We start from the raw sequence: 112,671 nt of genomic DNA on the forward strand, positions 1-112,671 counted from the left end.
GAGCCCTCGCCGAGGTGGCTGGGCCAGGGGTGGCTGGCGGTGATCTCCTCGGCGCGCGGGCCGATGGCGGTGAAGGAGGTCTGCGGGTGACCGCTGCGACGGGCGCCGGGCAGCAGCCGGACCTCCTCGGCGAGCCGGCCCATGGTGGGCGAGGCCGGGGTCTCGGCGGCGTCCCAGGCGGGCATCCGGGCGTGGTATCGGCGCAGTTGGGCGGGGGTCATCCCGGCGACGGCGGCCCGGTAGGACGAGGAGGTGCGGGAGTTCTCGGGCGTAGCGGTGTAGACCACCAGGGTGCCGTCCGCCCCGAGCGCCCCCCTGAGCGCCCGCACCACCCCCTGTGCGCCGTCCACCACCGGCCCGACCGACCGCAGGGCGGCCTGCACCAGCAGGGTCTCCCCCGGCCGGACGCCGAGCCGGTCCAGATCCGCGATGAGCTCCGTCACGGAGTACAACAGGGCCTCCCACAGCCGCGGGCCGGCGCACCGGCCCCGCAGTCGACGCGCCGCAGCCGCACCGCCCCGTCGGCGGCCGGTCGTCCTTCACCCCTGCCCGCGTTCCCGGCCCTGCCACACCCGCCGGGCCGGGCGTCCCGTCAGCCGGACGCGGCGGCCACCCGGGCCCGCCAGCGGGCCAGGTTCTCCGCGGCCGCCTCCCGGGCCGCCGCCTCGGCGGCCGCGCCGACCGGCACCGCCAGCCAGGGTTCGACGGCCGCGCGCATGCCCGCGGCGAACCGCTCGCCGAGCGGGGTGAGCGCCCCGGAGCCGTCCAGCTCCTCGATCGCCCCGAGCGTGTGCGAGCGCCAACTCGCCAGCTGGAAGCGGGCGTTCTCGCGCTCCGGCCCGTCGGCGAGCACCCGCACCCGGGCGGCCCAGTATTCGGTGACCGCGAGGTGCGCGTACGTGCCCTGGAACAGCCCCTCCAGCGGGCGCGGGTCGGGCCGCCAGGGCGCGTGGAACAGCCGCCGCTCGGTCCGGTCGTACAGGTCGTGCAGGTCGAGCACCGCCCCCAGCTTGACGTGCTGGAACTCGTGGGCGAGCAGCAGCGCGAGGGTCGGTGCGGCGGCCGGGCGGGCGATGCCGACCGCGCCGAACGCCTGCCGGGCCGCGGCCGAGACGTCCCGCCCGGCGGGCCCCGGCCGCAGCGGGGTGACGGTGGACAGGCCGGTCCGGATGCCGGGCGCGTAGCCGGGCAGGTCGCGGCCGATCAGTTCCCAGGCCTCCTGCAACATGCCCGTCCAGGCGTGCAGTTCGGCCTCGTCCAGGCGGGCGGAGACCGGCCACTGGTGGCTGTCGCGCTGCGGGTCGGTGTCCTCCAGCGCGGGCGTCCAGCCGTCGGCGAGGGCGACCCGCCGCACCGGCTGCCAGCGCTCGTCGCCGGGCGCGTCCCAGCCGACCCGGACGCCGCCGACCGCGAAGCCCTCCGGGTCGCCGGTCAGCACGGCCTCGCCCGCGCCGCCGACCAGCACCCGCCCCAGCGTGGGCAGGTGCACGGCCCCGGCCCGCACGGGCAGCGGGAGTTCGAAGGACCGGCGGGCCCGCAGCGCGGCCGCCGCCGCCAGCTCGGCCACCCCGCCGAGGTCCGCCCGGCCGGGCCCCGTCCCGCCCGGACCCGCCCCGCCGGGCCCCGTCCCGTCCGGACCCGCCCCGCCGGACTCCGTCCCGCCCTCGCCGCTCAGGCAGCGCACCGCCCAGGCCCGGACGTACGGGTGGGTCAGCACCGCGGACAGCGCGGCGCCGTCGGCCGCGTCCAGCGAGGTGACCAGGTCCCAGGCCGGGGAGGCCGCCCCGACCGCGGCCACCAGCCGCCGGGTCAGCCCGAGTTGGGCCCCGGCCAGGGCCCGGACGGTGTCGGCCCCGCCGTAGCCCGCCGCCAGCTCGTCGAGCTGGCGCTCGGTCAGCCCGCCGCCGGGCGCGTCCTGCGCCGGGACGGTGGCGGCGGGCACCGTCCGGTCCCGGATGGTGGTGATCAGTTTCAAGAGGTCCCCGCAGAAGACGGAGGGGTTGCGGAAGCCGGAGCCGTCGTCGCCCCGGTAGCGGTGCGCGTAGAGGCCCCCGCCGCAGGAGCGCACCACCGGGCAGGCCCGGCACTGCTCGGCCAGCCCGGCCAGCCCGGACTGCCGCTCCACCATGCCGGGGTGCGCGGCGACCTGGTCGAGGCTGTGCTCGAACACGGTGAACCCGGTCTCGGGCGCGCCGTCGTACGCGGTCTTCAGGCTGTCGGCCTGCTCGAAGGACCCGTCGGTCTCCACCACGACCAGGTCGGCCGGGTCCAGCCCGAGCGACTCGGTCAGGCTGGAGCGCCCGCGCAGGGTGCGGTGGATCGAGTCGAAGGTGCGCACCGGGACGGGGCGGCCGAGCTCCTCCCAGCGCCGGTGCACGGCCAGCAGCCAGTCCGCGTACGGCGTCCCGCCGAGCCCGGCGGGACGCTTGGGGGGCTCGTCCCAGGTCGCGTGCGGCAGCAGGAAGTCCACCCGGGGCGGTTCCAGGGCGACCAGCGCGTCGAGCACCGCGACGGGGTCGTTCTCCACGTCGACGGTGCACAGCAGGCCCGCGTACAGGTGCCGGTACTCGGGGCGGCGCAGCAGGGCGACGGCGGCGAGCACCTCGGCGTGGCTGCTGCGGCCGTCGGCGAAGCGGCGGTGCCGGTCGTTGGCCGCCCGGTCGCCGTCCAGCGAGATGCCGACCTTGATGCCGTGCGCGGCGAACAGGTCGAGGTGGCGGGTGCGCAGCCGCACCCCGTTGGTGTGGATGCGCAGGTCGAGGGCGCAGTCGGCGGGGAGCGCGGCGCGCAGCAGCTCGGCCGCCCGGCCGAGCCGGGCGGGGCCCGCCAGCAGCGGCTCGCCCCCGTGCAGCACCACGTGGACGGCGGGCAGCCGGTGGGCGCGGACGTGCTCGGCGATCCGTTCGGCGGTGCGGGCCAGCACCGCCTCGTCGATCACCTTGGCCTTGCCGCGCCAGCTGGTGTCGGCGTGCTCGTAGACGTAGCAGTGGTCGCAGGCCAGGTCACACCGGCCGTGCATCTTGACGACGTACTGCGAGAACGGGACCAGGGGGCGCGGCGCGGGCGGCACGGGGATCAGGGGTGGAACGTCGTGTCGGTCTCGGTGCTCCGGGACCGGTTCAGATCGAGGAGTTGAACGCGGCCACCGCCACCTGTCCCGACTCCCCGCCCGGGAGGACCCGGTGCAGTCCGGCGGCGAGTTCCTCGGTACCGAGAGCGGCCAGAGCTGCCAGCGAGGGAGCGGACTCCTCGGCGCGCACGCTGTCGGCGGGCTTGGTGGCGGCGACCATGATGACTCGTTTCTGCGCCCGGCAGCGGGCGCGCGAAGCAGGATCCCGGCATCCGATTGCCGAGACTCACCACCGCGAAACTGTATCGCCGTTCCCTGCTTCCAGCCCGCCCAAACCTGTGTTTTCGCTGCGCCGTTCGAGAAAATTTACCTCGTTCGGAGCAGTCCGGAAAGCTTGACAGCCACCGGAGTTGATGATCCGTCAGGGGAACAGCCGCTCGACCCGCCACCCGGCGCCCTCGGCGACGTACCGCAGCCGGTCGTGCAGCCGGTTCTCCCGCCCCTGCCAGAACTCGACGGTGCGCGGGACGACCCGGTAGCCGCCCCAGAACGGCGGGACGGGCACGCCCTCGCCCTCCGGGTAGCGGGCGGCCAGGTCGGCGTACCGCTGCTCCAGCACCCCGCGGTCGGCCAGCGGGCTGGACTGCTCGCTGGCCCAGGCGCCGAGCTGGGAGCCGTGCGGGCGGGTGCGGAAGTAGGCCGCGGTCTCGTCCCGGCCGACCTTCTCCACCCGGCCGGCCACGATGACCTGCCGGGCCAGCACGATCCACGGGAAGAGCAGCGCGGCGTTCGGGTTGGCGGCCAGGTCGGTGCCCTTGCGGGAGCCGTAGTTCGTGAAGAACACGAAGCCGCGCCGGTCGTAGCCCTTGAGCAGCACGGTGCGCGCGGAGGGCAGCCCCTCGGCGTCGGCGGTGGAGAGCACCATCGCGTTGGGCTCGGGCACGCCCGCCTCGCCCGCCTCGTGGAACCAGCGGGTGAACTGCCGGTACGGGTCGTCGGCCAGCTCCTCCTCGGCGAGCCCCTCGTGCAGGTAGTGCTCGCGCATCACCGACGGGTCCGGCCCGGGCCGCTCCCCGGCGGGTCCGACGGGTCCGACGGGCGACGCGGGCTCCGTGGGCCCGGTGGGTTCCGTGGGCAGGGACAGGGCACTCGGCTCGGTGCTCGGGTGGCGTTCCGCGGTAGGCACGCCCCCATCATCCCGTACGACAAGCGCCGGGCGCCGCCGCCTCCGGGCCGGTCGGGAGTAGGGTGGCTCGCCACCGCTTCACGACCCGCCTGCCGGGGAACCGTCCGGCCACCGCCGGGGACGCCCCGAAAATCCGCCGACGACGCCGGAGACGACAGGGGTGCGAGCGGCCCGTGGGGGAAACATCACCGTCGTGGTGTATGGCGCAATGCACTCCGTGCCTGCCACTCTGACACCGAGTGCCAACCACCATCGGCCACCGGCGCGCCGCCCCACCACGGCCGCGCGCCGCGTCGGATCACTGAAGGAGCCGTTCTGATGTCGGATTTCGTACCCGGCCTTGAGGGTGTAGTCGCCTTCGAGAGCGAGATCGCCGAGCCCGACCGCGAGGGCGGAGCGCTGCGCTACCGCGGGGTGGACATCGAGGACCTGGTCGGCCAGGTCTCCTTCGGGCACGTGTGGGGCCTGCTGGTGGACGGCAAGTTCGCCCCCGGCCTGCCGGCCGCCGAGCCGTTCCCGATCCCGGTCCACTCCGGCGACATCCGGGTCGACGTGCAGTCCGCCCTCGCCATGCTCGCCCCGGTCTGGGGCCTCAAGCCGCTGCTGGACATCTCCGCCGAGCAGGCCCGCGACGACCTCGCCCGGGCCGCCGTGATGGCGCTGTCGTACGTGGCCCAGTCGGCCCGCGGCCAGGGCCTGCCGATGGTCCCGCAGCGCGAGATCGACAAGGCGGAGACCATCGTCGAGCGGTTCATGATCCGCTGGCGCGGCGAGCCGGACCCGAAGCACGTCAAGGCCGTCGACGCGTACTGGACCTCGGCCGCCGAGCACGGCATGAACGCCTCCACCTTCACCGCCCGGGTGATCGCCTCCACCGGCGCGGACGTCGCGGCCGCGCTGTCCGGCGCGGTCGGCGCGATGTCCGGCCCGCTGCACGGCGGCGCGCCGTCCCGGGTGCTCGGCATGATCGAGGAGATCGAGCGCACCGGCGACGCGGCAGGCTACGTGAAGAAGGCCCTGGACAAGGGCGAGCGCCTGATGGGCTTCGGCCACCGCGTCTACCGCGCCGAGGACCCGCGCGCCCGGGTGCTGCGCCGCACCGCCAAGGAGCTCGGCGCGCCGCGCTACGAGATCGCCGAGGCGCTGGAGAAGGCCGCGCTGGAGGAGCTGCACAACCGCCGCCCCGACCGCGTGCTGGCCACCAACGTCGAGTTCTGGGCCGCCATCATGCTGGACTTCGCCGAGGTCCCGGCGCACATGTTCACCTCGATGTTCACCTGTGCCCGCACGGCCGGCTGGTCGGCGCACATCCTGGAGCAGAAGCGCACCGGCCGACTGGTCCGCCCGGCCGCCCGCTACATCGGCCCGGGCTCCCGCAAGCCGCAGGAGATCGAGGGCTGGGAGCAGATCGCCGGCTGACCCACTTCCGGGTGAAAAGCCGTCCGGCCGCCGCCCCGGACACCGCCGCCACCGGGCGCGTGGACGCCCCCTGACCAGGGGTCACGCGCTCCGGTGCGGCCTGTCCGGGGCGGCCAAGATCACGTCTCAGCGGCCGGACGGGCGTACCGCCGCCGCGCGCCCGGGCGATAGGGTGCGGGGGTGGCTCAGATTCAGATCCCCGCCGACAATCTGCCCAACGACGGCCGCTTCGGCTGCGGCCCCTCCAAGGTGCGCCCCGAGGCCCTGAGTGCCCTCGCCGCCACCGGAACCTCCCTGCTGGGCACCTCCCACCGCCAGGCCCCGGTGAAGAACATCGTCAAGCGCGTCCGCCAGGGCGTCGCCGAGCTGTTCTCCCTGCCGGAGGGCTACGAGGTGGTGCTCGGCAACGGCGGCTCCACCGCGTTCTGGGACATCGCCGCGTTCGGCCTGGTGCGCGAGAAGTCGCAGCACCTGGACTTCGGCGAGTTCTCGTCCAAGTTCGCCTCCTCGGTGAAGGCCGCCCCGTGGCTGGCCGAGCCCACCGTGATCAAGACCGTCCCGGGCACCCACCCGCTGCCGGTCGCCGAAGCGGGCGTGGACGTCTACGGCCTCACCCACAACGAGACCTCCACCGGTGTCGCGATGCCGATCCGCCGCCCCGAGGGCGCGGACGCCGGCTCGCTGGTCCTGGTCGACGCCACCTCCGGCGCGGGCGGCCTGCCGGTCGACATCCGCGAGACGGACGTCTACTACTTCGCCCCGCAGAAGTCCTTCGCCTCCGAGGGCGGCCTCTGGCTGGCCACCTTCTCGCCGGCCGCGCTGGAGCGCGCCGCGGAGATCGCCGGCTCCGGCCGGTACGTCCCGCCGTTCTTCGACCTGCCGACCGCGATCGACAACTCCTCGAAGGACCAGACGTACAACACCCCGTCCATCTCCACCCTCTTCCTGCTGGCCGACCAGCTGGAGTGGCTGAACGGCCAGGGCGGTCTGGAGTGGGCGGTGGCCCGCACCGCGGAGTCCTCCTCGATCCTGTACTCCTGGGCCGAGAAGTCCTCCTTCGCGCAGCCCTTCGTGGCCAAGCCCGAGGAGCGCTCGCAGGTCGTCGGCACCATCGACTTCGACGACTCGGTCGACGCCGCCGCGGTCGCCAAGGCACTGCGTGCCAACGGCATCGTGGACACCGAGCCCTACCGCAAGCTGGGCCGCAACCAGCTGCGCATCGCGATGTTCCCCGCGGTCGACCCGGCGGACGTCGAGAAGCTCACCGGCGCCATCGACTACGTGGTCGAGCACCTGAACGACTGACGCAGCCCGTCATCCGCGAGGCCCCGGTCCACGAGCGGACCGGGGCCTCGCGGCGTCCGCCGGTGCGGCCGGGGCGGGTCACCAGGCGTACGCCTCCGGGGCGGGGCCGCCGCCGTTCGGGCCGGGCGGGGGGAAGAGCCGGTCCAGGGCGGCCAGCAGGTCCGCGTCCAGTTCCAGGTCCAGGGCGGCCAGCGCGCCGTCCAGCTGGGCCGCGGTGCGCGGGCCGACGATCGGGCCGGTGACGCCCGGCCGGGCCAGCAGCCAGGCCAGGCCGACGTGCGCCGGGTCGGCTCCGGCCCGCGCGCACAGGTCCTCGTACGCCGCCAGCGCCTCGTGGTGCGCGGCCAGGGCGGCGGCCGAGTGGCCGCCGCCGCCGCGGGCCGCGGTGCCCTCGCGCCGCTTGCGCAGCACGCCGCCGAGCAGGCCGCCGTTCAGCGGGCCCCACGGGATCACGCCGATGCCGTAGTGCCGGGCCGCGGGCAGCACCTCCAGCTCGGCCCACCGGGTCATCAGGTTGTACCGGGTCTGCTCGGCGACCAGGCCGAGGAAGTGCCGCTCGCGGGCGGCCTCCTGGGCCTGGGCGAGGTGCCAGCCCGCGAAGTTGGAGGAGCCGAAGTACAGCACCTTGCCCTGCTGGCGCAGCACGCCGAACGCCTCCCAGACCTCCTCCCACGGGGTGTGCCGGTCGACGTGGTGCATCTGGTAGAGGTCGATCCGGTCGGTGCCGAGTCGGCGCAGCGAGTCCTCGCAGGCGCGCCGGACGTGCCAGGCGCTGAGGCCGCCCTCGTTGGGGCGGGGGCCGGTCGGGAGGTAGACCTTGGTGGCCAGGACGGTCCGCTCCCGGCGCTCCGGGTCGCCCGCGAACCAGCGGCCGATGATCTCCTCGGTGGAGCTCTCGCCCGGGCGGGTGCCGTAGACGTTCGCGGTGTCGAAGAAGTTGACGCCCGCCTCGTGGGCCCGCTGCATGATCGCGTGGCTCTCGCGCTCGTCGGTCTCCGTCCCGAAGTTCATCGTGCCGAGCACCAGCCGGGACACCTGCAGCCCGCTGCGGCCGAGCCGGGTGTACTCCATGGCAACCGCCCCCTCGTCCCCCGGCGGGCCCGCCGGTCGGGCCGCGCCGCCGCCAATAATACCGACATATCTGTCTGATTGTGCGTCGGAGGGGCCGACGGAAGCGGAACAGGAGCCTCCTTCGGCCGGTGACCTTGGGGATAGGATGCAGACAGGTCGGCATCTTGACGATGCCCAACGCGCACGAGGGGACCGAGCATGACCAAGCAGGAACGCGGCATCCGTTCGCGGCGGGCCATCCTGGAGGCCGCGGCCGAGGTCTTCGACCTGCGCGGGTACGACGCCGCCGGCACCAACGAGATCCTCTCCCGCACCGGCCTGACCAGGGGCGCGCTCTACCACCACTTCCCGTCCAAGGAGGCCATCGCGCTGGCCGTCCTGGAGGCCCACGGCGACGGCCTCGCCCTCCCCGAGCACTCCGCGCACGCCAGCCGCCTGCAGTCCGTCATCGACCTGTGCTTCGCCTTCGCCGACCGCCTGCACACCGACGCCGTCCTGCGCGCCGCCGTCCGCCTCGCCGTCGAGCAGACCTCGCTGCCCCGCCCCACCGACACCCCGTACGAGCAGTCCCGCGCCGTGGTCCGCACCCTGCTCGCCGAGGCCGCCGCCCAGGGCGAGACGCTGCCCGGCCTCGACCTCGACGAGGCCGCCGACGTGATCATCGCCGCGTTCACCGGCGTCCGGGTGATGTCCCAGGTCTACACCGCCCGCGCCGACCTGCCCCAGCGCCTCACCGCCCTGTGGCGGATGCTCCTGCCCGGCATCGCCAACCCCGGCATGATCGGCCGCCTGCGCACCACCCCGCCGCCGACCACGGCGGACGGGGACGCCGCGTCCGCTACTTCTGCATGATCGCGCCGACGATCACCACGGCGAGCAACAGAACGAACGCGCCGGTCACGATCCGCATACGGGTCTTCGGGTCCACGCTTCGAGACTAGTCGGTCGCCCGCCCGGCCCCGCACACCGGGCGGGCCCCGGGCGCCCGGGGCCCGCCGCGGCGCATGTCACCGCGGCTGAACACCCTCCGGTTGGGCAGGCTAGGGGCATGCTCACCTACGACTCGACCGGCTTCCGCCTCGACGGCCGACCGCTGCGCATCCTGTCCGGTGCGGTGCACTACTTCCGCAGCCGCCCCGAGCAGTGGCCCGCCCGGCTGGCGGCGGTGCGCGCGATGGGCCTGAACACCGTCGAGACGTACGTGCCGTGGAACCTGCACGAACCCGCGCCGGGCCGCCTCGAACGGCTCGACGAGCTCGGCGCCTTCCTCGACGAGGCGCACCGCCAGGGCCTGTGGACGATCGTCCGGCCCGGCCCGTACATCTGCGCCGAGTGGGACAACGGCGGCCTGCCCGGCTGGCTCACCGCCCGGGTCGGCCGCCGCGCCCGCACCAGCGACCCCGCGTACCTGGCCGCCGTCGACGCGTACTTCGACGCGCTGCTCCCCCAGGTCGTCGACCGCCAGTGGGGCCGGCCCGGCGGCACCGTGCTGATGGTGCAGGTCGAGAACGAGTACGGGGCCTTCGGCAGCGACGCCGCCTACCTCGCCCACCTGGCCCGCGGCCTGCGCGAGCGCGGCGTCACCGTCCCGCTGTTCACCTCCGACGGGCCCGAGGACCACATGCTCGCCGCGGGCACCGTCCCCGGCGTGCTGGCCACCGTCAACTTCGGCTCCGACCCCGAGGACGCCTTCGCCGCCCTGCGCCGCCACCGCCCCGAGGACCCGCCGTTCTGCATGGAGTACTGGAACGGCTGGTTCGACCACTGGGGCGGCCGCCACCACACCCGCGACGCCGCCGACGCCGCCGACACCCTGCGCCGCATCCTCGCCGCCGGCGGCTCGGTCAACCTCTACATGGCCCACGGCGGCACCAACTTCGGCACCACCGCCGGAGCCAACCACGCCGACCCGCCGTTCAACTCCACCGACTGGACGCACTCCCCCTACCAGCCCACCACCACCTCCTACGACTACGACGCCCCGCTCGACGAACGCGGCCTGCCCACCGCCAAGTTCGACGCCTTCCGGCAGGTCATCGCCGACTTCGCCGCCGAACACCCCGACGAGGCCCGCTACGTGGACGGCCGCACTCCCCAGCTCCCGGAACCCGCACCGCTGCTGGAGGCCCGCGAGGTCACCCTCGACGAGTACGCCGAGCTGCCGTTCGGCCCGGCCGTCGCCTCGCCCGTCCCCCCGTCCTTCGAGGAACTCGGCCTGGAGCACGGCCTCGTCCGCTACACCACGACCGTGCCCGCGGGCGGACCGGAACTCCCGCTCACCGTCGAGGGGCTGCGCGACCGGGCCGGCCTGCAGATCGACGACAAGCCCGCCACCGCACTCGAACGCGGCGTGGCCGCCGAACCCGTCACCGCGGGCGGCGGCGCCCGCGTCCGGCTGCTCGTCGAATCCCTCGGCCGGGTCAACTACGGCCCGCGGGTCGGCGAGACCAAGGGCGTCACCGGCGTCCGCCACGAGCGCCAGTACCTGCACGGCTGGCACGCCGAACCCCTCGCCCTCGACCCGCTCCCCGCCGCCACCGCCTGGACCCCCGGCACCCCCGCCCCCGAGACGCTCGCCCGCGGCACCCTCCACCTCGACGCCCCCGGCGACGCCTTCCTCGCCGTCCCCGAGGGCCACCACGGCTACCTCTGGGTCAACGGCTTCCTCCTCGGCCGCTACGACAGCAGGGGCCCGCAGCGCACCCTCTACTGCCCGCTGCCCCTCCTGCGCCCCGGCCCCAACACCCTCACCCTCCTGGAGCTCGGCCCCACCACCCCCACCCGCATCGCGCTCCGCGCGGCCCCCGAGATCGGAACCTGAGCGACCGGGGGCGCGAGGAACCGCGCGGCCGGCCGTCGACCGTCGGCAGGACCGCGACGCAGGACGACCGCCTGCACCGCTTCGCGACCCGCTGACGTTCAGGTGCCCAGCGGCCACCCCTCCACCGCCGTGTAGCGGGCCGGTCCGTAGCCCGTCTCGCTGCGCATCAGCTGGATCCGTCCGGCCCGCCACTCGCGGCCGCGGAAGCCCCGCAGCGCGTCGGCCATCGCCCGCAGCTCCCCCGGCCCGGCCGGTCCGCGGCTGCGGGTGGTGCCGGAGCGGGCGAGGGTCAGGTGGGGGTGGAAGCCGCGCTCCTCGTCCTCGGCGCCGAGCGCCCGCTGCACGGCCGCGGCCAGTTCCCGCAGGGCCCGGACCTCGCCCTCGACGCCCGCCCAGAGGGCCCGTTCGCCGAAGGTGCCGCCGCCGGACAGGCGCAGCCGGTGCTTCGGGTGCTCGCCCGCGACCCGGGCCAGGGCGTGCTCCAGGGCGGGCACCTCGTCGGCCGGGACCTCGCCGAGGAAGGCCAGCGTGAGGTGCCAGCCGGCGGTTTCGGTCCAGCGCAGCCGGTCCGCGCCGGGGAGCCGGTGCAGGGGCTCCACGGCGTCGACGAGTTCCTGCTTGGCGGGGGCCGGAGGGTTCACGGCGACGAAGAGCCTCATCCCGCCATCCTGCCGCACCGCCTCCCCCCGCCGGTCGGACAAGGGGAACCAGCCGCCGGGGCGACTGCCGGGGCGGCCGCCGGAGCTGCGCACCGGGCAGCTCCGGCAGCCGGGCACCGGCCTAGCAGGCGGTCGCCAGGTCGTCCTTCTGCACCACCGAGAACACCCGGCCGCGGGTCCGCACCGGGTGCGGGTCCAGGCGCAGGCGCAGGCCGCTGATCCGGCCGAGGACGAGCGCGACCACGCCGGCCGCGGCGGCGGAGACCAGTCCGCAGGCGAGCAGGCCGAGGCGCGGGCCGTACGCGGCGGTGATCCAGCCGACCAGCGGGGCGCCGATCGGGGTGCCGCCGGTGAAGACCAGGACGAGCAGGCCCATCACGCGGCCGCGCATCTCGGGGTCGGTGCCGAGCTGCAGGGCCGAGTTGACCGAGGTGTTGAAGGTCAGGCCGAACACGCCGATCAGGGTGAGCAGCAGGGCGAAGGTCCAGTACCCGGGGGCGAACGCGGCCAGCACCTCCAGGGCGCCGAAGGCGAGCGCGGCGAAGACCAGGCGGCGCAGCCGGGGCGCGCCGCGGCGGGCGGCGAGCAGGGCGCCGGTCAGCGAGCCGACCGCCATGGCGGTGTTGAGCAGGCCGTACTCGCCCGCGCCGACGTGGAAGGTGTCGTGCGCGAAGCCGGAGAGCAGGGTCGGGAAGTTGAACCCGAAGGTGCCGATGAACCCGGCGAGCACCATCGGCCAGAGCAGTTCGGGCCGCTCCCGGACGTAGCGCAGGCCCTCGCGGAGCTGTCCGCGCTCGCGGGCGATCCGCTCGACGGGGCGCAGTTCGCTGCTGCGCATGGCGAGCAGGCCGCCGATGACCGCGACGAAGGAGAGCGCGTTGACGGCGAACGCCCAGCCGCTGCCGACCGCGGCGATCAGGGCGCCCGCGACGGCGGGGCCGACCAGGCGGGCGGTCTGGAAGTTCGCGGCGTTCAGGCTGACGGCGTTGGCGAGGTCCTTGGCCGGGACCATCTCGCTGACGAACGCCTGCCGGGTCGGGTTGTCGACCACGGTGACCAGGCCGAGCAGCAGCGCGAACAGGTACACCGCGACGGGCGTGACGGCGCCGGTGACGGTGAGCAGGGCGAGGCCCGCGGCGAGCAGGCCCATCGCGCCCTGGGTCGCGATCAGCAGGCGGCGCTTGGGCAGCCGGTCGGCGAGGACGCCGCCCCACAGGCCGAGCAGCAGCATGGGCAGGAACTGCATGGCGGTGGTGATGCCGACCGCGAACGGGCTGCCGGTGAGGCTGAGCACCAGCCAGTCCTGGGCGATGCGCTGCATCCAGGTGCCGGTGTTCGAGACCGCCTGGCCGGCGAAGTAGTACCGGTAGTTGCGGATGCGCAGGGACGAGAACATCCCTCCCGGGCGGGTGAACCGGCCCGGCTGAGCGGCGGGGTCCTCCGCCGCGGTGCGATGCTCGGGGTCGTCGTCGCCGCTGCCCGGCAGGCCCGTGGGGGCGGGTGCCTGGCTCTGCGCGGCGGGGGCGCCGGTGGGCGCGGTCCCGGTGGTGGCCGCTTCGTCGGTGAGCGGTTCGTCGTGGCGTACTCCCGCGGGGCGGGTGGTCAGGCGCCGGGGGTCGGTGCGGAGGTCGGTGTGGACGGTCGCGGTGCGGATCGCGGCGGCGCGGGCGGCCGGCGGTGTCAAGGTGGTCTCCCCTCGGCGCGCCGCGACCGGTTCGGCGGTCGCGGCGCGGTGTGTGGTGCTGGTGGATGCTGCGGTGATGCGGTTCTCCTTCGTGCGCCCGGGACGGGACGGACCCTGGTCGTGCCGTGGGTGGTGCTACAGGTTGGCCAGTTTGTAGAGCACGGGCGCGGCCGCCTTCAGCCGTTCCCACTCCTCCGGGTCGAGGCCCTCGGCGAGCCCGGCCAGCCAGGCGTTCCGGCGGCGGCGGGACTCGTTGAGGATCTCCTCGGCCTGCTCCGTACTGCTGACCACCACCTGTCGGCGGTCCTCCGGGTGCGGCTCGCGCCGCACCAGGCCCTTCTCCTCCAGCATCGCGATGATCCTGGTCATGGACGGCGGCTGGACGTGCTCCTTGCGGGCCAGCTCGCCTGGTGTCGCCCTGCCGCAGCGGGCGAGCGTGCCGAGCACCCCCATCTCGGTGGGGCTCAGCGACTCCTCGACCCGCTGGTGTCGCAACCGTCGGGCCAGGCGCATCGCGGACGACCGCAGCTGGCTGACCGCCAGCAGGTCGTCCTCGGACATCTCGGGCATGTCCTTAGCCTACGTCATTACCGAGTCTAAGGAAAATTGATTTCGCCCGTGCGCCGGCCCGTCCGGCGGGCGCGTTCAGTCCGCGGTGAGGTGGAAGCCCAGTCGACCGAAGCGCAGCCGGTCCCCGGCCCGGACCACGGTGCCGCCGGCCACCCGGCGGTCGTTGACGAAGGTGCCGTTGCTGGAGCCCAGGTCGTACAGCACCCAGTCGCCCGCCTCGAAGCGCAGCTCGGCGTGCTGCCGGGAGACGGTCGAGTCGCCCAGCCGGAGGTCGGAGCCGGTCATCCGGCCGATCCGCAGCCGCCGGACGGCCGGGTCGGGCAGCTGCAGCCGGGTCAGCTGCTCGGCGTGCCAGGTCTGCCGCAGCCGGACCTGGAGCGCGGAGAGCTTGGCGACGCTGCGCAGCAGGACCCGGGAGAACGGGCCGTAGGTACGCAGGTCGCCGACCACCTCGGCGAGTTCGGCGCGGCTGCGGGCGGTCAGCACCAGCTCCATCCGGCGGATGAAGGTGTCGTGCGAGAGGCGACCGCTGCCGACCCCGTCCCGCAGCACCTCCAGCGCGCTGTCCCGCTCGGCCTGCGAGGGGCGGGCGAGCTGGGTGCTGAACTCCTGAGCGGCCATAGCGTGATTGTCGGGCGGGCGGTCCGCGCTGTCCAGCACGTCACCCGCCCCCCGACCGGGCGGGCGGCCAACCGCCCTGCGGCCCGCGGGCCTTCGGGCCGGTCCGGGCCAACCGCCCCGCACCCGGGCCCCGTCCTGGCAGGATCTCGCAGAGCACCGACGACCAGCCCGGGGAGCGCCCGCCATGCCCGTGATCGCCGTGACCGGGCACCTGGACCTCTCCCCGGCCACCGCCCGCGCCGTCCGTGCGGCCCTGGACGCCCTGCTGTCCCCCTACCCGGCCGGGGAGTTGACGGGCGTGTCCTGCCTCGCCCCGGGCGCCGACACGCTGTTCGCGGACGCCGTGCTGGCCCGCGGCGGCCGCCTGGTCGCCGTCCTGCCCGGCCCGTCCCACCCGGGCCCGCGGGCCACCGCCGCCGAGCGCACCGCGTTCGAGCGGCTGCTCGCCGCCGCGCACCGGGTGCTGGTGCTGCCCGCGACCCGGCTCGACCCGGCCGCGTACGTGGCCGCCAACGACCGGCTGCTGCAGCTCGCCGACCGCCTGGTCGCGGTCTGGGACGGCCGGCCGGGCAACGGCCCGGGCGGGACGGCCGACATGGTCGCCGCCGCCCGGGCCGCCGGACTGCCGGTGGACGTCCTGTGGCCGCCCGGCGCGGCCCGCACCGGCCGCTGAACTCCCCTACGGCTCCAGCCTGTTCGGGCCGCGGAACAGGAAGACCGCGTCCCGGATCGAGGGCAGCCCGAGCGCCAGCATCAGCACCCGGGCCAGTCCGAGACCGAACCCGCCGTGCGGCGGCATGCCGTACCGGAAGCAGTCCAGGTACCGGCCGAGCGGGCCCTCGGGGCGCGCGTCCATGCCCTTCTCCCGGGCCTGGGCGACCAGTTGGCCGTGCCGGTGCTCGCGCTGCGCACCGGTGGTGATCTCCACGCCCTTCCACAACAGGTCGAAGGACTCGGTGACGGCCGGGTCGGCGGCCGAGCGCAGGTGGTAGAACGGCCGCACCGAGGCGGGGAACCCGGTCACGAACACGAACTCGTGCCCGGTCTCCTGCGCGACCAGCGCGCCGAGCAGCCGCTCGCCCTCCGGGTCGAGGTCCTCCCGGACGCCCTCCGGGTCCCACCCGGCGCTGCGCAGCCGCTCCACCGCCTCGGCCATCGTCAGCCGGGGGAAGGGCAGTTCGGGCACCACGACCTCGACGCCCCGGTGCCGCCGGATCTGCTCGCCGTGCCGTTCGGCGACCTGCTCCAGCACCCGGTGCAGTATCCGCTCCTCGAAGGACATCACGTCCTCCACGCCGTCGATCCACGCCAGCTCGACGTCCACGCCGGTGAACTCGGTGGAGTGCCGGGAGGTGAAGGAGGGCTCGGCCCGGAACACCGGACCGATCTCGAAGACCCGGTCGATGCCGCCCGCGATCGCCATCTGCTTGTAGAACTGCGGGGACTGGGCCAGGTACGCCTTGCGGTCGAAGTACCCGACCTCGAACACCTCCGCACCGGACTCGGAGGCCGTCCCCATCAGCTTCGGCGTGTGCAGCTCGGTGCAGCCCTGCTCGGCGGCGACCTCGCGCATCGCCCGTTCGACCGTGGTCTGCACCTCGAACACCAGCCGCCGCTCCGGGCGCCGGACGTCCAGGAACCGCCAGTTCAGCCGCTGCTCGGCCCTGGTCCCCGGTCCGATCGGCAGCCCCGGCTCGGCCGCCGACACCACCTCGACCCGCTCCGGGACGATCTCCAGCCCGCCCAGCTTCACCACCGGGTTGGCCACCACCCGCCCCGTCACCACCACCGCCGACTCGACGGTCAGCCCCCGCAGCAGCTCGCCGAGCGCGTCCTCCCCGCCCCCGCGCCGGTGCGTGACCTGCACCGCCCCCGTGTGGTCCCGCACCACCACGAACTGCACCTTGCTCTGCAGCCGCAGCGTGTCGACCCACCCCTTGACCGTCACCGTCCGCCCGATCGCGGACGGCAGCTCACCGACGAGGACGCGCACCATGCCGAAGCAACTCCCTGGGTTGCGGGCGCGTTGTTCGCGCCACGAGAAGAGCGGTAGACGGCCGCCCGAGGACGCGCCCACGCTAACCCGCCCGCTCCCCTCCCCACCTCCGGTTTTTCCCCGTTCGCCGCACGCCCCGCCGCCGCCGACACTACGATGACCCGACTCGGGTGCGCCCGGGCGGAACTGATGGATCGTCAGATGTGCGTGCGTTCCGGGGAGGCCGCCCGATGGGCGAGGATGCGTGGAACAGATCGGCGCTGCGGGCGGGGACCTTGTCGAGGCTGCTCGCCCTGACCGACACCCTGGTCGAGCAGGTGGCGCTGCCGGAACCGCAGGCGCCCACCCGGCGCCTGCTGGTGGTCGACCCGCTCGACCCGCCGGTCACGGACCGGGCCGGAGCCGTCCTGATCGCGATCGGGGTCGACCCGCGCTCGGCGGCGGCCGAGGACCTGCTGCGCGACGCGGGCGCGGACCGGGTGACGGCCGTGGTGCTGCGCGGAGTGGACGACCGGGCCCGCAGGGAACGGCTGGGGGAGGTCGCGGAACGGGCCGGGACGGCCCTGCTGCTGCGCACGTCCTGGGCCGACTGGCAGACGGTGATCAGCAGGATGCGGGCCGCCCTGGAGAGCCCGGCCCCGGAGAGCGACAACGTGCCGCTGGGCGACCTCGCCGCCCTGGCCCGGCAGATCGCCCGCCAGGTCGGAGCGGGGGTGACCATCGAGGACCCGGACTCCCGGGTCCTCGCGCACCACGCGGTGAGCGCCGACCTGGACCGGATCCGGCTGTGGACCGTCCTGACCGGCGCCGTCCCCGAGGAGCGGCGCCGGGCGATGGACCAGGACGGCTTCTTCAAGCAGCTCTGGTCCTCGAACCAGGTGCTGCACCGCCTCCCCCACGGGGACGTGCCCGAGCGGATGGCCGTCGCGGTGCAGGCGGGCGACATGCGCCTCGGCTCGATCTGGGTGGCCGCGATCACCGGGAAACCCCTGCGGGCGAGCACCATCGAGGTGCTGCGGACGGCCGCCGAGACCGCCGCCGCCCACCTGCTGTACCACCACGCGCACCACGACGCCCGCAACGCCCTGCTGCTGGCTGCGGCCCGCGCGGTGCTCGACGGCCCGGGCTCGGGCCTCCTGCTCGCCGGGCACAGCGGCATGCCCGCCGACGCCCGCTGCGCCGTCCTGGCCGTCGGCACGTCCGGCCCGGTGGACGACGACTGCCGGGTCCGGCTGGAACAGGGGGTGCGCATGCACCCGTCCCGCCCCGGAACCGACCACCTGATCCTCCCGGTCGCCCGCGGCGTCCTGGTCCTGCTCGGCGGCCTCGCGAAGGACCCCGCCAGGGCCCGGGACCAGGTCGGCGACTACGGCCGCCAGCTGTCCGCCGCCCTGTCGGAGCGGCTGGGCACCCGGGTGCTGATCGGCCTCGGCCCGGTCCAGGCCCGGCTGGACGACGCCGCCCGCTCCCGCCGGGCCGCCGACCTGGCCCTGGGCGGGCTGCTGTTCGCCCGCGAGAAACCCGACACCGGCTGCGCCACCGTCGAGCAGGTCGCCGACGCGGTGGCCCTGCGGCAGGTCGTCGAGACGGTGGACGGACTGCCGCTGCCGGTGCGGACCTCGGTGTCCCGGCTCGCGGACGCCCCGGCCCAGGACGGCCACCACCCGCTGGAACTGCTGTCCGCCTACCTGCGCCACGGCGAGCGGAAGGGCCCGGCGGCCGACGCGCTCGGCATCCCCCGCGCCACCTTCGCCCGCCAGTTCGCGAAGCTGCTCAGGACCGCCGGGCTGGACGCGGACAGCGCCGACGCCGTCCTGCTCGCCCGCATCCAGCTGCTGGTGCGCGAGCACCGGGCCGCCCGGGGCTGACCGGGTGGTGCGCGGGCGCCGGATCCGCGGGTGGATCCGGTGCCCGCGCGCCACCCCGGCCCGGCCCGGGCCGCCGCACGCCGTCGCCCGCCCCGCCGGGGCCCCGTTCCCGGTGTCCGCCGCCCGCCCGCACCCGTCGGACGCCCCGCCCGGACCGGCCCGCACCGCACCGGCACGCCCGGGCCGCCGCCCGCGCACCGCACCGGCCGCGAGCGGTCCCCGCCGCGGTGCGCCGCGTCCGGACCGGCACCGGAAACCCGGATCGGCGGGGACTGCTCAGGGGCCGCCGCCGCGGCCATCCTGGAACCACGGCCCCGGCCCACGTCCGGCCCGGGCCCGGTCCCCCTTCCTGCCGACCCGTGCGGAGCGTGCCCCGTGTCCGAACACCGCCCCTTCCCCCTGATCGGCCCCGAACGGCGCGAACTCGTCCTGCGCGCGGCCGTCCGACAGGGCCTGCTCGACCCGGAGCGGGCCCCGCTGGCCGCCTTCCTCGACCTGGACGCCGTCACGGAGACGGTGGCCGCCCTGCACGCCGCGTTCCCCGCCGGGTCGGAGGTGCGGCACGCCTTCGCCGCCAAGGCCAACCCGCTCGGTCCGGTGCTGCGCCTCCTGCGCGGCCTGGGCATGGGCTGCGAGGTGGCCAGCCCCGGCGAGTTCGCGCAGGCGCTGGCCGCGGGCTTCCCCCCGGAACTGATCGTGCTGGACTCCCCCGCCAAGACCCGCGGCGAACTGGCCCTCGCGCTGGAGCTCGGCGTCAGCGTCAACATCGACAACTGGCAGGAACTCGCCCGCGTCGACGCGCTCCTGGCCGACCGCCGCAGTTCCTCCCGGATCGGCGTCCGGATCAACCCGCAGGTCGGCGGCGGCCGGATCGCCGCGATGAGCACCGCCACCGCCACCTCGAAGTTCGGCATCCCGCTCGCCGACACCGGCAACGCCGCCCGCCTGGTCGAAGCCTTCCGCGCCCGCCCCTGGCTCACCGAACTGCACTGCCACGTCGGCTCCCAGGGCATCGACCTCGACCTGATGGCCACCGGCATCGCCACCACCGCCGCCTTCGCCGAACGGATCAACCGGGAGCTGGGCCGCCGTCAGGTCACCGGGATCGACCTCGGCGGCGGCCTCCCGGTCAACTTCGCCGACGACCGCACCGCCCCCGGCTGGGACGCCTACCTGCAGCGGCTGCGCGCCCACGCCCCCGTCCTGTTCGACGGCGGCTACCGGCTGACCACCGAGTTCGGCCGCTCCGTGCTCGCCAAGTCGGGCTTCGTCGCCTCGTACGTCGAGTACACCAAGGAGTCCGGCGGCCGTCCCATCGCCATCGGCCACGCCGGAGCCCAGGTCGCCACCCGCACCGTGTTCGCCCCCGACAGCTGGCCGATCCGGATCAGCGCCCACCACCCCACCGGCGCCCCCAAGCACGGCCCCCTCGTCCCCCAGGACGTGGCCGGCCCCTGCTGCTTCGCAGGCGACCTGGTCGCCCGGGCCCGCCCGCTCCCGCTGCTGGCCCCCGGCGACCTGTACTGCCTCCTGGACTGCGGGGCCTACTACCCCTCCAACCACTTCGCCTACAACTCCCTCCCCGAGCCCGCCGTCCACGGCGCCACCACCGCCCCCGACGGCACCGTCCGCTTCGAGACCCTGCGCCCCGCCCAGAGCATCGACGACCTGGTCGCCCGCACCGGCGCCTGACCCGACGACGAAGGACCGCCCATGTCCCGCACCCGCCACCAGCGCCCGGCCCGCCGACTGCCGCCCGCCGACCACGCCCTGCTGGTCGTCGTCATCGTCGTCCTCGCCCGCACCCCCGACCCCGCCCACCTCCTCGCCACCGCCACCCTCCTCGCCGCCCGCCTCGCCCCCCTCCTCCGCACCCCCTGAACCACGCAACGGCCCTCCCCCGCGCGCTGCGGGGAGGGCCGTTGCCGAACCCGCCCACCCGGCAGGCTGGAAGCGTCACGGCCTCGGGCAGGAAGGCGCCGCCCAGCGCTCCCACCAACTCGGTGACCAACTCGCCGTCGAAGCCGACCCGTACGGCCGTGCAGGCCGGATGATGCGCGCGCTCGCCCACCAGGCGCTCAGCCTCGAGCAGCCGCGCAACTGCCTCGCGCTGATCGAGAACGCCCTCCGACGAAGCGTCGGGCGCGTGGACGGGCGGACCGAGGCGCTGCTCCACGTCACCCACGCGGGTACCGAGCAGCAGCACCGGGCGGCACTGGTCCGTTGGGACTCCGAGAAGTACGAGCGGGTCCACGCCCTCACCTACGCCGACCTCGGGGACACTCGATCCGGCCGCAGCCGGCGATCCACCGCAGTCGCGGAGTCCCGGGGGTCAGCGACCTGGAACGCCGCGCTCGCGAGGCACTGACCTGATAGCCCCACCGCCGGAAGGGACCGAACCCGCGGCCCGGAGGCCGAGTTCGCACAGGGCAGGTGGGACCTCCCCGTCGGCAAGCACGAGCCGGGCGGGCCGATCACCCGGACCGCCGTGCGCGAACTCGCCGACGGAGAGCCCGAGAAGCACTCCGAAGTCGCCCGGGTGAGCACGGAGGCCCTCCCGCAGGAATTCGTCTCCACCACGGGAACGGCCCTCGGCCGGTACCTCCAAGACAGCCCCGGCGTCTCGCTCGACTCGTGGTGACCCCGCGACGATCGAGTCGACATCGGCTCCACCCGAGCCCGCCGACACGGCACCACGCAGAAGCGGCCCCGCACTCGGTCAGGAGTGCGGGGCCACCGGCGCGACCGGGACCGGGTCAGAGCAGACCGAGGGCCGGCATCAGGTAGTAGAAGGCGAAGACCGCGGCGACGGCGTACATCGCGATCGGGACGGTGCGGCCGCGGCCCGCGACGAGGCGCAGGACGCAGAAGGTGATGAAGCCGAAGCCGATGCCGTTGGTGATGGAGTAGGTGAACGGCATCATCACGATGGTGACGAAGGCGGGCATCGCGATGGTGTAGTCGGACCAGTCGATCTCCTTGATGGAGTTCGCCAGGATCAGGAAACCGACGGTGACCAGGGCGGGGGTGGCCGCCTGGGCGGGGACCATGGTCGCGAGGGGGGTGAGGAAGAGGGCGAGCAGGAAGAGCGCGCCGGTGACGATCGAGGCGAAGCCGGTGCGGGCCCCCTCGCCGACGCCCGCGGTGGACTCGACGAAGCAGGTGTTCGCGGAGGCGGAGGTCGCACCGCCCGCGGCGGTGGCGATGCCGTCGACCATCAGGACCTTGTTGATGCCCGGGAGGTCGCCCTTCTCGTCGAGCAGGTGGGCCTCGTCGGCGACGCCGAGGATGGTGCCCATCGCGTCGAAGAAGCAGCTCATCAGCACGGTGAAGACGAACAGGATGCCGGTCAGCACGCTGACGTGCTGGAAGCCGCCGAACAGGCTGAAGTGGCCGACCAGGCCGAAGTCGGGGGTGGCGACGGGGTTGCCGGGCCAGGCGGGGACGGTGAGGCCCCAGCTGTCGGCGGAGAGGTCGGCGAACTGCTGGATGACCACCGCGACGGCGGTCATCACGGCGATGGAGATCAGGATCGCGCCGGGGACCTTGCGGACGACCAGGGCCAGGGTGAGCAGCAGGCCGAGGATGAAGATCAGCACCGGCCAGCCGTGCAGGTGCCCGCCGGCGCCGAGCTGGAGCGGGACGGTGGTGTGGGCGGCGTCCGGCATGCGGGTGACGAAGCCGGAGTCGACCAGGCCGACCAGGGTGATGAACAGGCCGATGCCGATCGCGATGGCCTTGCGCAGGCCGAGCGGGACGGCGCTCATGACGCGCTCGCGCAGGCCGGTGGCGACCAGCAGCATGATCGCGAAACCGGCCAGGACGACCATGCCCATGGCGTCGGGCCAGGTCATCTGGGGGGCGAGCTGGAGCGCCACGATGGTGTTGACGCCCAGGCCCGCGGCGAGGCCGATCGGGACGTTGCCGATGACGCCCATCAGCAGGGTGGTCAGGCCGGCGGTGAGCGCGGTCGCGGTGACCAGCTGTCCGCCGTCGAGGTGCGTGTTGTTCATGTCCGTGGCCGAGGCCAGGATGATCGGGTTGAGCACCAGGATGTACGCCATCGTGAAGAACGTGGCGACACCACCGCGGATCTCGCGGGGCAGGGTGGAGCCCCGCTCGGAGATCCTGAAGAAGCGGTCCAGGGCGCCGGACGGGGGCTTCGGCGCGTTCTGGGAGGGCTCGGGCGACGCGGTGGTCGACTGGGCCTGCGGAGACATGTCGGGGGTCCTCGATCGGGAGAGGCCGGGGGAGACCGGGCGAAGCAAGGTGGGGGGCATTTCAGTATGTCGATTCCGGTCGTGCACGCGCCATCTTCGCGCGTAGAGTGAACCCATTACGGTCACGACTGGTCACAAACCCGTCGCACACGGCCGCGCCACCCACCGCAGCCCCCCGCCGGGGCGGCCCCGTAGGCTAGGGCCCATGCCCAAGACCGCGCTGCGCACCGCTCCCCCACCCCTGGAGGGGAACGACGTCGCCATCGTCGGCACCGGCACGGTGCTGTGGTTCCTCGGCTTCGTGGCCCTGGTGCCGTTCCAGGGGTGGCTGTCCGACCACGGCCACGGCAGCTGGCCGTGGATCTGCCTGTCCGGCGGCCTGCTCGGCCTGATCGGCCTCAAGTACTGCACGGCCCGCCGGGCCGCGATCCGCCGCGCCCGCGCCGCCGAGGCGGCCGGGGAACCGGTGGCCTGACCTCCGCCGCCGGGCCGCCACCCGTCCGGCCGGAAACCGCCCCGAGGCGGGGCGCACCGGACAAAACGCCCACCTAGAGTCGGTGCCATGACGCACTCAGCGGAAGGCACCGCCGCGCCCGGCCCGGTCCCCGGCCCGGGGCCCGGCGCGCACCCCACCGGCGCGGGCGGCGCGTACCAGCCCGGGCTGAGTGCGGCCCAGGTCGCCGAGCGGGTCGCCCGCGGGCAGGTGAACGACGTCCCGGTGCGGTCGAGCCGTTCGGTGCGGGAGATCGTCCGGGCCAACGTGTTCACCCGGTTCAACGCGATCATCGGGGTGATGTTCGGCATCATCCTGGTGGTCGGCCCGATCCAGGACGGCCTGTTCGGCCTGGTCATCGTCGCCAACACGGCGATCGGCATCGTCCAGGAGCTGCGCGCCAAGAAGACCCTGGACGGCCTCGCGCTGATCGGCGAGGCCCGCCCCCAGGTCCGCCGGGACGGCGCCGCGGTGCAGGTCGCCACCGGCGAGGTGGTGCTGGACGACACGGTGCTGCTGGGCATCGGCGACAAGGTCGTGGTGGACGGCACGGTCACCGAGGCGGACGCCCTGGAGATCGACGAGTCGCTGCTGACCGGCGAGCCCGACCCCGTCCACAAGCGCCCCGGCGACCACGTGATGTCGGGCTCCTTCGTGGTGGCCGGGGCGGGCGCGTTCACCGCGACGAAGGTCGGCCGGGAGGCGTACGCCGCCCGCCTCGCCGAGGAGGCCAGCCGGTTCACCCTGGTGCGGTCGGAGCTGCGCACCGGCATCGACCGGATCCTGCGGTTCATCACCTACCTGCTGGTGCCGACCGCGATCGGCCTGGTGATCAGCCAGCTCGCGGTGCAGCGCAACGACTGGAAGGAGGCGGTGCGCCGGATGGTGGCGGGCATCGTGCCGATGGTGCCCGAGGGCCTGGTGCTGCTCACCTCGGTGGCCTTCGCGATCGGCGTGGTCCGGCTGGGCCGCAAGCAGTGCCTGGTGCAGGAGCTGCCCGCGATCGAGGGCCTGGCCCGGGTCGACACCGTGTGCCTGGACAAGACCGGCACCCTCACCGAGGGCGGCATGGACCTGGTCGACCTGCGCCCGCTCGCCGCCCCGGACGGGGCCCCGCAGCCGGAGGAGCCCCTGCTGGCCGAGGCGCTCGGCGCGATCGGCGCCGCCGACAGCCGCCCCAACCCCAGCATGCAGGCCGTCATCGACGCGTACGGGCCGCCGCCGGAGGGCCGCTGGCGGGTGCTGGAGGCGATCCCGTTCTCCTCCGCCCGCAAGTGGAGCGGCGTGCAGCTGCTGGAGCCCGGCGGCACCGAGGGCAGCTGGCTGCTCGGCGCCCCCGACGTGCTGCTCCCGGCCGGCGCCCCCGCGCTCGCCGAGGTCGACGAGCTGGGCGCGCAGGGCCTGCGCGTCCTGCTGCTGGGCCGCAGCCCGCTGCCGCTGGACGACCCCGACCCGGCCGCGCAGCTGCGGCCGCTGGCCCTGTTGGTGCTGCAGCAGCGCCTGCGCGAGGACGCCGCGGAGACCCTGCGCTACTTCCGCTCCCAGGACGTCCGGGCCAAGGTCATCTCCGGCGACAGCGCCGTCTCGGTCGGCGCGGTCGCCGCCCACCTCGGCCTGCCCGGCGCGGAGACCGCGACCGACGCCCGCACCCTGCCCACCGACCCCGGGCAGCTCGCCGAGGCCGCCGACCGCACCGCCGTCTTCGGCCGGGTCACCCCGCAGCAGAAGCGCGCCCTGGTCGGCGCCCTGCAGTCGAAGGGCCGCACCGTCGCGATGACCGGCGACGGCGTCAACGACGTCCTCGCCCTGAAGGACGCCGACATCGGCGTGGCGATGGGCACCGGCTCGGACGCCACCCGGGCGGTCGCCCAGATCGTGCTGCTCGACGACCGGTTCGCCACCCTGCCCTCGGTGGTCGCCGAGGGCCGCCGGGTGATCGGCAACATCGAGCGCGTCGCCGGGCTGTTCCTGGTGAAGACGGTCTACTCGGTGCTGCTGGCCCTGCTGGTGGTCTTCACCCAGGTCCCGTACCCGTTCCTGCCCCGGCACTCGACGGTGCTCTCCTCGCTGACCATCGGCATCCCGGCGTTCTTCCTCGCCCTGGCCCCCAACAACGAGCGCGCCCGCACCGGCTTCGTCCGCCGGGTGCTGCGGCTGGCGGTGCCCGGCGGGGTGGTCTGCGGCGCCGCGACCTTCACCGCGTACGCGCTGGCCCGCGGCGACGACGGGACCACCCTGAAGGCCGACACCTCGGTCGCCACCCTGACGCTGTTCATCTGCGCGATCTGGGTGCTGGCGATCGTCGCCCGCCCCTACACCTGGTGGCGCCTGCTGCTGGTCGGCAGCATGTGCGGCGCGTTCGCGCTGGTGCTGGTGGTCCCCTGGCTCTCCGACTTCTTCCAGCTCCAACTCGTCGGCTGGCGCGACCCGTTGACCGGCGTCGCGATCGCCCTGATCGCGGGCTGCCTGCTGGAGGTCACCTCACGGGTGTTCGTCGAGCAGAGCTGAAGGCGGAACGGCGCGTCCGAGCTGCGCAGCGGCCCCTGCGGACGCGCCCTCCGGGCGGCTACTCGTAGTCGCGCGCCGCCAGCAGCTCGTACGCCCGGTCCGGTTCGGTGAGGGCGGCGAGGATCTCGAAGCGGCGGTGCCACTGGTGGACGGACCAGGCCAGGCCCGCGGCCAGCCCCTCCGGGGTGGCGGCGTGCAGCAGGCCGGGGACGGGCGGGACGTCGAACTCGTCGTCCTCGTCGGCCGCTTCGGCGTCCTCCGGGTCGTAGGGGAGCTCGGGGGCGGTCGCCGCGGTGTCCCAGCGCCAGGCGACGTGCGCCTCCTCGCCGTCGGGGCCGACGACCAGCAGCTCGTCGTGCTCCTCGTAGACGGCGGGGCAGCCGGGGAGGAGTTCGCGGACGACGGCGGGGGTGCGGTGCAGGGTGCCCTCGGACAGCACCCGGCCGCCCGCCACCTCGCTGGCCAGCGAGACGTGCAGGCGCTCGGCCAGCGCCGGGGCCAGCAGCGGGTGGACGGGCAGCACGGCGTGGTCGTGGAGGAGCTCGACCAGGTCGGGGGCGTCGGCGACGACCGCGGTGGTGGCGTCCACGATGACGGTGCGGTCGTCCCGGCGGCCGGAGGCGGAGTCGAGCGGGGCGAGCGCCCGCACCACGTCCAGGCCCTCGACCCGCTCGGCCGGGAGGGCCGCCAACAGGCTGTAGATGCCGTGGAGTTGGCGGTGGCTGACCTCGGAGAGCGGGTCGGTGAGCCGGTCGATCAGCTCCTCGGGGCCGTGCGGTTCGGCCAGCAGCGCGTTCAGCGTGGTGCGCACGCCCAGGGCGTGCAGGAACTGCGGGTCGAGGTCGGTGCGGGCCTCGTCGTAGAGGCCACGCAGCAGCGGGTCGGCGCCCGCGGCGCGCAGCCCGGCGGGTTCGCGGCCGTCCAGCACGGGGTGGTCGCGCAGCCACCAGGCGGTGTACGAGGGCAGGTCGGCGTAGCTGCCGTCGGGCAGCAGGGTGCGCACCGGCGTCACCACGGCGTCCCGGTACGGGGGCTGGGCGAGCAGGGCGAGCGCCTCGGGCCAGGCGTCGTCGGCGACCAGGTCGAGGTCGCGGACGGCGAGCAGTTCGGCGGCGACCGGCGGGACGCCCAACTCCCCGGCGTCGTCGGCGTGCAGGGCTTCGAGGGCGTCCTCGCACCAGTCGGCGAGGCCGTCGGGGGCCTCGTCGATCAGGCCGGTGGGGCGGCCTCCGGCGGCCCGGTCGGCGGGGGCGGTGGGGTCGAGGCGCTCCAGGTCGTCCGGGTCGAGGACGACGTCCTCGGCGCGGACCAGGGTGAAGGAGGTGAGCGCCCCGGCCGCGGCGAGGACCTCGGGGCCCCAGCGGTCGTACAGGTCGTCGTCCACGAAGGCGGCGTCCTCCTCGTCCACCAGCCGGGCCAACGGGCTGTCGGGGAGCAGGAGTTCGCCGGCGCGGGCGAGTTCGCCCTCGTCGTCGGGGAGGGCCAGGCGGGCCAGCCAGGGGTGTTCGCCGGGGGCCGGGGCGGCGGCCTTGACCAGGGCCAGGACGGCGTCGGCGAGGTCGACGGCGGCCTCGTAGTCGTCCTCGCCGAGCTCCAGCGAGCGGGCGACGGCGGCCCGCACCTCGGGGGTGTCCAGGACGCCCGCGGGGGTGGCGGTGGCGGCGCCGAGCTTGGCCAGCAGCGGGTGCGCCGCGTCGGGGTGGGCCAGCCGCAGGTCGAGCAGGTCGAGCGCCTCGGCGAGGGCGGCCGGGTAGCCCTCGTAGCCGGCCCAGTCGGCGGGGTCGGAGGGCAGCAGGACGCGGCGCGGGCCGGTGACGGTGCGGCCGTCGGCGAGCGGGACGGGCAGCGCGCCCAGCGACTCCGGGTCGGCCCCGGCCAGGGCCGCGTACAGGCTGCGCCACCAGGCGGGTTCCCGCTCCAGGCCGCCGAGTTGGTCGACCACCTCGGCGAGCGGGGTGCGGCGCACCTGCAGGGTGCGCAGTTCGGTGCGGCGTTCCAGGCCGGCCGGGAGCAGGCCGGGGAAGACCGGGGCGAGCGCCTCCACCACCGAGTGGTCGGCGCCCTCCAGCAGCACGGCGTCGCGCGGGCGCAGCGCCGGGGTGCCCTCCTCGGTGCCGCGCGGGTGCGGCAGGAACGGGACGTCGGGCAGCCGCCGCAGCACCGCGGTGCGCAGCGCGCCGTCCAGGGCGCCCTGGCCGAGCGGGGCGGGCACCAGGTCCAGCGAGTGCAGGTCGGCGCCGCGGGCGCGCAGCAGGTCGGCGTAGGTCTCGGCGGCGCGCTCGGTGAGGAAGTCGGTGAGCGGCCCGGGCGCGACGTGCCGCCGAGTCGGGTCGAGCGGGTACGAGGCGATCAGCAGCGCGGGCACGCCGAGCGGCTCGTCGCTGGGCGTGGGGGCGTGCACCACGGCGGCGGTGCGCGGGCGCTGCGGGCGGCCCCGCTCGTCGACCGGGACGGCCCAGGTGAGCGTCCAGTACGGGCGGGCGCGCTCCTCGGTGGTGCGGTCGGCCAGCAGTTCGGGGGCGGCGGTGCCGGAGGCGCTGACGGTCTGCCAGGTGGTGGTGCGCTCGCCGTCGGTGATCGTCACGGTGGGCAGCTGCTCGGGGCGCGGCGGGTGCGCGGTGCGGGTCAGCGTGCGCTCGGTGCCGTCGGTGTCGACGACCACCTCGGCCAGGCCGGGCAGGGTCAGCAGCAGGGCGTCGTCGACCTCGGCGAGCAGGCGGCGGGTGAGGTCCTCGGCGGCGGCGTCGCGCAGCGGCAGGACGACCACCGTGTCGTAGCCCGCGGGCGGCTCGCCCCCGGCCGCGAACGGCACCCGGAGCACCGGCAGGTGGCCCTCGCGGCGGGTCAACTCCCCGGTGAGCTCCGGGATGTCGGCGACCAGCGCGCGGGCGTCGGTGAGGGACCAGCGCACGCCCCCGGTGTGGCCGAGCACGGCGGGCTCGTCGCTGACGGCCAGCACCGCGGCGAACCCGACGCCGAACCGGCCGACCACCGCCCGCTCGTCCTCCCGCTTCGCGGAGGCCCGCAGCGTGGAGAGCGACTCCACTCCGGCCGCGTCCAGCGGGGCGCCGGTGTTGGCGGCGGCCAGCACGCCGTCCCGCAGGGTCAGCCGCAGCCGCCCGGTGACGCCCGCGCGGGCGGCCGCGTCGGCGGCGTTCTGAGCGAGTTCGACGATCAGGCGGTCCCGGTAGCCGCCGAGCGCGAGCTCCTCCTCGGCGTTGGCGTCCTCCCGGAACCGGGCGGGCGCGGCCGTCCAGGCCGTGAGCACGGTGTGCCGCAGTCTGGCCGTGTCGAAGACGTCCGACTCCTCGGGGGACGCCGCACTGCCGATGATCCGAGACTCCACGTGCCGAGCCGCCCTTCGCGTGGTCTGCGTACGAGTCGGCATTCTGCCAGTCGTCCCCGACGGCCCCGCACGGAACGGGACGCGCACGACGGGGGCGCGCAGCGCTACGCGTGGCCGAGTTCCTCGGCGGGCGCGTCCGGTTCGACGGAGCCGGAGGCCCGGTCCGGGTGGAGCGGGAGGGGTTCGACCACCGTCTCGTCGAGGATGAGCTCGCTGGGGACGGGCGGGGCCGGGAGGACCGCGGCCTCGGAGTGGGCGCCGCAGCCGTAGGCGAGGGAGACGACCTGGCCGTCGGCGGGGCCGAACTCGTTGCCGCAGACGCCGAACGCCTGGCCGAGCGAGCCGCCGATCGGGACGAGGAAGCCGCAGGTGTTGCAGGAGGCGGGCGCGGACTGCGCCATCGGGGTCTGCGGGCCGTACGCGGTCTCCCAGCGTTCGGCGGCCTGGTGCAGGCCGTGCCGGGAGAGGACGCGGGGGCGGCCGAGGCCGAGCTCCTCGGCGACCGCGCCGATCACGGCGCGGGAGGGCGCGGGCTGGACGTCCGCGGCGGGGGCCTCGTCCTCGGCGGCCTCGGCCAGCACCGAGTTGGGGGCGGGCTCGTCCTCGCCGGTCCAGCCGGGCTCCAGGCGCAGGTCGTCGGCGCCGGTGGGCAGCAGGTCGCCGGGACCGAGGTCGCCGGGCCGCAGCCGCTCGCTCCACGGGACCCACTGCGGGGCGAGGACGGCGTCCGCGCCGGGGAGCAGGGCGACCTCGTCGAGGGTGACGTTCTTGGCGCGCGGGGCGCGGGCGACGGTGACCGCCCAGTGCCAGCCGCGGTACGCCGGGTCGAGGCATTCGAAGGTGTGGGTGACGACGCGCTCGGCGTCCGCGCTCGCCTTCACGTGGGGGCCGACGACGGCCTCTCCGACGCTGTCCACCACTGCCTGGCGGGCGAGGTCGACGGCCTCTGCACAGAGCCGGTCAGGGGTACGGCTTCGCATCGCAGCACTCACGGCGTCGATTCTCTCCCAGTCCTGTCATCCTGCGGCCTTGCCGGTGTCGCCCGGCGTCCGGGCCCGCGCCGGCTGCCGCTGCCACGTCTCCGGGGCGGCCCCCGCGAGCACGGGGCCGGTCCATTCTGCTAGACCCGGGGCCGCTCCGTGGCCGGGCCGCGCCGCCCAGGTCGGCCACCCCCCTGCGGGAGGCCGGGCGTGCGCGTAGTGCAGGCTACCCGCCGGTCGGTGGTGCAGCACAGTCCGGGGCCGCGGGCCCGGGCGCGCCGAGGCCCGGTCAATCACTCGTTAGGTCGGCGATTCTCGGGCAGGATGGGTGTGTGGCGGAGGAGAACCCACCGCAACACGGACTGCGTCCCGGGCAGGCCGAGGGCCTGTCGGGAGCGTCCGCCGTGTCGCGGCAGCATCCCGTGGCCCCCGGTGAGCCGGAGGCGGGTGCTCCGCGTCCGACGCCCCGTCAGGACGGTTCCGCGGCGGAGGGTGACGCGCCGACGGTGCGGGCCCGCGGGTTCTGGGCCCGCGTCGCGTCGGCGGCGGGGGTGCGCACCGGCCGGGTGGTGCACGGGACGGGCCGCCGGATCCGGCGGGCGACCTCGGCGGAGGGCGCGGGCGAGTCCGGCCTGGCGAAGCTGATCGAGCTGCACGCGCTGAACTCGTTCGGCGACATGCTGATCACGGTGGCGCTGGCGTCCACCATCTTCTTCTCGGTGCCGACCGGTGAGGCCCGCGGCCGGGTCGCGCTGTACCTGCTGATCACGATGGCGCCGTTCGCGGTGCTCGCCCCGGTGATCGGCCCGCTGCTGGACCGGCTGCCGAACGGCCGCCGCTCGGCGATGGCGATGTCGATGCTGGCGCGGGCGGCGCTGGCCTGGGTGATGGCGGGGGTGGTGACCGGCGGCGGCCTGGCGCTGTACCCGGAGGCGCTGGGGGTGCTGGTCGCGTCGAAGGCGTACGGGGTGGTGCGCAGCGTGGTGGTGCCGCGGCTGCTGCCCGCCCAGTTGTCGCTGGTGAAGGCGAACTCGCGGGTGACGCTGGCGGGTCTGCTGACCACGCTGGTGGCCGGCGGGGTGGGCGGTCTGCTGCACCTGCTGGGGCCGGCCTGGCCGCTGCGGGGGGCGTTCGTGGTGTTCGTGATCGGGACGCTGATGGCCTTCCACCTGCCGCACCAGGTGGACTCGGCCAAGGGCGAGCAGCGGGCGGAACTGCACGCCGAGCCGCAGGAGGTGCGGCCCAAGGGGGTGCTGCGGGCGGTCGGCCCCTCGGTGGTGATGGCGCTGCGCGGGGTGGCGGCGCTGCGCTGGCTGGTCGGGTTCCTGGTGATGTTCCTGGCGTTCCTGATCCGCCGGGACCCGCCGGGCGGCCTGCCGGGGACGGTCGCGCTGGGCCTGGTCGCGGCGGCCGCGGGGCTGGGCAACGCGCTGGGGTCGGTGCTGGGGTCGTGGCTGCGCACCCGCGGGTCGGAGGTGACGGTGACGGCGGTGCTGGCGCTGGCGACGGCGGCGGCGGGCGCGGCGGCGCTCTGGTACGGGGCGGTGACGGTGACGGTGGTGGCGGGCGTCGCGGGGATGGCGGCCTCGCTGGGCAAGCTCGCGCTGGACGCGCTGATCCAGCGGGACGTGCCGGAGGCGGTGCGGACCTCCGCGTTCGCCCGGTCGGAGACGGTGCTGCAGCTGTGCTGGGTGGCGGGCGGCGCGGTGGGCATCGCGCTGCCGCTGAACCCGGTGCTGGGGCTGACGGTGGCGGCGGCGGTGATGACGGTGATGCTGCTGTGGACGTTCCGCTCGCTGCTGCGGATCGGGCCGCGCCGGGCGGCGGCGCGGGCCCGGATGGCCTGAGCGGCGGGGCCGGACCGCCCGGTCGGCGGGCCGGGGTCCGGCCCGCGGCGCGCCCGCGCACGGCCTAACCTCGGACGACTCGGGCACCCCGGCGTCGTGTGATCACGGAAGGCGAGTAGCCTCTTGCGCATGAGCCTCAGCACCCGTGCCATCGCCGGTATCGCCGGCGTCGTCGTCGTCGGCGCCGCCTCCCTCGGTACCGGTATCTACTGGGCACACGACGCGGGCAAGCCCCGTGAGAACGTGGCGACGCTGGTCGTCGGCACCTCGTCCACCACCGCGGCGCCCTTCTGCTACAACGACGGCAAGCCGATCGGGCAGGCCGCGCTCAAGGCCTGCTCCGACGCGGCCGAGGCCGCGGGCAAGAAGGACGCGCTGCCGCTGCTGGACGTCCGGGGCAGCGACCAGATCGGCGTCGGCGTGCCGAAGGACCTGGCCAAGAAGGGCTGGTTCGCGTACACCGACGGCGGCTCCGGCCAGTCCTCCCAGGGCGGTGCCACGATCGTCAACCCGGTCCGCGACATCACCTTCTCCGGCACGGTGCCCGCGCACACGGTGATGTCCTCCATCGACAAGACCTCGGTGACGGTGGCCGTCCGCGACCAGGAGAGCAGCGACATCTACGCGGTCTGGTTCTTCGAGCTGAAGAACAAGACCGACTGACCTGCCGGTCGATGACCGCTGAGCGCACCGACGAGCAGCCCGGCCCCGCGGCCGGGCTGCTCGTCGTGGTCGCGGTGGAGGCGGAGGCCGAGGCGGTGCGGCGCGGGCTGGGCCCTGGTTCGGGGGCCGAGGTGCTGGCCGCGGGCGTCGGCCCGGCGGCCGCGGCGGCGGGCACGGCGGTGGCGCTGGCCCGCGGCGGGCACCGGCTGGTGCTGTCGGCGGGCATCGCGGGCGGTTTCGCGCCGGGCGCGCCGCTCGGGTCGCTGGTGGTCGCGGACGCGGTGCTGGCGGCCGACCTGGGCGCCGAGACGCCGGACGGCTTCGCGGACGTCACCGAGCTGGGCTTCGGCACCGTCCGGCACCCGGTGCCGCCCGCCCTGGTGAAGACCCTCGCGGGGGCCTGCGGCGGGGTGGTCGGCGAGGTGCTGACGGTGTCCACGGTGACGGGTTCGGCGGAGCGCGCCGAACTGCTGAGGCGGCGTCACCCGCGGGCACTGGCCGAGGCGATGGAGGGTTTCGGGGTGGCCGAGGCGGCCGCCCGGTTCGGGCTCGTGGCCGGTGAGCTGCGGGCCGTGTCCAATGCCGTCGGGCCGCGCGACCGCGCCGCCTGGCGGATCGGCGAGGCGCTGGCGGCCCTGGAGCGGGCCTTCGCGGCGCTGCCGCCGGTGCCGCGTCTGCTCCAGGAGGTCTGAGATGGCCGAGCCGCTCTCCGTCGCGTACTCGCCCTGCCCGAACGACACCTTCGTGTTCCACGCCTGGGCGCACGGCCTGGTGCCGGGCGCCGACGCGCCCGAGGTGCGCTTCGCGGACATCGACGTCACCAACGGGCTGGCCGAGCGCGGCGAGCTGGACGTCCTGAAGATCTCCTACGGGCAGCTGCCCTGGGTGCTGGAGGAGTACGCGCTGCTGCCGTGCGGCGGGGCGCTGGGCCGGGGCTGCGGGCCGCTGGTGCTGACCGCGGGGCCGCTGGAGGCGGCGGCGCTGGCCGGGCGGCGGGTGGCGGTGCCGAGCGAGCGCTCGACGGCGTACCTGCTGTTCCGGCTGTGGGCGCAGGAGGCGGTGCCGGGCGGGTTCGGCGAGATCGTGGTGCTGCCGTTCCACGAGATCATGCCGGCCGTCCGGGCGGGCGAGGTGGACGCCGGGCTGGTGATCCACGAGGCCCGGTTCACGTACCGGCAGTACGGGCTGCACTGCCTGGCCGACATGGGCGAGGCCTGGGAGGCGGCCACCGGGCTGCCGATCCCGCTGGGCGCGATCGTGGCCCGGCGCTCGCTGGGCGCCGAGCGGCTGCGCGAACTGGCCGACACCGTGCGGCAGTCGGTGCGGGCGGCCTGGGCGGACCCGGCGGCGTCCCGGGAGTACGTGCTGGCGCACGCGCAGGAGATGGACCCGGCCGTCGCCGAGCAGCACATCGGGCTGTACGTCAACGAGTTCACCGCGGACCTCGGCGAGGAGGGCTACGCGGCGGTGCACGGGCTGCTCGCCCGGGCCGCCGAGCAGGGACTCGTCCCCGCCGTCGGCCCGGGCGCGCTGGCCTTCCCCTGAGCGGGGACCGCCTGGGGCGGCGTCAGACGTCGAACTGGTCCGCGATGGCGCGCAGCACCATGGCGATCTTCTGGCCCTCCGGCTTGCTCGGGTAGCGGCCGCGCTGCAGGCCCGGCAGCACGCTGTCCAGCTTGGTGATCAGGTCCTGGACGATCGGGGCCATGTCGTCGGCGCTCTTGCGCTGGGCGGCGGCCACCGAGGGCAGCGCCTCCAGCAGTTGGACGCTCATCGCCTGGTCGCCGCGGTGGCCCGCGGCGACGCCGAACTCGACGCGCTGGCCCGGCCGCAGCGTGGTGACGCCCGCGGGCAGCGCCTTGGTGTGGACGAAGACCTCGCCGCCGTCGTCGCGCGACAGGAAGCCGTAGCCCTTCGTCTCGTTGAACCACTTGACCTGGCCGGTGGGCATCTCGAACAGTCCTCGGTATCGGGTGCGTGCGGCCCCGTCGGGCCGCGGGTGGACGTGCGGTCGGGCGCCCCGGGCGGGCGGCCGGTTTCGCTCAGTGGAGCAATGATCCCTCAGCGTTCACCGGAACGGCGAAGGGATTCCGGACCGGGGCGCGGCCGTGCCCCGCGCCTGCTGCGCCCTCCACTGGCTCACACCCCCGATCGGTGAACGGGCGGGCGTTCGTGGACCATCCGTCAGGCCCGCCCGCGCGATGGCTGCATACCCGGGCGTGGCGAGGGTCGAAACTCCTTGCGCGCAAGGAGTTGCGCGCTGTGACGCGTGGCCGGTCAGGCGGGGTCGGCGAGGTGGTCGGAGAGCCAGCCGAGCGCGGCCGGGAGCATCCGGGACCAGGTGGTGAAGTTGTGGCCGCCGCTGTCCAGGGTGATCGCGGAGACCTTGGTCGCGGTGCCCTTCGCCGCGGCCCGGAACCGGTCGGTCTGCTCCTGGTAGTCGCCGTCGCCCTCCCGGCTGCCGCCGACCAGCAGCGCGGTGGCCGGGGCGGGCAGGTGGGCGAGGCACCAGTCCAGGTCGGCCCGGTCGCGGCGCTCCCGGTCGCCGCCGAACAGGTCGCCGGTGGTCGCGTCCTCGGCGGCCCGGTAGTAGCCGGAGAGCGAGGCCCCGGCGGCGAACACCCCGGGGTGACGCATCGCCAGTTTCAGTGCGCAGTACCCGCCGGTGGAGTTGCCGATCACCCCGAGGCTGCCCGGCCCGTCCGCGATCCGGTACGAGGCGCGCAGCGCGGCGGGCACGTCGGCGCTGAAGTACCGGTCGACCTGCGGTCCGCCCGGCACGTCCTCGCACTCGGTGTCCCGGGGCATCGCCGGGGAGGGCCGCATCAGCACCAGCACCGTCGGCCGGGCCTTGCCCTGCTCGGTCAGCTTCAGCTGCACGGACGGGTAGTTGAGCTTGGTGACCAGGTTCTTCGCGTCGCCGGGGAAGCCGGTGATCGCGATCACCGCCGGGAACCGCCTGCCCTGGTAGGCGGGCTGGAAGTACTGCGGCGGCAGGTAGACGTAGCCCTCGGTGGAGAGCCCGGTGCCCGCGCCGGGCAGCCGGACCCTCTCCAGCCGACCGGACTGCTCGGGGGCGCGGCCGCTGGTCCCGGTGTCCCGGACATTCTCGGTGGACAGGCGCTGGACGCCCGGGGCGTGGCTGCCCAGCTGGTTCTGGACGGTGACCGGGCCGTCCTCGCCGGTGCCCAGCAGGTCGTCCCAACTGCTGTAGAACGCGAAGGAGTTGTTGGCCAGCAGGGCGAGCGTGCAGATCACCGAGAGCTGGGTGCCGACGATGGTCGCGATCCGCCCCAGCACCGCCCGCCAGCCCGGCCCGGCCAGCCGGGGCCAGTACCGCACGGTGGCCGCCACCATCAGCACCGACAGCAGCGCCGCCAGTGCCAGCACCTTGTGACTGGTCAGTCCCATCCCGCCGTACGCCCCGCTCGCCCGTCGCCGTTCCCGTTCCGATCATCAGCATGCCTGAGGAATTCCTGGGAATCCTGAGCGTTCAGTCGGAACGTGCGTCGTCGCGCCCCCGCCGATCGGAGGGGGCGTGCGGTGGGACAATCGGGGGGAGCGACCCGCGTGATGAAGGAGTGGTGGGAGTGAGCGACCGGTCCGACGGCCCCGGTGACGTCCTGGTCCGCGTCGGCGGCATCGTGTTCGGCGTCGGCATGCTGTCGGTGATCGCCGTCTTCGTGCCGTACGTCTTCGACCTGACCAGGCTGCCCTCGTTCGCCTACTGGATGGCGATGCTGATGCCGCTGGGCCTGCTGGTCGCGCTGGGCGGGCTGTTCGCCGACGCCCGGGCCAACACCCGGCGGCGGCGCGCCCGGGAGGCGGCCGCCGCGGGCTGAGCCGGGCGGGTCAGGCCAGGTGCCCGGCCAGCCAGGCGGGGAACTCGGTGAGGTCGCGCAGCACCGCGTCCGCCCCGGCCGCGGCGAGCTCGGCGGCGCCGTACGGGCCGGTGGCCACGCCGACCGCGACGGCGTCGGCGGCCCGGGCGCCCCGGATGTCGCCCAGGTGGTCGCCGACGTAGACGTCCGCGCCGTGCGCGCGCAGCGCCTCGCCCTTGGTCTCCGCCCACAGGTCGCCGACCAGGGCGTCCACCTCCAGGCCGATGCCGTCCAGGTGGCGGCGGGCGTTCGGCTCCCACTTGCCGGTGATCACCAGCACCCGGCCGCCGACCGCCCGGACCGCGGCCACCGCGGCCAGCGCCCCGGGCAGCTCCAGCGTCGGCGCGATGGCGTGCTCCACGTACAGCTCGCGATAGCGGTCGGCGACGGCCTCCAGGCGCTCCGGCGGGTACCAGTTGGCCAGCTCCTGCACCAGCGGGGGGCCGAGTCGGCTGACCACCAGGTCGGAGTCGATGACGGTGCCGGTCTCGGCGGCCAGCACGTCGTAGGTGGCCTTGATGCCGGGGCGGGTGTCGAGGAGCGTCATGTCGAGGTCGAAGCCGACGGTGAGAGCCATGCCGCCAGCCTAGCCAGCGGGGTTTCCGGCCGGAAAAGCCGGGCGCAAAGCCGCAATGCGGACATACTGGCCGGAGCTGCGCCGCACCCCCGCCCGCGGGTCCGGCCGGACGCGCACCACCGGGCCTCCGGGCCTCCGGGCCTCCGGGCCGCCGTCCGCCCGGACGCGTCGGCGGACCCTCCGGCGGTGCAGCAGCCGTCCGCCCCCTGCCGCCGGAGGTCCCAGGTGCCACCCCCGCCGCTCTCCCGCCGGGCCGCCCTCGCCGGGCTCGGCGCCGCCCTGCTGGCCGGGTGCGGCCCGCGCGTGCTGCCCGCGGGCCCGCCGCTGCCCGGGGCCGCCGACGCCACGGGCGCCGCGACGCCCGTCACCCCCAGCACCGGCCCGCGCCCCGACGTCACCGTCCCCGCCGCGGACGGACCGGTCGCCGTGCCCGGCGGGGCGGTGCGGGTGGTCACCCTGGACACCGCCGAGCTCGACTCCGCGATGACCCTCGGCATCACCCCGGTCGGCGCCGCCAAGGCCCCGCTGGACCCCGCCCTGCCCGCCTACTGGCCCGCCTCCCGGCTGGCCGCCGTCACCGTGGTCGGCGACGTCGGGGCCGTCCCCGACACCGCGGCGATCACCGCCCTGCGACCGCAGCTGATCCTCACCAACCTGGCCCGCGACGCCGCGCACACCGCGGCGCTGCGGGAGGTCGCCCCGACCGTGACCAGCCGGACCACCGGCGCGCCCTGGAAGGAGAACTTCCTCCTGCACGCCGCCACCCTGGACCGGCACGAACAGGCCGCCGCCGTGGTCGCCGCGTACGGGCGCCACGTCGACCAGGCCCGCAACGCGCTGTCCTCCTCCGGGACGGCCGGGCAGCGGATCAGCCTGGTCCGCTTCGTCGAGGGCTCCCCCGCCGTCCGGCTGTACGCCCGGCAGAACTTCCCCGGCAGCGTCCTGGCCGACCTGGGCCTCCCCCGCCCCGACCCGCAGAACGCCGACCGCTTCGACGTCGAGACCGCCCCCGACCAACTCGCCGCCGCCGACGGCGACCTCCTGCTGTACGCCGGCTACGGCGACCCCGACCGCAACGGCCTGAACGCCGCCCTCGCCTCCCCCGCCTGGCGGGCCCTGGGCGCCGTCCGCGCCCACCGGGCCTTCCCGGTCGACGACCAGCTGTGGTTCCAGGGCATCGGCTACACCGGCGCGCACTTCCTGATCGCCGAACTGCTGCACGTCCTCGGCGCGAGCTGAACCCCGCCCCGGCGGCGCCCGTCCCGTCCGCGTCGCGGGGACGCCGCGGCCGATCCCCCGTCAGGTGGCGCGCCGTCAGCCCTTGCGGCGGCGCAGCGTCACCGCCAGCACGAACAGCGCCGACAGCACGGCCGCGACCCGCAGCACGCCCGGCGCGGCCGCCCAGGTCACCGCGCCCGCGTCGGTGCCGGGGGACAGCTGGCTGCCCCAACGTCCCTTCTCCCGGCCCCAGTTCCACACCGTCAGGCCGGTCACCGTGATCAGCGGGATGCCCAGCACCGCGAACTTCTTCATCAGGTCGGTCCAGCCCTGCGACAGGTACGCCGCCGCCCAGCCGAGCAGCATCGCCAGCAGCGTGCCCGTCGCCGCCCCGCCCAGCAGCAGGGCCGCGCCGAGCAGCAGCAGCGGCGCGGGCTTGCGGGCCCCGCCCGCCGCGGGAACCGGTGCGGGCCCGGGGGCGGTCTTCGGCGTGCCGAACAGCACCGCCAGGACCGTCCGGCCCAGCCCCCGCCGCTCGTCCGCGGGCTCCGGCGCGGGTTCCGGCGCCGCCTCCGGCTCGGGGTCGGGTTCCGGCGCGGGCTCGGGCTCGGGCTCCGGCAGGTCGTCGTACGTGACGGTCCATCCGGGCTGGACCGCGCCGAGCCCCGGGCCGTCCGGGTCCTCCGAGTACGCGAAGGCCCGCTCGACCTCGGCCGGGGAGGACATCGCGGGCGGCCGCGGCCGGCCCGGACCGACCGCCGGGTCCTTCGAGGGCTTCGGGGGCTCCGGGGCCTTCGAGGGCGCCGGGGGCGCCGGGGGCGCCGGGGGCGCCGGGGGCGGCGAGTCCGCCGCCTGCCGCGGCAGGTACACGCTCTCCCCGCCGTCCGCCCCGTCCGCCGATCCGTCCTCGCGCCACCACGAGCCGCCCGCCATCGCCCCGCCACCCGCCCTCACGTCCACGAACCCGCCGCCCCCGAGACGGTACCCACCCGCGCCCTCCCGAAGCGAGCCCCGCCCGTCCCCCGCCCCGACGTCCCGTCACCCCTGCTGCCGCTGCTGCGCGGAGCCGGACGGCTGCGGGGGGTACTGCGTCGACGAGCCGGAGGAGCGCCGCTTCGACGCCCCGGTGGCCGCCGTCACCGCGCTCGGCGCGGGCGTCCGGCGGGCCCTGGAGCGCGTCCTCGCCGAGCCGCCGGACGCCTGGGAGCGGCACGCCGCCACTGGGCGCGGGCGCCGGTTCACCCCGAGTTCCGCCGCCGTTCTGGGCCGCGACGGGAGGCGTTGACTAGTCTGGACCGGATGACCGCACCGCAGAGCGCGCCGCGCGCCACCCGCGCCACCGCACCCCGCACCCTGGCCGAGGAACTCCGCGGCCGGGGCGACGAGGCCGTCGCCGCGCTGCTCCGGGCCCGCCCCGACCTGCTGAACCCGGTGCCGACCGACCTGACCCAGCTGTCCGCGCGGCTCTCCAGCCGGGCGTCCGTGCTGCGCGCCCTGGAGCGGCTCGACCGGTTCACCCTGCAGGTCGCCGAGGCGCTCGCCGCCGCTCCCGAGGGCGCCTCCGACACCACCGTGCGCAACCTGCTGACCGGGCCCGCCCGGGTCAAGCCGCACCCCGGCGCCGAGCCCGTCGACCGGGCCGCCGTGGCCGCCGCCCTGCCCGCCGCGCTCGACCGGCTGCGCGAGCAGGCCCTGCTGTGGGGCCCGGACTCCGCGCTGCGCCTGGTGCTCGCCGTCCGCGAGGCGCTCGCCCCGAGCGCCCTCAACCCCGGCCGCACCGGCCTCGGCCCGACCTTCGCCGAGGCCACCACCGGCATGTCGCCCGCCCGCCTGCAGCAGCTGCTCGCCGGCACCGGGCTGCCGCCCACCCCCGACCCGGTCACCGCCGTCGCCGCGCTCACCGCCCTGCTCGGCGACCGCAAGCGCCTGGGCGCCCTGCTCGACCAGGCCCCGCCCGCCGCCCACGGCCTGCTGGAGCGCCTGGTCTGGGGCCCGCCCACCGGCACCGTCCCGGACGCCGCCCGGCAGGTCACCGCCGACCAGGCGCACAGCCCCGTCGAGTGGCTGCTCGCCCGCGGCCTGCTGCTGCCCTCCAGCCCCACCTCGGTCGTGCTGCCCCGCGAGCTCGCCCTGCACCTGCGCGGCGGGCGCACCCACCGCGGCGTCGACCCCGTCCCGCCCGCCGTCGCCCCGGTCGTCGGGCGCGACCCCGCCACCACCGACCGCACCGCCGCCGGGCAGGCCGCCACCGCCGTCCGCACCGTCGAGGAGCTCCTGGAGTCCTGGAGCCTCACCCCGCCGCCCACCCTGCGGGCCGGGGGCCTGGGCGTGCGCGACCTCAAGCGCACCGCCGCCCTGCTGGAGTGCTCGGAGGGCGACGCCGCGTTCTGGATCGAACTCGCCCACACCGCGGGCCTGCTCGCCCCCGACGGCGAGGTCGACGAGGCCTGGGCCCCCACCCCCGCGTACGACCAGTGGCTCCAGCAGGACACCGCCGAACGCTGGACCCTGCTCGCCCGCGCCTGGCTCGCCGCCACCCGGGTCGGCCGCCTGACCGGCACCCCCGACGGCAAGGGCCGCCCGCGCGCCGTGCTCGGCCCCGAACTCGACCGCACCCTCGCGCCGTCCGTGCGCCGCGCCGTCCTCGCCCGGCTCGCCGAGCTCCCGCCCGGCACCGCCGCGTCCGCCGACGCCCTGCTGCCCGTCCTGCGCTGGCACCGTCCGCTGCGCGGCGGGCCCACCGGCCCGGACGGCCAGGACCTGCGCGACCAGCTCACCGGCTGGACGCTGCACGAGGCCGAACTGCTCGGCGCCACCGGCCGCGGCGCCCTCGCGGCCCCCGTCCGGGCGCTGCTCGACGGCGCCGACCCGACGCCCGTCCTCGCGCCGCTGCTGCCCGAACCGCTCGACCACGTCATCCTGCAGCCCGACCTCACCGCGATCGCCCCCGGCCCGCTGCTCACCCCGCTCGCCCAGGCCCTCGCCCTCGCCGCCGACATCGAGTCCAAGGGCGGTGCGACCGTCTACCGCTTCACCCCCGAGTCGGTGCGCCGCGCCCTCGACGCCGGGCGCACCGCCGCCGACCTGCAGGCGTTCCTCGCCCAGCACTCCCGCACGCCCGTCCCGCAGCCGCTCGCCTACCTGATCGACGACGTCGCCCGCCGCCACGGCATCCTCCGGGTCGGCGCCGCCTCCTCCTACCTGCGCTGCGACGACCCCCGCCTGCTCGACGAGGTCCTCGCCGACCGGCGCGCCGCCGAACTGCGGCTGCGCCTGCTCGCCCCCACCGTCCTCGCCGCCCAGGCCGGGCCGGAGACCCTGCTCGCCGTCCTGCGCACCATGGGCTACGCGCCCGCCGCGGAGTCCGCCGAGGGCGACGTGGTCATCACCCGCCCCGACAGCCGCCGCACTCCGCCCCGCACCCCGCCGCTGCCCGTCCCGGACGGCCCCGCCCGCCCCGACGACGCCCTGCTCACCGCCGCCGTCCGCGCCATCCGGGCCGGTGACCGGGCCGCCACCGCCGTCCGCAAGGACCAGGTCGCGGGCCCCGCCTCCCGCGCCAGCGCGACCGTGCCCCGCACCGCCTCCGCCGACACCCTCGCCGCCCTGCAGACCGCCGTCCTGCTCGGCGAACGGATGTGGATCGGCTACATCAACGCGGAGGGCCTCTCCTCCCAGCGCGTGATCGACCCCGTCAAGGTCGAGGGGGGCTTCGTCACCGCCTACGACCACCTCTCCGACGAGGTCCGCACCTTCGCCCTGCACCGGATCACCGGCGTCGCCGAGGTCGAGGAGTAGCGCCCCGCGACGTCGGGGCGCGCAACGGGCCGCGCCCCCGACGTCGGGTCCGTCCGCGCCTACTTGCCCGCGGCCTGCTTCGCGTCCTCTTCCGCCTTCTGCTTCTTCGCCTCGTCCACGATCGCGTGCGGGTCCGGCATCTTCGGCTCGACGCCCGTCAGCAGGCCGGTGCCGGTGAAGGCGACGGTGCCGATCAGACCGCCGGGCTGGCCGATGTCGGCGACCTGGTCGAGGGCCATGGCCTCGGTGTCGGCGGCGTGGGCGGGCGCCGCCCCGAGGGCGGTGGCGAGGGCCGCGCCGGAGAGCGCCAGGCCGGCCAGGAATCGGTTGGGCTTGATCATGCCCTGTCCAACGAGCGAGCGCGGTGCGGGTCACTGGTGCGGCGGACCGGCTTCCGCTTCGGCGGGCGCCGGAGCCGTCCGGGGACCGGCGGTTAGACTGCGGAACGACCGGGGGTGGTTGGGTCCACCCGTGCGACCGGGCCGCGTCGGCCCCCGACAGGACCGAAGCCGTGACCACTACCTCCGCTCTGCAGCCCCCCGCCGCCCGTGGGGCGGCGGCCCGCGCGTCCGGGGTCCGGCTGTCCTCGCGCCGGGCCCGCACCGTGCTGCTGACCCTGCTGTGCTTCGCCGCCTGCCTGGCGCTGGGCGTCCAGCAGTGGACCTCGCTCCAGCTGGGCGGCTTCGACCTGGGCATCTTCGACCAGGGCGTGCGCGGCTACGCGCACTTCGGGCTGCCGGTGTCGACGCTGAAGAGCGTGCACCACGAGTTCCCGCCGGGGTTCTCGCTGCTGGGCGACCACTTCTCGCCGGTGCTGGCGCTGATGGCCCCGCTGTACTGGGTGTGGGACGACCCGCGGATGCTGCTGGTCGGCCAGGCGGCGCTGTTCGCGGCGGGCGTCCCGCTGGTGCGCCGGATCGCCACCCGGGCGTTCGCGGACGCGGACCAGGGGGTCCGCACCCGGGTGCGGGACGTCGCGGCGCTGGTGTACGCGCTGGGCTGGCCGCTGCTGATCTCCTCCCGGAGCGGTTTCCACGAGGTGGGGTTCGCCGTCCCGCTGTTCCTGCTGCTGTTCGAGCGGGCGGGGGCCCGGCGCTGGGGTGGGGCCGCGCTCGCGGCGCTGCTGCTGTGCGCGACCAAGGAGGACGTCGGCCTGGCGGTCGGCGCGTACGGCGCGGTGCTGCTGTGGCGCGAGCGCGGCGGCGCGGACCGGCGGGCGAAGCTGCTGGGCTGGGCGCTGCTGCTGGGCGGCCCGCTGTCCAGCGCGGTCGAGATCTCCTACCTGATCCCGGCGATGGGCGGCGTCCCCGGCTACTACTGGAACTACGAGCAGCTCGGCGCGGACGGCGGCGAGGCGCTGCGGCACGTGCTGGGCAACCCCTGGCTGCTGGTCGAGTCGGCGTTCTCCAGCCCGTTGAAGCCGATGCTGCTGGGCTGGCTGGTGCTCACCACGGCCGCCCTCCCGCTGCGCTCGGGCACCGTCCTCGTCGCGCTGCCGCTGCTGGCCGAGCGGGTGTTCTCCGACAACCCGAACCACTGGTCGATCGCCCGGCACTACGACGCCTTCCTGTGGCCGGTCCTGGTGACCGCCGCGATCGAGGCGCTGGGCGTGCTGTGGTCCCGCGGCAGGCACGCGCAGGCCCGCCGCCTGGGCGCCACCGCCGCCGTCCTGTCGCTGGCCGCGTCCGCCGCGCTCGGCCTGTACCACCTGGCCGTCCCGTACGAGTGGCAGCCGAAGGCCCCCACCGCGGCGCTGGCCCGGGCCGCGAAGCTCATCCCGGACGGCGCCACCGTCGAGGCCGACAACCAGATCGCGCCGCGCCTGACCAACCGCACGGAGGTGGTGCTGGCCGACGGCACCCCGCGCGGCCAGGAGTACGTCATCCTCCGCTACACCCAGCGCGCCTTCCCGTTCCAGCGCGACCCCGAGCAGGCCGAGTACCGCGCCCTGCTGCTGGCCCACGGCTACCAGGAGCTCTTCGACCAGGACGGCGTCACCCTGCTGCACCGCACCGGCACCACCCCCGTCCCCGGCACCCACCTCCCCGGCCCGGGCTCCACCCCGTACGAGGAGGTCATACCCCCGGACGTCGGCCACAACTTCTTCCTCGGCTGACCACCGCCCCGGCCCACCGCCCCGCCCACCGCCCGCGGCCCGGTCAGCGCCCGCGGCCCGGTCAGCGCTCGCGGCTGAGCGCCTTGGCCGCGGCGCCCGCCACCGCGGTGGCCAGCACCCAGCCGGCGACGGTGAGGGCGAGGGCGACGGCCTCGCCGGTGCGGACCGGCCGCGGCGAAGTAGGCGGTGCCGGCGGCGAGCAGTCCGACGAGCCAGAGCAGGGCCCGGGCCGGGCGGTAGGCGCGCCACAGGCGCCGCTCGGTGTCGCTCCAGCCCCGCGGCGGCCGTTCCCCCATGCCCTGCCCCTCCCCTGGGTCCCCGTCCGGTCCGATCATCGGGGTGCGGTGGCCGTCCGCTCAAGACCGCCCGGCCCGGCTGCCGGGCCGATGCGGCACACTGGAGGTTTGGCCCGCGCGGAAGGGGATGCACAGGCGTGGACGGACCGCTGATCGTGCAGAGCGACAAGACGCTGCTGTTGGAGATCGACCACCCGCGGGCGGCGGAGTGCCGCCGGGCGATCGCGCCGTTCGCCGAACTGGAGCGGGCGCCGGAGCACGTGCACACGTACCGGGTGACGCCGCTGGGGCTGTGGAACGCGCGGGCCGCGGGGCACGACGCGGAGCAGGTGGTGGACGCGCTGGTGGAGTACTCGCGCTACCCGGTGCCGCACGCCCTGCTGGTGGACGTCGCGGACACCATGGCGCGCTACGGGCGGCTGCAGCTGCAGAAGCACCCGGTGCACGGGCTGGTGCTGACCACCACCGACCGGCCGGTGCTGGAGGAGGTGCTGCGCTCGAAGAAGATCACCCCGCTGGTGGGGGCCCGGATCGACCCGGACACGGTGCTGGTGCACCCCTCGGAGCGCGGGCAGATCAAGCAGGTGCTGCTCAAGCTGGGCTGGCCCGCCGAGGACCACGCCGGGTACGTGGACGGCGAGGCGCACCCGATCGACCTGCGGGAGGACGGCTGGCAGCTGCGCCCGTACCAGCGGCACGCGGTGGACGGCTTCTGGCACGGCGGCTCCGGCGTGGTCGTGCTGCCGTGCGGCGCGGGCAAGACGCTGGTGGGCGCGGCGGCGATGGCGGAGGCCAAGTCGACCACGCTGATCCTGGTGACGAACACCGTCTCGGCCCGGCAGTGGAAGCACGAGCTGGTCAGGCGGACCTCGCTGACCGAGGACGAGATCGGCGAGTACAGCGGCACCCGCAAGGAGATCCGCCCGGTCACCATCGCCACGTACCAGGTGATGACGACCAAGCGGAAGGGCGTGTACGCGCACCTGGAGCTGTTCGACGCCCGCAACTGGGGCCTGGTGGTGTACGACGAGGTGCACCTGCTGCCCGCGCCGGTGTTCAAGTTCACCGCCGACCTGCAGGCCCGCCGCCGGCTCGGCCTGACCGCGACGCTGGTGCGCGAGGACGGCCGGGAGGGCGACGTGTTCTCGCTGATCGGCCCGAAGCGGTTCGACGCCCCGTGGAAGGAGATCGAGGCGCAGGGCTACATCGCGCCCGCCGACTGCTGCGAGGTCCGGGTGACGCTGACCGACTCGGAGCGGCTGGCGTACGCGACGGCCGAGCCGGAGGAGAAGTACCGGTTCTGCTCGACCACGGCGACCAAGCGCCGGGTGGTGGAGCGGCTGGTGGAGAAGCACGCGGGCGACCAGACCCTGGTGATCGGCCAGTACATCGACCAGTTGGACGAGCTGGGCGAGGCGCTCGGCGCCCCGGTGATCAAGGGCGAGACCTCGAACGCGCAGCGGGAGAAGCTGTTCGACGCGTTCCGGTCGAAGGAGATCAGCGTGCTGGTGGTCTCGAAGGTCGCGAACTTCTCGATCGACCTGCCGGAGGCCACCGTCGCGATCCAGGTCTCGGGCACCTTCGGCTCCCGCCAGGAGGAGGCCCAGCGGCTGGGCCGGGTGCTGCGCCCGAAGGCGGACGGGCACGCGGCGCACTTCTACTCGGTGGTCGCCCGGGACACCGTCGACCAGGACTTCGCGGCGCACCGCCAGCGCTTCCTGGCGGAGCAGGGCTACGCGTACCGGATCGTCGACGCCGACGACCTGTAGCGGTCGGTCAGAGCTTGACGCCGTCGCGCCCGAGGAACAGGACGCGCGCGGCGGTGTCGAGCACGATGCCGACGTTGCGGACGGCGTTGGCCACGGGGTGGCGGCGGCGCTCCTCCGCGGGGTGCGCGCCGTGGACGGCGCGGGCGGCCTTGGCCTGCGGGTTCACTCGTTCGGTGGTCATGTCTCCACGGTAGGTTCACGGACCCGGCGAACACATCAGCCGAAAGACCCGAGCCTGCGGTGGCGCGCCTCGTCCTGCGGGTGTACGGCCCCCCTACCCCGGGACCGGGGGAACCCGGAGGAAAGGATTCGCCCCCGGACGGCGCCGGGTCTAGGATCGTCCGTCTGCCCCTCCCGAACCGTGGTGCCAGCTCCTCCGGCAGCCGTGGGAGTACCGGCCGCTCGGCAACCGGCCGGTGTCCTTTCACCGTGAGCCCAGACGAGTCCGCCGCCCCCGTGCCGGGCGGCCGGGAAGGTCCGCCGTGCACTCCCCCGCCCCCACCGACACGCTCGCCGCCGACACCGATCCGCTCGGCCGCGAACGCTCCCACCTCGCCGCCTCCCGGGCCGCCCTGACCGCGATGCGCGAGGACGTCGAGGCACTCGACCTGCGCGACGTGGCGGGCACCTGGGTGTCCGCCCAGGTGCTGCAGAAGCAGATCGACGAGCGGATCAAGGCCCTCGCCGACCTCTCCCACACCCCGCTGTTCTTCGGCCGCCTCGACTACCTGCACGCGATCAGCGAGGCCGCGTCCGAGGGCAGCGGCGGCGAGCGCTTCTACATCGGCCGCCGCCACGTGCACGACGCCGACGGCGACCCGATGGTGATCGACTGGCGCGCCCCGGTCTCCCAGCCCTTCTACCGGGCCAGCCGCGCCGAGCCGATGGACGTCGCCAAGCGCCGCCGCTTCGGCTACACCGGCGGCGAACTGACCGCCTACGAGGACGAGAACCTCTCCGACCCGGACGAGGCCGACACGCGCTCCGCCCTGCTCGCCGCCGAGATCGAGAAGCCCCGCGTCGGCCCGATGCGCGACATCGTCGCCACCATCCAGCCCGAGCAGGACGAGATCGTCCGCGCCGACGTCACCGGCACCATCTGCGTCCAGGGCGCCCCCGGCACCGGCAAGACCGCCGTCGGCCTGCACCGCGTCGCCTACCTGCTGTACGCGCACCGCGAGCGCCTGGCCCGCACCGGCACCCTGGTGGTCGGCCCGAACCGCTCCTTCCTCCGGTACATCGAGCAGGTGCTGCCCGCCCTGGGCGAGTTGGACGTCGCCCAGGCCACCGTGCAGGAACTCGTCGGCCACGTCGAGGTCCGCGGCACCGACAGCGCCGGAACCGCCCGGATCAAGGGCGACGCCCGGATGGCCCGCGTCCTGCGCAACGCCGTCCGCGCCGGGATCACCCTGCCCACCGAGCCCTGCGTGGTCGTCCGCGGCTCCCGCCGCTGGCGGGTTCCGGCGTACGAACTCGAAGAGATCGTCCGCGAGTTGATGGACCGCGACATCCGCTACGGCGCCGCCCTGGAGGCCCTCCCGCAGCGCATCGCGCACGCCGTCCTGGTCAAGATGGAGCAGGGCGGCGAGGCCCCCGACGACCGGGTGCAGGACGCGGTCGCCCGCAACGCCGCGGTCAAGGCCACCGTCAGGGCCTGCTGGCCCGCCGTCGACCCGGTCAAGCTGGTGCACCGACTGCTCAGCGACGCCGAGTTCCTGGCCGCCGCCGCCGACGGCCTGCTCGACGCCGAGGAACAGGCCGCCCTGCTGTGGGCCAAGCCCCCGCGCAGCGCCCGCACCGCGCCCTGGTCCGCCGCCGACGCCGTCCTGATCGACGAGGCCGCCGACCTGGTGCACCGCACCCCCTCGCTCGGCCACGTGGTCGTCGACGAGGCCCAGGACCTCTCCCCCATGCAGTACCGGGCCGTCGGCCGCCGCTGCACCACCGGCTCCGCGACCGTCCTCGGCGACCTCGCCCAGGGCACCACCCCGTGGGCCACCGGCAGTTGGCAGGAGGCCCTGCACCACCTCGGCAAGGAGGGCGCCCACGTCGAGGAGCTCACCCAGGGCTTCCGCGTCCCCGGCGAGGTCATCGCCTACGCCTCCCGCCTCCTCCCCGCGATCGCCCCCGGCCTGGCCCCCGCCACCTCCGTCCGCGACCTGCCCGGCTCGCTCGTCCTCCGGCACGTCCCGGACGGGCTGGACGACGCCGTGCTGGACGCCTGCCGCGACGCCCTCCGGCACGAGGGCTCGGTCGGCCTGATCGCCGCCGACGCCCGCGTCCCGGCCCTCGCCTCCGCACTCACCGCCGCGGGGCTGCCCCACCTCGCCCCCGGCACCGAGACCACCGCCGACGCCCGCCTCACCCTCGTCCCGGCCTCCCTCGCCAAGGGCCTCGAGTACGACCACGTCGTCCTCGACGAACCCGCCGCGATCGTCGCTGGCGAACCCGACCACCGCACCGGCCTGCGCCGCCTCTACGTCTCCCTGACCCGCGCGGTCTCCGGCCTGACGGTCCTCCACGCCCAACCCCTGCCGGCCGAGCTGGACTGAGCCGAGAGAACGCGCAACCGGGGGCGCGGGGCGAACTGCCACGCCGGACCCTGCACGAGCAGGGGCGCGGGGAACTGCGCGGCCAGGTGAGCACGCACAGCCGGATCGCGACGCAGGATGATCACTTGCACCATCTCGCGACCCCGCTGACGTGCGACTCCCGAAGCGCGCAGTTCCCCGCGCCCCTGTCTGCACCATCCCGCCCGCGCCCCTGTCGGTGCGCGCGTCCGGTCTCGGCTCAGGTGCCGATGAGCTCGCGCCACTGCGCGACCTTCGCCGGGTCGACCGCACCCGCCCAGCCGCCCTCGCGGACCGCGCCGCCGATGTGGAAGGCGTCGAGGCCCGCGGCGCGGAGCTCGGGGACGTGCTCGGTGCGCAGGCCGCCGCCGACCAGGATCTGCTGGCGGTAGCCGGGCTCCCCGGACTTGGCGAGTTCGCCGAGCAGGACCTCGCGCCCGGCGTCGACGCCCGCCGCCGCGCCGGAGGTGAGGAAGGTGTCGAGGCCGGGGAGGTCGGCCACCGCGGCGCGGACCTCGGAGCGGTCGGCGCTGTGGTCGATGGCCCGGTGGAAGGTCCAGCGGCAGCCGGCGACGGCGTCGGCGACCGCCCGGGTCGCGGCGAGGTCGACCGCGCCGTCGGGGGTGAGGAAGCCGAGCACGAACTCCTCGGCGCCCTCGGCCCGCAGGGCGGCGGTGCGGGCGAGCAGGTCCTCGAGGTCGCCGGGGGTGAAGCCGTCGCGGATGCGGAGCATGACGCGCAGCGGGAGGTCGACGGCGGCGCGGATCGCGGCGAAGTCCGCGACCGAGGGGGTGAGTCCGTCGGCGGCCATGTCGGTGACCAGTTCGAGGCGGTCGGCGCCGGCCGATTCGGCGGCCCGGGCGTCCTGGGGGGTCAGCGCGATGACTTCGAACATTGGTCTAGACATATCCGATAGCCTGCCACATCGGCAGGCCCCGGGCGAGCCCCCACCGCCGTTCGGCCCCGGTTCCTCCCCCGTTCGCGTCCCGCTCGCGCCCCGTTCGTCCTGCTCGTCCCGCTCGTCCCGCTAGGCGGCCCCCGCCCGTCCGACCTGACGGGTCGCCAGGGCCTGCCCGGTCAGCAGCAGGCCCGTCGCACCGGCCACCGCCAGGGGCGCCAGCCGCCACACCCCGCCGACCTGCTCCCAGAGGCTGAACAGGCTAAACCAGGCGGTCAGCGGCAGCACGGCCAGGCCGAGCGCCGCGGGCAGCAGCCGTCCGCGGGCGGCGCACAGGAGCAGCAGCAGCGGGGCGAGCAGGAGCAGCAGCGGCGTCCACCCGTCCATCAGGTGCCAGCTGTCGTAGCCGCCCTGAGCCCTCGTCACCAGCAGACCGGTGCCCGCGCCGATCGCGACCGGCAGGCGGCCGGGGCGTTCCAGCAGGTCGGCGGGGGCGGCCAGGATCAGGGCGCCCGCGGCGAGGTAGGGCAGCAGGGCGGTGGCGTCCAGGAGCAGCAGCCAGACGTTGGCCTCGGTGAGCCAGGGGCCCTCGGGGGCGACGTTGGCGGTCAGCAGCCGGATGCCGAGCCGGACGGCGGCCAGCAGCACGACCGTCCCGGCCAGCGTGCGGACCGCCCGCCAGGCGCCGAGGGCGGCGGCGACGGCCAGCAGGGCGGGGACGACGGTCAGGCCGAGCAGGGCGAGGCGGTCGGGCAGCTGCTGCCACGGGACGTCGAACCCGGAGCGGGCCGCGTCGGCGACCCGCCAGTAGCGGGTGTCGCCGGGCAGCGCGACGAGTCCGCACAGGGTGCCGGCCAGCAGCGGGGCGGCGGCGGCGAGCAGGCGGCCGCCGAGCGCGGTGGAGGTGAGCCCGGTGCGCAGCCGCAGGCCGTACGCGGCGAGGTCGAGCGCCTCCCGGGCGGTGCCGAGGCGGCCGGCCCCGGCGGTGGTGTCGGCGAACACCTCGGCGAGTTCGGCGCCCCGGTCGCGGCGGTAGCGGGACGGGTAGAGCGCGAGGACGGCGCGCAGCGCGACGCCGCCGCGGTGCCCACCGGGTGCGACGGTGCTCATGCGGTGGCCCCCCGGGGCGCGGCGGCGCCGCCGAGGCGGCGCTGGGCCTCGGCGGCGACGGAGCGGAGGCGTTCGGCCTCGGCGGCGAGCAGGTCGCGCCCGTCGCCGGTGAGGGCGTACGTGCGGCGGGCCCGGCCGTCGACGACCTCCTCGGCGGCGACCTCGATCAGGCCCTGCTGGAGCAGCCGGTCGAGCGCGCCGTACAGGGTGCCGGTGCGCATCTTCACCCGCCCCCCGGAGATCGCGTCGACCTCCTGGATCAGCGCGTACCCGTGCCGGGGGGCGTCCGCGAGGGCGGTGAGCAGCAGCAGGGTGGGTTCCTGCAGGGCGCGTTCGGTCATGCACCTACATATATCGCCGACCGTCCTATCGGCGCCAGCCCCGGCCGCGGCGGTCCCCGCCCGTCCCCGCGGTGCCCACCCCGGCGGCGGTGCCTACCCCCGCCACCCCGCGGGGTCGTCCCGGCGCAGCGCGCCCAGCACCCCGGCCAGCAGCGGCAGTCCCAGGGCGAGCAGCGCGATCGTCGCCCACGGGGCGTCGGCGGCGCTGACCGCGGGGCCGCCCAGCACCCCGGCGGCCCGGGAGCGCAGCAGGGCGAAGGCGGGGACGAAGCCGCTGACGGTGCCGAGCAGCGCGCCGAGCAGGGCGATCAGGGCGGCCTGCAGCCCGGCGACGGTGCGCCGGGTGCGCGGCCGGGCGCCGATCGCGGAGAGCAGGGCGCGTTCGCGGCGGGCGTCGGCGGCGGCCAGGGCGGTGGAGACCACGGCGGCGCCGAGCACGACCAGCGCGGCGAAGCCGCCGAGCGCGATCCGCACCGTGCTGTCCTGCGGGGTGAAGCCGCGCTCCACGCCGAACTCGGCGTGCGGGGCGAGCCGGGCGACGGTGGCGGCGGCGCGCTGCTCGGCGCGCTCGCCCACCGGCGCGGACGGCAGCCAGAGGGCCCCGGCGGGTTCGACCGCCAGGCCCAGCCCGCGGACCGCCTCGGGCGAGACCACCAGCGGGGCGTAGCGCTGCGCGGCCGGGCGCTCGACCAGCACGGCGTCGACCCGCAGCTCGCGCACCTGCTGCCCGGCGCCCTGCATCCGCAGCACGGCCCGGCCCTCGTGCAGGTAGGACGGGTCGGTGACCACGGCCTTCCCGGCGAGCAGCGCCGCCTCCGCGGCCGGGTCGTGCAGCGCCAGCAGGTTGTGCAGCGCGGCGCGGTCGCCGACCACGGCGGGACGGGTGACGTCCTCGCCGTAGCGCGGGCCGCCGACGGCGTACACCAGGCCCTTGCAGCCCTCGCAGAAGACGTACGCGGCCTCGTACAGGTCGGCGCGTTCGCCGAGGTCCGGCAGGTCCTGCGGCAGGGCGGTGCGCAGTTGCGCCATCGCGTCCCCGTCGCCGTGCAGGGTGAGGCGGACGGCGCCGACGGGCTGTTCCAGCCGGTAGGCGGCCCGGTCCTGGACCTCCGCGCCGGTGGAGTGCACGCCGACGGCGACCGCGCCGGCCACGGCGGCGAGCACGGCGGCCACCGCGGGGGCGGTGCGGGTGCGGTGCCGGGCGGCGTCGCGCAGGGCGAGGCGGGGGCCCACCGGGAGGTGGCGGGCGAGGCGGCCGAGCAGGGCCAGCAGCAGCGGGGTGAACAGCAGCAGGCCGAGTTCGGCGAGCACCGCGCCGCCCAGCACGGCGAGGGTGCGCACGCTCAGCCCGGCCAGCACCGGCGGTCCGGCGACCGGCCCGGCGACCGCCCCGTACAGGGCCAGCGCGGCGCCGGACAGGACGGCGGCCAGGCCGAGCAGCGGGGCGCGGCGGGAGGTGCGGCGCTGCGGGTCGCGGTCGGTGAGGCCGGCCAGCACCTCGCGGCGTCCGGCCTGCAGCGCGGGCAGCAGGGCGGCGAGCAGGGCGGTGGCGACGCCGACGGCGGCGATGGCCAGCAGTTCGGCGGGGCGCAGCGCGAGGTGGCCGAACCGGCTGCCGCCGCGCTCCTCGATCCACGGGCGCAGGGCGGCGACCAGGCCGGTGCCGAGCAGGCCGCCGAGCGCGGCGCCGAGGGCGCCGAGCACCAGGCCGCCGCCGAGCACCACGGCCCGCACGTGTCCGGGTCGGCCACCGGCCGCACCGAGCAGGGCGAGCTGGCGGCGGGCCCGGCGGGCGCCGACGGCGAACGCCGGTCCGGCCAGCAGGGCGACCTCCAGCAGGGCCATCGCGGCGGTGGTGGCGGCGGTCATCAGGGTGCGTTCGCGCTCGTCCTGCGCGCCGACGGCCTCCTGCCGCTCCAGCGCCTCGGCGGGCGGGTGGGCGGCGACCTGACGGCTGGCCAGGGTGTAGCCGTACGCGTTGAGTTCGCGCACCCGCGACCAGTCGAGGGAGGCACCGGCGGGCAGGGTGACCAGCCAGGCGGCCTTGCGGACGGCGGCCTGTTCGGCGGACGGGGTCTGCGGGGCGAGCCCGGCGGCGACCTGCGCCTCGTCCAGCTGCCGGTACAACTCGCCCGGGCGGGCGACGAGTTCGACGGCCTTCAGGTCGCCGGGGTGCTCGACGGTGCCGGTGAGGGTGAACGGGGTCGACTCCAGGCCGCGGACGGTGACGGCGTCGCCGATCCGCAGCCCGGTGGCGTCCAGGAACGCCCGGGTGGCGGCGGCCTCGTGCGCGGCGGCGGGGGCGCGGCCGGTGACCAGGTCGATCCGGCCCCGCCAGAGCCCGCCGGTCAGGTCGGCCTCGAAGGTGTCGACGGGGGCCAGGCCGTCGGCGGTGCGGACGGCGGCGACCGGGCCGGTGCGGGCCGGGGTCAGGGTGCTGCCGGGTGGCAGCAACTCACCGAGCAGGACGGTCGGTTCGGTGTCGGTGGCGCGCTTCTGCTCGGCACCGGGCGCGGCGTCGGGGCGCTGCGGCAGGGTGCGGACGCCGTCGGCGGGGAACACCGCCTGCTCGATCGTCCGGCCCGGGTCGTACGCGCCGACCAGGGCGTCGGCCCGGCCCATCAGCCGGTCGGCGCGCTGCTCGGCGGTCAGCTGTCCGCTGCGGTGCACCACGTCGACGCCGGTCGCGCCGAGCACCGGCAGCGCGATCATCGCGGCGACCAGGGCGCTGCGGCCCTTGGCCCGCCAGGCGTCTCGGCGCGCGATCCGCAGCACCGCCCGCAGGCCGCTCACCGGCGCACCGCCCCGGCGGCGCGCTGCTCGTCGACGATCCGGCCGTCGCGCAGGAGGACCACCCGGTCCGCCCAGGCGGCGTGGGCGGCGTCGTGGGTGACCATCATGACGGCCGCCCCGGCGTCGCAGCGGGCCCGCAGCACCTCCAGCACCGCCTCGCCGGTCGCCGAGTCCAGCGCCCCGGTGGGCTCGTCCGCCAGCACCAGCCGCCGCTGCCCGGACAGCGCCCGGCCGATCGCGACGCGCTGCTGCTGGCCGCCGGACATGTCCTCCGGGAAGCGGTCGGCGAGCTCGCCGATGCCGAGTTCGGCGAGCACGTCCAGCGCCTCGGCGCGGGCGGTGCGGGCCGACACCCCCTCCAGCTCCCGCGGCAGGGCGATGTTCTCGGCCGCGGTCAGGGCGGGCAGCAGGTTGTACGCCTGGAAGACGTAGCCCACCGAGCGGCGGCGCACGTCGGCCAGCGCGGCCCGGCCCAGGCCCTCCAGCGGGGTGCCCTCCACCAGGACCCGGCCGGTGGAGGGCCGGTCCAGGCCGCCGGCCAGCGCGAGCAGCGTGGACTTCCCCGAGCCGGACGGGCCCATCACGGCCAGGAACTCCCCGGCCCGCACCTCCAGGTCGATCGGGTGCAGCGCGTGCACCTCGGCCGCGCCCCGGCCGTGCACCCGCCCGACCCCCTCCAGGCGCAGCACGGCCTGCGCGTTCGATCCGGTCATGGCTCCCCCTCGCAACAGCGGAACGTCTTGCATACCGAGTATGTATAGCCGCCGGACGCCCGTTACTCAAGTGTGCGGCATAAGTCGGCGAACTACCTATTGGACGGATCACACCCGCCGACCGGTTCCCAGGGAGCAGAATGAGCGTCATGACCGCATCGCTGTCCGCTCGCTGGCACGACCTGCTCACCCGCTGCGGCGCCACCGCCGACCCCGAGCCCTACGTCCGCGACCTGCTCGCCCGCTGGGCCGAGCCGCAGCGCCGCTACCACACCACCACCCACCTCGAAGCCGTCCTCGACCGCGTCGACGAACTCGCCGCCCACGCCGACGACCCCGACGCCGTCCGGCTCGCCGCCTGGTTCCACGACGCCGTCTACCGGCCCGACCGCTCCGAGAACGAGGAGCGCAGCGCCGCCCTCGCCTGCCGCGCCCTGCGCGAGGCCGGCCTCCCCGAACCCCTCGTCCACGAGGTCGACCGCCTGGTCCGGCTCACCACCGACCACCACCCCGCCCCCGGCGACCGCAACGGCGAGGTCCTCTGCGACGCCGACCTCGCCGTCCTCGGCGGCCCGCCCGAGGCGTACGCCGCCTACGCCGCCGCCGTCCGCGAGGAGTACTCCTTCGTCCCCCCGGACGCCTTCCGCGAGGGCCGCGCCACGGTCCTGCGCCAGCTCCTCGCGCTGCCCTCCCTCTACCGCACCCCCGAGGCCCACGCCCGCTACGACGCCCGGGCCCGCGCGAACATGCACCGCGAACTCGCCGTCCTGGAGGAAGGCTGACCCCGCCCCCTCAGACCCCCCGCACCTCCCGCACCCGCAGCCCCGCCGGCGACACGTCACCGACCGGGTGCGACCACCCCCTGCCGCGCCCCGGCCGGTTCGGGGGGTCGACCGGGATCACGCCAGCCCGCCGACCGGCGCGACCACGACCCCGCGCTTGCCGCACACCCAGTGCGGATCGGGCCCGAGCTCCGGCTCCACCCCCAGCGCGTGCGGATCGTCCTCCTCCGCGCAGGCCGTGCACAGCGGCCAGCGCCCGTACGACTCCAGCAGCGCGTCCTGCACGTCCTGGGCCACCAGCCCGAGCACGAACTCGCACCCCGCGGGCCACTGTTCGAGCCACCAGCGGCGATGGGTGACGGCGTCCTCCACCAACGAGACGATCGCCGCCTCCGCGACGTCGCGGGCGGTGAGGTCGGCGAGGATCAGCGCCCGCGCGCGGTGCAGGGCGGCTTCGATGTCGGAACTGGCCATCCGCCCATTGTCCCGCACCCCGCCACGGCAGCGGGAAGCGCACGTGCGCGTGGACCCGGTCGCGGTCGGGTTCCCCCACCGTCCCGCCCCGCCCCGTCCCGTCCCACGAAGGGGCGACCCGGGCGAGAACGCCGCGGGGGCGGCCTCCCGAAGGAGACCGCCCCCGCGAACGAACGCGTGGAACGTCGGATCCCGGAGGATCAGAAGTCCATGTCACCGCCCGGCATGCCGCCGCCGGCGGCCGCGGCGGCCTTCTCCGGCTTGTCGGCGATGACGGCCTCGGTGGTGAGGAACAGCGCCGCGATGGAGGCGGCGTTCTGCAGGGCGGAGCGGGTGACCTTGGCCGGGTCGATGATGCCGGAGGCGACCAGGTCGACGTACTCGTTGGTCGCGGCGTTCAGGCCGTGGCCGGCGGGCAGGTTGCGAACCTTCTCGACCACGACGCCGCCCTCGAGGCCGGCGTTGGTCGCGATCTGCTTGATCGGGGCCTCCAGGGCCACGCGGACGATGTTGGCACCGGTGGCCTCGTCGCCCTCCAGCTCCAGCTTCTCGAACGCGACACCGGCCTGCAGCAGGGCGACGCCACCACCGGCGACGATGCCCTCCTCGACGGCGGCCTTGGCGTTGCGCACCGCGTCCTCGATGCGGTGCTTGCGCTCCTTGAGCTCGACCTCGGTGGCCGCGCCGGCCTTGATGACGGCCACGCCGCCGGCCAGCTTGGCGAGGCGCTCCTGGAGCTTCTCGCGGTCGTAGTCCGAGTCGGAGTTCTCGATCTCGGCGCGGATCTGGTTGACCCGGCCGGCGACCTGGTCGCTGTCGCCGCCACCGTCGACGATGGTGGTCTCGTCCTTGGTGATGACGACCTTGCGGGCGGTGCCCAGCAGGTCCAGGCCGGCGTTCTCCAGCTTGAGGCCGACCTCCTCGGAGATCACGGTGCCGCCGGTCAGGATGGCGATGTCGCCGAGCATGGCCTTGCGGCGGTCGCCGAAGCCCGGGGCCTTGACGGCGACGGACTTGAAGGTGCCGCGGATCTTGTTCACGACCAGGGTGGAGAGGGCCTCGCCCTCCACGTCCTCGGCGATGATGACGAGCGGCTTGCCGCTCTGCATGACCTTCTCCAGCAGCGGGAGGAGGTCCTTGACCGAGGAGATCTTGGAGTTGGCGATGAGGATGTACGGGTCCTCGAAGCTCGCCTCCATGCGCTCCAGGTCGGTGGCGAAGTAGGCGGAGATGTAGCCCTTGTCGAAGCGCATGCCCTCGGTGAGCTCGAGCTCCAGGCCGAAGGTGTTGCTCTCCTCGACGGTGATGACGCCTTCCTTGCCGACCTTGTCCATGGCCTCGGCGATGAGCTCGCCGATCTGGGTGTCGGCGGCCGAGATGGAGGCGGTGGAGGCGATCTGCTCCTTGGTCTCCACGTCCTTGGCCTGGGCCAGCAGCTGGTCGGAGACGGCGGCGACGGCCTTCTCGATGCCGCGCTTGAGGGCCATCGGGTTGGCGCCGGCGGCGACGTTGCGCAGACCCTCGCGGACGAGCGCCTGGGCGAGCACGGTGGCGGTGGTGGTGCCGTCACCCGCGACGTCGTCGGTCTTCTTGGCGACCTCCTTGACCAGCTCGGCGCCGATCTTCTCGTACGGGTCCTCGAGCTCGATCTCCTTGGCGATGGAGACACCGTCGTTGGTGATGGTGGGGGCGCCCCACTTCTTCTCCAGGACGACGTTGCGACCCTTGGGGCCGAGCGTGACCTTCACGGCGTCGGCAAGCTGGTTCATGCCACGCTCAAGGCCGCGGCGGGCTTCCTCGTCAAAGGCGATGATCTTGGCCATCAGAAGTGGTCCTCCGGGACACGGTCGACTGCTCGGACCAAGGGGTGCCCGCGACGGACGGCCCAGGAGAGCGGGGGTCCCTTCCCCTACCGCCTCCGGAGCCTCACCGGCCCGGTCCGTTTGTCACTCTCACGCTGTGAGTGCTAACGCCAATGATTAGCACTCTCGGGTGGTGAGTGCAAGCCCATGGGAACCCCCGCGGACGGGACCGCCGGAAAGGCCGACAGGCCCGCCCCGGACGCCGTGCGGCGTCGGGGCGGGCCTGTCAGTGCGTCTGGCGCGGTGCGTGCGGTCCTGCGGTCCGCCGGGACCTCAGGCGCCGGCGGCGCGGACCATGTCGGCCTGCGGGCCCTTCTGACCCTGCGAGATCTCGAACTCGACCCGCTGGCCCTCTTCCAGGGTGCGGTAGCCGTCCATCTGGATCGCGCTGTAGTGGACGAACACGTCCGCTCCACCGTCGACCGCGATGAAGCCGTAGCCCTTCTCGGCGTTGAACCACTTGACGGTGCCCTGAGCCATTCCGAACTCCCCTTGTGCTGTGCTGGCCCTTCAGAGATCCGCGGGACGCGGACCCGGAGGTCTGGAAGGCCGGCCTGGGGACTCCCCCCCGTACGGCGCAGCCTCTGTCGCGGCTGAATGTATCCGGATATGCGCCCTGTGCAACAGGCCCAATTTCCGGGGAAAGTCCGGGCGGCGCAGGGGATATGACGGGGCGAAAGGAACATCGGCCGACAATTGCCACCGGACATAACGGACGCGTCACCGCAAAACGCCGGAACAATTCTGACGGCGGCCTGACAGAACGGGCGGCAAGCTGTCCGGCGCTTGTCTCAGCGCGCGGGACGGAACGGGGTCCTGCACGGGCGGGGCGCGGTGCGGAAATCGATGATTGAACCGGGCCGCGGAGGGGAAACGGCCCTGACCGGCACTCTACTCCCCGCCGCCGGGCGGAATTCCGGCGCCCCACTCGGCGGGAAAACCGCAGGTGCCCGGGCCATTGCCCCCGACCCGCACACGAAGCCGCCGTCCGGTCCGGAAAATTGAATTCCGAACCAAACGGCGGCCGTGGGAATGCGGGGCGGTCAGCAGCCTCCGGCCACCGCGGGAATGATCGACACCGAGGCGCCGTCCTTGATCTCGGTCTCCAGGCCGTCGGCGAAGCGAACGTCGTCGTCGTTCACGTACACGTTCACGAAGCGGCGCAGCTTGCCGGTGTCGTCCAGCAGGCGGGCGGCGATGCCGGCGTGGTTCGCCTCCAGGTCCGCGATCACGGCGGACAGGGTGGCGCCCTCGGCGGTCACCTCGGCGGCGCCGCCGGTGTAGGTGCGCAGGATGGTCGGGATGCGGACGGTGGCGCTCATGCGGTGCTCCTCGGGGGCGTGGGGGTGTCCTACGGCGGGTGGCCTGCGGCGGGGCGTCAGGCGGTGGCGAGACCGGCGGCGCGGAAGGACTCCAGCGTCGGGCGGATCACCGCGGTCATGCCGGCGTCGGCGACCGCGTCGAGGGTCTTGAGGCCGTCGCCGGTGTTGATCGCGACGGTCTCCTTGGACGGGTCCAGCAGGCCGTTCTCGGCCAGCTTCTTCAGCACGCCGACGGTGACGCCGCCCGCGGTCTCGGCGAAGATGCCCTCGGTGCGGGCGAGCAGCTTGATCGCCTCGACCACCTCGGCGTCGGTGACGTCCTCGACCGCACCGCCGGTGCGGCGGGCGATGTCCAGCACGTACGGGCCGTCGGCCGGGTTGCCGATCGCCAGCGACTTGGCGATGGTGTCCGGCTTGACCGGCTTGATCACGTCGCGGCCGGCCTTGAACGCGGCCGAGACCGGGGAGCAGCCCTCGGCCTGGGCGCCGAAGATCTTGTACGGCTTGTCCTCGACCAGGCCGAGCTTGATCAGCTCCTGCAGGCCCTTGTCGATCTTGGTGAGCTGGGAGCCGGAGGCGATCGGGATGACGATCTGGTCGGGCAGCCGCCAGCCGAGCTGCTCGCAGATCTCGTACGCCAGGGTCTTGGAGCCCTCGCCGTAGTACGGGCGCAGGTTGACGTTCACGAAGCCCCAGCCCTCGCCGGCCGGGTCGCCGATCAGCTCGGAGCAGAAGCGGTTCACGTCGTCGTAGTTGCCGTCGATGCCGACCAGCTCGCCGCCGTACACGCCGGCCATCACGACCTTGCCCTGCTCCAGGTCGTGCGGGATGAACACGCAGGACTTGAAGCCGGCCCGGGCGGCCGCGGCGCCCACCGCACCGGCCAGGTTGCCGGTGGAGGAGCAGGAGAGCGTGGTGAACTCGAAGGCGCGGGCGGCCTCGATCGCGCAGGCCACCACCCGGTCCTTGAAGGAGTGGGTCGGGTTGCCCGAGTCGTCCTTGACGTACAGCTGCCCGGTGAAGCCCAGCTCGCGGCCCAGGTTGTCGGCCTTGACCAGCGGGGTCCACCCCGGGTTCAGGTTCGGCTTGCCCGCCACGTCGGCCGGGACGGGCAGCAGCGGGGCGTAGCGCCAGATCGACGCCGGACCGGCCTCGATCCGCTTGCGCAGCTCCTCGGCCTCGTAGCCCGCGTAGTCGTACGCGATCTCCAGCGGGCCGAAGCACTCCAGGCAGGCGAAGTCCGGCCCGAGCGGGGAGCGCGCACCGCACTCGCGACAGGACAGCGCGGTCGCAGGACCGAGGTCGACGGTGGTGGGTGCGGCGGTGTCAACAGCCATGGTGGCGAGGCCCTTTCTCCTCATCTTCCCCGGATCGCGGTCGCGCCGGGACGGAATTGGCACCTGTCCCGCCGGGCCTGCAGGCCGCGCGGGAGGGTTGCCGGGACTTCAACGGGCCGTTCCCTCAGTCCCTCTGGATGAGCTCTGTGAAGTTGTGGTCGTACGCTGCGAGCGACCCCCGCGTGCGAAGGCACGGTCGCAGTACGAAGACTGTAACCGAAGGCCCGGTCGGACAGACCCCCGCGTCCGACACCCGAGACGAACGAGACAGGGAGCGAGACTTGCCGGAGCAGCCCGAGCCCGCGGCACTGCCCGAGGTCGCCGACTGGCTGCGCCGCCGGTCCTGGACGGCCGCCGACCGTCCGCTCGACCTGCTGCTGGCGGCCAAGCGCGCCGCCGGGGCGGCCGGGACGGTCAGCGTGGTGCTGCCCGCGCTGGACGAGGAGTCCACCGTCGGCGAGATCGTCACCGCGATCCGCGCCGAGCTGGTCGAACGCGTCCCGCTGGTGGACGAGCTGGTGGTGGTCGACTCCGGCTCGCGGGACGGCACCGCCGCCGCCGCGGCCGCCGCCGGGGCCCGGGTGGTGCACCGGGACGCGGTCCTGCCCCGGCTGCCCGCCGCACCCGGCAAGGGCGAGGTGCTGTGGCGCTCGCTGCTGGCCACCAGCGGCGCGATCGTCTGCTTCGTCGACGCCGACCTGCGCGAGTTCGACCCCGCCCTGGTCTCCGGCACCATCGGCCCGCTGCTCACCGACCCGGCCCTGCAGCTGGTCAAGGCCATGTACGACCGCCCCTTCGAGGACGGCGGCGCGGTCGTCCCGGCGGGCGGCGGCCGGGTCACCGAACTCGTCGCCCGCCCCCTGCTGAACCTGCACTGGCCCCAGCTCGCCGGCTTCGTCCAGCCCCTCGGCGGCGAGTACGCGGCCCGCCGCACCCTGCTGGAGCGGCTGCCCTTCCCGACCGGCTACGGCGTCGAGCTGGGCCTGCTGGTGGACGCCCTGGAACTCGTCGGGCTGGACGCGCTGGCCCAGGTCGACGTCGGTGTCCGGCACCACCGGCACCAGGACGGCCAGGCCCTCGGCCGGATGGCCGCCACCATCTACCGCACCGCCCTGGAACGCCTGGACCGCACCCACCGCCTCAAGGCCGACCCCGACCTGGTCCGCCCGCTGCTCACCCAGTACACCCGCACCCCCGACGGCTTCACCCCCCGCACCCACCCCGTCCCCGCCACCGAGCGCCCCCCGATGGCCACCGTCCCCGAGTACCGCGCCCGCTGAGCGGCACCGGAGCGGTCGGCCGACCCCGAGAGTTCACCCGCCGCGGGCCGCGCCGAGTGGTTTGGTCGGCTGATCGCACGGCAAGGTTGGCTGTATGGCCGATCACGTGTCCGAACGCCCCCAGCAGTCCGGAGCCGCCCCGATCCTGGTGGCCTCCAACCGCGGCCCGGTGTCCTTCCGCACGGAGGACGACGGCACGCTGACCCTCCGCAGAGGCGGCGGCGGCCTGGTCTCCGGGCTCTCCGCGATCGACGACCCGAACGCGGTCTGGGTCTGCGCCGCCCTCTCCGACGCCGACCGCACCGCCGCCCGGCAGGCCCCCGACGGGCGCCTGGACCGGGCCGGGCACGACGTCGGCGGACAGGCCGTCCGGATGCTGGACATCGATCCGGAGACCTTCGCCCGCGCCTACAACGGCGTCGCCAACTCCACCCTCTGGTTCGTCCACCACCTGCTCTACCAGACGCCCGTGCAGCCCGCCTTCGACGCCGACTTCCGCACCGAGTGGGACGCCTACCGCGCCTACAACGCCGCCTTCGCCGAGGCCCTCGCCGCCGAGGCCGCCCCCGGCGCCGCCGTCCTGGTGCAGGACTACCACCTCTCGCTGGCCCCCGCCCTGCTCCGCCAGCTCCGCCCCGACCTGCGGATCGGCCACTTCTCGCACACCCCCTGGGCCCCGCCCGAGTACTACCGGCTGCTGCCCGACGACGTCGCAGCCGCCGTCCTCGAAGGCATCCTCGGCGCCGACCGCGCCGCCTTCCTCACCCGCCGCTGGGCCCTCGCCTTCGCCGACTGCTGCGAGGCCGTCCTCGGCGCGGAGGTCGACCGCTCCGCCCTGACCGTCACCCACGACGGCCGCACCACCCGGCTCGGCGTGCACGGCCTCGGCGCCGACGCCGAGTTCCTGCGCGAGCGCGCCCACCGGCCCGACGTCGACGAGCGCCTCGCCGCCCTGCGCGAGGCCGTCGGCGACCGGCGCACCATCGTCCGGGTCGACCGCACCGAACTCAGCAAGAACATCGTCCGCGGCCTGCTCGCCTACCGGCACCTGCTGCGCACCCGCCCCGAATGGCTCGGCAACGTCGTGCACATCGCCTTCGCCTACCCCTCCCGCACCGACCTCGCCGAGTACCGCGACTACACCGCTGCCGTGCAGCGGATCGCCGAGGAGATCAACGCCGAGTTCGGCACCGCCGACTGGCAGCCGCTCCTCCTGCACGTCGACGACGACTTCCCGCGCTCCCTCGCCGCCTACCGGCTCGCCGACGTCGCCCTGGTCAACCCCATCCGCGACGGCATGAACCTGGTCGCCAAGGAGGTCCCCGTCGTCTCCGACCACGGCTGCGCCCTCGTCCTCTCCCGCGAGGCGGGCGCCTACGCGGAACTCGCCGACGACGCGATCACCGTCAACCCGTACGACGTCATCGCCACCGCCGACGCCCTCGCCGAAGCCCTCGCCATGCCCCCCGCCGAGCGCACCGACCGCACCAAGCGCCTCGCCGCGGCGGCCACCGCCCTCCCGCCCCAGCAGTGGTTCCTGGACCAGCTCCACGCGCTCTGAAGGAACGCGAAACCGGAAGCGCGAAGCCGGGGGCGCGAGGAACTGCGCGCCCCCGGCTCCTGCCTCAGCCCCGCAGCAGCTCCGTCAGCCCGTTCAGCAGGTCGACCACCCCCGCCGGCCCCGCCACCACCAGGTCCGCGCGTTCGGCGAGTTCCGCGACCGGGGGTTCGCCGGTGACGGGGCCGCTGCAGACGAGCAGGCCGGGGTGGCCGGCTTCGCGGCGGGCGGCGACCTCCGCGTAGGCGGCGAGGTCGCCGAGGTCGTCACCGGCGAAGAGCACCGGCCCCGCGTCCCGTTCCGCCAGGAACTCCCGGAGGGCGACGCCCTTGTCGACCCCCGGCGGCCGCAGTTCGACGACCATCCGGCCGGGTTCCACCACCAGCCCGTTCCGGCGCGCCAACTCGCCGAGCGGGCCGCGCAGTTGCTCCAGCAGCGCGTCCGGCTCGGGGGCCCGCCGGGTGTGGACGGCCAGCGCGCGTTCCTTGTCCTCCACGAACGTCCCCTCGGGCACGCCCAACTCCCGCAGCAGTGAGGGCAGTTCCTCCCGCACGGCGGCCACCCCCGGCGGCGGCGGGGCGGCGGTGACGGCGTTGCTGTGCGCGTCCCAGCGCTCGGCGCCGTAGTGGCCGAGGACGGTGAGGTGCTCCAGCCCGGGGACGGCGACGAGGCCGCCGTACGCGGCGGCGGTCGCGGCGGGCCGTCCGGTGACCACGACGACCGCGCCGACCAGCGGGGCGAGTGCGGCGAGGGCCGGAACGACGCCGGGGTGGGCGCGGGCCCGGTCGGGGTCGGGGACGATCGGGGCGAGCGTGCCGTCGAAGTCGAGCCCCACGACGGCGGACTTCGGGTCGGCGAGCAACCCCGCCAGTCCGGTCCGCCCCGCCTGGGTCGTGATCTGTTCAGCGATTCCCATGCCCTCGACGCTACCGGCCGCCGGGCGGCGGCGGGCAACGACCGGGCCGCTCACTGCCGGGCGTCGCGCCGGTCCTGCCGGATCCGGCGCAGCCGGTTGACCAGGACGGGGTCGTGGGCGAGCGCCTCGGCGCGGTCGAGCAGGGCGTTGAGCAGCTGGTAGTAGCGGGTGGCGGAGATGCCGAGCTCCTGCCGGATCGCCTGCTCCTTGGCCCCGGCGGTCCGCCACCCGCGCGCCTCCAGGGCGAGCACCGCCCGGTCGCGTTCGGTCAGTTCGGCCATGCCCCCAGGCTAGCCGCCCGCCCCGTCACCCGACCCGGCCACCGGGGCCCCTCAGCCCTGGTGGGCCTTGGACGCCTCGGCCCCGGCCGCCGACTGGAGCTCGCCGAGCACCTGGTCGCCGCCGGACTTCACCGCTCCGCCGATCTTCTGCTTGATCATGCTGCTGACCTTGTCCCAGGAGGGGTCGCCGTAGGGGTAGAAACTGGCGGTGGGCAGGTTCTGCAGGAACTGGGTGAGGTCCTGGTGCGCGGGGTTCTGCGCCATGTCCTCCAGGGTGTCCTGGGTGACCGGGAGCATGTTGTACTGCTCGTCGAAGTCGAGGGTGTTCTGCTTGTTGAGGGCGAAGGTCAGGAACTTCTTGATCTCCGCGCGGTGCCCATTGGCCTTGAAGGCCATCAACCAGTCGGCCACGCCGAAGGTGGCCTGCTTGACGTCCTTGTCCTTGCGCGGGACGGGGGCGGTGCCGTACTGGATGCCGGCCGCGGCCGCGTCCTTGATCAGGGCGGGGTGGCCGTTGAGCATCGCGACCTCGCCCTTGGTGAAGGCGGTGAAGGCGGCCTTGCGGTTGACCTTGCCGGGGTCGTCGTAGGTGAGGCCCCGGTCGACCAGGTTGGTGCGCAGCCACTTGAAGGTGTCGCGGTTGGCCTGGCTGTCGATGGTGTAGTTGCCGACGCTGTCGGAGAGCGCGCCGCCGCCGCTCATCGTCCAGATCATCGACTCGGCCTGGGCCTCCTCGGGGCCGAGCGGCAGCGCGTACGGGGTGACGTTCGGGACCTTGGTCCTGATCAGCTCCGCGTCCTTGCGCAGTTCCTCCCAGGTGGCGGGCGGGGCGCCGATGCCGGCCTTCTCGAAGATCGTCTTGTTGTAGACGAAGACCCGGCTGGAGGAGATGAACGGGATGCCGTACTGGCTGCCGAGGACCTGTCCGGCCTTGTTGAAGGAGTCGAGCAGGTTGGCCTGGGCCTCCATGGAGAGCACGTCGCCGACGGGGTAGAGGCGGTCGGCGGCGACCTGGTCGGCGAAGCCGCCGGTCTGCACGACGTCGGGGGTGTCGCCCTTGGCGATCAGTTCGGCGACGTGCTTGTCGATGTCGTCCCAGGAGACCACGTCGACGTGCACCTTGATGCCGGAGTTGGCGGCCTCGAAGGCCCTGGCGACCTTGTTCCAGTAGATGCTGCTGCTGTTGGAGGCGTCGGTCCCGTAGTCGGCCGCGACCAGGTCGAGCGTCACCCCTCCTCCACCGGGCAGGACGCCGCAACCGGCCAGGAGCAGGCATCCGACGAGGGGCAGAGGGATCAGCGCTGATCGCTTCAAGGGGAACCGCCTTCGGGAGGGTGACAGCGGCGACCCTGGCAGTTGCGGTGCGCAGTGGTCCAGACCTGTAGGGGCGGAAGTTATCGAAGTGTCAGATCCTGTTGCACCCCGCGCAACGTGGACTACGCAACCGTCCGGTATCCGGACGGTCAGGCCGTCAGGACGGTCACCCCCGCCTCGGCGAAGGCGGCCGCCACCGCGTCCGGCACCTGGTCGTCGGTGACCAGGGTGTCGACCGCCTCCAGGCCGCAGATCCGGGCGAAGGCCCGGTGGCCCAGCTTCGAGGAGTCGGCGGCCACCACCACCCGCCGAGCCCGCTCGGCGAGCAGCCGGTTGACCGCCGCCTCGCCCTCGTGGTGGGCGGTCGCGCCGTGCCCGGCGTCGAACCCGTCCACGCCCAGCACCGCGGTGTCCAGGGCGAGTTCACCGAGCACCTGGGCGGCCAGCGGGCCGATCAGCTCGTACGACTGGGGGCGGGCGACGCCGCCGGTGACCACGATCTTCACCTGCGGACGGACCGTCAACTCGTTGGCGATGTTGAGCGCGTTGGTGACCACGGTGAGGCGCTGGCCGCCCTCGGGGTGCTCGACCAGGTCGGGGCGGACGGCCAGCGCGCGGGCCACCTCGGTGGTGGTGGTGCCGCCGTTGAGGCCGACCACCTCGCCGGGTTCGACCAGACCCGCCACCAGCGCGCCGATCCGCTGCTTGGCGTCGGCGTTGCGGGCGGTCTTGTACCGCAGCGGCAGGTCGTAGGAGACGCTGTGCGCGACCGCGCCGCCGCGGGTGCGGGTGAGCATCTGCTGCCGGGCCAGCTGGTCGAGGTCGCGGCGGATGGTCGCGGCCGAGACCTCCAGCGCGGCGGCCGCCTCGTCGACCTCCAGCTTCCCGTGCTCGGCCAGCAGTTCCAGCAGCGCGTTCCACCGCTCGTACCTGGACACCGTCCCCGCTCCTCCCGCGCTCGCCCGGGCGTTCCGCTCCCGGTCGGGACAGCTTCGCACACCCGGCCGCCACCCCTCTCATTGCGCAATCCTGCTCGAAAGAGCTATAAAACAATCAGCTTTGCGCAGCAGGCCGCCCTCGCCCGCGCGCCGTCCCCAGGGAAGCCGAAGGAGCCCTCACCCATGCCGCACCCCTCCCTGACCGCCCAGGAGATCGCCACCCAGCCCGAGAACTGGCGCACCGCCGCCGCCCTGGCCGCCACCGGCCCGGCGGGCCTGCCGCGGCGCGGCGAGCGGGTCGCCGTGGTCGGCTGCGGCACCTCCTGGTTCGTGGCCCAGGCGTACGCCGCGCTGCGCGAGGCGGGCGGCCACGGCGAGACCGACGCCTTCGCCGCCTCCGAGTTCCCGTTCGGCCGCCGCTACGACCGGGTGCTGGCGATCACCCGCTCCGGCACCACCACCGAGGTGCTGCGACTGCTGGACGGCACCGACCTGCCGACCACCGCGGTCACCGCCTGCACCGACCAGCCGGTGGCCGCGTCCGCGGACCACCTGGTCGACCTGGGCTTCGCCGACGAGCGCTCGGTGGTGCAGACCCGCTTCGCCACCACCGTGCTCGCCCTGCTCCGCGCCCACCTGGAACAGGAGGGGGCCCGCCCCGCCGGGGTGCGCACCGTCGCCGAGGCGGCCGCGGACGCCGAGCGGGCGGTGGCCTGGCAGGTGCCGGACGAGCTGGTGGCGCTGGAGCAGATCTCCTTCCTGGGCGCGGGCTGGACCAACGGCCTGGCCCAGGAGGCCGGTCTGAAGATGCGCGAGGCGGCGCTCGCCTGGACGGAGGCCTACCCGGCGATGGAGTACCGGCACGGTCCGGTCTCGATCACCGCCCCGGGCCGGGCCGCCTGGATGCTCGGCGAGCTGCCCGCGGGCCTGGCCGACGAGGTCGCCGCGGTCGGCGGCCGGCTGGTGGCCGACTCCGGCCCGGGCGGCCTGGACCCGCTGGCCGACCTGGTGCGGGTGCACAGGCTGGCCGTCGCGCTGGCCGCGCACCGCGGCCTGGACCCGGACGAGCCGCGCAACCTGACCCGGTCGATCGTCCTCGGCTGACCCTCCGCCACCTCGCACCGCCGGTAACGGCTTCGCCACCCAAACCGCCCAGGAGACGGCAAAGAGCGATAAACCTCACCTCTCAGGACCAGACCAATCGAGCAACTGGACTAGACCTCTTAGACCCGGCCAAGGGAAACTGTCCCCCGTGAAGCACGTCATCGCACTCGATGTAGGCGGCACCGGCATGAAGGCCGCGCTGGTCGCCCAGGACGGCTCCGTGCTGTTCGAAGCACGCCGACCGACCGGGCGGGAGCACGGCCCCGACGCCGTCGTCGCCACCATCCTCGACTTCGCCGCCGACCTGGCGCAGGAGGGCCGCACCCGGTTCGGTGCCGCCCCCCTCGCGGCGGGCGTCGCCGTGCCGGGGACGATCGACGAGAAGAACGGGATCGCGGTCTTCTCCGCCAACCTCGGCTGGCGGGACCTGCCCATGCGCAAGCTGCTCGGCGAGCGCCTCGGCGGCATCCCGGTCGCCCTCGGCCACGACGTCCGCTCCGGCGGCCTCGCCGAGGGCCGGATCGGCGCCGGACAGGGGGTCGGACGCTTCCTGTTCGTCGCGCTGGGCACCGGCATCGCGGGCGCCATCGGCATCAACGGCTCCATCGAGGCGGGCGCCCACGGCTACGGCGGCGAGATCGGCCACGTGGTGGTCCGCCCCGGCGGCCCGCAGTGCGGCTGCGGGGCCCGCGGCTGCCTGGAGACCCTGGCCTCGGCCTCCGCGGTCTCCCGGGCCTGGGCCGAGGCCAGCGGTGACCCGGAGGCCGACGCCGCCGCCTGCGCGAACGCCGTCGACGCCGGCGACCCGGCGGCCCGCGCGGTCTGGCAGAACGCGGTGGACGCGCTCGCCGACGGCATCGTGCTGGCGCAGAGCCTGCTCGACCCGTCGACGGTGATCGTCGGCGGCGGGCTGGCCGAGGCCGGTGACACGCTCTTCACGCCGCTGCGCGCCGCGGTGACCGAGCGCCTGACCTTCCAGATGCCCCCGAAGGTCGTTCCGGCCATGCTCAAAGACACCGCCGCGTCCCTGGGCGCCGGCTTGCTCGCCTGGGACCTGCTCTCCATGGAGGTGACCGCGTGACCGCGGACCGTACTGCACTGGCCGGAGCCCGACTGGTCCTGCCCGGCGGGGTGATCGACGCGGGCCGGATCTCCGTCGAGGGCACCCGCATCGCGGGCCTCGGCGGCGAGGCGGAGCCGAGCGACCTCGACCTGACCGGGTACACCGTCGTCCCCGGCTTCGTCGACCTGCACGTGCACGGCGGCGGCGGCGCCTCGTACGCCTCCGGCGTCGCCGAGGAGGCGCTCACCGCCGCTCGCACGCACCTGGAGCACGGCACCACCACGACGATGGCCTCCACCGTCACCGGCGAGATCGACGAGGTCTGCCGCCAGGCGGCGGTGCTCTCCGAACTCGTCGAGGACGGCGTCCTGGCCGGCATCCACTTCGAGGGCCCGTTCATCTCGCACAACCGGTGCGGCGCCCACCGCCCCGACCTGCTGCGCGACCCGGACCCGGCGCTGGTGCGCAAGCTCGCCGACGCGGGCCGCGGCCACACGAAGATGTTCACCCTGGCCCCGGAGCTGCCCGGCGGCCTGGAGTCGGTGCGGATGCTGTCCGAGCTCGGCATCATCGCCGCCGTCGGCCACACCGACTCCGACTACGAGGTCACCCTGCGGGCGATCGACGCCGGCGCCACCGTGGCCACCCACCTGTTCAACGCGATGCCGGGCATCCAGCACCGCGCCCCCGGCCCGATCGTCGCCCTGCTGGAGGACGAGCGGGTCACCGTCGAGCTGGTCAACGACGGCGTCCACCTGCACCCCTCGGTGGTCGAGCTGGCCTACGGCACGGCCGGCGCCGAACGGGTCGCGCTGATCACCGACGCGATGGGCGCGGCCGGCATGGGCGACGGCCTGTACCCGCTCGGCCCGCTGCAGGTCCGGGTCGAGGACGGCGTGGCCCGCCTGGTCGAGGGCGGCTCCATCGCGGGCTCCACCCTCACCCTGGACGTCGCCTTCCGCCGCGCCGTCACCGTCCTCGGCCTGTCCCTGAACCAGGCCGTCACCTCGCTGTCCACCGTCCCCGCCCGCCTGCTGGGCCTGGACGACACCATCGGCACCCTGGAGGCCGGAAAGAACGCCGACCTGGTCGTCCTCGACTCCGACAGCCACGAACTCGTCGCGGTGATGCGCCGCGGCGAGTGGATCGTCGGCGCGGACCGCTTCGCCCGGGCCGGCAACCCGGCCTGACCGGCCGCCGCCCGCCGAGGGCGGCCCGGCTCCCGGCACGCGTCACGGTCGGGTGAGTAGCGGAACCTGCGCCTCGTTACTCACCCACCGGGAGTTCCCCTTGCCGCTCGCCCGCACCTCCGAGCTGCTCGCCGCCGCCGTCCACGACCGGCGCGGCCTGCCCGCCTTCAACGTCATCACCCTGGAGCACGCCGAGGCCGTCGCCGCCGGCGCCGAGGCCGCCGGGACGCCCGTCGTGCTGCAGCTCAGCCAGAACGCGATCGCCTACCGCGGCGGACGGCTGCTGCCGATCGCCCGCGCCTGCGCCGAGGTCGCCGCCGCCGCCCGCGTCCCGGTCTCGCTGCACCTCGACCACGTCGAGGACCCGGACCTGCTGCGCGCCGCCCCCGCCGCCGGGTTCTCCTCCGCGATGTTCGACGCCTCCGCGCTCCCGCACGACGAGAACGTCAAGGCCACCGCGGAGGCCACCGCCTGGGCCCACCGCCACGGCCTGCACCTGGAGGCCGAACTCGGCCGGGTCGGCGGCAAGGACGGCGAGCCGCCGCTCGACGCGCACGCCCCCGGCGCCCGCACCGACCCGGCCGAGGCCGCCCGCTACGTCGCCGACACCGGCGTGGACGCACTGGCCGTCGCGGTCGGCTCCGCGCACGCGATGACCACCCGCACCGCCGCCCTGGACCACGCCCTGATCCGCGCCCTGGCCGCCGCCGTCCCCGTCCCGCTGGTCCTGCACGGCAGCTCCGGCGTCCCGGACGCCGCGCTCGCCGAGGCGGTCGCCGCGGGCATGGTGAAGGTCAACATCGGCACCGCGCTCAACCTCGCCTGCACCCCGGCGATCCGCGCCCACCTGACCGCCCACCCCACCGCCACCGACCCGCGCCCCTACCTGTCCGCGGCCCGCGGGGCGATGGCGGCCACCGTCGAGCACCTGGCCCGGGTGGTCTCCGCCCGGGCCTGAGCCGGGGGCGCGGGAGCCCTCCCCCGCGCCGCGGCCGCTACTTCGGGTAGTCGTTGACGCTCATCGGCGTCAGCGCGACCTGGTCCAGCAGCACCGGGTTGCCCGCCCCCGCCGGGACGGTCAGCGTGATGGTGTTCGGCCCGGCCTGCAGCACCGGCCATATGTTGGTGCTGAACCAGGACTGGGCCGGGTCGGCGGCCGGGTTCTTCGAGTAGTTCTTGAAGGTCACCCCGCCCGCGTGCTCCTTGCCGTTGACGGTGACCTGCGCGGGCTGGTCGGTGCCGGTGTTGTTGAAGTGCAGCCAGAACTTGGTCTGCCCGCCGGCGTCCGAGTTGACCGTCCAGGTGAAGGACGACCCGGCCTGCAGGACGAGGTAGCTGCCGTCGGCGGAGATCGCGCCCTTGACCGTGCGGTCGGTCGCGGCGCCCGTCGCCTGCAGCTTGGACGCGTCGCTGATCGGCTCGGTCGCGGCGCTCGGGCTGGGCGCGGTGCTGCTCGCGGGCGCGCTGGGGCTGTTCGCGGCGTTCGCGTTCGCGGCCGCGGTCGGCGCGGCCTTGCCGGTCGGGTCGGCCGCGGGCTTGCCGTCCGGGTCGCCGGTGGAGAGGGCGACGCCCGCGCCGATCGCGATCGCGGCGACCACGGCGACGGCGCCGATGACCGCGGCCTTGCCGCGGCCCGCGGGCCGCTCCTCGCCGGGCCTCGGGCGCGAGCGCTCGGCGTACCGGGGCTGCTGGGGCAGCGCCGTGGTGACCTCCTGGCCGGGGCCGCCGGGGCCGCCGGGGCCGGGCGCGCCGCCGGGGCCCGGGCCGTACCCGGGCTGCGGGGCCTGCGGGTAGGCGGGCCGCTCGCCGTAGGTGGCGCGGCCGACCTCCATCGGGCGCTGGTAGCCGCCGCGGGGGCGGTCGGCGGCGGCGGGCTGCTCGCCCTCGGCCGGGCGGTACAGGTACGCGAAGGGGTCTTCCTCGCCCGCGCCCTCGGGCGCTGCGCCGCTGTTGCCGGGCGTGGTCACGTTCGACTCCCCTGGACTGGTTGCTCTCGTACCCAGGGCACCCTACCTGGCCCCGGTGAGCGGGGGGCAAACGGTCTCAGCCCGCCCGGCGGTGCGAGCGCTCGCCGCGCGAGCCCCGGGCGGCGCCGCCGCGGGTGCGCTTCTCGTCGTACATCCGCTCGTCCGCGGAGTGCAGCACCTCGTCGATGCTCATGCCGCAGCCGGCCCAGCCGATGCCGAGGCTGACGCCGACCCGCACCGCCCGGTTGTCGATCCGCATCGGCGGCAGGATCGCGCTGCGCAGCCGCCCGGCCAGCTCCTTGGCCTCCTCGCGGCCGATGTTGTCGGCGAGGACGACGAACTCGTCGCCGCTCATCCGGGCGACCGTGTCGCCCTCCCGTACGACCTGCTGGAGGCGGCGGGCGATCTCGATCAGCACGGCGTCGCCGGTGTTGTGGCCGTGCCGGTCGTTGACCAGCTTGAAGCCGTCGAGGTCGCAGTAGAGGACGGCGAGGCCGCGCTCCCCGGCGTGGGCGCCGCGGCGGTGGCCGTGCCAGAGGTCGCCGGGCGGGTGCTCGGCGGGGACGACGGCGTGCACGTGGTGGGCGGGGACGCCGGTGTGCTGCAGCACCTCCCCGGCGGCGAAGGCGGCCCGGTCGCGCTCCAGGGCCCCGTCGGGGGGCGCGTAGCCGTGCGCGGGGGGTACGGGCGCCTCGGCGGCCGCCCGGCCGTCCAGGGCGGCGTGGGCGGCCTGGTGGGGCTCCCCGGGGAGCGCCTGGCCGGGGACGTGGGCGGGGGGCGGTGCGACCGGACAGAGCCGGCGGGCGAGCCGGGCCCGCAGTTCGGCGCCGTTGGGCAGTCCGGTGAGCGCGTCGTGGCTGGCCCGGTGGGCGAGCTGCAGCTCGTGCCGCTTGCGGTCCTCGATGTCCTCGACGTGGGTGAGCAGGAAGCTGGGGCCCTCGGCGGCGTCGGCGACCACCGAGTTGCGCAGGCAGACCCACTGGTAGCCGCCGTCGCGCCGGGACAGCCGCAGCTCGGCCCGGCCGCCCTCGGCGCTGGTGCGCAGCAGCAGGTCCAGGTCGTCCGGGTGGACCAGGTCGACGAAGCGCTGCTGGCGCAGGGCGGCCCGGGGGCGGCCCAGCAGTCGGCACAGGGCGTCGTTGACGCGGCTGAGCTGGCCGGTGGCCTCGCCGTGCAGTTCGGTGATGGCCATCCCGCTGGGGGCGTACTCGAAGGCCTGCCGGAAGGACTCCTCGCTGGCCCGCAGGGCCTGCTGCTCCTTCTCCAGCCGGGCCAGGGCGCGCTGCATCTCGGCCCGCAGCCGGGCGTTGCCGATGGCTATGGAGGCCTGCAGGGAGAACATCTCCAGGGCTTCGCGGGTCCAGGCGCCGGGCCGCTTGCCGCTGCGCGGGCGGTCGACCGAGAGGATGCCGAGCAGGTCGCCCCCGGCGCTGTACATCGGGGCGAGCAGGACGTCGGAGGGGTGCCAGTCGTTGCCGTAGACGGGCATCGGGCCGTCGCCGGTCCAGGTGGGGACGTCGGTGGCGATGGCCCAGCCGCGGTCGTGCGGCAGGAAGCGCAGGGTGCCCCAGTGGTCGGCGACCTGGAGCATCCGCTCCCAGGACTCCCGGGAGCCGACCTGGCCGAGCAGGACGGCGGGGCCGCCGAAGGTGCTCTCCTCGATCTCCCAGACGGCGGCGACCACCAGGTCGCCGTCGGGGCGGACCAGGCTGACCGCGGCGGCGTCGAACCCGAGCCCGTGGACCGCGCCCTCGACGACCGCCTGCAGGGTCCCCGCCAGGCTCCGGGCAGCGTTGAGGTCCGCCACGACCCGGTGCAAGGTGCGGAGGGTCGCGAGGCGGACGTAGGGCTCCGACTCGGCTTCCATGCGGGGGCTCCCCGGCTGCTTCGGATGGTTCTTGAAAGGTTGTCGTCCGATTGCCAGAAGAACTGAATCACAGGGAGCACTGCGATAGGCACGCTCGGTCAGCAATAGCCGGTGACTGTGACTCAAATCACATAATGATAGGGCGGGTGCGCCTCCGGACCGGGCGGACCTACGACCGGACTACGACCAGGGCCCGATACCGGCGCCCCCGACCGGCGACTAGCGTGCGGTACGTGTACAGCTCCCAGCAGTCCCCCGCCGCCCCCGCGGCCCCCGCCCCCGCGGCGGCGGCCGACGCCACCCCCGAGGAGTTCCGGGCCGCCCTCGGGCAGCTCGCCGCGGGCGTCTCGCTGCTGACCGTGCACGACCCCGAGGACGGCGAGGACGCGGGCATGACCGCCACCTCGTTCCTGTCGGTGTCGCTGGAGCCGCCGCTGGTGCTGGTCTCGGTCCGCGAGGACTCGCGGATGGACGAGCTGCTGGCCCGGGCCGAGACCTGGGCGGTGTCGCTGCTGGGCGAGGAGCACCGCACCCTGGCCTCCCGGTTCGCGATGAAGGGCCGGCTCAGCGACCGGCTGCTGTTCGCCGACGCCGCCTGGCACCGCGGCCCGCGCAGCGGCGCCCCGCTGGTCGACGGCGCACTGGCCACCGTGGAGTGCCGCACCGAGCAGCGCGTCCCGGCCGGGGACCACACCCTGGTGCTCGGCCGCGTCCTGTCCGCCCGGGTGCCCTCCCCCGCCGGGCGGCCGCTGCTGTACCTGCGCGGCGGCTACCGGCAGCTCGGCTGACGACCCGTCACTCCGGACGGATCCGGCCCCGGCCCTGCTTCAGCCCCGAGCGGTGCCGCTTGTTCTCCAGCCGCCGCTCGACCGTGCCGCGGCTCGGCTTGGTGGCCCGCCGGGCCTTCGGCGGCGGCGCGGTGGCCTCCCCCAGCAGCGCGGCCAGCCGGGCCGCGGCCACCTCCCGGTTGCGCCACTGCGAGCGGTGCTCGGAGGCCCGGACCACCAGCACCCCGTCCACCAGCCGGGAGGCCAGCCGCTCCAGGGCGCGCTCCTTCCACACCGCGGGCAGCGCCTCGGAGGCCGCCAGGTCCCACCGGAGCTCGACCCGCGAGTCGGAGGTGTTCACGTGCTGCCCGCCGGGGCCGGAGGAACGGGAGAAGCGCCAGACGAGCTCGGCGTCGGGCACGACCACCGAACCCCGTACGCGCACGGGCTCAGTCATGCCGCCCATCATCCCGCCCGCCCCCGGCCCCGTCACCTGGTTAAGCCCGCTCCGGCCGAAGCGGCACAATGGCGGGCGTGATCGAGCTCGGCTACTCCCTCTCCACCCGCTTCCCCGACCCCCCGCAGACCGACTACCGCACCGCGTCGGTCCGTTCGCTGCGGCACGACCTGTTCGCGGGCGACGTGTACCTGGAGACGGACGAGGGCGCGGGCCTGGAGACCCGCTGGCACTGGGTCCCGGTGCTGGACTTCGCCTGGGCGGTGTGCGACATCGCCGAACGGCTCGACGAGGGCCCGCGGGGCAGCCGGGAGGCCCGGGTCCGCACCGAGGACCTCGACTTCACCCAGAACACCGAGCTGCTGCGCTTCGCCCGCCGGTTCGGCTGGGTCGAGATCACCGCGACCTGGCTGCCCGACGAGGAGCCGCTGGTCGTCCGGCACGCCGAACTGCGCCGCGAGGCCCGGGACTTCCTGCAGGACCTGCTGGCCGACCTGACCGAGCTGCACGAGGGACTCGCCGACAACCCCAACGTCTGGACCCTGCAGGGCCGCTACCCGAGAATCTGAGTCCTGCGCCGGGCACCGCCCGGGCGGAGGAATCCGTCCGTCCGCGAATCGGTGGAACCAACGACCGCCCGTCCGGCGTTCTCTGGGCAAAACCGACCGAAGGGACACCACAGACCATGCCCGTGAGCCTCTCCAAGGGTGGCAACGTCTCGCTGACCAAGGAAGCCCCCGGCCTGACCGCGGTCACCGTCGGCCTCGGCTGGGACGTGCGCACCACCACCGGTGCCGAGTTCGACCTCGACGCCAGCGCGATCGTCCTGAACGGCGAGGGCAAGGTCTACTCGGACCGGCACTTCGTCTTCTTCAACAACACCAGCACCCCGGACAGCACCGTCGTGCACACCGGCGACAACCGCACCGGCGAGGGCGCGGGCGACGACGAGCAGATCAACGTCAACCTGGCCGCGCTGCCCGCCGACGTGCAGCGGATCACCTTCCCGGTGTCGATCTACGACGGCAACAACCGCGGCCAGAGCTTCGGCCAGGTCCGCAACGCCTACATCCGGGTGCTGAACCAGGCCGGCGGCGCCGAGATCGCCCGCTACGACCTCTCCGAGGACGCCGCCACCGAGACCGCGATGGTCTTCGGCGAGCTCTACCGCAACGGCGCCGAGTGGAAGTTCCGCGCCATCGGCCAGGGCTACGCCTCCGGCCTGGTCGGCATCGCCCAGGACTTCGGCGTCAACGTCTGACGACCCGCGGCAGCACGCGCAACGGCCCCCCGGAAGGCTCCGGGGGGCCGTTGCGCGTGCTGCCGGGTCAGGAACGACCGGCCCGCAGCTCGGGCAGCTCCAGCAGCTCGGTCTCGTCGTGCGCGGTCAGGTCGACCACCTCGGGCTCGGTGTCCGACTCGGCGTGCTGGTGGCTCGGCGACTGCTCCACCGCCCGGTGCGCGGGCGGCGCGGCGTCCACCGGGGCCGCGTCCAGCACCGCGTAGCGCTCGCTGTCGGCCAGCGCCTCGTCGCCCACCACGTCCGCCAGGTCGCCGACCGCGGGCGCCGGGGCACCGGACCGCAGCGCGGTCCGGGCGGTGCCGGGACGGCCGAAGAAGCTGAACGCGGTGGCCCGCGGCCGCTGCGGCGCGGGCACGACCGGCCGGGCGGCCTCCTGCGCGGGCAGCGCCGGACCGACCGGGCGCAGCGCGGCCGAACCGGTGGCCGGCACCGGCTCCGGCATCTTCGGGCGCAGCTCGACCTGGGCCCGCTCGTCCACCGCGCGGCGCGCCTCGGCGACCGCCGCCTGCCGCTCCAGGTGCCGCATCGCGGCCTGGGCCCGGACGAACGAGGCGGGGGTGACGGGGTGCTTGGGGCGGGCGGCCTCCACCGCCCTGCGGGCCGCCTCGGCCTCCTTCAGGGCCTGCTCGGCGACCATCACGGCGCGCTCGCGCAGCAGCCGGGCGATCTCAGTCTCGGCCTTGGCCAGCCGGGACTTCTCCGCGGTCAGCCGACGCCCGAACCGGGTGGCCCGCTCCTCGGCGACCTCGGCCGCGTACTCGGCCTCGGCGATCTGCTCCTCGTAGCGCTCCTCGGCGCGCAGCCGGCGCACCACCGCGAGCTCGGCGGCGGTCCGGGCGGCCCGGTCGCGCTGGCGCAGCACCAGGGCCAGGCCGACCACGGCGACCACGGCGGCGACCCCGACCGAGCGGGCCACGACCTGGTCCGGACTGGCCACCAGCGCGGCCACCGCCGCGACCACGAGCACGCCGGAGGCGACCGGGGGCAGCAGCCGGCCGAGGACGGAGGAATGACGGTGGCGTCCGCGAGACATGGCTAGAAACTAGCGTGCGAATCGCGGCGCTGTCAGCCTCGCCCCCCATTCGGGCCTTGACAGTCCGTGAGGACCACGGAAGGCCACCGGCCGGTGACGCCCCGTCAGCGGCCGTCAGCGCGGGGTGGCGGCCGTCCCGCGCGGGTGCTCGGGGTCGTCGTGGTCGTCCGGGAGCTTGCAGACGTGCTGCAGCCACAGCGCCACCGCGATCACCGCCGCGCCCGCCAGCACCGCGAACAGCGCGGTCTGCGCCTGCGCCCGGCGGGCCGCGACGTCCAGCGAGCCGAGCAGGAACACCCCGACGCCCGCGTAGATCCCGGTCACCACCGCGGAGACCAGGGCACTGGCCTGCCCCAGCACCAGCGCCCGGGCCGCGTGCAGCGGGTCCACCCCCTTGGCGCCCGGCTGCCGCTCCCGCACCGCCTTCAGCCGGGAGCGCAGCGAGACCGTCGCGGCCAGCAGCACCACGGCGACCGCCGCCAGCACGTACGGCGCATAGGCGGGCACCCCGGGCAGCGTGCCCAGCGAGTCCCACAGCCGGGCCCCGCCCCAGGACAGCAGCCCCGTGATCGCGGTGATGCCGAGCAGCAGGCGGAGACGGAGCGGCTTCACGCGGACGGGCTTCCTTCCAGTGGTTCGACGGCGGGCGCTAGGCCACCGTACCGGCCCGGCCGCGCCCCCAGGGAGCTACGCCCGCGTGCGCCCGGAAGTTCCCGGACTCACTCCGGCAGCCGCAGCTGCAGGTCGGCGCGGAGCCGCACGCCCTGCGCCGCGGCGCCGCCGAGGCCCGCCAGCAGCTCGGCGACCGGCCCGTGGCCCGGCACCTCGGCCGCCGGGTCGGCGTCCTGCCAGGGGGCCAGCACGAACGCCCGCTCGTGGGCCCGCGGGTGGGGCAGCGTCAGGTGCGGGTCGTCGCTGGTGACGCCCTCGTAGGCGAGCACGTCGACGTCCAGGGTGCGCGGCCCCCAGCGCACCTCGCGGACCCGGCCGAACGCGTCCTCCACCGCGTTGGCCCGCTCCAGCAGGTCCTGCGGGGGCAGCGAGGTGCGCAGCACCGCGACGGCGTTGAAGTAGCTCGGCTGGTTCTCGGGGCCGCCCACGGCGTCCGTCTCGTACACCCCGGACAGCGCGGTCACCCGCACCCCCGGGGTGTCCTCCAGGGCGTCCACGGCGCCCTGGAGGGTCTCCAGGCGGTTGCCCAGGTTGCTGCCCAGGGCGACGGCGGCGGTCCGGGAGTCGTGCAGGGTGGACTCCACGCGGTCCACCCTGCCCTGCAGGTCGAACGTGGTCGGCGTGGCGGTCGGGTCGGTCGTGGCCAATGGAGTTCCCTCTGCTCGGGCTCCACCGGGCGCGGTCAGGCGCGGCCCCGGCGGATCGTGATGGTGACGTCGTCGAACGGGACGGTGATCGGGGCGTCCGGCTTGTGCACGGTGACCTCGACCTCCTCGACCACCTCGTGGCGCAGGCACTGGTCGGCGATCCGCTGGGCCAGCGTCTCGATCAGGTCGACCGGGTCGCCCGCGATCACCGCGGTGACCTCCTCCGCGATCACGCCGTAGTGCGCGGTGCGGGTCAGGTCGTCCCCCGTGGCGGCCGGGCGGGTGTCGAGGAACAGCACCAGGTCGACCACGAAGGTCTGCCCCTCGATCCGCTCGCGCTCGAAGACGCCGTGGTGGCCGCGGGCACGGAGCCCGCGCAGGGTGACGCGGTCCAGCAAAAGAATCACTGCTCCCAGCTGTCGGCCCCGCCCGGAGCGGGCGGGGACCGGCGGGCACCGTCGCCCGCCGCCCCTCGAATCTACCTTCGAGCACCGACCGCCAGGGACCGCCTCCCCGGCCGCCCACCCGATCGGACCGGCCACCGCGGCCCTTGACGCCACCGCCCCGGCGGCGCTACTCGTCCTCGTCCTCGTCCTCGTCGTCCCCGCTGGTGAGCACCGGCGACCCGTGGTGCGACCACAGCTTCCACCCGTCCGCCGTCCGCCGGAACAGGTTCGTCGAGACCACCTTGCCGCCCACCAGCGGCCCCAGCTCGCCCTCCTCCTCCGGCTCGCCGCCGGACAGGATGTTCTCGGTGCAGGTCACCAGGGCCGAGTCGCCCCGGACGTCCACCTCGACGTCGGTCAGGAAGAACTGGATGTACTCGGTGTTCGCCATGATCAGCATGTACGAGCGGGTCACCTGGGCCCGGCCGATCAGCGCCGGCCAGCCCGGGTGCACGCAGTACACCCCGCTCTTGTCGTCGGCCTCGTCCGCACCCAGCCAGATCGACTCGACGGCCTCCAGGTCGCCGTTCTCCAGCGCCTCGTACAGCGCCTGGTTGACGGCCAGCACCGCCTCCTGGTCCGGCTCCAGCGCCGCCGCCCGGTCGTTGCCACCGCTCATCGCTTCCGCCACGTCTACCCCCTCTGCGCCGCCTGCTCCCAGGCCGCGACGACTCGTACGGCGTCAGCCGTGCCGGACACGTCATGCACCCGAACCGCCCAGGCACCCGCCTTCGCCGACAGCACCGAGACCGCCGCCGTGGCGTCGTCCCGCTGCCGCGCCGGGCGCAGCTCCCCGGTTTCCGGGTTGGCCAGCAGCGTACCCAGGAAGCGCTTGCGCGAAGCCGCCACCAGCACCGGCCGTCCCAGCGCGGTCAGCGCGTCCAGCCGGCCCAGCAGCGCCCAGTTGTGCGCGCCGGTCTTGGCGAAGCCCAGGCCGGGGTCGAGGATCAGCTGCTCCTCCTTCACCCCCGCGGCCAGCAGCTCCTCCACCCGGACGGTCAGCTCCCGCACCACGTCCGCGACCACGTCCTCGTACACCGCCAGGGAGTCCATGTCCGCCGACTGGCCGCGCCAGTGCATCACCACGAACGGCGCGCCGGTCCGGGCGACCACCTCGGCCATCGCGGGGTCGGCGAGTCCGCCGGACACGTCGTTGACCACCCGGGCGCCCGCGGCGACGGCCGCCGCCGCGACGCTCGCCCGCATGGTGTCCACCGACACCACCACCCCGGCCCGGGCCAGCTCGGTGACCACCGGCACGACCCGGCGCAGCTCCTCCGCCTCGGTCACCCGCACCGCTCCCGGCCGGGTCGACTCCCCGCCCACGTCCACCAGGTCCGCCCCGCGCGCCACCAGGTCCAGCCCGTGCGCGACCGCCTTCGCCGGGTCCAGCCACATCCCCCCGTCCGAGAACGAGTCCGGCGTGACGTTGACCACCCCCATCACCGCGCAGCGCTCAAGGACGGGCAGACCGGGGACGTTCTCGCTCATGCGTCCCATTATCGGCGCACGGCCGGGAACGGACCGAACGCCGGACGGGAGGGTGCGCCGGGGACGCACCCTCCCGTCCGGGACTACGCCGCCTTGTCGAGCTGCGCCGCGGGCTCCTGCATGAGCCCCTGCCGCTGCCGCTTGCGCCCGAACCGGGGCATGCCCAGCGTGATGAACGCCTCCGCCTGCATCGCGGCGAAGCCGATCCGCGGGAGGTCGCGGGTGTGCTGGTAGACCAGGAAGCGCGGCTCCCAGCTGGGCTGGAACTTCGCGTTGAACTTGTACAGCGACTCGATCTGGAACCAGCGCGACAGGAACACCAGCAGTCCGCGCCAGGCCCGCAGCACCGGCCCGGCACCGATCCGCTCGCCGCGGGCCAGGGCCGAGCGGAACATCGCGAAGTTCAGCGAGACCCGGCGCACGCCCATCGCCCCGACCTCCTGGAGGGCGGCGACGATCAGCAGCTCGTTGAGGCCCGGGTCGGCCTCCCGGTCGCGGCGCATGAGCTCCAGCGAGATGCCGTCCTCGCCCCACGGGACGAAGTGCAGCACCGCCTTCAGGTCGTCGCCCGGCCCGGCGGCCTCCCCCTCCTCGGGGGCCTTGTGCGCGGTGACGACCACGCAGTCGTCGTCGCCCGGGTCGCCGAAGCGGCCGAGCGCCATGGAGAAGCCGCGCTCGGTGTCGGTGCCGCGCCAGCGGGCGGCCGCGTCGCCGATCCGGCGCTTCTCGTCGAGGGTGAGGTCGCCGACCCGGCGGACCTGGCAGGAGTAGCCGTTGCGCTCGATCCGCTTGACCATCTGGCGGACGTTGCGCATGGCGCGGCCGGAGAGCGAGAAGGTGGCGGTGTCGACGATGGCCTCGTCGCCGAGTTCGAGGGCGTCCAGCCCGGCCTCCCGGGTCCACACCTCGCCGCCGACCTCGGAGCAGCCCATCACGGCGGGCACCCAGGCGTGCTCGCGGGCGGTCGCCATGAAGACCTTGATCGCGCCGGGCCAGGCCTCGACGTCGCCGACCGGGTCGCCGGAGGCCAGCATCACGCCGGAGACCACCCGGTAGGAGATCGCGGCCTTGCCGGTGGGCGAGAACAGCACGCTCTTGTCGCGGCGCAGCGCGAAGTAGCCGAGCGAGTCGCGCCTGCCGTGCCGGGCGAGCAGTTCGCGCACCCGCAGCTCGTCCTCGGGGGTGAGCTCGGGCTCGGGCTTCTCGGGGCGCAGCGCCAGGTACGCGGTGGTGAGGGCGGTGACCAGGCCGAGCGCGCCGAGCGAGTAGCCGACCAGGTCGCCGATCCGGTCGGAGGTGTAGTGGATCGGGCCCTCGAAGCCGAACAGGCCGTAGCCGACGTGCTCCAGCCGCTGGAACAGCGAGGGGTCGCCGAGCTCGGCCTTCCAGCGGACCGAGACGATGACCAGGCCGAGCAGCACCGAGACGATGCCGAGCACCACGAAGTTGAGCACGGCGCGCCAGCGGGTGCGCGGGTCGGCCTTGGCGTAGAACTCGCGCCGGTGGACCAGCATCACGGCGAGCAGCGCGAGCGAGATCGCGGCCTGCCCGAACTGGTGCCAGCGCAGCAGGTGCAGCGCCGCGCCGACCGGCAGCAGCACGCACACGGCCCGCCAGGCGCGTGCCTTGCGGCGGCGCAGGGCGTGCGCGAGCAGCACCAGCAGCATGCCGACCATCAGGGTGCCGGCGGCGGCCAGCGAGGTGGTGCCGCCGGGGAGCTGACCGGCCCAGACGTGCATCTTGGTGAGCCGCAGCTTGGGGAAGACCGCGCAGGCGATGTCGATCAGGCCGATGGCCAGGCAGGCGTAGCCGACCGCTCCCGGCAGCCAGGGTCGCGGCACCGCGGCGGCCTGGTCGCGGAGCGCCTGCAGACCCCGGGGACGGGGTTCGTCGGTGGTGGTCTCAGCGGACACGGGAGCGCTCATGAGAACTCAGCCTAGAGGCACCGGGGCGCTGTGCGCGCACTCCGGGAACGGGTGCGTGACGGACCTTCATGACAGTTCCTTTTTCTGGCAATCCGCACGTCAAGTGCGGTCCACGGAGCGGTATGGGCCGCTCTTCCGGAGCCCCGGTCGAACGGTTGCGCTCGTCGGTCCGGGGGACGCGGCACCGCTGCCGCACCCGCACCCGTGGCCGCCTCTCCGGCGGTTCGGCGCGTCTCCCCCCGGTGGACGCCGCGTTCCACTGCGTCGGTTCCCCGGCACGGGAGCCACTCGTTCGCACGGATTTCCGACGCCCGGTCAGAGTACCCCGGCTCGCCGCCGACGGGCCGTCAGATGACGATGGCGTGGCCGAAGTCGAGGAGGACCGGAAGGCATGGAGCTGACCAGCCGGACACTGGTGTACGCGCTGGCCGCGGTGGCCGCGGCCGCCCTGCTCGGCACCCTCTGGCTGTGGCCCAGACTGGCCCGGCAGCGCCCGCTGCCGGTGCTGGGGCGACTCGGGCTGCTGCTGGTGACCCAGGCGGCGGCGCTGGCGGTGCTGCTGCTGTCGGTGAACAACGCGTACGGCTTCTACAGCTCCTGGAACGACCTGCTGCGCCCCGGCGGCGCCCCGCTGGCGCTGGTCGCGGCGAAGTCCCCGGGCGCCGCCCCGGAGACCGGGAAGCTGGTGGTGCCGACCGACGAGGGCGGGCTGGAGACGGTCAGGGACGTGCTGCCCGCGGGCACCCCGGAGGAGGTCGGCCGGGTCGACTCGGTGCGGATCACCGGCACCGCCTCCGGCCTGTCCGACCAGGTGTTCGTCTACCTGCCGCCGGAGTACTTCAACCCGCGCTACGCCCGCGAGCGCTTCCCGGTGCTGCTGGCCCTGGCCGGCTACCCGGGCCCGTCGCTGCACCTGGTCGAGGGGCTGCGGCTGCCGCAGACCGCGTCGGAGCTGCAGCGCAGCGGGGAGATGGCGCCGACCGTGATCGTGATGGCCCGCCCCACCGTCGCCCCGCCGCGCAACACCGAGTGCGTGGACGTCCCGGGCGGGCCGCAGGCGGAGACCTGGTTCGCCGCGGACGTCCCGGCGGCGCTGCGCTCGGCGTACCGGGTCAGCCGGTCGGCCGGGTCCTGGGGGGTGTTCGGCTACTCCACCGGCGGGTCCTGTGCGCTGCGGCTGGCGATGCGGCACCCGGACACGTACCGGAACGCGGCCGGGATGCACGCCGACTACACGGTGCCGAACGACCGCTGGACGGACGGCGACCTGTTCCAGGGCGACCGGGCGGCCGCCCAGCAGTCCGACCTGGACTGGCGGCTGAAGAACCTGCCCGCGCCGCGGGCCGAGCTGCTGCTGGTCTCCACCCGGGCCGAGGACGACTTCCCGGCCACCCAGCGGTTCCTGGCCGACGCCCAGCAGGTGTCGGCGGCCCACCCGGAGCTGCAGGTCGACTCGATCTTCCTGCCCGACGGCGGCCACTCCTTCGAGACCTGGCGCCGCGAGCTGCCCGCCACCCTGGAGTGGCTCAGCGACCACCTCGACCCGCCGCCGGACCGCGAGCCGCGCGGCTGAGGACGCGCTGGGGCGCCGCCCGGACGGGCGGCGCCCCAGCGGCGGACCGACGCGGCGTCAGCGGCCGCCGATGATCAGGCTCATCGCCTCGTTGCGGGTGGCCGGGTCGCGCAGCTGGCCGCGGACGGCGGAGGTGATGGTCTTCGCCCCGGGCTTGCGGATGCCGCGCATCGACATGCACATGTGCTCGCACTCGATCACCACGATGGCGCCGCGCGGCTCCAGGATCCGCATCAGCGCGTCCGCGACCTGGCTGGTCAGCCGCTCCTGCACCTGCGGGCGGCGGGCGTACACGTCGACCAGCCGGGCCAGCTTGGACAGGCCGGTGATCTTGCCGCTGGTGGACGGGATGTAGCCGACGTGCGCGACGCCGCGGAACGGGACGAGGTGGTGCTCGCAGGTGGAGTACACCTCGATGTCCTTGACCAGCACCATCTCGTCGTGGCCCAGGTCGAAGGTGGTGGTCAGCACGTCCTCCGGCTGCTGCCACAGGCCGGCGAATATCTCCCGGTAGGCGCGGGCCACCCGGGCCGGGGTCTCCAGCAGGCCCTCGCGGTCCGGGTCCTCCCCGACGGCGAACAGCAGCTCGCGGACGGCGTTCTCGGCCCGCTTCTGGTCGAACTCGCGGACGGGGTGGTCACCGTCGAGCGTCACCGGATCGATCATGCGTGCCTCGCTGCTCGTCAGTCGGGAGGATCCCGGTCAAGAGGGTCGGTGCAGCACGGATGCCGCGCCTCCAGGGTACAAACCCGGGAAACGCGGCATCCATTCCGAACGGATATTCGGTCGCTCAGCTCTCGACCTGGCCGCCGTCGACCGGCGGGAGCTTCACGACGTCCACCGGGTCGGTCGGGGCGGTCGCGGCGCCGTTGGTCAGCGCCAGCTCCTTCGGCGACTGCACCGGCGGCCGGGTGGACGGGGTGCGGTGGGCCGAGCCGGTCCACGCCGGACGCGGGGGACGCTTGATCACCGGAGCGAAGATCTCGGCGATCTGCTCCTTGTTCAGCGTCTCCTTCTCCAGCAGCTCGAGGACCAGGTTGTCGAGCACGTCGCGGTTCTCGACCAGGATCTCCCAGGCGTCGTTGTGCGCCGTCTCGATCAGCTTCTTGACCTCCTCGTCCACCAGCCCGGCGACCTCTTCCGAGTAGTCGCGCTGGTGGGACATCTCGCGGCCGAGGAACGGCTCGGAGTCGGAGGAACCGAACTTGATCGCGCCGAGGCGCTCGCTCATGCCGTACTGGGTGACCATGGCCCGCGCGGTGGCGGTGGCCTTCTCGATGTCGTTCGAGGCGCCGGTGGTCGGGTCGTGGAAGACCAGCTCCTCCGCCGCCCGGCCGCCCAGCATGTACGAGAGCTGGTCGAGCATCTCGTTGCGGGTGGTCGAGTACTTGTCCTCGTCCGGCAGCACCATCGTGTAGCCCAGGGCGCGGCCGCGGGACAGGATGGTGATCTTGTGCACCGGGTCGGAGTAGTTGCAGGCCGCCGCGACCAGGGCGTGGCCGCCCTCGTGGTACGCGGTGATCTTCTTCTCCTTGTCGGACATGATCCGCGAGCGCTTCTGCGGACCGGCCACGACGCGGTCGATCGCCTCGTCCAGCACCTGGTTGTCGATCAGCTTCTTCTCGGAGCGCGCGGTGAGCAGCGCCGCCTCGTTCAGCACGTTCGACAGGTCGGCGCCGGTGAAGCCGGGGGTGCGCTTGGCGACGGCCGAGAGGTCGACGTCCGGCGCGATCGGCTTGCCCTTCTGGTGCACCTTGAGGATGTCCAGTCGGCCCTGGAGGTCCGGGCGGTCGACGGCGATCTGCCGGTCGAAGCGGCCGGGGCGCAGCAGCGCCGGGTCCAGGATGTCGGGGCGGTTGGTGGCGGCGATCAGGATGACGCCGCCCTTGACGTCGAAGCCGTCCATCTCGACCAGCAGCTGGTTGAGGGTCTGCTCGCGCTCGTCGTGGCCGCCGCCGAGGCCCGCACCGCGGTGCCGGCCGACGGCGTCGATCTCGTCGACGAAGATGATCGCCGGGGCGTTGGCCTTGGCCTGCTCGAACAGGTCGCGGACGCGGCTGGCGCCGACGCCGACGAACATCTCGACGAAGTCGGAGCCGGAGATCGAGTAGAACGGCACGCCCGCCTCGCCCGCGACGGCGCGGGCCAGCAGGGTCTTGCCGGTGCCGGGCGGGCCGTACAGCAGCACGCCCTTGGGGATCTTGGCGCCGACCGCCTGGAACTTGGCCGGTTCCTGCAGGAACTCCTTGATCTCGTGGAGCTCCTCGACCGCCTCGTCGGCGCCCGCGACGTCCGCGAAGGTGGTCTTCGGGGTGTCCTTGGTGAGCAGCTTGGCCTTGGACTTGCCGAACTGCATGACCCGGGAGCCGCCGCCCTGCATCTGGTTCATCAGGAACAGGAAGACCAGGACGATGATCACGATCGGCAGCATCGAGAAGAGCAGGCTGACGAAGGTCGACTGCTTCTCGGGGCTGACGGTGTAGCCGTCGGCGATCTGGCCGCCCGCGTACTTGTCCTGGAGCTTCTTGGCGAGGTCGGCGGCCTGCTGCTCGCCGGTGTAGGAGGCCTGGAAGCGGGTGCCGGACGGCGACTTGCCGTTCGAGCCCGCCTTCAGCTTCTGGCCGTCCTGCAGCTGGATCTTGATGAGGTTCGAGTCACCGGTGGTGAGCTGCGCCGACTTCACCTGGTTGTTGTCGATGGCGCTGACGATCTGCCCGGTGTCCGCAGTCTTGTAGCCGCTCGAATCCGAGACGAGCTCCATCAACGCGAACACGGCGAGGGCGGCCAGCACGACCCACATGATCGGCGCACGGAAGTATCGCTTGACGTCCATCCATGCGGGGCGTCACCGCCCCGTCCCTCCTGCCAGTTCAACGGGCGCTGCTCGGCTTGGGGCCTCGGCGCATCCGATATGTGCTCGTAAGACGAGCGTTTGATGGGACCGTACCGCAGCGGACCCCGCTACCGGCGGGATCGCACCACGGTGCGGACTATTTTCCTACCCCCGCACAACGGGCGGGAACGGTGCCCTGTTCCCACCCGTCGCCCGAACGGTTCAGCCGCCGTACACGTGCGGCGCGAGCGTGCCGATGAACGGCAGGTTGCGCAGCTTCTCCGCGTAGTCCAGGCCGTAGCCGACCACGAACTCGTTGGGGATGTCGAAGCCGACGTACTCGACGTCGATCTCCACCTTGGCGGCGTCCGGCTTGCGCAGCAGGGTGCACACCTTCAGCGAGGCCGGGCCGCGCGAGCCCAGGTTGCCGAGCAGCCAGGACAGCGTCAGGCCGGAGTCGATGATGTCCTCGACGATCAGCACGTCCTTGCCCGCGATGTCGGTGTCCAGGTCCTTGAGGATCCGCACCACGCCGGAGGACTTGGTGCCCATCCCGTACGAGGAGACCGCCATCCAGTCCATGGTGACCTGGCTGTGCAGGGCCCGGGCCAGGTCCGCCATCACCATGACGGCGCCCTTGAGGACGCCGACCAGCAGGAGGTCCTTCCCGGCGTAGTCCTGGTCGATCCGCGCGGCCAGCTCCACCAGCTTGGCGTCGATCTCGTCCTTGCTGATGAGCACCTTCGCGAGGTCTGCGCCCATGTCGTTCTGGTCCACCGGGGATACGTCCTCAAACGTTCGGGGTCTGGGTTCGGCGGCGGCGGTACGACTGTGCTCAGTCGCCCTGCCGCCGAAACACCAGCGTGCCACACCGGCGCACGGCTTCGACGCCCCCGGGTAGGTGCAGCGGGCCCTGACCGCGCCAGCCGGTGACCAGCAGGTCCACGGTCTCCAGGTGCCGGGCGAACAGGTCACCGGCCGGGCAGCCCGCGCGCAGCGCCGCCCGGCGCAGCACCCGGCGGCGCACGGCGGGGGGCAGTTCGGCGAGCTTGCCGACCTCCAGGCCGCCCTCCGGGGCGCGCAGGTCGCGCTCGGCCAGGGCGGCCCACTGGTCCAGGGCGTCGGCGTCGTCGCGGAACAGCCGGGCGGTGCGGGCCAGCGCCTCGACCACGCCGCCGCCCAGGTGCTTCTCCAGCACCGGCAGCACCTCGTGCCGGACCCGGGAGCGGGTGTAGGCCGGGTCGGAGTTGTGCGGGTCGTCCCAGACCGGGATGGACTGCGCGGTGCAGGCCTGCCGGGTGGCGGCCCGGTCCAGCTCCAGCAGCGGGCGGCGGTAGCGGCCCTTCTGCGCGGGCATCCCGGCCAGCGAACGGGCGCCGGAGCCGCGGGCCAGGCCCAGCAGCACCGTCTCCGCCTGGTCGTCGCGGGTGTGGCCGAGCAGCACGGCGAGCGCGCCGTGGCGCTCGGCGGCCAGGTCCAGGGCGGCGTAGCGGGCGTCCCGGGCGGCGTTCTCCGGGCCGCCCCCGCGGCCCACCCGGACGGCGACCGCCTCCACCGGGTCGAGGCCGAGCTCGCGCAGCCGGGCGGCGACCTGCTCGGCGCGCTCGGCCGAACCGTCCTGCAGGCCGTGGTCGACGGTCACGGCGCCGACCCGCAGGCCGAGCTTGGGGGCCTCGAAGGCGGTGGCGGTGGCCAGCGCCATCGAGTCGGCGCCGCCGGAGACCGCCACCAGCACCAGCGGGGAGCCGGGCGCGGCGGGCGTGCGGGGCAGGCCGGAGGGGTGGCGGCGGGCGTTGCCGATCAACGTGCCGGGCACCGTCGCGGTGCCCGCCAGCACGGGCACCGGCACGGGCGCGGGCGTGCGGACCGGCCCGCCGGGGGTGACGCCCGCCTCCGCGGCGAGCTCGGCGAGGGTACGGCGGACGGCGAGGCGTATCGCCGCGACAGCGGGGTGTGGGCCCATGGTTGGCACTCCTTGGCGGAGGGGGGGTACGTCGGCCGCCTGTCAGCTCTCGGTCACCAGGCGCTCACAGATGGTCGCAGAATCCGGACACCGCCCACGCCACCCGCGCCAACGGCGGATCCACCGTCCCACGTACGGGTGAATGGAGAAACGTTACGTCTGCCGCCAGGTGTACGACTCGCCCGCTCGACGGACCGGTCGGGAGGGGAACCGGACCGGTCCGGTTCCCGCGCTCAGCCGATCACCCGGGCCACCCAGGACGCCGGGTCGTGGACCTCCTCCTTGGTCGGCAGCGTGTTCGGCGAGGTCCACACCCGGTTGAAGCCGTCCATCCCGACCCGCTCCACGACGCCCCGGACGAACACCGCGCCGTCCTGGTACTGCCGCAGCTTGGCGTCCATCCCGAGCAGTCGGCGCAGCGCCAGGTCGAGCCGGCCGCTGCCGCGGTCGCGGCGGCGCTGGAACTTCTCCCGGATCTCCGCCACCGAGGGCACCACCGCGGGCCCCACCCCGTCCATCACCACGTCCGCGTGGCCCTCCAGCAGCGACATCACCGCCGTCAGCCGGGCCAGGATCTCCCGCTGCGCGGGCGTCTGGACCAGGTCGGTGACGCTGGGCGCGTCCTCCCGGCGGACGCCGGGCCGGCCCGGGAGGGGCAGGCCGCCGAGCGCCTCGCGCAGCCGCTCCAGGAAGGCCGCCGGGTCGACGTCGGTCTGCGCCAGGAACTCCTGCACCTCGGACTGGATGTGGTCGCGCAGCCACGGCACCGCGGTGAACTGGGTCCGGTGGGTCTCCTCGTGCAGGCACACCCAGAGCCGGAAGTCGTGCGGGGCGACGTCGAGTTCGCGCTCCACCTGGACGATGTTCGGCGCCACCAGCAGCAGCCGCCCGGGCGGCACCGCCAGGCCGCGCCGCGGTTGGTCGAACAGGCCCTCCGGGCTGTCCGGGGCGCTCGGCAGCTCCGCCGGGGCGAAGGTCTCGTACTGGCCCAGCACCTTCGCCGACAGGAAGGCCAGCACCACGCCGACCTCCACCCCCGTCGCCTTCGCCCCCGCCGAACCGGCCACCGCCGCGCCCCGGCCGCCGCCCTGCCGCCGGGCCGCCAGCCGGTCGGTCAACGGCCGCACCACCGTCCGGAAGCCCGCCACGTTGGCCCGCACCCAGCCGGGCCGGTCCACCACCAGCACCGGCGTCCCCGCCGCCGCGGTCGACCCCATCCGGGTGTACTCCCGCACGTGCCGCTCCGCCTCCGCGGCGTGCCGCCGCAGTTCGGCGACCGCGGCCCGGGCCTCGTCCCGACCGATCCGCGGGCCCGGCCGGGCGAGCCGCGTCGCGGTCGCCACCGCGAGATCCCAGTCGACCATCTCCGCACCGCCGCTCGCGCTCGTCATGCCCTCACCGTACGTGCTGGCCCCCTCCCCGGGGAGGGACCCCGCGCACGGCTACCCGCCCCGGGCCGGGACATGCGGAGCGGTGCCGCTCCTCCGGCCGCCGGGGCCGGCCGCCCCCGCGGGGTCAGCAGCCGCAGGCGGCGATCCTGGCGACGATGCGGTCGACGGCGGCGCGGGCCGCGGTGGGGTCGGCGTCGGTGCGGGTCATCAGGGCGAAGGCGAGGACGCGGCCGTCGGCGTCGACCACGGTGCCGGCCAGGGTGTTGACGCCCTGGAGGGTGCCGGTCTTGGCGCGGACGATGCCGGCGGCCTCGTTCGCGCCGGACTTGGCGCCGAACCGATTCACCAGGGTGCCGGAGAAGCCCGCGACGGGGAGGCCGGTGATGACCGGGCGGAGTTCGGGGTGGGCCGGGGCGGCGGCCGTGGCGAGCAGGTCGACCAGGGTGATCGGCGGGATCAGGTTGGCCTTGGCCAGGCCGCTGCCGTCGGTGAGCACCACCCCGTCCAACGGCACGCCGAGCGCGGCCAGTTCGCCGGTCACCGCCTTGGCCGCGCCCTCGAAGCTGGCGGGCTGCTTCGCGGCGAGCGCGGCCTGCCGGGCGACGGCCTCGGCCAGCGTGTTGTCGGAGGTGGTGAGCATCCGCTCGACCAGCCGTCCGATCGTCGGCGACTCCACCCGGGCGAGCTCGGTGGCTCCGGCCGGGGCGGCGGCGGCCTGGGCGGGCTTGCCCTGGACGGTGACGCCCTCGGCCCTGAGGAACCCGGCGAAGGAGTCGGCGGCCTGCCCGGCGGGGTCGAACACCCGGGCCGGGGCCTCGTCGGGCGAGCGCGGGTCGATCCGGCCCTCGTCGACCATCAGCGGGGTGACCGCGGCGATGTTCGTCGCGTCGTGGTCGTGGTGCAGCAGCGGGCCGGTGTACAGCGAGGTGTCGTAGGAGAGCTTGACCTCGGCGGTGCCGGCCGCCTTGAGCGCGGCGGCGGTGCGGTGCGCCAGTTCGGCCATCGAGGCGGGGGAGCTGTCCTGGTCGACGGGGGCGCCGCCGATCCGGACCTGGTCGGCGGGCAGGGCGGTCAGGGTGGGGTCGCCGCCGCCGACCAGGGTGATCTCGCCGGGGGCGCCGCGGACCACGGTGGTGGCGATCCGGTGCTCGGCGGGCAGCAGCGCGAGCGCGGCGACGGCGGTGGCGAGCTTGGTGGTGGAGGCGGGCGTGGCCGGGACGTTCTCCTGCGCGCCGAACAGGAACTCGCCGGTGGCGGCGTCGGCGACGGCGAAGTTCAGGGTGCCCAGCGCCTTGTCCTGGACGGTGCCGCCGAGCGCGGTGCGCAGCCCGCCGCCGGTCGGCGCCTTGCTGTCGGCGGCGTCCCCCGCGGCCAGCACCGGCCCCTTGACCGGAACCGCCCGGGGCCGGTCGCCGCGGCGCTGCGGCCGGCCGTCGCCGTGGTCGCCGCCCGGCCGGTCCTGGCCCTGGCCGTCGCCCTGGCCGGCCCGCCTGCTGTGCGCCGGGTCCGGCGAGGGCTGCGCGAGGGCCGGACCCGCGAACGTCGTCCCGCCGGCCAGCACCGCTCCCAGCGCGGCCGCCAGCGCGGCTCTGCGCCCGCGTCCCGCCCCTGTCCCTGATCTCACCGACCGGCCCCTTTCCTGAGCACACCCCGCCGTAGGAGACACTTGGATTCTGTCAGTCCCAACCCTTGGAGGAACCGTTGGAGTTCGACGTCCTGATCGAGATCCCGAAGGGCTCGCGCAACAAGTACGAGGTCGACCACGAGACCGGCCGGCTCCGCCTGGACCGCATGCTCTTCACCTCGACCCGTTACCCGGCCGACTACGGCTACGTCGAGGGCACCCTCGCGGACGACGGCGACCCGCTGGACGCACTGGTCATCCTGGAGGAGCCGACCTTCCCCGGCTGCCTGATCAAGTGCCGCGCCATCGGCATGTTCCACATGACGGACGAGGCCGGCGGCGACGACAAGCTGCTCTGCGTCCCGGCGACCGACCCGCGCTGGTCGCACCTGCAGGACCTGCAGGACGTGTCGGAGTTCGACCGCCTGGAGATCCAGCACTTCTTCGAGGTCTACAAGGACCTGGAGCCGGGCAAGTCCGTCCAGGGCGCCGACTGGGTCGGCCGGGCCGAGGCCGAGGCCGAGATCGAGGCCTCGATCAAGCGTCTGCAGGAGCAGGGCGGCCACTGAGCCGTGCCGCCCTCCGGGGCGCCCTGCCGCACCTGTGCGAGGGGCGGGAGTCCGACCGGACTCCCGCCCCTCGCGCGTTCCCGGAGCCGGGCTCAGGCGCCGTCGTCGGCGCCGTCGTTGTCGTCGAGCCGGAAGCCGACCTTCAGGCCGACCTGGAAGTGCTCGATCTCGCCGTCCGCGATGTGGCCGCGGACCTGCACCACCTCGAACCAGTCCAGGTTGCGCAGCGTCCGGTTGGCGCGGGCGATGCCGTTGCGGATCGCGGCGTCCACGCCCTCGTGCGAGGACCCGACGATCTCGGTGACCCGGTAGGTGTGGTCGGTCATGGCGGTCTCTCCCTGGTGCGGCGGCGGGTGGCTCCCCCGCCGTCCACCGTGCACCGAAGTGCCGCCCCGGGCATCCCGGGGTCGGCCGACGGGGCGGCGGGGCCGCGGTTCAGAACGCCGCGCGGACCTCGCCGACCACGGCGCCGCCGCCGTGCAGCGGGGCGGCCGCGATCCGGTCCAGCACCGGGTCCGCGAGGCCCAGGCGGCGCAGCGCGGCGGCCAGCACCGGGCCGCGGGCGCGCTCGGCGCCGTCCTCGATCTTGAAGGCGAGGGCGCGGCCGTCGGGCAGCGCCACCACCTGGACGGCCTCGGCGCCCATCTTGGACAGCGCGCCGGGCACCGCCCGCATCAGCCAGGTGTCGGCCCGGCGGGTGCCGGCCACGTACTCGGGGTGGGCGCGCATCGCGTCGGCGACCCGGCGCTGCTCGGTGCCCGGGTCGGCCAGCAGCAGGGCGCGGTAGCCGCGGGCCAGGCCGGTGAGCGAGACGGCCAGCAGCGGGGCGCCGCAGCCGTCGGTGCCCAGGTGGGCGGCGCGCTCGCCGACGGCCTCCTCCAGGGCGGTGCGGGCGAGCTGCTGGATCGGGTGGTCCGGGTCGAGGTAGGACTCCAGGTTCCAGCCGTTGGCGGCGGAGGCGGCCAGCCAGGCGGCGTGCTTGCCGGAGCAGTCCATCAGGATCGGGGCGCGCTCCCCGCCGGAGCGCAGCAGCTCCTCGGCCTCCACCTCGTCCAGCGGGAGGTCGGCGGGCAGCCGCAGGGCGGCCTCGGTGAGGCCCGCACCGGCGAGCAGCTTGCGCACCGCGGCGCGGTGGAAGGGTTCGGCGGAGTGGCTGGAGGCGGCCAGCGCGAGCTGTTCGCCGTGCAGGTCGAGGCCCGCCCGCAGGGTGGCGACCGCCTGGAAGGGCTTGGCGGTGGAGCGCGGGTAGACCGGGAGTTCGGGGGTGCCGAGCGCGTACTCGACGGCGCCGTCGGCGTCGAGCAGGACCAGCGAACCGCGGTGGCGGCCCTCGGTGAAGCCGGAGCGTATGACCTCGGCGAGGGCGGGCAGGGCGGACTGCGACACGGGTGGGTCTCCAGGGACGGGGCGGTGAGGGTGAGGGTGGGCCCCGGCCGCGTCCGCCCCGCTCAGCGCTCGCTGAGCAGGTCGTCGACCCGGGCCTCCCCCTCACGGTACCTGCGGGTGATCTCGGCCCCGCAGTCGTCCGCGGTGCGCTGCAGGGCCTGGCGGCGGCCGGAGACCTCGCGCTGGTGCTCGTCCAGGCGCTCGACGGCGGCCAGCAGGTCGGCGGTGGGGTGCGCGGCCAGGTCGGCCAGCTGGACGTCGCCCATCAGGGCGTCGGCCTCCTGCTGGTAGCGCTCGCCGCGGGGCGGGCCGAGGGTGACGTGCCGGGCCGGGCGGCGGGTCGCGGAGGGGGCGTCGGCGAGGATGGCCGGCAGGCGGTCCAGCAGGGCGCAGGGGGCCTCGTCGGCGGCCTGCAGCGGGATGATCTCCCGGCGCTGCAGTTCGGCCCGGAGGATGTCCATCCGGCCGTGCAGCAGGCGGCGCAGGTAGGACAGGTCGGCCTCCTGCTCCAGCGCGTCCCGGCGGAGCACCCGCAGTTCCTCCAGGGCCAGACCGGCCAGGCCCTCGTCGACCGCGCTCACGTCCATCAATCCGACCACCTGCCGTAGTACCAGTGCCCGCCACTAGCACGGGCCGCCCGCCACCCAGGGTTCCCCCCGGCGGGCGGTGCCACTCGTGCGGGTGACGCGGTTCGCCGGGACGGCGGACGCCCCGGCGGGGCCCGGAAGGCCCCGGACCGTCGGACAGCGTGCCACCCCGGGCCCCGGCGCCGCACGCCCGAGTACCCGAACGGCCCCCTGGCGAACACCCCTGGCTAGTACGAAGAATCCGCGCCACGGGTTCACCTGCACGGATCGGGGCGCAGCACGTGCGACCCCGGCGCGCAACCGGAGGCCGCGCGCCCCCGGCGGGCCGGGCCCGGCACAATGGGCGGCATGCGAGCAGTGGTGCAGCGGGTCGCCGGGGCGGCCGTGACGGTGGACGGCGAGACGGTCGGCGCGATCGAGGGGCCGGGCCTGTGCGTGCTGGTCGGCGCCACCCACGAGGACACCCCGGCCCGGGCCGCCCAACTGGCCCGCAAGCTCTGGACGCTGCGGCTCTTCCCGGGCAGCCCCGAGCTCTCCTGCTCGGAACTGGGCGCCCCGCTGCTGGTGATCAGCCAGTTCACCCTCTACGGCGACGCCCGCAAGGGCCGCCGCCCCACCTGGAACGCCGCCGCGCCCGGCCCGGTCGCCGAACCGCTGGTGGACGCGGTGGTGGCCGAACTGCGGGCGCTGGGCGCGAAGGTGGAGACCGGACGGTTCGGCGCCGACATGAAGGTCTCGCTGGTGAACGACGGGCCGTTCACCGTCCTGCTGGAGGTCTAGGCGCTACGCCGGGACGATCACGTCCTGGCTGGCGGGGACGCCGTCGGCCAGCAGCACCGCGTCCACCGGGGTGTTGCGCTTGACCAGGGCCAGCGCGATCGGGCCCAGCTCGTGGTGCCGGGCCGAGGAGGTGACGAAGCCGACCGGGCGCTCCTGGCCCTCGACGCGGACCTCGGTGCCGTGCGCGGGCAGCTTCTCCTCGGTGCCGTCCAGGTGCAGGAACACCAGGCGGCGCGGGGGCCGACCCAGGTTGTGCACCCGGGCGACCGTCTCCTGGCCGCGGTAGCAGCCCTTCTGCAGGTGCACGGCGCTGCCCAGCCAGTCCACCTCGTGCGGGATGGTGCGGTGGTCGGTCTCGAAGCCGAGCCGCGGCCGGTGCCCCTCGATCCGCAGCGCCTCGTACGCCCAGACGCCCGCCGCCGGGCCGAACTCCTCGGCGGCCGCGGCGAGTTCGGCGCGCGGCAGGAACAGGTCGCGGCCCCACGGGAGTTCGCGCACCGCGGCGGCCTTCCCGACCGGGGCGGTGGAGCCCGCGGGCAGGAACGCCACGGCGTACTGCTCGGTGGCGTCGGTGACCTCGACCCGGTTCCAGAACTTCATCGACTCCAGGTACGCCACCAGCGCGGGCGCGCCGCCCGGCTCGACGTGGATCCAGGTGGTCCCCCCGTCGTCGACCAGGTAGAGCGCGTGCTCCACGTGCCCGTTCGGGGAGAGCACCAGCGCCTCGGTGGCCTGCTGCGGCGGCAGTTCGCTGACGTGCTGGGTGAGCAGCAGGTGCAGCCAGCTCAGCCGGTCCGGGCCGGTCACGGTGATCACGCCGCGGTGCGAGAGGTCGGTGAAGCCGCGCCCGGCGGCCAGCGCGCGCTGCTCGCGGAACAGGTCGCCGTAGTGGGCGGCGACCCCCTCGTCGGGACCTTCGGCCGGGACGGCGCCGGGCAGGGCAAGCAGCGGGCTCTTCATACCCGCCAGCTTACGACCGCCCGCCCTCCGACTTGGCGGTGCAGTCCGCGCAGCGGCCGAAGATGGCGAAGTGCTTGAGGTCGGTGTCGAAGCCGTGCTCGGTGCGCAGGCTGTCGATCAGCGGGGCGGCGATCGCGGTGTCGGTCTCGGTGACCCTGTCGCAGTCCCGGCAGACCAGGTGCAGGTGGGTGTGCCGGCCCGCCAGGTGGTACGTGGGGGCGCCGTGGCCGAGGTGCGCGTGCGAGACCAGGCCGAGCTCCTCCAGCAGCTCCAGCGTGCGGTACACGGTGGAGATGTTGACGCCGCTGGCGGTCCTGCGGACCTGGCAGAGGATCTCGTCCGGGGTCGCGTGGTCGAGCACGTCGACGGCCTCCAGCACCAGCTGGCGCTGCGGGGTCAGCCGGTAGCCGCGCTCGCGCAGGTCGGCCTTCCAGTCGGTGGTCTCGCTGTTCGCCACGTGTTGTCCCTGCCCGGTGAGAGGTCCTGCCGACAAGTGTAGGGACCGGCCGGGTGGTCGGTCCCTACTCCGTGCGTACCGGGCCGCTCAGCGGAAGAACGCGATGCCGTCGTCCGGCAGGTCGTTGATGTCGCTGATCAGCTGCGCCGGGTTGAGCACCTTCTTCAGCTGCGCCGACATGTACGGGCGCAGCGGCACCTCGGGGGCGGCCTTCTCGCCGACCCAGAGCAGCTCGTCCTTGACCAGGCCGTACAGCCGCTTGCCGCCGCTGTAGGGGGCCGCGCCCTCGATCCGGGCGACCGCGTCGGTGGCCAGGTCGATCTGCGGCTTGCCGTCGTGCAGCTTGCCGTACCAGATCTCCACGGTGCCGTCGTCGCGGACCGAGGAGACCTCGATCTCGCGCTCGCCGCTGGTGCCGTGCTGGTTGCTGGTGACCCGCCAGAAGGCGTGCTCGGTCTCCAGCGGGCGGACCTTCTCCCCCTTCTCGTCCAGCACCCAGCTGCGGGAGCGGAACTCCAGGAAGGGACGGCCGTCGTGCCGGAAGACGACCTCCTGGCCGAAGTTGCACTTCTCGGAACCCGGGAAGTCGTGGACGCCCGCGCCCTCCCAGGTGCCGAGGAGGAAGGCGAGCGGGACGACGTCGCGGTGGAGGTCGGAAGGAATCTCGATCATGGTCCTGGCTGGTGTCGTCGGACGGTTACCGGGTCAACCGTACGACAGCCGTCAGCGCTGGCCCTGGTAGAGCTTCATGACGGAGAAGATGGCGAACCAGGTGATCAGCACGGCGATCACGGCCAGCAGGCTGTCGTAGAAGATCTCGAGTCCGGACACGGTGCGCTCCAGGGGCGGGTTCGACGGGCTGTGGTACGGCGCGAGTCTATCCGGCAGCCCCCGCGCCCGTAGTCTCTGGGGCATGTCGAAGAAGCTGGTCATCAAGGTCACCGCCGGGGCGGACGCGCCCGAGCGCTGCTCGCAGGCCTTCACGGTCGCCTCGGTCGCCGTCGCCAGCGGCGTCCCGGTCTCGCTCTGGCTGACCGGGGAGTCCGCCTGGTTCGCCCTGCCGGGGAGGGCCGCCGAGTTCGAGCTGCCGCACTCGGCGCCGCTGCCGGACCTGCTGGAGGCGGTCCTGGCGGGCGGGAGCGTCACGCTGTGCACCCAGTGCGCGGCGCGCCGGGACATCGCGCAGGCCGACGTGATCGAGGGCGTGCGGATCGCCGGGGCGCAGGTGTTCCTGGCCGAGGTGATGGCGGACGACGCCAGGGCGCTGGTCTACTGACCGGCCCCGTCGTCCGGGGGCTCGCGGTCCGGCCGGTCCCGGTCGTGGCCGCGCTGCTCCCAGTGCGGGTCGTCCCAGCGCGGGTCGTTCCACCAGTCGTCGTCCCGGTCGCGCTTGTTGGCCAGGACGGCGGCGACCGGCGGGATCACCATCGCGACCACGCACATGCCGATGGCGGCGCCGACCGACCAGAAGCGCACCACGCCCCAGGCCAGGACGAACAGCGCCAGGCAGACGCCCATCATCACGAAGTAGCGCACGTGCCTCCGGTGTGCCTGCACGCTTCCAGGGTAGGCCGAGGGGCCCCGGCGCCAGAAGGCGTCGGGGCCCCTCGTCACGCTGTCGCGCGGTCCTCAGACCGCGATCGCGACCTCGGTGAACTCGCCCTGGGTGGCGACCACCTGGCGGTCCACGGTGGCGCCGGGCACCAGGGCCCGCAGCGTCCACTTGCCCGGGCGGGCGAAGAACCGGAACTGCCCGGTCGCCGAGGTCGGGACCTCGGCGGTGAACTCGCCGTTCTCGTCGAGGAGCCGCACGTAGCCGTTGACCGGCTCGTCGTTGCGGGTCACCGAACCCTGGATGATCGTCTCGTTGGCCACGTCAACTCCTGCCAGGTCCGGGCCGCCGGCCTTCGCACCGCACATGTCTGTTTCCCTCTTCCTTGCTGTCGCGCGAGCCGGGGCTCAGTTGCCGAGCTCGATCGGCACGCCGACCAGGCTGCCGTACTCGGTCCACGAACCGTCGTAGTTCTTGACGTTCTCCTGGCCGAGCAGCTCGTGCAGCACGAACCAGGTGAGCGCGGAGCGCTCGCCGATCCGGCAGTACGCGATGGTGTCGGTCGCCAGGTCGACGCCCTCGGCCTCGTAGAGGGCCTTGAGCTCGTCGTCGCTCTTGAAGGTGCCGTCGTCGTTGGCGTTCTTCGCCCACGGGATGTTCTTGGCGGACGGGACGTGGCCCGGACGCTGCGACTGCTCCTGCGGGAGGTGGGCCGGGGCGAGCAGCTTGCCGGAGAACTCGTCGGGCGAGCGGACGTCGACCAGGTTCAGGGTGCCGATCGCGTTGACCACGTCGTCGCGGAAGGCGCGGATCGAGGAGTCGGCCGGCTGCGCGGTGTACTGGGTGGCGGCCCGCTGGGGCTGCTCGACGACCAGCTCGCGGGAGTCGAGCTCCCACTTCTTGCGGCCGCCGTCCAGCAGGCGGACGTCGCCGTGGCCGTACAGCTTGAAGTACCAGTAGGCGTAGGACGCGAACCAGTTGTTGTTGCCGCCGTAGAGCACCACGGTGTCGTCGTTGGCGATGCCCTTGGCGGACAGCAGCGCCTCGAAGCCGGCCTGGTCGATGAAGTCGCGGCGGACCGGGTCCTGGAGGTCCTTCTTCCAGTCGATCCGGACCGCGTTGCGGATGTGGTTCTTGTCGTAGGCGGCGGTGTCTTCGTCGACCTCGACGATGACGACCTTCGGGTCGTCCAGGTGGGCCTGGACCCAGTCGGCGTCGACCAGGACGTCGCTGCGGCTCATGTGGGTTTCTCCATCCGGGGGCGGTTGGCGGAAGGGCTGCTGGGAGTGCTCCGGACCGCACGCGTCCGCACACCTGTCCGCATGCTGGGACGGGGGCGGGCGCGGCTTCGGCCGGGGTGGATCAGAGGTGGGTGCCCGTCGCTCCGGACGCACCGGTGCCCATGGCTACCGGTTCGCGGCGTCGGAGCGGGGCTGACGCGCCGGGACTGCGGGACGTGACCGCAGAGTCAGCGCATTCGACACAGGCAGCTCGACACGCGGCAGTGGTCTACCGCCCGCCGCTTCGTGAGGTCCGCCTGTCGCTTCATGACGACGATGCTAGGGAAGCGGTGGGGGTGCTGTCACCATCGTGTCGAATGCTGAGACCCGAACGTCCGAATCCTGGGATTTACCGGTTTTCGCTCGCGCGGCGACCGTCCCGCCCCCGGTGCGGGGGCAGGGCGAACGGGTGTTCCGGGGCGTTCCGACGGCCGTGCTGGACAGCGCGTCTCGCCCAGCGGACGGACGCTAGTGGCCGAGCGTGGTGCCCGGGGCGAGGGTGAAGCGCAGCCGGACGCCGTCCGGCTCGGGGGTCGCCTCGGAGAGCGAGAGGCCGGTCGGCAGGCCGGACAGCGCGAACCGGCGGGGCTTCAGCAGGTCCCCGGCCACGGGCTTCAACTTGGCCGCCAGACCGCCGAGTTCGAAGCCGTCCACGACGACCTCGTTGCCCTCGTTGCGCAGCTTCCCCTCGACCGTGGCGCCGAGCACCGAGGTCTTCACCTTGCCCGGGCCCGCGTACTCCAGGGTGATCTGCCCGCCCGCCGCGCCCGCCACGAACTTCGACAGGTCCTGGTAGGAGATGGTGCCCTGGCCGTCGCCGTGCCCGACCGTGACGCCGCGGTAGGAGTCGGTGAACTTCACGTCGGACATGTTCGCCCTGAAGGAGTGCACCGTCACGGTCTCCTTCCCGTCCGTCACGGTCATCCCGTCCGAGCTCATCACGACCTTGTCCAGTTCGCCGGAGAGCGCGCTGGTCAGGAACGGGAAGTCGTCGATCTCGACGTCGGGGCGGCTGGTCATCCAGCCGGAGGAGACGGCCGCGTCCGCCGCCTGGTCCTCCGCGACCCCGACGGCGATCCGGTCGGCACCGACCAGCAGGCCGCCCACCACGCCGAGACCGACCAGCAGCTTCACCGAGCCGTGCATCGCACTCCCCCTGAGACGTTCGAGCCGGATACCGTTCGAAGGCGAACGGAATCCGTTCCACGGACATAGGGACGATCGCACGGGTGACCCAGTTCCGGAACGGCCGCCGGGGAAACGGTGATCAGCCTCCGGCGAACGGCGGCAGCACCTCCACCGTCCACCCCTCGGACAGCACCAGCCCGGCGTGGTCCCGGCCGCCCACCTGCTCGCCGTCCAGCAGGAACGAGCACACCCCCAGCAGCCGCAGCAGCTCCGGCCGGTCGGCGTGCGCGGCGCGCACCGCGGTCAGCGCGTCGGCCAGCGTCGCGGCCGCGAACGGCTGCTCGGCCAGCCCCGCCGCGGACTTGGCGGCGGCCCAGTAGCGGACGGTCCCGCTCACCCGCGCGGGTGATCCGGGGGAGGTGCGGTTCTCGGTGGTCGCGCTCACGGCAAACCCTCTCGACGGTCCTCGCCCGGTACGGCGGCCGGCCCGGTGCCGGCGGCCCACCCGCGGATCGGGGTACACGTACGGTGCGGCCGGTGCGGCCCCCATCATCGCCCGCACCCCCCTCCCCCGGGCAAGCACCCCGCCCCCGCACCGCCCGTCCGGCCCGCCGCCCGGAGCGCGGGTCCGCCCGATGCGCCCCGCTCGCGCCTCTCCCCAGGCCGGGGCCGGTCGGCTATCCTCGATCCAATGAGGGATCCGGGCAGAGTCGCCCCCGGGTCCTTTTGTGCTTTCAGGACGCCATGCGGACGTTCTTGCGAACGGTGCACCCACCCCGCACCCGCCGCCGGGACGCCCCCGCCGCCGGCCGCACGACGAGGTGCGCAACCGGCGGGACAGACCGGAGGGTACGCCGATGGACGAGGCACCAGCGGGACGCCGGGGGTTGCGGGACCCCCGGGCGAGCCACCGCCGCCCCGTCCGCCGACGCGCCCGCCGACCCGTCGGCGCTCCCCCACCCTGTACCGCGGCCGGCGTTCCCCCGGCGGCCGTGACCGCGACGACCCGGAAAGGGGACTAACCGGGTATGAGTTCACTGCTCCTGCTGACCAACGCCCTGCAACCCTCCGCCGAGGTGCTGCCCGCCCTCGGACTGCTGCTGCACAGCGTCCGGGTGGCCCCCGCCGAGGGGTCCGCCCTGGTCGACACCCCGAGCGCCGACGTGATCCTGGTCGACGGCCGGCGCGACCTGCCGCAGATCCGCAGCCTGTGCCAGCTGCTGCGCTCCACCGGCATCGGCAGCCCGCTGATCCTGGTGGTCACCGAGGGCGGCCTGGCCGCCGTCACCGCCGACTGGGGCGTCGACGACGTGCTGCTCGACACCGCCGGGCCGGCCGAGGTCGAGGCCCGGCTGCGGCTCGCCCTCGGGCGGTTGAACGCGGCCGCCGACGACAGCCCGATGGAGATCCGCAACGGCGACCTCTCGGTCGACGAGGCCACCTACTCCGCCAAGCTCAAGGGCCGCGTCCTCGACCTCACCTTCAAGGAGTTCGAGCTGCTCAAGTACCTGGCGCAGCACCCCGGCCGGGTCTTCACCCGGGCCCAGCTGCTCCAGGAGGTGTGGGGCTACGACTACTTCGGCGGCACCCGCACCGTGGACGTCCACGTCCGTCGACTGCGCGCCAAACTCGGCGTCGAGAACGAGCAGTTGATCGGCACCGTGCGCAACGTCGGCTACCGCTTCGTGGTGCCCGAGCGCCCCGAGAAGGGCGCCGACCGCACCGAGCAGAGCCGCACCGGCGCGGCACAGGAGCGCTGACGGAGGGCCGGGCGGGCCGTGCTCCAGGCACCCGCCCGGCCCCGCGGGAACGCCCCGGGGAACCTCCGCGGGGACACTCGCCCGGCTTTGCCCGGATCGGTCCGGAAACGGCCGTCCCACCAGGTGTCACCCCGGGCCGGAGCACCGAACCACCCGCGTAGACTCCCCCCGTGGCCAAGGTGACGCGCGACGACGTAGCCCGACTGGCTGGCACCTCGACCGCGGTCGTCAGCTATGTGATCAACAACGGTCCCCGGCCGGTCGCCCCGGCCACCCGGGAGAAGGTGCTCGCCGCGATCGAGCAGCTCGGGTACCGACCCAACTCGGTCGCCCAGGCGATGGCCTCCCGGCGCACCAACCTGATCGGCATGGTCGTCCCCGACGCCCGGCAGCCGTTCTTCGCCGAGATGGCGCACGCCGTGGAACGCGCCGCCTCCGAGCGCGGCAAGCTCGTGCTGATCGGCAACTCCGACTACGTGGACGACCGCGAGGTGCACTACGTCCGCGCCTTCCTCGGCATGCGGGTCTCCGGCCTGATCCTGGTCAGCCAGGGCCCCTCGCAGCGCGCCGCCGAGGAGTTCGCCGCCATGGAGGGCGCCAAGGTGGTGCTGCTGCACCGCCGCCCCGAGGCGATCGACGACGTCGCCGTGGTCACCGACGACATCGGCGGCTCCGAGCTGATCGTCCGCCACCTGCTGGAGGTGCACGGCCACCCGTACGTGGCCTGCTTCGGCGGCCCGGTGGAGTCCCCCGCCCCCGGCGACCCGGTCATCGACCACGTGGCCGGCTGGGAGCTCGCGATGGCCGCGCACGGCCTGCCCACCGAACCGCACCTGGTCGACGCGCCGTTCCACCGCTACGGCGCCTACCAGGTCGCCCTGGAGCTGCTCCGCTCCGACCGGCGGCCGCCCGCGGTCTTCTGCTCCACCGACGACCAGGCGATCGGCGTGCTCCGGGCCGCCCAGGAGCTGGGCCTGCGCGTCCCCGAGGACCTCGCGGTGGTCGGCTTCGACGACATCCCCGAGGCGGCCTTCGCCTCCCCGCCGCTGACCACCGTCGCCTCCGACCGGGACGCGATGGCCCGGGCCGCCGTCGACCTGGTCCTCGACGACTCGCTGATGGTGCCCGGCAGCGACACCGAACGGGTCCGCAAGTTCCCGTCGCGCCTGGTCGTGCGGCGTTCCTGCGGCTGCGGCGGCGAGCGGGCCTGACCAGGCTTTATGAGAAGCTGACGGGCTTCTCGGGGAACCTCTAGCACGCTCTCATCCGATCTTCATGAAACGGGCGGAGCTTGGTCGTCATGAGCGACCAGCACCGCAGCACCCCCGAGCCCCGCCCCCAGGACGGCGGCGCGGGCCGGCTCCCGCCGCAGCCGCCCGCCGCCCCCGCGTACCCGCCGTCGTACCCCGGCACCCCGTACCGGGAGTACCGGGAGGCCGCCTACCCGGCCCTGCCGCCCGTCGGCGCGGGCGACCCGGCGCTGCTGCCCGCGGTCCCCGTCCCCGCCGACGGCCCCGCCGACCAGCAGCCACCCGCCGGCCACCGCGCCCGCCGCGGCCTGCTGCGCGGCCGCCTCGCCCTGGCCACCGCCGTCGCCGCGGTCGCCGCCCTGGTCGGGGGCGTCACCGGCGGCGCCCTGGCCCACGAGCGCACCGGCTCCACCAGTGCGGGCAGCACCCTGGTGCGCCCCGTCTCGGCGAACGCCGACGGCAGCCCCAACGTCTCCGCGATCGCCGCGGCGGTCTCCCCCGCCGTCGTGCAGATCACCGTCGAGACCGGCAGCGGCACCGCCACCGGCACCGGCGTGGTGCTCACCGAGGACGGCCGGATCCTCACCAACTACCACGTCGTCTCCGGCGCGGTCAGCGGCGGCGGCCGGACGACCGTCACCTTCCAGGACGGCTCCACCGCCACCGCGACCGTCACCGGCACCGACAAGTCCCTGGACGTCGCCGTCATCACCGCCTCCGGCGTCAGCGGCCGCACCACCGCCGTCCTCGGCAACTCCGACGACGTCGCCGTCGGCGACCCGGTGGTCGCCATCGGCAACCCCGAGGGCCTCACCGGCACCGTCACCTCCGGCATCGTCTCCGCCAAGGACCGCAAGGTCTCCGTCCAGGTCGACGAGGGCACCACCAGCAACAACGGCGGCTTCGGCTTCCCGAACCTGCCCGGCCAGCGCGGCTCCTCCGGCTCCTCCGGCTCCTCGTCCGCGGACTCCGCCGACACCGCCACCTACCAGGCCCTGCAGACCGACGCCGCGCTCAACCCCGGCAACTCCGGCGGCCCGCTGATCAACGCGGCCGGGCAGGTCATCGGCCTCAACTCGGCCATGTACTCCGCCTCCGGCTCCAGCTCGACCGGCAGCTCCGACGCGGGCAGCGTCGGCCTCGGCTTCGCCATCCCGATCAACAGCGTCAAGCAGGTGCTGTCCCAGTTGCAGGCCGGCCGGACCCTCTGACGCACCGTCGCGTCGACGACCGCCGTCGACCACCCGCCCGATCCGTCCCCGCCGACGGACAATGGCCAGGACCGCACCGGACTCAGAAAGGGCCCGCGCCGATGACTCCCCCCGCCGACGACCGCACTCCCGCCGAGGCCCCGGGCGGCGGCGCCCGCGTCCTCGTGGTCGACGACGAACCCGCGCTGCGCGACGCGCTGGAATCCAGCCTCGCCTTCGAGGGCTACCAGGTCACCACCGCCACCGACGGCTACGAGGCGCTGGCCGCCGTCGAGCGCGACCACCCCGACCTGGTGCTGCTGGACATCATGATGCCCCGGATGGACGGCCTCACCGCCGTCCGCCGGATGCGCTCCCGCGGCGACACCGTGCCCGTCCTGATGCTCACCGCCCGCGACGCCGTCGGCGACCGCGTCACCGGCCTCGACGTCGGCGCCGACGACTACCTCGCCAAGCCCTTCGAACTCGACGAACTCCTCGCCCGCGTCCGCGCCCTGCTCCGCCGCAACGCGCTCGCCGCCGAGGCCGCCGCCCGCACCGCCGCCGACGAGGACGGCGGCGAGGTGCTCGCCTTCGCCGACCTGCGGATGAACACCGCGACCCGCGAGGTCACCCGGGACGGCCGGGCCATCGAACTCACCCGCACCGAGTTCATGCTGCTGGAGATGTTCCTCTCCCACCCGCGGCAGGTCCTCACCCGCGAACAGATCCTCAAGGCCGTCTGGGGCTTCGACTTCGAGCCCTCCTCCAACTCCCTCGACGTCTACGTCATGTACCTGCGCCGCAAGACCGAGCAGCACGGCATGCCGCGCCTCATCCAGACCGTCCGCGGCGTCGGCTACGCGCTGCGCGCCGCGACCGGCGCCGCGGCGTGAGCCCGGCCGGCCGGCTCACGGGGTGGTTCCGCAGCAGGTCGCTGCGGAGCAGGCTGGCCATGCTCACGGCCGCCGCGGTGGCGGTGGCGATCGCGGTGGTGTCGGTGGCCAGTTGGCTGCTGGTGCGCGAGAAGCTCTACCAGGAGGTGCACGACAGTCTCTCCACGGCGGTCCAGGAGGGCCCCGGCATCAGCCGCAACCAGCTCCTGTACTGCGGCAAGACCCCCGCGGAAGCCCTGGCCGCGGCGCCCGCGGCACCCGCCGACGGCCACTTCGGGCCGCCGAAGTACGACTTCCAGATCGTGACCTCCGACGGCACCGTGTGCTTCCCGATCGGCGCCACCAAGGCGCTCGAGGTGAAGTCGAGCGACCTGCCGCGCAATCTGCCGACCGGCACGCCGGGCCACAAGAGCGCCAGCTACCGCGAGGGCAGCTACCTCAACGGCGACTCGGCGCTGATCCGCCGCACCGCCATCAGCGTCCAGTCCGCCACCGGGGAGCAGCAGCCCGCGACGCTGCTGACCGCGCTGCCCACCAGCGGCGTGGAGGAGTCCCTCAAGAGCCTCGCCCTGCTGATCGCCTGCGTGGCCGGGCTCGGCGTGATCGGTGCCGGGGTGGCGGGGCGGGTCGTCGCCCGGTCCGCGCTGAAGCCGGTCGACCAGCTCACCGGTCTGGTCGAGCACATCGCCCGCACCGAGGAGGTCGGCACCACGATCCCCGTCCACGGGCAGGACGAGATCGCCCGGCTCTCCACCTCGTTCAACTCGATGTCGACCGCGCTCGCCAACTCCCGGGAACGGCAGACCCGGCTGATCGCCGACGCGGGGCACGAGTTGCGCACGCCGCTGACCTCGCTGCGCACCAACGTCGACCTGCTGATCCGCTCGGACGCGCAGGGGCGGGCGCTGCCGCCACAGACGCGGGCGCGGATGCTGGGGAACATGAAGGCGCAGATGCAGGAGCTGACCCTGCTGATCGGCGACCTGCTGCAGCTGTCCCGGCCGGACACGCCGAACCGGGAGGCGGTGCGGACGGTGGTGCCCTTCCACGAGACGGTGGAGCGGGCGCTGGAGCGGGGGCGGCTGCGCGGGCCCTCGCTGGTGTTCGACACGGACGTGCGGCCCTGGTACGTGCACGGGGACCCGGCGGCGCTGGAGCGGGCGGTGATCAACTTGCTGGACAACGCGGTGAAGTACTCGCCGCCCGCCGGGACGATCGAGGTGCGGCTGCAGGGCGGCCGGTTGACGGTCCGGGACCACGGGCCGGGCATCCCGGCGGAGGAACTCCCGTACGTCTTCGACCGGTTCTGGCGCTCGCCGTCCTCCCGGCAGCTGCCGGGCTCGGGCCTGGGCCTGTCGATCGTGGCGCAGACCGTGCAGGACACCGGCGGGCAGGTCTCGCTGGGCCCGGCCCCGGACGGCGGGGCGGGGACGCAGGCGGTGATCGTGCTGCCGGGGCAGCCGGAGGAGCCGCACTGAGGACGCCCGGGGGACGCGCGGGAGAACGCGCGGGAGAACGCGCGGGAGAACGCGCGGGAGAACGCGCGGGAGGGCGGGGCACCCGGGGTGCCCCGCCCTCCGTCGTGCCGCGGGGGTCAGCCCGCCTTGACCACGGGGACGACGGTGATCCGGTCCGCGGCCGGCGGCGCGATCGGGGCGCTCGCCGAGCTGTGGGCGGACAGGTACGCGTTGAAGACGTCCAGGTCGGAGGCGCCGACGAGCTTGTCGGTGCCGGCCGCGAAGGCCGGGAAGCCGTCGCCGCCACCGGCCAGGAACTCGTTCGCGGCGACCCGGTAGCTGGCGGCCGGGTCGATCGGCGCACCGTTCAGGCGGATCGAGTCGACGAGGACGCGGGCCGCGCCGCTCCGGTTCAGGTCGAGGGTGTAGTGCAGGTTGTTCGAGATCTGCAGGACCTTCGGGGAGGCCTCGTTGGGCCCGGAGACCTGCTGCTGCAGGACCTGCACCAGCTGGGCGCCGGTCAGCGTCTTGACCTGCATCATGTTGGTGAACGGCTGGACGGCGAACACCTCGCCGTAGGTCACCACGCCGTCGCCCTCGGCGCCGGAGGCCTTGTACACCAGGTCGGAGCGGATGCCGCCGGGGTTCATGAAGGCGACCTGCGCGCCGCCCTTGTCGGGGGCCGAGAGCCCGGCCAGCTGGGCGTCGGCGATCAGGTCGCCGAGCGGCTTCTCCAGCGCGCTGGACCCGCGGCCGTTGATGTCGGCGGTGATGTAGCCGGTGGCGCGGTTGGAGATCGGCGCGGCCAGCTTGCTGTACCGGTCGATCAGCGCGGTCAGGTCCGGCGCCTTCGGCAGGTCGCGGCGCACCACGTGGTTGGCGGCGGTGACCGACGGGCGGACGATGGCGCCGGTGCGCTTGTCCAGCTTGAGGTCGATCTCGGTGTACAGGCGGCCGAACGAGGCGGCGCTGGTGACCGAGCGGGGCACGCCGTTCGGGTCCGGGATCATGCAGGCGTACGAGTTGTGGGTGTGGCCGGTGACGATCGCCCCGACGGCCGGGTCGAGCTTCTTGGCGATGTCCACGATCGGGCCGGAGATGCCCGCCCCGGCCGCGCCGCAGTCGTAGTTGTAGACGCCGCTGGCGGGCAGGCCGCCCTCGTGGATCAGCGCCACGATCGAGTTGACGCCCTGCCGCTTGAGCTCGGCGGCGTACGTGTTGATCGTGGTGACCTCGTTGCCGAACTTGAGGCCCTGCACGCCCGCGGCGGTGACGATGTTCGGGGTGCCCTCCAGGGTCACGCCGATGAATCCGACCTTGACGCCGTGGACGTTCTTCACCCAGTACGGCTTGAGGATCGGCTTGTTCGTCTTCTCGCTGGTGACGTTCGCCGCCAGGTACGGGAAGTCCGCGCCCTCGAAGGTGCGGCCCTCCTCGTAGCAGCCGTCGGTCGGGTGGCAGCCGCCGTTCTGCATGCGCAGCAGCTCGGCCGAGCCCTCGTCGAACTCGTGGTTGCCCACCGAGGTGACGTCGAGGCCGATCTCGTTCATCGCCTCGATGGTCGGCTCGTCGTGGAACAGGCCGGAGACCAGCGGGCTGGCGCCGATGATGTCGCCGGCCGCGACGGTCAGGCTGTTGGCGTGGCCCTGGCGGGCGTTGCGCAGCGCGGTGGCCAGGTACTCGACGCCGCCGGCGGGGGTGGCGACGGTCTTCCCGGTGGCGGGGTCGATCTCGCTGATCGTGCCCGAGGAGCCGGCCGGGGGCTCCAGGTTGCCGTGGAAGTCGTTGATCGCGAGGAGCTGCAGGTCCTCGTACTTGGGCTTGTCGTGGCCCCGGCCGTGGGCCTCGGCCGTGGCCGGGAGGGCCATCGTGCCGAAGAGGGCGGCGGCCGCGGCGACCGCGAGGGCGGTCGTGCGGCGGCCGGTGGTACCGGAAATGGGCATGGCTGTCCCCTGGACCGTCGGGGCCGCGGCAGGGCGGCCTGGCGTTGTCTGGGTGCAGCCTAGGGTCAACGCGCGTAGCTGTCAGGAACCTGCGAGTAACGAGCTGGTATCCGCGGCCTGACGAACCGTCTCCCGCCCCCGGGTCGGGGCCCGGTTCAGATCCGCGGCTGCGCCGTCAGCTGCTGGTCCGCGCGCTCCCGCTCGGCCACCGCGTCCTCGGTCATCGCCCGGTCGGTGTACACCAGCGGCTTCTCGGCCTCGGTGATGATGTGCTTGACCACCTGCACGTTGCCGTTGACGTCCCACACCGCGATGCCCGGCGACAGGGTCGGGATGATCTCCACCGCCCAGCGCGGCAGGCCCAGCACCCGGCCGGTGGCCCTCGCCTCGTCGGCCTTCTGCATGTAGATCGTCCGGGTGGAGGCCATCTTCAGGATCGCCGACGCCTCCTTCGCCGCCGCCCCGTCCACCACGTCCGACAGGTGGTGCACCACCGCGACGAAGGACAGGCCCAGGCGGCGGCCGAACTTCAGCAGCCGCTGGAACAACTGCGCCACGAAGGGGCTGTTGATGATGTGCCAGGCCTCCTCCACCAGGAAGATCCGCTTCACCCGGTCCGGGCGCAGCCAGGTGTGCTCCAGCCAGACGCCGACGATCGCCATCAGGATCGGCATCGCGATCGAGTTCCGGTCGATGTGCGACAGGTCGAAGACGATCAGCGGCGCGTCCAGGTCGATGCCCGCCGAGGTCGGGCCGTCGAACATGCCGCGCAGGTCGCCGTCGACCAGCCGGTCCAGCACCAGGGCCACGTCCAGGCCCCAGGACTGCACCTCGCCGACCTCCACGCCCAGCGACTCCACCGCCGACAGGTCGGGGCTGCGCAGCGTCTCGATGATGTCGTTCAGCACCGGCTGACGGTCCTTCACCGTCGCAGTCACGTACGCGTGCGCGGCCTTCAGCGCGAACCCGGCCCGCTCCTCCAGGCCGCGGCCCATCGCCACCTCGATGATGGTGCGCAGCAGCGACAGCTGGCCGGTGGTGGTGATCGCCGGGTCCAGCGGGTTCAGCTTCACCCCGCCGTCCAGGGCCGCCATCGGGTCCAGCCGGACGGACTTTATCCCCAGCGCGTTGGCGATCAGGTTCCACTCGCCGACGCCGTCCTCGCCCTGCGCGTCCAGCACCACCACCTGGCGGTCGCGGAACCTCAACTGCCGCAGCACGTACGTCTTCTCCAGCGCCGACTTGCCGTTGCCGGACTCCCCCAGCACCAGCCAGTGCGGGGCCGGCAGTTGCTGGCCGTACAGCTGGAACGGGTCGTAGACGTAGCCCTTGCCGCTGTACACCTCGCGGCCGATGATCACCCCGGAGTCGCCCAGGCCGGGCGCCGCGGTCGGCAGGTACACCGCCTGCGCCTGGCCGCTGGAGGTGCGCACCGGTAGCCGGGTGGTCTCCACCCGGCCGAACAGGGTGCTGGTGAAGGCATCGGTCAGCTTGCCGAGCATCGACGGTCCTCCGGGGGTTCAGCGGCGTCAGCGGCGGATGCCGGTGGCGAACGGCAGGGTGTTGGCGAACGCCCGGTGGTGCTCGCGGTCGCACCACTCCAGCTTCAGGTAGCTCTTGCCCGCGGACGCCCGGATGGTGCGCTTGTCCCGGGCCAGCGCCTCCGGGCTGCGCGAGGACACCGTCAGGTACCCCACCAGGTTCACCCCGGCCGCGCCGGACGCCAGGTCGTCGCCGCGCTGGTCCACCCGGCCGGTGTGCGCCAGGTCGCGCGGGTCCACCGTGCGGTTCATCTTCGCCGCCCGGCTGGCCTCCGCCTCGTCGTTGGTCTTCTCGGTCAGCATCCGTTCGATCGCGACGTCGGTCGGCTCCAGGTCCATGGTCACCGCGACCGTCCGGATCACGTCCGGCGTGTGCACCAGCAGCGGCGCCAGGAAGTTCACCCCGACCGGCGTCAGCGGCCACTCCTTGATCCACGCGGTGGCGTGGCACCACGGCTCCCGGGTCGCCGCCTCCCGGGTCTTCGCCTGCAGGTACTGCGGGTGCGTGGCGTCCAGCTCGGCCGGCCAGGCGTTGCGCCGGCTCATCGCCTGGATGTGGTCGATCGGGTGGTCCGGGTCGTACATCGAGTGGATCAGCGACGCCAGCCGGGCCTGCCCCAACGGCTGCCGCACCCGGATGTCCGCCTCCGCCAACCGGGCGCAGATGTCGGTCAGTTCGCGCGCCATCACGGTCGCCAGACCGTCGTCGCTGCGGTCCCGCTTCTCGCCCCGCCCGTACGCGGTGCGCCCCATCGCGTGCGCCTCCGCCGCCAGGTCACGGGTGTAGTGCATGCAGGCCACCAGGTACGCCCGGTGCTGCTCCGAGGAGGTCGACACCATCGACTGCAACTGGTCGTAGCTCTCCTGCAGCCAGCGCGGCGCCGTGTGGTCGCCGCGCCGCTCCACGTCCTTGGCGTGCGCGTCCGGGTCGGCCGGCAGGGTGCGGGCCAGGATCTGCAGCCGGGTCACGAAGCCGTCGCCGTTGGCCACGTGCTTGAGCAGCGTGCCGAACCGGTCGACCAGCGCCTCCTGGTCCTCCGAGTCGCGCAGGCCCACGCCCGGACCCTCGATCTCGATCGCCGCGGTCACCGTCCGGCGCTCCAGGTGCATCAGCACCGCGACCTCGTCCGGCCCGAACGGCGCGGTCAGCCAGCGCAGCCGCCCCACGCCCGGCGGCGGGCCGACCTCCACCTCGCGCCCGTCCAGCCGGGTGCCCGCCTCGTGCACGTCCGGCTTCCACACCGCCCGGCCGCTGCGCACCGTCCGCCGGAACGTCCGGTTGATCTCCACCCACTTGTAGAACGTCCGCCGCCGGTACGGCACGTACACCGCCATGATCGCCAGCAGCGGGAAGCCCACCAGGCCCGCGATCCGCAACGGCAGCAGGCTCGGGATCAGCCCCCACACCATGCCCAGGCCGGCACCGGCGATGATCAGCACGATCTCGCCGTTCTCCCGGTTGCGCCCGATCGGCGCGTTCGGCCGCGCCTTGCCGATCAGGTAGCTGCGGCGCTGGTGGGCGTACGGCTGGGCGTACTGGGTGCCGTACTGGCCGAGCTGGTCGCTGCTCATCTACCCGTCACCCTCCCTTCGGGTTGTTGACCGGAGCCTGGACCTGGCCCTGCGCGGGCGGCACCGCCGCCCGCGGGGGGTTCGCGGGCCGGGAGGCGTGCGCCGCGATGCCCGCGCCCGCCCCGCCGCCACCGGCCGGGGCACCGCCGCCACCGCCCGCGCCCTCCGCACCACCGCGCGAACCGTGCGTCGAGATGCCCTGCTTCACGAAGTTCGCCGGGCCGTTGATCATCGCGCTACCGGCCTGCACCGCACTCGCCCGGGCCCGCCGCATCGCCATCAGCTCGTCGCCGAAGCCCGGCACGAACCGGTACACCGCCGCGCTCGCGAAGATCGACAGGAACAGGATCGCCAGCCCCGCCAGCACCCGCCCGAAGTCGTCGTCCGCCCCCGCGCCGGTCGCCACCGCGCCCGCCAGCCCCAGGATGATCACCACGATCGGCTTCGCCAGGTCCACCGCCAGCATCATCGCGGCCCACCGGCGGACGTGCTTCCACATCTGCTTGTCCACCAGCCCCGCGTACACCGCCGTCCCCAGCAGCGCGCCCACGTACAGCATCGCCGCCCGGATCACCA

General features: G+C 74.6%; 104 protein-coding genes, 2 pseudogenes and 1 riboswitch (2 of these 107 cut by a window edge). Of the genes and pseudogenes, 42 read left to right on the forward strand and 64 right to left on the reverse strand.

Annotated elements, in window-relative coordinates:
- From QSK52_RS13200 to pdxH, 4 genes are all read right to left on the reverse strand, one after another.
- Positions 1-443, reverse strand: the 5' portion of a protein-coding gene (locus QSK52_RS13200; RefSeq protein WP_285736182.1) for an aminoglycoside N(3)-acetyltransferase. The gene continues 340 nt to the left of window position 1, outside the view; only the first 443 of its 783 coding nucleotides appear in the window; the start codon lies at positions 441-443; its stop codon lies off the left edge, out of view.
- A 149-nt stretch (positions 444-592) separates the two neighbouring features.
- Positions 593-3,070: an FxsB family cyclophane-forming radical SAM/SPASM peptide maturase gene (locus tag QSK52_RS13205; RefSeq protein ID WP_285736183.1), complete on the reverse strand. Its 2,478-nt coding sequence runs from the start codon at positions 3,068-3,070 to the stop codon at positions 593-595.
- Positions 3,071-3,119: 49 nt separating this feature from the next.
- Positions 3,120-3,290: an FxSxx-COOH cyclophane-containing RiPP peptide gene (gene fxsA / locus QSK52_RS13210; protein WP_285736184.1), complete on the reverse strand. Its 171-nt coding sequence runs from the start codon at positions 3,288-3,290 to the stop codon at positions 3,120-3,122.
- A 201-nt stretch (positions 3,291-3,491) separates the two neighbouring features.
- A complete protein-coding gene (gene pdxH / locus QSK52_RS13215) occupies positions 3,492-4,115 on the reverse strand; it encodes a pyridoxamine 5'-phosphate oxidase (RefSeq protein ID WP_285736185.1) in 624 nt (207 codons plus the stop codon).
- Between the two features lie 459 nt (positions 4,116-4,574).
- Between pdxH and QSK52_RS13220 the strand changes: the two genes are divergently transcribed.
- Both QSK52_RS13220 and serC read left to right on the forward strand, forming a co-directional pair.
- Positions 4,575-5,675 (forward strand): citrate synthase 2, encoded by a 1,101-nt coding sequence (locus QSK52_RS13220; RefSeq protein ID WP_285736186.1) that lies wholly within the window; start codon positions 4,575-4,577, stop codon positions 5,673-5,675.
- Positions 5,676-5,855: 180 nt separating this feature from the next.
- Complete coding sequence (gene serC, locus QSK52_RS13225; RefSeq protein ID WP_285736187.1) at positions 5,856-6,980, forward strand: phosphoserine transaminase; 1,125 nt, start codon at positions 5,856-5,858, stop codon at positions 6,978-6,980.
- A gap of 78 nt (positions 6,981-7,058) precedes the next feature.
- Here the strand turns inward: serC and QSK52_RS13230 are convergent, their stop codons facing one another.
- Complete coding sequence (locus QSK52_RS13230; RefSeq protein WP_285736188.1) at positions 7,059-8,051, reverse strand: aldo/keto reductase; 993 nt, start codon at positions 8,049-8,051, stop codon at positions 7,059-7,061.
- Positions 8,052-8,249: 198 nt separating this feature from the next.
- On the opposite strand from QSK52_RS13230, the gene QSK52_RS13235 reads away from it, so the two are divergent.
- Positions 8,250-8,903 (forward strand): ScbR family autoregulator-binding transcription factor, encoded by a 654-nt coding sequence (locus QSK52_RS13235; protein WP_285736189.1) that lies wholly within the window; start codon positions 8,250-8,252, stop codon positions 8,901-8,903.
- Between the two features lie 196 nt (positions 8,904-9,099).
- Positions 9,100-10,872: a glycoside hydrolase family 35 protein gene (locus tag QSK52_RS13240; protein ID WP_285736190.1), complete on the forward strand. Its 1,773-nt coding sequence runs from the start codon at positions 9,100-9,102 to the stop codon at positions 10,870-10,872.
- Positions 10,873-10,970: 98 nt separating this feature from the next.
- Here QSK52_RS13240 and thpR read toward each other — a convergent pair whose 3' ends face one another.
- The 4 genes from thpR to QSK52_RS13260 all read right to left on the reverse strand — a co-directional run bounded on the left by thpR (position 10,971) and on the right by QSK52_RS13260 (position 14,406).
- Positions 10,971-11,531 (reverse strand): RNA 2',3'-cyclic phosphodiesterase, encoded by a 561-nt coding sequence (thpR, locus tag QSK52_RS13245; protein ID WP_285736191.1) that lies wholly within the window; start codon positions 11,529-11,531, stop codon positions 10,971-10,973.
- Between the two features lie 121 nt (positions 11,532-11,652).
- On the reverse strand, positions 11,653-13,215 hold the full coding sequence (locus QSK52_RS13250) for an MFS transporter (RefSeq protein ID WP_285736192.1): 1,563 nt from the start codon (positions 13,213-13,215) through the stop codon (positions 11,653-11,655).
- 135 nt (positions 13,216-13,350) lie between these two features.
- On the reverse strand, positions 13,351-13,785 hold the full coding sequence (locus tag QSK52_RS13255; protein ID WP_285736193.1) for a MarR family winged helix-turn-helix transcriptional regulator: 435 nt from the start codon (positions 13,783-13,785) through the stop codon (positions 13,351-13,353).
- Between the two features lie 75 nt (positions 13,786-13,860).
- The gene (locus QSK52_RS13260; RefSeq protein WP_285736194.1) at positions 13,861-14,406 is read right to left on the reverse strand and encodes a DUF1707 and FHA domain-containing protein; all 546 of its coding nucleotides are present in this window, start codon (positions 14,404-14,406) and stop codon (positions 13,861-13,863) included.
- A gap of 184 nt (positions 14,407-14,590) precedes the next feature.
- Between QSK52_RS13260 and QSK52_RS13265 the strand changes: the two genes are divergently transcribed.
- A complete protein-coding gene (locus tag QSK52_RS13265; RefSeq protein WP_285736195.1) occupies positions 14,591-15,079 on the forward strand; it encodes a hypothetical protein in 489 nt (162 codons plus the stop codon).
- Between the two features lie 6 nt (positions 15,080-15,085).
- Here QSK52_RS13265 and aspS read toward each other — a convergent pair whose 3' ends face one another.
- A complete protein-coding gene (gene aspS, locus QSK52_RS13270; protein WP_285736196.1) occupies positions 15,086-16,402 on the reverse strand; it encodes an aspartate--tRNA(Asn) ligase in 1,317 nt (438 codons plus the stop codon).
- Between the two features lie 230 nt (positions 16,403-16,632).
- On the opposite strand from aspS, the gene QSK52_RS13275 reads away from it, so the two are divergent.
- The 5 genes and pseudogenes from QSK52_RS13275 to QSK52_RS13295 form a co-directional block, all read left to right on the forward strand.
- The gene (locus QSK52_RS13275; RefSeq protein WP_285736197.1) at positions 16,633-18,270 is read left to right on the forward strand and encodes a hypothetical protein; all 1,638 of its coding nucleotides are present in this window, start codon (positions 16,633-16,635) and stop codon (positions 18,268-18,270) included.
- 375 nt (positions 18,271-18,645) lie between these two features.
- Complete coding sequence (locus QSK52_RS13280) at positions 18,646-19,962, forward strand: diaminopimelate decarboxylase (protein ID WP_285736198.1); 1,317 nt, start codon at positions 18,646-18,648, stop codon at positions 19,960-19,962.
- A gap of 21 nt (positions 19,963-19,983) precedes the next feature.
- Positions 19,984-20,151 carry a hypothetical protein gene (locus tag QSK52_RS13285; RefSeq protein ID WP_285736199.1) on the forward strand — a complete coding sequence of 56 codons (168 nt, stop codon included), beginning with the start codon at positions 19,984-19,986 and terminating at the stop codon, positions 20,149-20,151.
- Between the two features lie 22 nt (positions 20,152-20,173).
- A pseudogene (locus tag QSK52_RS13290) lies at positions 20,174-20,626 on the forward strand (tetratricopeptide repeat protein); the annotation flags it as partial.
- Positions 20,627-20,671: 45 nt separating this feature from the next.
- A pseudogene (locus QSK52_RS13295) lies at positions 20,672-20,911 on the forward strand (NUDIX domain-containing protein); the annotation flags it as partial.
- Between the two features lie 115 nt (positions 20,912-21,026).
- Here the strand turns inward: QSK52_RS13295 and QSK52_RS13300 are convergent.
- Positions 21,027-22,490: an NCS2 family permease gene (locus QSK52_RS13300; RefSeq protein ID WP_285736201.1), complete on the reverse strand. Its 1,464-nt coding sequence runs from the start codon at positions 22,488-22,490 to the stop codon at positions 21,027-21,029.
- A gap of 205 nt (positions 22,491-22,695) precedes the next feature.
- On the opposite strand from QSK52_RS13300, the gene QSK52_RS13305 reads away from it, so the two are divergent.
- Both QSK52_RS13305 and QSK52_RS13310 read left to right on the forward strand, forming a co-directional pair.
- Positions 22,696-22,965, forward strand: coding sequence for a DUF2530 domain-containing protein (locus QSK52_RS13305; RefSeq protein WP_285736202.1), 270 nt, complete (start codon positions 22,696-22,698; stop codon positions 22,963-22,965).
- A gap of 87 nt (positions 22,966-23,052) precedes the next feature.
- Positions 23,053-25,491, forward strand: a complete 2,439-nt coding sequence (locus QSK52_RS13310) for an HAD-IC family P-type ATPase (protein ID WP_285736203.1) — start codon at positions 23,053-23,055, stop codon at positions 25,489-25,491.
- Positions 25,492-25,549: 58 nt separating this feature from the next.
- On the opposite strand, the gene QSK52_RS13315 is transcribed toward QSK52_RS13310, so the two are convergent.
- Together QSK52_RS13315 and QSK52_RS13320 are read right to left on the reverse strand one after the other, a co-directional pair.
- Complete coding sequence (locus tag QSK52_RS13315; RefSeq protein WP_285736204.1) at positions 25,550-28,837, reverse strand: sacsin N-terminal ATP-binding-like domain-containing protein; 3,288 nt, start codon at positions 28,835-28,837, stop codon at positions 25,550-25,552.
- Positions 28,838-28,941: 104 nt separating this feature from the next.
- Positions 28,942-29,817 (reverse strand): DUF3027 domain-containing protein, encoded by an 876-nt coding sequence (locus tag QSK52_RS13320; RefSeq protein ID WP_285736205.1) that lies wholly within the window; start codon positions 29,815-29,817, stop codon positions 28,942-28,944.
- 506 nt (positions 29,818-30,323) lie between these two features.
- On the opposite strand from QSK52_RS13320, the gene QSK52_RS13325 reads away from it, so the two are divergent.
- The 4 genes from QSK52_RS13325 (at position 30,324) to QSK52_RS13340 (ending at position 33,872) form a co-directional block, all read left to right on the forward strand.
- A complete protein-coding gene (locus QSK52_RS13325; RefSeq protein WP_435053235.1) occupies positions 30,324-31,664 on the forward strand; it encodes an MFS transporter in 1,341 nt (446 codons plus the stop codon).
- A 129-nt stretch (positions 31,665-31,793) separates the two neighbouring features.
- Positions 31,794-32,327 carry a hypothetical protein gene (locus tag QSK52_RS13330; protein ID WP_285736206.1) on the forward strand — a complete coding sequence of 178 codons (534 nt, stop codon included), beginning with the start codon at positions 31,794-31,796 and terminating at the stop codon, positions 32,325-32,327.
- An 11-nt stretch (positions 32,328-32,338) separates the two neighbouring features.
- Positions 32,339-33,019, forward strand: coding sequence for a futalosine hydrolase (locus tag QSK52_RS13335; protein WP_285736207.1), 681 nt, complete (start codon positions 32,339-32,341; stop codon positions 33,017-33,019).
- A 1-nt stretch (position 33,020) separates the two neighbouring features.
- On the forward strand, positions 33,021-33,872 hold the full coding sequence (locus QSK52_RS13340) for a 1,4-dihydroxy-6-naphthoate synthase (RefSeq protein WP_285736208.1): 852 nt from the start codon (positions 33,021-33,023) through the stop codon (positions 33,870-33,872).
- Between the two features lie 22 nt (positions 33,873-33,894).
- On the opposite strand, the gene QSK52_RS13345 is transcribed toward QSK52_RS13340, so the two are convergent.
- Together QSK52_RS13345 and QSK52_RS13350 are read right to left on the reverse strand one after the other, a co-directional pair.
- Positions 33,895-34,278 carry a cold-shock protein gene (locus QSK52_RS13345; protein ID WP_285736209.1) on the reverse strand — a complete coding sequence of 128 codons (384 nt, stop codon included), beginning with the start codon at positions 34,276-34,278 and terminating at the stop codon, positions 33,895-33,897.
- 326 nt (positions 34,279-34,604) lie between these two features.
- The gene (locus QSK52_RS13350; RefSeq protein ID WP_285736210.1) at positions 34,605-35,738 is read right to left on the reverse strand and encodes an alpha/beta hydrolase; all 1,134 of its coding nucleotides are present in this window, start codon (positions 35,736-35,738) and stop codon (positions 34,605-34,607) included.
- Positions 35,739-35,917: 179 nt separating this feature from the next.
- Here QSK52_RS13350 and QSK52_RS13355 point away from each other — a divergent pair, with 179 nt between their 5' ends.
- Positions 35,918-36,169 (forward strand): hypothetical protein, encoded by a 252-nt coding sequence (locus QSK52_RS13355; protein ID WP_285736211.1) that lies wholly within the window; start codon positions 35,918-35,920, stop codon positions 36,167-36,169.
- 10 nt (positions 36,170-36,179) lie between these two features.
- Here QSK52_RS13355 and QSK52_RS13360 read toward each other — a convergent pair whose 3' ends face one another.
- Positions 36,180-36,785, reverse strand: coding sequence for an HAD family hydrolase (locus tag QSK52_RS13360; RefSeq protein ID WP_285736212.1), 606 nt, complete (start codon positions 36,783-36,785; stop codon positions 36,180-36,182).
- 225 nt (positions 36,786-37,010) lie between these two features.
- Between QSK52_RS13360 and QSK52_RS13365 the strand changes: the two genes are divergently transcribed.
- A complete protein-coding gene (locus QSK52_RS13365; protein ID WP_285736213.1) occupies positions 37,011-38,024 on the forward strand; it encodes an ABC transporter substrate-binding protein in 1,014 nt (337 codons plus the stop codon).
- A 75-nt stretch (positions 38,025-38,099) separates the two neighbouring features.
- On the opposite strand, the gene QSK52_RS13370 is transcribed toward QSK52_RS13365, so the two are convergent.
- The gene (locus QSK52_RS13370) at positions 38,100-38,963 is read right to left on the reverse strand and encodes a hypothetical protein (RefSeq protein WP_285736214.1); all 864 of its coding nucleotides are present in this window, start codon (positions 38,961-38,963) and stop codon (positions 38,100-38,102) included.
- A gap of 166 nt (positions 38,964-39,129) precedes the next feature.
- Here QSK52_RS13370 and QSK52_RS13375 point away from each other — a divergent pair, with 166 nt between their 5' ends.
- On the forward strand, positions 39,130-39,288 hold the full coding sequence (locus QSK52_RS13375) for a hypothetical protein (protein WP_285736215.1): 159 nt from the start codon (positions 39,130-39,132) through the stop codon (positions 39,286-39,288).
- A 14-nt stretch (positions 39,289-39,302) separates the two neighbouring features.
- Complete coding sequence (locus tag QSK52_RS13380; RefSeq protein ID WP_285736216.1) at positions 39,303-41,801, forward strand: helicase-associated domain-containing protein; 2,499 nt, start codon at positions 39,303-39,305, stop codon at positions 41,799-41,801.
- A 59-nt stretch (positions 41,802-41,860) separates the two neighbouring features.
- On the opposite strand, the gene QSK52_RS13385 is transcribed toward QSK52_RS13380, so the two are convergent.
- Entirely contained in the window at positions 41,861-42,142 is a 282-nt protein-coding gene (locus QSK52_RS13385) for a hypothetical protein (protein ID WP_033250540.1), read from the reverse strand.
- Between the two features lie 170 nt (positions 42,143-42,312).
- Here QSK52_RS13385 and QSK52_RS13390 point away from each other — a divergent pair, with 170 nt between their 5' ends.
- Together QSK52_RS13390 and QSK52_RS13395 are read left to right on the forward strand one after the other, a co-directional pair.
- On the forward strand, positions 42,313-43,917 hold the full coding sequence (locus QSK52_RS13390; RefSeq protein ID WP_285736217.1) for a DUF2079 domain-containing protein: 1,605 nt from the start codon (positions 42,313-42,315) through the stop codon (positions 43,915-43,917).
- A 433-nt stretch (positions 43,918-44,350) separates the two neighbouring features.
- Complete coding sequence (locus QSK52_RS13395) at positions 44,351-45,982, forward strand: DNA repair helicase XPB (protein ID WP_285736218.1); 1,632 nt, start codon at positions 44,351-44,353, stop codon at positions 45,980-45,982.
- A 7-nt stretch (positions 45,983-45,989) separates the two neighbouring features.
- On the opposite strand, the gene QSK52_RS13400 is transcribed toward QSK52_RS13395, so the two are convergent.
- Positions 45,990-46,163: a hypothetical protein gene (locus QSK52_RS13400; protein WP_285736219.1), complete on the reverse strand. Its 174-nt coding sequence runs from the start codon at positions 46,161-46,163 to the stop codon at positions 45,990-45,992.
- 301 nt (positions 46,164-46,464) lie between these two features.
- Here QSK52_RS13400 and QSK52_RS13405 point away from each other — a divergent pair, with 301 nt between their 5' ends.
- Entirely contained in the window at positions 46,465-48,534 is a 2,070-nt protein-coding gene (locus QSK52_RS13405; protein ID WP_285736220.1) for a HelD family protein, read from the forward strand.
- A 238-nt stretch (positions 48,535-48,772) separates the two neighbouring features.
- On the opposite strand, the gene QSK52_RS13410 is transcribed toward QSK52_RS13405, so the two are convergent.
- The 5 genes from QSK52_RS13410 to QSK52_RS13430 form a co-directional block, all read right to left on the reverse strand.
- On the reverse strand, positions 48,773-49,447 hold the full coding sequence (locus QSK52_RS13410) for a copper homeostasis protein CutC (protein ID WP_435053236.1): 675 nt from the start codon (positions 49,445-49,447) through the stop codon (positions 48,773-48,775).
- Positions 49,448-49,579: 132 nt separating this feature from the next.
- On the reverse strand, positions 49,580-50,560 hold the full coding sequence (locus QSK52_RS13415; protein WP_285736222.1) for a hypothetical protein: 981 nt from the start codon (positions 50,558-50,560) through the stop codon (positions 49,580-49,582).
- Entirely contained in the window at positions 50,557-50,901 is a 345-nt protein-coding gene (locus QSK52_RS13420; protein ID WP_285736223.1) for a PadR family transcriptional regulator, read from the reverse strand. Before QSK52_RS13420 ends, QSK52_RS13415 begins: the two co-directional genes overlap by 4 nt.
- Before the next feature lie 93 nt (positions 50,902-50,994).
- A complete protein-coding gene (locus QSK52_RS13425) occupies positions 50,995-53,694 on the reverse strand; it encodes an FtsX-like permease family protein (protein ID WP_285736224.1) in 2,700 nt (899 codons plus the stop codon).
- The gene (locus tag QSK52_RS13430) at positions 53,691-54,407 is read right to left on the reverse strand and encodes an ABC transporter ATP-binding protein (protein WP_285736225.1); all 717 of its coding nucleotides are present in this window, start codon (positions 54,405-54,407) and stop codon (positions 53,691-53,693) included. Before QSK52_RS13430 ends, QSK52_RS13425 begins: the two co-directional genes overlap by 4 nt.
- A 149-nt stretch (positions 54,408-54,556) precedes the next feature.
- On the opposite strand from QSK52_RS13430, the gene QSK52_RS13435 reads away from it, so the two are divergent.
- Positions 54,557-55,189, forward strand: coding sequence for an HD domain-containing protein (locus QSK52_RS13435; protein WP_285736226.1), 633 nt, complete (start codon positions 54,557-54,559; stop codon positions 55,187-55,189).
- A gap of 117 nt (positions 55,190-55,306) precedes the next feature.
- Here the strand turns inward: QSK52_RS13435 and QSK52_RS13440 are convergent, their stop codons facing one another.
- From QSK52_RS13440 to thrC, 5 genes are all read right to left on the reverse strand, one after another.
- Positions 55,307-55,663, reverse strand: a complete 357-nt coding sequence (locus QSK52_RS13440) for a hypothetical protein (RefSeq protein WP_285736227.1) — start codon at positions 55,661-55,663, stop codon at positions 55,307-55,309.
- 200 nt (positions 55,664-55,863) lie between these two features.
- Positions 55,864-57,486, reverse strand: coding sequence for a chaperonin GroEL (gene groL, locus QSK52_RS13445; RefSeq protein WP_111554792.1), 1,623 nt, complete (start codon positions 57,484-57,486; stop codon positions 55,864-55,866).
- A 312-nt stretch (positions 57,487-57,798) separates the two neighbouring features.
- A complete protein-coding gene (locus QSK52_RS13450) occupies positions 57,799-58,005 on the reverse strand; it encodes a cold-shock protein (protein ID WP_014137493.1) in 207 nt (68 codons plus the stop codon).
- A 563-nt stretch (positions 58,006-58,568) separates the two neighbouring features.
- Positions 58,569-58,847 (reverse strand): MoaD/ThiS family protein, encoded by a 279-nt coding sequence (locus QSK52_RS13455; protein ID WP_033220742.1) that lies wholly within the window; start codon positions 58,845-58,847, stop codon positions 58,569-58,571.
- Positions 58,848-58,903: 56 nt separating this feature from the next.
- Complete coding sequence (thrC, locus tag QSK52_RS13460; RefSeq protein ID WP_285736228.1) at positions 58,904-60,184, reverse strand: threonine synthase; 1,281 nt, start codon at positions 60,182-60,184, stop codon at positions 58,904-58,906.
- Between the two features lie 17 nt (positions 60,185-60,201).
- Positions 60,202-60,328: riboswitch (SAM riboswitch) on the reverse strand.
- Positions 60,329-60,465: 137 nt separating this feature from the next.
- Between thrC and QSK52_RS13465 the strand changes: the two genes are divergently transcribed.
- Both QSK52_RS13465 and QSK52_RS13470 read left to right on the forward strand, forming a co-directional pair.
- Entirely contained in the window at positions 60,466-61,464 is a 999-nt protein-coding gene (locus QSK52_RS13465) for a glucosyl-3-phosphoglycerate synthase (protein ID WP_285736229.1), read from the forward strand.
- A gap of 94 nt (positions 61,465-61,558) precedes the next feature.
- Positions 61,559-63,025 carry an alpha,alpha-trehalose-phosphate synthase (UDP-forming) gene (locus QSK52_RS13470; protein ID WP_285736230.1) on the forward strand — a complete coding sequence of 489 codons (1,467 nt, stop codon included), beginning with the start codon at positions 61,559-61,561 and terminating at the stop codon, positions 63,023-63,025.
- A gap of 64 nt (positions 63,026-63,089) precedes the next feature.
- Here the strand turns inward: QSK52_RS13470 and otsB are convergent, their stop codons facing one another.
- The 4 genes from otsB to QSK52_RS13490 all read right to left on the reverse strand — a co-directional run bounded on the left by otsB (position 63,090) and on the right by QSK52_RS13490 (position 66,471).
- Positions 63,090-63,938, reverse strand: a complete 849-nt coding sequence (gene otsB / locus QSK52_RS13475) for a trehalose-phosphatase (RefSeq protein ID WP_285736231.1) — start codon at positions 63,936-63,938, stop codon at positions 63,090-63,092.
- 50 nt (positions 63,939-63,988) lie between these two features.
- Positions 63,989-64,219: a DUF3263 domain-containing protein gene (locus tag QSK52_RS13480; RefSeq protein ID WP_285736232.1), complete on the reverse strand. Its 231-nt coding sequence runs from the start codon at positions 64,217-64,219 to the stop codon at positions 63,989-63,991.
- 51 nt (positions 64,220-64,270) lie between these two features.
- Positions 64,271-65,449 (reverse strand): extracellular solute-binding protein, encoded by a 1,179-nt coding sequence (locus tag QSK52_RS13485; RefSeq protein ID WP_285736233.1) that lies wholly within the window; start codon positions 65,447-65,449, stop codon positions 64,271-64,273.
- Positions 65,450-65,682: 233 nt separating this feature from the next.
- Positions 65,683-66,471, reverse strand: a complete 789-nt coding sequence (locus tag QSK52_RS13490) for a DeoR/GlpR family DNA-binding transcription regulator (RefSeq protein ID WP_285736234.1) — start codon at positions 66,469-66,471, stop codon at positions 65,683-65,685.
- Positions 66,472-66,654: 183 nt separating this feature from the next.
- On the opposite strand from QSK52_RS13490, the gene QSK52_RS13495 reads away from it, so the two are divergent.
- The 4 genes from QSK52_RS13495 to QSK52_RS13510 all read left to right on the forward strand — a co-directional run bounded on the left by QSK52_RS13495 (position 66,655) and on the right by QSK52_RS13510 (position 70,786).
- Positions 66,655-67,575, forward strand: coding sequence for an SIS domain-containing protein (locus QSK52_RS13495; protein WP_285736235.1), 921 nt, complete (start codon positions 66,655-66,657; stop codon positions 67,573-67,575).
- A gap of 148 nt (positions 67,576-67,723) precedes the next feature.
- A complete protein-coding gene (locus QSK52_RS13500; protein ID WP_285736236.1) occupies positions 67,724-68,656 on the forward strand; it encodes an ROK family protein in 933 nt (310 codons plus the stop codon).
- Positions 68,653-69,828 carry an N-acetylglucosamine-6-phosphate deacetylase gene (nagA, locus tag QSK52_RS13505; RefSeq protein ID WP_285736237.1) on the forward strand — a complete coding sequence of 392 codons (1,176 nt, stop codon included), beginning with the start codon at positions 68,653-68,655 and terminating at the stop codon, positions 69,826-69,828. Before QSK52_RS13500 ends, nagA begins: the two co-directional genes overlap by 4 nt.
- A gap of 100 nt (positions 69,829-69,928) precedes the next feature.
- Positions 69,929-70,786: a class II fructose-bisphosphate aldolase gene (locus QSK52_RS13510; protein WP_285736238.1), complete on the forward strand. Its 858-nt coding sequence runs from the start codon at positions 69,929-69,931 to the stop codon at positions 70,784-70,786.
- A 37-nt stretch (positions 70,787-70,823) separates the two neighbouring features.
- Here the strand turns inward: QSK52_RS13510 and QSK52_RS13515 are convergent, their stop codons facing one another.
- Together QSK52_RS13515 and QSK52_RS13520 are read right to left on the reverse strand one after the other, a co-directional pair.
- Positions 70,824-71,795 carry a hypothetical protein gene (locus QSK52_RS13515; protein ID WP_285736239.1) on the reverse strand — a complete coding sequence of 324 codons (972 nt, stop codon included), beginning with the start codon at positions 71,793-71,795 and terminating at the stop codon, positions 70,824-70,826.
- 76 nt (positions 71,796-71,871) lie between these two features.
- Positions 71,872-73,662: a GGDEF domain-containing protein gene (locus tag QSK52_RS13520; RefSeq protein WP_285736240.1), complete on the reverse strand. Its 1,791-nt coding sequence runs from the start codon at positions 73,660-73,662 to the stop codon at positions 71,872-71,874.
- 233 nt (positions 73,663-73,895) lie between these two features.
- Here QSK52_RS13520 and QSK52_RS13525 point away from each other — a divergent pair, with 233 nt between their 5' ends.
- Complete coding sequence (locus tag QSK52_RS13525) at positions 73,896-74,450, forward strand: flavin reductase family protein (RefSeq protein ID WP_285736241.1); 555 nt, start codon at positions 73,896-73,898, stop codon at positions 74,448-74,450.
- 7 nt (positions 74,451-74,457) lie between these two features.
- Here QSK52_RS13525 and arfB read toward each other — a convergent pair whose 3' ends face one another.
- Positions 74,458-74,895, reverse strand: coding sequence for an alternative ribosome rescue aminoacyl-tRNA hydrolase ArfB (arfB, locus tag QSK52_RS13530; protein WP_285736242.1), 438 nt, complete (start codon positions 74,893-74,895; stop codon positions 74,458-74,460).
- A 59-nt stretch (positions 74,896-74,954) separates the two neighbouring features.
- Between arfB and QSK52_RS13535 the strand changes: the two genes are divergently transcribed.
- Both QSK52_RS13535 and QSK52_RS13540 read left to right on the forward strand, forming a co-directional pair.
- A complete protein-coding gene (locus QSK52_RS13535) occupies positions 74,955-75,455 on the forward strand; it encodes a hypothetical protein (protein ID WP_388029356.1) in 501 nt (166 codons plus the stop codon).
- Positions 75,456-75,571: 116 nt separating this feature from the next.
- Complete coding sequence (locus QSK52_RS13540; RefSeq protein ID WP_176189516.1) at positions 75,572-76,147, forward strand: TerD family protein; 576 nt, start codon at positions 75,572-75,574, stop codon at positions 76,145-76,147.
- 67 nt (positions 76,148-76,214) lie between these two features.
- On the opposite strand, the gene QSK52_RS13545 is transcribed toward QSK52_RS13540, so the two are convergent.
- The 7 genes from QSK52_RS13545 to QSK52_RS13575 form a co-directional block, all read right to left on the reverse strand.
- A complete protein-coding gene (locus QSK52_RS13545; protein ID WP_285736244.1) occupies positions 76,215-77,222 on the reverse strand; it encodes a hypothetical protein in 1,008 nt (335 codons plus the stop codon).
- Positions 77,223-77,336: 114 nt separating this feature from the next.
- Positions 77,337-77,834 (reverse strand): DUF3180 domain-containing protein, encoded by a 498-nt coding sequence (locus tag QSK52_RS13550; RefSeq protein ID WP_285736245.1) that lies wholly within the window; start codon positions 77,832-77,834, stop codon positions 77,337-77,339.
- Positions 77,835-77,941: 107 nt separating this feature from the next.
- Positions 77,942-78,541, reverse strand: coding sequence for a 2-amino-4-hydroxy-6-hydroxymethyldihydropteridine diphosphokinase (gene folK, locus QSK52_RS13555; RefSeq protein WP_285736246.1), 600 nt, complete (start codon positions 78,539-78,541; stop codon positions 77,942-77,944).
- 35 nt (positions 78,542-78,576) lie between these two features.
- Complete coding sequence (gene folB / locus QSK52_RS13560; RefSeq protein WP_285736301.1) at positions 78,577-78,936, reverse strand: dihydroneopterin aldolase; 360 nt, start codon at positions 78,934-78,936, stop codon at positions 78,577-78,579.
- A 178-nt stretch (positions 78,937-79,114) separates the two neighbouring features.
- Entirely contained in the window at positions 79,115-79,606 is a 492-nt protein-coding gene (locus QSK52_RS13565; RefSeq protein WP_285736302.1) for a nuclear transport factor 2 family protein, read from the reverse strand.
- 14 nt (positions 79,607-79,620) lie between these two features.
- Positions 79,621-80,487 (reverse strand): dihydropteroate synthase, encoded by an 867-nt coding sequence (gene folP, locus QSK52_RS13570; protein WP_285736247.1) that lies wholly within the window; start codon positions 80,485-80,487, stop codon positions 79,621-79,623.
- 74 nt (positions 80,488-80,561) lie between these two features.
- Positions 80,562-82,403 carry a phosphatidylglycerol lysyltransferase domain-containing protein gene (locus QSK52_RS13575; protein ID WP_285736248.1) on the reverse strand — a complete coding sequence of 614 codons (1,842 nt, stop codon included), beginning with the start codon at positions 82,401-82,403 and terminating at the stop codon, positions 80,562-80,564.
- Between the two features lie 391 nt (positions 82,404-82,794).
- On the opposite strand from QSK52_RS13575, the gene QSK52_RS13580 reads away from it, so the two are divergent.
- Entirely contained in the window at positions 82,795-83,976 is a 1,182-nt protein-coding gene (locus QSK52_RS13580; protein WP_285736249.1) for an alpha/beta hydrolase, read from the forward strand.
- A 57-nt stretch (positions 83,977-84,033) separates the two neighbouring features.
- Here QSK52_RS13580 and folE read toward each other — a convergent pair whose 3' ends face one another.
- The 6 genes from folE to dacB form a co-directional block, all read right to left on the reverse strand.
- Positions 84,034-84,642, reverse strand: a complete 609-nt coding sequence (gene folE, locus QSK52_RS13585; protein ID WP_285736250.1) for a GTP cyclohydrolase I FolE — start codon at positions 84,640-84,642, stop codon at positions 84,034-84,036.
- A 124-nt stretch (positions 84,643-84,766) separates the two neighbouring features.
- Positions 84,767-86,809, reverse strand: coding sequence for an ATP-dependent zinc metalloprotease FtsH (ftsH, locus tag QSK52_RS13590; protein WP_285736251.1), 2,043 nt, complete (start codon positions 86,807-86,809; stop codon positions 84,767-84,769).
- Positions 86,810-87,031: 222 nt separating this feature from the next.
- Positions 87,032-87,571: a hypoxanthine phosphoribosyltransferase gene (gene hpt, locus QSK52_RS13595; RefSeq protein WP_033217699.1), complete on the reverse strand. Its 540-nt coding sequence runs from the start codon at positions 87,569-87,571 to the stop codon at positions 87,032-87,034.
- Between the two features lie 73 nt (positions 87,572-87,644).
- A complete protein-coding gene (gene tilS / locus QSK52_RS13600; RefSeq protein WP_285736252.1) occupies positions 87,645-88,772 on the reverse strand; it encodes a tRNA lysidine(34) synthetase TilS in 1,128 nt (375 codons plus the stop codon).
- Positions 88,773-89,005: 233 nt separating this feature from the next.
- Entirely contained in the window at positions 89,006-90,163 is a 1,158-nt protein-coding gene (locus QSK52_RS13605) for a zinc-dependent metalloprotease (protein ID WP_285736253.1), read from the reverse strand.
- A gap of 124 nt (positions 90,164-90,287) precedes the next feature.
- Positions 90,288-91,787 (reverse strand): D-alanyl-D-alanine carboxypeptidase/D-alanyl-D-alanine endopeptidase, encoded by a 1,500-nt coding sequence (gene dacB, locus QSK52_RS13610; RefSeq protein WP_285736254.1) that lies wholly within the window; start codon positions 91,785-91,787, stop codon positions 90,288-90,290.
- Positions 91,788-91,864: 77 nt separating this feature from the next.
- Here dacB and QSK52_RS13615 point away from each other — a divergent pair, with 77 nt between their 5' ends.
- The gene (locus QSK52_RS13615; protein ID WP_033217614.1) at positions 91,865-92,356 is read left to right on the forward strand and encodes an inorganic diphosphatase; all 492 of its coding nucleotides are present in this window, start codon (positions 91,865-91,867) and stop codon (positions 92,354-92,356) included.
- Positions 92,357-92,448: 92 nt separating this feature from the next.
- Here QSK52_RS13615 and QSK52_RS13620 read toward each other — a convergent pair whose 3' ends face one another.
- From QSK52_RS13620 to QSK52_RS13630, 3 genes are all read right to left on the reverse strand, one after another.
- Positions 92,449-92,682, reverse strand: coding sequence for a dodecin (locus QSK52_RS13620; RefSeq protein WP_285736255.1), 234 nt, complete (start codon positions 92,680-92,682; stop codon positions 92,449-92,451).
- A gap of 109 nt (positions 92,683-92,791) precedes the next feature.
- Positions 92,792-93,742: an asparaginase gene (locus tag QSK52_RS13625; protein WP_285736256.1), complete on the reverse strand. Its 951-nt coding sequence runs from the start codon at positions 93,740-93,742 to the stop codon at positions 92,792-92,794.
- A 62-nt stretch (positions 93,743-93,804) separates the two neighbouring features.
- Positions 93,805-94,329 (reverse strand): RsiG family protein, encoded by a 525-nt coding sequence (locus QSK52_RS13630; RefSeq protein WP_285736257.1) that lies wholly within the window; start codon positions 94,327-94,329, stop codon positions 93,805-93,807.
- Between the two features lie 348 nt (positions 94,330-94,677).
- Between QSK52_RS13630 and dtd the strand changes: the two genes are divergently transcribed.
- Positions 94,678-95,109, forward strand: coding sequence for a D-aminoacyl-tRNA deacylase (gene dtd / locus QSK52_RS13635; protein WP_285736258.1), 432 nt, complete (start codon positions 94,678-94,680; stop codon positions 95,107-95,109).
- A 3-nt stretch (positions 95,110-95,112) separates the two neighbouring features.
- On the opposite strand, the gene QSK52_RS13640 is transcribed toward dtd, so the two are convergent.
- The 3 genes from QSK52_RS13640 to QSK52_RS13650 form a co-directional block, all read right to left on the reverse strand.
- Positions 95,113-96,069 (reverse strand): YgfZ/GcvT domain-containing protein, encoded by a 957-nt coding sequence (locus QSK52_RS13640; RefSeq protein ID WP_285736259.1) that lies wholly within the window; start codon positions 96,067-96,069, stop codon positions 95,113-95,115.
- A 10-nt stretch (positions 96,070-96,079) separates the two neighbouring features.
- The gene (locus tag QSK52_RS13645; protein WP_285736260.1) at positions 96,080-96,526 is read right to left on the reverse strand and encodes a Fur family transcriptional regulator; all 447 of its coding nucleotides are present in this window, start codon (positions 96,524-96,526) and stop codon (positions 96,080-96,082) included.
- 87 nt (positions 96,527-96,613) lie between these two features.
- The gene (locus QSK52_RS13650) at positions 96,614-97,198 is read right to left on the reverse strand and encodes an FABP family protein (protein ID WP_285736261.1); all 585 of its coding nucleotides are present in this window, start codon (positions 97,196-97,198) and stop codon (positions 96,614-96,616) included.
- A 241-nt stretch (positions 97,199-97,439) separates the two neighbouring features.
- Between QSK52_RS13650 and QSK52_RS13655 the strand changes: the two genes are divergently transcribed.
- The gene (locus QSK52_RS13655; RefSeq protein ID WP_285736262.1) at positions 97,440-97,802 is read left to right on the forward strand and encodes a DsrE family protein; all 363 of its coding nucleotides are present in this window, start codon (positions 97,440-97,442) and stop codon (positions 97,800-97,802) included.
- On the opposite strand, the gene QSK52_RS13660 is transcribed toward QSK52_RS13655, so the two are convergent.
- The 5 genes from QSK52_RS13660 to QSK52_RS13680 form a co-directional block, all read right to left on the reverse strand.
- The gene (locus QSK52_RS13660; RefSeq protein ID WP_285736263.1) at positions 97,796-98,083 is read right to left on the reverse strand and encodes a DUF3099 domain-containing protein; all 288 of its coding nucleotides are present in this window, start codon (positions 98,081-98,083) and stop codon (positions 97,796-97,798) included. The two genes, QSK52_RS13655 and QSK52_RS13660, sit on opposite strands and share 7 nt — an antisense overlap.
- 72 nt (positions 98,084-98,155) lie before the next feature.
- Positions 98,156-98,446, reverse strand: a complete 291-nt coding sequence (locus QSK52_RS13665) for a DUF1416 domain-containing protein (RefSeq protein ID WP_014137449.1) — start codon at positions 98,444-98,446, stop codon at positions 98,156-98,158.
- Positions 98,447-98,485: 39 nt separating this feature from the next.
- The gene (locus QSK52_RS13670; RefSeq protein ID WP_285736264.1) at positions 98,486-99,319 is read right to left on the reverse strand and encodes a sulfurtransferase; all 834 of its coding nucleotides are present in this window, start codon (positions 99,317-99,319) and stop codon (positions 98,486-98,488) included.
- Positions 99,320-99,826: 507 nt separating this feature from the next.
- Positions 99,827-100,504 (reverse strand): LmeA family phospholipid-binding protein, encoded by a 678-nt coding sequence (locus tag QSK52_RS13675; RefSeq protein ID WP_285736265.1) that lies wholly within the window; start codon positions 100,502-100,504, stop codon positions 99,827-99,829.
- Between the two features lie 121 nt (positions 100,505-100,625).
- Complete coding sequence (locus QSK52_RS13680) at positions 100,626-100,931, reverse strand: MoaD/ThiS family protein (RefSeq protein ID WP_285736266.1); 306 nt, start codon at positions 100,929-100,931, stop codon at positions 100,626-100,628.
- A gap of 583 nt (positions 100,932-101,514) precedes the next feature.
- Between QSK52_RS13680 and QSK52_RS13685 the strand changes: the two genes are divergently transcribed.
- The 5 genes from QSK52_RS13685 (at position 101,515) to QSK52_RS13705 (ending at position 107,060) form a co-directional block, all read left to right on the forward strand.
- Entirely contained in the window at positions 101,515-102,246 is a 732-nt protein-coding gene (locus QSK52_RS13685; protein WP_352230285.1) for a response regulator transcription factor, read from the forward strand.
- A gap of 170 nt (positions 102,247-102,416) precedes the next feature.
- Entirely contained in the window at positions 102,417-103,457 is a 1,041-nt protein-coding gene (locus tag QSK52_RS13690; protein WP_285736267.1) for a LacI family DNA-binding transcriptional regulator, read from the forward strand.
- Between the two features lie 89 nt (positions 103,458-103,546).
- Positions 103,547-104,707 carry a S1C family serine protease gene (locus QSK52_RS13695; RefSeq protein ID WP_285736268.1) on the forward strand — a complete coding sequence of 387 codons (1,161 nt, stop codon included), beginning with the start codon at positions 103,547-103,549 and terminating at the stop codon, positions 104,705-104,707.
- 101 nt (positions 104,708-104,808) lie between these two features.
- On the forward strand, positions 104,809-105,582 hold the full coding sequence (locus QSK52_RS13700) for a response regulator transcription factor (protein WP_285736269.1): 774 nt from the start codon (positions 104,809-104,811) through the stop codon (positions 105,580-105,582).
- Between the two features lie 59 nt (positions 105,583-105,641).
- Positions 105,642-107,060, forward strand: a complete 1,419-nt coding sequence (locus tag QSK52_RS13705; RefSeq protein ID WP_285736270.1) for a sensor histidine kinase — start codon at positions 105,642-105,644, stop codon at positions 107,058-107,060.
- Positions 107,061-107,176: 116 nt separating this feature from the next.
- Here QSK52_RS13705 and QSK52_RS13710 read toward each other — a convergent pair whose 3' ends face one another.
- The 4 genes from QSK52_RS13710 to QSK52_RS13725 all read right to left on the reverse strand — a co-directional run.
- The gene (locus QSK52_RS13710) at positions 107,177-108,982 is read right to left on the reverse strand and encodes a bifunctional metallophosphatase/5'-nucleotidase (RefSeq protein ID WP_435053239.1); all 1,806 of its coding nucleotides are present in this window, start codon (positions 108,980-108,982) and stop codon (positions 107,177-107,179) included.
- A gap of 155 nt (positions 108,983-109,137) precedes the next feature.
- Positions 109,138-110,484: an ATP-binding protein gene (locus QSK52_RS13715; RefSeq protein ID WP_285736271.1), complete on the reverse strand. Its 1,347-nt coding sequence runs from the start codon at positions 110,482-110,484 to the stop codon at positions 109,138-109,140.
- A 27-nt stretch (positions 110,485-110,511) separates the two neighbouring features.
- Positions 110,512-112,095 (reverse strand): SCO6880 family protein, encoded by a 1,584-nt coding sequence (locus QSK52_RS13720; RefSeq protein WP_285736272.1) that lies wholly within the window; start codon positions 112,093-112,095, stop codon positions 110,512-110,514.
- A 7-nt stretch (positions 112,096-112,102) separates the two neighbouring features.
- Positions 112,103-112,671, reverse strand: the final stretch of a protein-coding gene (locus tag QSK52_RS13725) for a hypothetical protein (RefSeq protein WP_285736273.1). Its footprint extends 718 nt past the window's final position; 569 of the gene's 1,287 nt are visible here — the last part of the coding sequence; its start codon lies off the right edge, out of view; its stop codon occupies positions 112,103-112,105.

This window comes from Kitasatospora phosalacinea (genome assembly GCF_030268885.1).
Lineage (GTDB): Bacteria > Actinomycetota > Actinomycetes > Streptomycetales > Streptomycetaceae > Kitasatospora > Kitasatospora phosalacinea_C.

Bases quoted from the DNA above. Each gene is read 5' to 3' on its own strand.
- fxsA (WP_285736184.1), bottom strand. From the start codon at position 3,290: ATGGTCGCCGCCACCAAGCCCGCCGACAGCGTGCGCGCCGAGGAGTCC.
- pdxH (WP_285736185.1), bottom strand. From the start codon at position 4,115: ATGCGCGAGCACTACCTGCACGAGGGGCTCGCCGAGGAGGAGCTGGCC.
- QSK52_RS13220 (WP_285736186.1), top strand. From the start codon at position 4,575: ATGTCGGATTTCGTACCCGGCCTTGAGGGTGTAGTCGCCTTCGAGAGC.
- QSK52_RS13230 (WP_285736188.1), bottom strand. From the start codon at position 8,051: ATGGAGTACACCCGGCTCGGCCGCAGCGGGCTGCAGGTGTCCCGGCTG.
- QSK52_RS13235 (WP_285736189.1), top strand. From the start codon at position 8,250: ATGACCAAGCAGGAACGCGGCATCCGTTCGCGGCGGGCCATCCTGGAG.
- QSK52_RS13240 (WP_285736190.1), top strand. From the start codon at position 9,100: ATGCTCACCTACGACTCGACCGGCTTCCGCCTCGACGGCCGACCGCTG.
- thpR (WP_285736191.1), bottom strand. From the start codon at position 11,531: ATGAGGCTCTTCGTCGCCGTGAACCCTCCGGCCCCCGCCAAGCAGGAA.
- QSK52_RS13255 (WP_285736193.1), bottom strand. From the start codon at position 13,785: ATGCCCGAGATGTCCGAGGACGACCTGCTGGCGGTCAGCCAGCTGCGG.
- QSK52_RS13260 (WP_285736194.1), bottom strand. From the start codon at position 14,406: ATGGCCGCTCAGGAGTTCAGCACCCAGCTCGCCCGCCCCTCGCAGGCC.
- QSK52_RS13265 (WP_285736195.1), top strand. From the start codon at position 14,591: ATGCCCGTGATCGCCGTGACCGGGCACCTGGACCTCTCCCCGGCCACC.
- aspS (WP_285736196.1), bottom strand. From the start codon at position 16,402: ATGGTGCGCGTCCTCGTCGGTGAGCTGCCGTCCGCGATCGGGCGGACG.
- QSK52_RS13275 (WP_285736197.1), top strand. From the start codon at position 16,633: ATGGGCGAGGATGCGTGGAACAGATCGGCGCTGCGGGCGGGGACCTTG.
- QSK52_RS13285 (WP_285736199.1), top strand. From the start codon at position 19,984: ATGTCCCGCACCCGCCACCAGCGCCCGGCCCGCCGACTGCCGCCCGCC.
- QSK52_RS13300 (WP_285736201.1), bottom strand. From the start codon at position 22,490: ATGTCTCCGCAGGCCCAGTCGACCACCGCGTCGCCCGAGCCCTCCCAG.
- QSK52_RS13305 (WP_285736202.1), top strand. From the start codon at position 22,696: ATGCCCAAGACCGCGCTGCGCACCGCTCCCCCACCCCTGGAGGGGAAC.
- QSK52_RS13310 (WP_285736203.1), top strand. From the start codon at position 23,053: ATGACGCACTCAGCGGAAGGCACCGCCGCGCCCGGCCCGGTCCCCGGC.
- QSK52_RS13320 (WP_285736205.1), bottom strand. From the start codon at position 29,817: ATGCGAAGCCGTACCCCTGACCGGCTCTGTGCAGAGGCCGTCGACCTC.
- QSK52_RS13330 (WP_285736206.1), top strand. From the start codon at position 31,794: ATGAGCCTCAGCACCCGTGCCATCGCCGGTATCGCCGGCGTCGTCGTC.
- QSK52_RS13335 (WP_285736207.1), top strand. From the start codon at position 32,339: ATGACCGCTGAGCGCACCGACGAGCAGCCCGGCCCCGCGGCCGGGCTG.
- QSK52_RS13340 (WP_285736208.1), top strand. From the start codon at position 33,021: ATGGCCGAGCCGCTCTCCGTCGCGTACTCGCCCTGCCCGAACGACACC.
- QSK52_RS13345 (WP_285736209.1), bottom strand. From the start codon at position 34,278: ATGCCCACCGGCCAGGTCAAGTGGTTCAACGAGACGAAGGGCTACGGC.
- QSK52_RS13350 (WP_285736210.1), bottom strand. From the start codon at position 35,738: ATGGGACTGACCAGTCACAAGGTGCTGGCACTGGCGGCGCTGCTGTCG.
- QSK52_RS13360 (WP_285736212.1), bottom strand. From the start codon at position 36,785: ATGGCTCTCACCGTCGGCTTCGACCTCGACATGACGCTCCTCGACACC.
- QSK52_RS13380 (WP_285736216.1), top strand. From the start codon at position 39,303: ATGACCGCACCGCAGAGCGCGCCGCGCGCCACCCGCGCCACCGCACCC.
- QSK52_RS13385 (WP_033250540.1), bottom strand. From the start codon at position 42,142: ATGATCAAGCCCAACCGATTCCTGGCCGGCCTGGCGCTCTCCGGCGCG.
- QSK52_RS13400 (WP_285736219.1), bottom strand. From the start codon at position 46,163: ATGACCACCGAACGAGTGAACCCGCAGGCCAAGGCCGCCCGCGCCGTC.
- QSK52_RS13410 (WP_435053236.1), bottom strand. From the start codon at position 49,447: ATGTTCGAAGTCATCGCGCTGACCCCCCAGGACGCCCGGGCCGCCGAA.
- QSK52_RS13415 (WP_285736222.1), bottom strand. From the start codon at position 50,560: ATGAGCACCGTCGCACCCGGTGGGCACCGCGGCGGCGTCGCGCTGCGC.
- QSK52_RS13420 (WP_285736223.1), bottom strand. From the start codon at position 50,901: ATGACCGAACGCGCCCTGCAGGAACCCACCCTGCTGCTGCTCACCGCC.
- QSK52_RS13430 (WP_285736225.1), bottom strand. From the start codon at position 54,407: ATGACCGGATCGAACGCGCAGGCCGTGCTGCGCCTGGAGGGGGTCGGG.
- QSK52_RS13435 (WP_285736226.1), top strand. From the start codon at position 54,557: ATGACCGCATCGCTGTCCGCTCGCTGGCACGACCTGCTCACCCGCTGC.
- QSK52_RS13440 (WP_285736227.1), bottom strand. From the start codon at position 55,663: ATGGCCAGTTCCGACATCGAAGCCGCCCTGCACCGCGCGCGGGCGCTG.
- groL (WP_111554792.1), bottom strand. From the start codon at position 57,486: ATGGCCAAGATCATCGCCTTTGACGAGGAAGCCCGCCGCGGCCTTGAG.
- QSK52_RS13450 (WP_014137493.1), bottom strand. From the start codon at position 58,005: ATGGCTCAGGGCACCGTCAAGTGGTTCAACGCCGAGAAGGGCTACGGC.
- QSK52_RS13455 (WP_033220742.1), bottom strand. From the start codon at position 58,847: ATGAGCGCCACCGTCCGCATCCCGACCATCCTGCGCACCTACACCGGC.
- thrC (WP_285736228.1), bottom strand. From the start codon at position 60,184: ATGGCTGTTGACACCGCCGCACCCACCACCGTCGACCTCGGTCCTGCG.
- QSK52_RS13470 (WP_285736230.1), top strand. From the start codon at position 61,559: ATGGCCGATCACGTGTCCGAACGCCCCCAGCAGTCCGGAGCCGCCCCG.
- otsB (WP_285736231.1), bottom strand. From the start codon at position 63,938: ATGGGAATCGCTGAACAGATCACGACCCAGGCGGGGCGGACCGGACTG.
- QSK52_RS13480 (WP_285736232.1), bottom strand. From the start codon at position 64,219: ATGGCCGAACTGACCGAACGCGACCGGGCGGTGCTCGCCCTGGAGGCG.
- QSK52_RS13495 (WP_285736235.1), top strand. From the start codon at position 66,655: ATGCCGCACCCCTCCCTGACCGCCCAGGAGATCGCCACCCAGCCCGAG.
- QSK52_RS13520 (WP_285736240.1), bottom strand. From the start codon at position 73,662: ATGGAAGCCGAGTCGGAGCCCTACGTCCGCCTCGCGACCCTCCGCACC.
- arfB (WP_285736242.1), bottom strand. From the start codon at position 74,895: ATGGGCGGCATGACTGAGCCCGTGCGCGTACGGGGTTCGGTGGTCGTG.
- QSK52_RS13535 (WP_388029356.1), top strand. From the start codon at position 74,955: ATGGCGGGCGTGATCGAGCTCGGCTACTCCCTCTCCACCCGCTTCCCC.
- QSK52_RS13540 (WP_176189516.1), top strand. From the start codon at position 75,572: ATGCCCGTGAGCCTCTCCAAGGGTGGCAACGTCTCGCTGACCAAGGAA.
- QSK52_RS13545 (WP_285736244.1), bottom strand. From the start codon at position 77,222: ATGTCTCGCGGACGCCACCGTCATTCCTCCGTCCTCGGCCGGCTGCTG.
- QSK52_RS13565 (WP_285736302.1), bottom strand. From the start codon at position 79,606: ATGAGCGGTGGCAACGACCGGGCGGCGGCGCTGGAGCCGGACCAGGAG.
- folP (WP_285736247.1), bottom strand. From the start codon at position 80,487: ATGGGACGCATGAGCGAGAACGTCCCCGGTCTGCCCGTCCTTGAGCGC.
- QSK52_RS13575 (WP_285736248.1), bottom strand. From the start codon at position 82,403: ATGAGCGCTCCCGTGTCCGCTGAGACCACCACCGACGAACCCCGTCCC.
- QSK52_RS13580 (WP_285736249.1), top strand. From the start codon at position 82,795: ATGGAGCTGACCAGCCGGACACTGGTGTACGCGCTGGCCGCGGTGGCC.
- folE (WP_285736250.1), bottom strand. From the start codon at position 84,642: ATGATCGATCCGGTGACGCTCGACGGTGACCACCCCGTCCGCGAGTTC.
- ftsH (WP_285736251.1), bottom strand. From the start codon at position 86,809: ATGGACGTCAAGCGATACTTCCGTGCGCCGATCATGTGGGTCGTGCTG.
- hpt (WP_033217699.1), bottom strand. From the start codon at position 87,571: ATGGGCGCAGACCTCGCGAAGGTGCTCATCAGCAAGGACGAGATCGAC.
- tilS (WP_285736252.1), bottom strand. From the start codon at position 88,772: ATGGGCCCACACCCCGCTGTCGCGGCGATACGCCTCGCCGTCCGCCGT.
- QSK52_RS13605 (WP_285736253.1), bottom strand. From the start codon at position 90,163: ATGACGAGCGCGAGCGGCGGTGCGGAGATGGTCGACTGGGATCTCGCG.
- QSK52_RS13620 (WP_285736255.1), bottom strand. From the start codon at position 92,682: ATGACCGACCACACCTACCGGGTCACCGAGATCGTCGGGTCCTCGCAC.
- QSK52_RS13630 (WP_285736257.1), bottom strand. From the start codon at position 94,329: ATGGACGTGAGCGCGGTCGACGAGGGCCTGGCCGGTCTGGCCCTGGAG.
- dtd (WP_285736258.1), top strand. From the start codon at position 94,678: ATGCGAGCAGTGGTGCAGCGGGTCGCCGGGGCGGCCGTGACGGTGGAC.
- QSK52_RS13640 (WP_285736259.1), bottom strand. From the start codon at position 96,069: ATGAAGAGCCCGCTGCTTGCCCTGCCCGGCGCCGTCCCGGCCGAAGGT.
- QSK52_RS13650 (WP_285736261.1), bottom strand. From the start codon at position 97,198: ATGATCGAGATTCCTTCCGACCTCCACCGCGACGTCGTCCCGCTCGCC.
- QSK52_RS13655 (WP_285736262.1), top strand. From the start codon at position 97,440: ATGTCGAAGAAGCTGGTCATCAAGGTCACCGCCGGGGCGGACGCGCCC.
- QSK52_RS13665 (WP_014137449.1), bottom strand. From the start codon at position 98,446: ATGTGCGGTGCGAAGGCCGGCGGCCCGGACCTGGCAGGAGTTGACGTG.
- QSK52_RS13670 (WP_285736264.1), bottom strand. From the start codon at position 99,319: ATGAGCCGCAGCGACGTCCTGGTCGACGCCGACTGGGTCCAGGCCCAC.
- QSK52_RS13675 (WP_285736265.1), bottom strand. From the start codon at position 100,504: ATGCACGGCTCGGTGAAGCTGCTGGTCGGTCTCGGCGTGGTGGGCGGC.
- QSK52_RS13685 (WP_352230285.1), top strand. From the start codon at position 101,515: ATGAGTTCACTGCTCCTGCTGACCAACGCCCTGCAACCCTCCGCCGAG.
- QSK52_RS13695 (WP_285736268.1), top strand. From the start codon at position 103,547: ATGAGCGACCAGCACCGCAGCACCCCCGAGCCCCGCCCCCAGGACGGC.
- QSK52_RS13700 (WP_285736269.1), top strand. From the start codon at position 104,809: ATGACTCCCCCCGCCGACGACCGCACTCCCGCCGAGGCCCCGGGCGGC.
- QSK52_RS13705 (WP_285736270.1), top strand. From the start codon at position 105,642: ATGCTCACGGCCGCCGCGGTGGCGGTGGCGATCGCGGTGGTGTCGGTG.
- QSK52_RS13710 (WP_435053239.1), bottom strand. From the start codon at position 108,982: ATGCCCATTTCCGGTACCACCGGCCGCCGCACGACCGCCCTCGCGGTC.
- QSK52_RS13715 (WP_285736271.1), bottom strand. From the start codon at position 110,484: ATGCTCGGCAAGCTGACCGATGCCTTCACCAGCACCCTGTTCGGCCGG.
- QSK52_RS13720 (WP_285736272.1), bottom strand. From the start codon at position 112,095: ATGAGCAGCGACCAGCTCGGCCAGTACGGCACCCAGTACGCCCAGCCG.